At 69.1% G+C, this 113445-nt stretch carries 106 protein-coding genes and 3 tRNA genes (1 of these 109 only partly in view); 73 read left to right on the forward strand and 36 right to left on the reverse strand.

Translation table 11 applies throughout. The features are described 5' to 3' along the window. Positions 1 to 31 precede the first annotated feature (31 nt). The gene (locus ACYVGQ_RS12170; protein ID WP_460784908.1) at positions 32 to 1003 is read right to left on the reverse strand and encodes a cation diffusion facilitator family transporter; all 972 of its coding nucleotides are present in this window, start codon (positions 1001 to 1003) and stop codon (positions 32 to 34) included. Positions 1004 to 1074: 71 nt separating this feature from the next. Here ACYVGQ_RS12170 and proC point away from each other — a divergent pair, with 71 nt between their 5' ends. Further along, complete coding sequence (gene proC, locus ACYVGQ_RS12175; RefSeq protein ID WP_460784909.1) at positions 1075 to 1914, forward strand: pyrroline-5-carboxylate reductase; 840 nt, start codon at positions 1075 to 1077, stop codon at positions 1912 to 1914. 89 nt (positions 1915 to 2003) lie between these two features. Here proC and ACYVGQ_RS12180 read toward each other — a convergent pair whose 3' ends face one another. Next, entirely contained in the window at positions 2004 to 2675 is a 672-nt protein-coding gene (locus ACYVGQ_RS12180; RefSeq protein WP_460784910.1) for a potassium channel family protein, read from the reverse strand. After that, on the reverse strand, positions 2668 to 4098 hold the full coding sequence (locus tag ACYVGQ_RS12185; RefSeq protein WP_460784911.1) for a TrkH family potassium uptake protein: 1431 nt from the start codon (positions 4096 to 4098) through the stop codon (positions 2668 to 2670). Before ACYVGQ_RS12185 ends, ACYVGQ_RS12180 begins: the two co-directional genes overlap by 8 nt. Positions 4099 to 4193: 95 nt before the next feature. Here ACYVGQ_RS12185 and ACYVGQ_RS12190 point away from each other — a divergent pair, with 95 nt between their 5' ends. Continuing rightward, the gene (locus ACYVGQ_RS12190; RefSeq protein ID WP_460784912.1) at positions 4194 to 4604 is read left to right on the forward strand and encodes an ArsR/SmtB family transcription factor; all 411 of its coding nucleotides are present in this window, start codon (positions 4194 to 4196) and stop codon (positions 4602 to 4604) included. Between the two features lie 229 nt (positions 4605 to 4833). Beyond that, on the forward strand, positions 4834 to 6135 hold the full coding sequence (locus ACYVGQ_RS12195) for an NtaA/DmoA family FMN-dependent monooxygenase (protein ID WP_460784913.1): 1302 nt from the start codon (positions 4834 to 4836) through the stop codon (positions 6133 to 6135). Positions 6136 to 6199: 64 nt separating this feature from the next. Here ACYVGQ_RS12195 and ACYVGQ_RS12200 read toward each other — a convergent pair whose 3' ends face one another. Both ACYVGQ_RS12200 and ACYVGQ_RS12205 read right to left on the reverse strand, forming a co-directional pair. Further along, a complete protein-coding gene (locus tag ACYVGQ_RS12200) occupies positions 6200 to 7009 on the reverse strand; it encodes an ABC transporter permease (protein ID WP_460784914.1) in 810 nt (269 codons plus the stop codon). After that, positions 7006 to 7902: an ABC transporter ATP-binding protein gene (locus tag ACYVGQ_RS12205; protein WP_460784915.1), complete on the reverse strand. Its 897-nt coding sequence runs from the start codon at positions 7900 to 7902 to the stop codon at positions 7006 to 7008. Before ACYVGQ_RS12205 ends, ACYVGQ_RS12200 begins: the two co-directional genes overlap by 4 nt. 101 nt (positions 7903 to 8003) lie before the next feature. On the opposite strand from ACYVGQ_RS12205, the gene ACYVGQ_RS12210 reads away from it, so the two are divergent. From ACYVGQ_RS12210 to ACYVGQ_RS12250, 9 genes are all read left to right on the forward strand, one after another. Beyond that, a complete protein-coding gene (locus tag ACYVGQ_RS12210; protein ID WP_460784916.1) occupies positions 8004 to 8924 on the forward strand; it encodes a TetR/AcrR family transcriptional regulator in 921 nt (306 codons plus the stop codon). Between the two features lie 98 nt (positions 8925 to 9022). Continuing rightward, entirely contained in the window at positions 9023 to 9214 is a 192-nt protein-coding gene (locus ACYVGQ_RS12215; protein WP_309104883.1) for a helix-turn-helix domain-containing protein, read from the forward strand. A 126-nt stretch (positions 9215 to 9340) separates the two neighbouring features. Then, entirely contained in the window at positions 9341 to 9439 is a 99-nt protein-coding gene (locus ACYVGQ_RS12220; protein WP_003792170.1) for a 30S ribosomal protein bS22, read from the forward strand. An 84-nt stretch (positions 9440 to 9523) separates the two neighbouring features. Then, on the forward strand, positions 9524 to 9826 hold the full coding sequence (locus tag ACYVGQ_RS12225) for a rhodanese-like domain-containing protein (protein ID WP_460784917.1): 303 nt from the start codon (positions 9524 to 9526) through the stop codon (positions 9824 to 9826). Then, positions 9823 to 10080, forward strand: a complete 258-nt coding sequence (locus ACYVGQ_RS12230) for a glutaredoxin family protein (protein WP_460784918.1) — start codon at positions 9823 to 9825, stop codon at positions 10078 to 10080. Before ACYVGQ_RS12225 ends, ACYVGQ_RS12230 begins: the two co-directional genes overlap by 4 nt. Continuing rightward, a complete protein-coding gene (locus ACYVGQ_RS12235) occupies positions 10077 to 10379 on the forward strand; it encodes a Dabb family protein (RefSeq protein WP_460784919.1) in 303 nt (100 codons plus the stop codon). The genes ACYVGQ_RS12230 and ACYVGQ_RS12235 overlap by 4 nt, the downstream gene beginning before the upstream one ends. A 134-nt stretch (positions 10380 to 10513) precedes the next feature. Next, complete coding sequence (locus ACYVGQ_RS12240; protein WP_460784920.1) at positions 10514 to 11323, forward strand: basic amino acid ABC transporter substrate-binding protein; 810 nt, start codon at positions 10514 to 10516, stop codon at positions 11321 to 11323. Positions 11324 to 11354: 31 nt separating this feature from the next. Beyond that, positions 11355 to 12152, forward strand: coding sequence for an amino acid ABC transporter permease (locus tag ACYVGQ_RS12245; protein WP_460784921.1), 798 nt, complete (start codon positions 11355 to 11357; stop codon positions 12150 to 12152). Then, positions 12149 to 12904, forward strand: a complete 756-nt coding sequence (locus tag ACYVGQ_RS12250) for an amino acid ABC transporter ATP-binding protein (RefSeq protein WP_460784922.1) — start codon at positions 12149 to 12151, stop codon at positions 12902 to 12904. Before ACYVGQ_RS12245 ends, ACYVGQ_RS12250 begins: the two co-directional genes overlap by 4 nt. Here ACYVGQ_RS12250 and ACYVGQ_RS12255 read toward each other — a convergent pair. The 7 genes from ACYVGQ_RS12255 to aspS form a co-directional block, all read right to left on the reverse strand. After that, complete coding sequence (locus ACYVGQ_RS12255; protein WP_460784923.1) at positions 12804 to 13175, reverse strand: STAS-like domain-containing protein; 372 nt, start codon at positions 13173 to 13175, stop codon at positions 12804 to 12806. The genes ACYVGQ_RS12250 and ACYVGQ_RS12255 overlap by 101 nt on opposite strands. 299 nt (positions 13176 to 13474) lie before the next feature. After that, the gene (locus ACYVGQ_RS12260; RefSeq protein ID WP_460784924.1) at positions 13475 to 13660 is read right to left on the reverse strand and encodes a YegP family protein; all 186 of its coding nucleotides are present in this window, start codon (positions 13658 to 13660) and stop codon (positions 13475 to 13477) included. Positions 13661 to 13748: 88 nt separating this feature from the next. Then, positions 13749 to 14840: an ABC transporter ATP-binding protein gene (locus ACYVGQ_RS12265; RefSeq protein WP_460784925.1), complete on the reverse strand. Its 1092-nt coding sequence runs from the start codon at positions 14838 to 14840 to the stop codon at positions 13749 to 13751. After that, complete coding sequence (locus ACYVGQ_RS12270) at positions 14837 to 15631, reverse strand: ABC transporter permease (protein WP_460784926.1); 795 nt, start codon at positions 15629 to 15631, stop codon at positions 14837 to 14839. Before ACYVGQ_RS12270 ends, ACYVGQ_RS12265 begins: the two co-directional genes overlap by 4 nt. Next, complete coding sequence (locus tag ACYVGQ_RS12275; protein ID WP_460784927.1) at positions 15628 to 16560, reverse strand: ABC transporter permease; 933 nt, start codon at positions 16558 to 16560, stop codon at positions 15628 to 15630. The genes ACYVGQ_RS12270 and ACYVGQ_RS12275 overlap by 4 nt, the downstream gene beginning before the upstream one ends. Further along, on the reverse strand, positions 16557 to 17690 hold the full coding sequence (locus ACYVGQ_RS12280; protein ID WP_460784928.1) for an ABC transporter substrate-binding protein: 1134 nt from the start codon (positions 17688 to 17690) through the stop codon (positions 16557 to 16559). Before ACYVGQ_RS12280 ends, ACYVGQ_RS12275 begins: the two co-directional genes overlap by 4 nt. Positions 17691 to 17877: 187 nt before the next feature. Beyond that, positions 17878 to 19659, reverse strand: a complete 1782-nt coding sequence (gene aspS / locus ACYVGQ_RS12285; protein WP_460784929.1) for an aspartate--tRNA ligase — start codon at positions 19657 to 19659, stop codon at positions 17878 to 17880. A 98-nt stretch (positions 19660 to 19757) separates the two neighbouring features. Between aspS and ACYVGQ_RS12290 the strand changes: the two genes are divergently transcribed. The 6 genes from ACYVGQ_RS12290 (at position 19758) to ccsB (ending at position 25098) form a co-directional block, all read left to right on the forward strand. Beyond that, positions 19758 to 20123, forward strand: coding sequence for a DUF5684 domain-containing protein (locus tag ACYVGQ_RS12290; protein WP_460784930.1), 366 nt, complete (start codon positions 19758 to 19760; stop codon positions 20121 to 20123). 3 nt (positions 20124 to 20126) lie between these two features. Continuing rightward, positions 20127 to 20762: a histidine phosphatase family protein gene (locus ACYVGQ_RS12295; protein WP_460784931.1), complete on the forward strand. Its 636-nt coding sequence runs from the start codon at positions 20127 to 20129 to the stop codon at positions 20760 to 20762. A gap of 253 nt (positions 20763 to 21015) precedes the next feature. Continuing rightward, on the forward strand, positions 21016 to 21666 hold the full coding sequence (locus tag ACYVGQ_RS12300) for a TlpA family protein disulfide reductase (RefSeq protein WP_460784932.1): 651 nt from the start codon (positions 21016 to 21018) through the stop codon (positions 21664 to 21666). Then, entirely contained in the window at positions 21663 to 22424 is a 762-nt protein-coding gene (locus ACYVGQ_RS12305) for a cytochrome c biogenesis CcdA family protein (RefSeq protein ID WP_460784933.1), read from the forward strand. The genes ACYVGQ_RS12300 and ACYVGQ_RS12305 overlap by 4 nt, the downstream gene beginning before the upstream one ends. Next, positions 22405 to 24108 (forward strand): cytochrome c biogenesis protein ResB, encoded by a 1704-nt coding sequence (gene resB / locus ACYVGQ_RS12310; RefSeq protein WP_460785454.1) that lies wholly within the window; start codon positions 22405 to 22407, stop codon positions 24106 to 24108. The genes ACYVGQ_RS12305 and resB overlap by 20 nt, the downstream gene beginning before the upstream one ends. Before the next feature lie 9 nt (positions 24109 to 24117). After that, positions 24118 to 25098, forward strand: a complete 981-nt coding sequence (gene ccsB, locus ACYVGQ_RS12315; RefSeq protein ID WP_460784934.1) for a c-type cytochrome biogenesis protein CcsB — start codon at positions 24118 to 24120, stop codon at positions 25096 to 25098. A gap of 389 nt (positions 25099 to 25487) precedes the next feature. Here ccsB and ACYVGQ_RS12320 read toward each other — a convergent pair whose 3' ends face one another. The 3 genes from ACYVGQ_RS12320 to ACYVGQ_RS12330 all read right to left on the reverse strand — a co-directional run bounded on the left by ACYVGQ_RS12320 (position 25488) and on the right by ACYVGQ_RS12330 (position 30983). Then, positions 25488 to 26075: a 2'-5' RNA ligase family protein gene (locus ACYVGQ_RS12320; protein WP_460784935.1), complete on the reverse strand. Its 588-nt coding sequence runs from the start codon at positions 26073 to 26075 to the stop codon at positions 25488 to 25490. Positions 26076 to 26244: 169 nt separating this feature from the next. Then, positions 26245 to 28203 (reverse strand): YhgE/Pip family protein, encoded by a 1959-nt coding sequence (locus ACYVGQ_RS12325; protein WP_460784936.1) that lies wholly within the window; start codon positions 28201 to 28203, stop codon positions 26245 to 26247. Further along, entirely contained in the window at positions 28200 to 30983 is a 2784-nt protein-coding gene (locus tag ACYVGQ_RS12330) for an MMPL family transporter (protein WP_460784937.1), read from the reverse strand. Before ACYVGQ_RS12330 ends, ACYVGQ_RS12325 begins: the two co-directional genes overlap by 4 nt. Before the next feature lie 125 nt (positions 30984 to 31108). On the opposite strand from ACYVGQ_RS12330, the gene ACYVGQ_RS12335 reads away from it, so the two are divergent. Further along, a complete protein-coding gene (locus ACYVGQ_RS12335; protein ID WP_460784938.1) occupies positions 31109 to 31741 on the forward strand; it encodes a TetR/AcrR family transcriptional regulator in 633 nt (210 codons plus the stop codon). Between the two features lie 30 nt (positions 31742 to 31771). Here ACYVGQ_RS12335 and ACYVGQ_RS12340 read toward each other — a convergent pair whose 3' ends face one another. Together ACYVGQ_RS12340 and ACYVGQ_RS12345 are read right to left on the reverse strand one after the other, a co-directional pair. Beyond that, positions 31772 to 32752 (reverse strand): o-succinylbenzoate synthase, encoded by a 981-nt coding sequence (locus ACYVGQ_RS12340; RefSeq protein ID WP_460784939.1) that lies wholly within the window; start codon positions 32750 to 32752, stop codon positions 31772 to 31774. 128 nt (positions 32753 to 32880) lie between these two features. Further along, on the reverse strand, positions 32881 to 33900 hold the full coding sequence (locus ACYVGQ_RS12345; RefSeq protein WP_460784940.1) for a GNAT family N-acetyltransferase: 1020 nt from the start codon (positions 33898 to 33900) through the stop codon (positions 32881 to 32883). A gap of 86 nt (positions 33901 to 33986) precedes the next feature. On the opposite strand from ACYVGQ_RS12345, the gene ACYVGQ_RS12350 reads away from it, so the two are divergent. The 10 genes from ACYVGQ_RS12350 to ACYVGQ_RS12395 all read left to right on the forward strand — a co-directional run bounded on the left by ACYVGQ_RS12350 (position 33987) and on the right by ACYVGQ_RS12395 (position 43606). Further along, positions 33987 to 34328: a PadR family transcriptional regulator gene (locus ACYVGQ_RS12350; RefSeq protein ID WP_460785455.1), complete on the forward strand. Its 342-nt coding sequence runs from the start codon at positions 33987 to 33989 to the stop codon at positions 34326 to 34328. Position 34329: 1 nt separating this feature from the next. Then, on the forward strand, positions 34330 to 35310 hold the full coding sequence (locus ACYVGQ_RS12355) for a permease prefix domain 1-containing protein (protein WP_460784941.1): 981 nt from the start codon (positions 34330 to 34332) through the stop codon (positions 35308 to 35310). Between the two features lie 35 nt (positions 35311 to 35345). Then, complete coding sequence (locus ACYVGQ_RS12360) at positions 35346 to 36254, forward strand: 1,4-dihydroxy-2-naphthoyl-CoA synthase (RefSeq protein WP_460784942.1); 909 nt, start codon at positions 35346 to 35348, stop codon at positions 36252 to 36254. Positions 36255 to 36327: 73 nt separating this feature from the next. Then, positions 36328 to 37518, forward strand: a complete 1191-nt coding sequence (locus ACYVGQ_RS12365; RefSeq protein WP_460784943.1) for an AMP-binding protein — start codon at positions 36328 to 36330, stop codon at positions 37516 to 37518. 217 nt (positions 37519 to 37735) lie between these two features. Next, on the forward strand, positions 37736 to 38527 hold the full coding sequence (locus tag ACYVGQ_RS12370; protein ID WP_460784944.1) for a class I SAM-dependent methyltransferase: 792 nt from the start codon (positions 37736 to 37738) through the stop codon (positions 38525 to 38527). A gap of 57 nt (positions 38528 to 38584) precedes the next feature. Beyond that, positions 38585 to 39817, forward strand: a complete 1233-nt coding sequence (locus ACYVGQ_RS12375; protein ID WP_460784945.1) for a sensor histidine kinase — start codon at positions 38585 to 38587, stop codon at positions 39815 to 39817. Continuing rightward, on the forward strand, positions 39814 to 40449 hold the full coding sequence (locus ACYVGQ_RS12380) for a response regulator (RefSeq protein WP_460784946.1): 636 nt from the start codon (positions 39814 to 39816) through the stop codon (positions 40447 to 40449). Before ACYVGQ_RS12375 ends, ACYVGQ_RS12380 begins: the two co-directional genes overlap by 4 nt. A gap of 157 nt (positions 40450 to 40606) precedes the next feature. Further along, the gene (locus ACYVGQ_RS12385) at positions 40607 to 41368 is read left to right on the forward strand and encodes an ABC transporter ATP-binding protein (protein WP_460784947.1); all 762 of its coding nucleotides are present in this window, start codon (positions 40607 to 40609) and stop codon (positions 41366 to 41368) included. Further along, complete coding sequence (locus ACYVGQ_RS12390; RefSeq protein WP_460784948.1) at positions 41365 to 42828, forward strand: ABC transporter permease; 1464 nt, start codon at positions 41365 to 41367, stop codon at positions 42826 to 42828. Before ACYVGQ_RS12385 ends, ACYVGQ_RS12390 begins: the two co-directional genes overlap by 4 nt. Positions 42829 to 42922: 94 nt before the next feature. Then, positions 42923 to 43606 carry a 2-phosphosulfolactate phosphatase gene (locus ACYVGQ_RS12395; protein ID WP_460784950.1) on the forward strand — a complete coding sequence of 228 codons (684 nt, stop codon included), beginning with the start codon at positions 42923 to 42925 and terminating at the stop codon, positions 43604 to 43606. Positions 43607 to 44388: 782 nt separating this feature from the next. Here the strand turns inward: ACYVGQ_RS12395 and ACYVGQ_RS12400 are convergent. The 3 genes from ACYVGQ_RS12400 to ACYVGQ_RS12410 form a co-directional block, all read right to left on the reverse strand. After that, entirely contained in the window at positions 44389 to 44877 is a 489-nt protein-coding gene (locus tag ACYVGQ_RS12400; protein ID WP_460784951.1) for a SprT-like domain-containing protein, read from the reverse strand. Positions 44878 to 44923: 46 nt separating this feature from the next. Beyond that, positions 44924 to 45451: a hypothetical protein gene (locus ACYVGQ_RS12405; RefSeq protein WP_460784952.1), complete on the reverse strand. Its 528-nt coding sequence runs from the start codon at positions 45449 to 45451 to the stop codon at positions 44924 to 44926. A gap of 137 nt (positions 45452 to 45588) precedes the next feature. Further along, complete coding sequence (locus ACYVGQ_RS12410) at positions 45589 to 46455, reverse strand: spermidine synthase (protein ID WP_460784953.1); 867 nt, start codon at positions 46453 to 46455, stop codon at positions 45589 to 45591. A 138-nt stretch (positions 46456 to 46593) separates the two neighbouring features. Between ACYVGQ_RS12410 and ACYVGQ_RS12415 the strand changes: the two genes are divergently transcribed. From ACYVGQ_RS12415 to ACYVGQ_RS12430, 4 genes are read left to right on the forward strand one after another with little or no spacing between them, the layout of a single operon-like run. After that, positions 46594 to 47877: a sugar ABC transporter substrate-binding protein gene (locus ACYVGQ_RS12415; RefSeq protein WP_460784954.1), complete on the forward strand. Its 1284-nt coding sequence runs from the start codon at positions 46594 to 46596 to the stop codon at positions 47875 to 47877. A gap of 24 nt (positions 47878 to 47901) precedes the next feature. Beyond that, a complete protein-coding gene (locus ACYVGQ_RS12420) occupies positions 47902 to 48882 on the forward strand; it encodes a carbohydrate ABC transporter permease (protein WP_460784955.1) in 981 nt (326 codons plus the stop codon). Next, positions 48879 to 49712 (forward strand): carbohydrate ABC transporter permease, encoded by an 834-nt coding sequence (locus tag ACYVGQ_RS12425; protein WP_460784956.1) that lies wholly within the window; start codon positions 48879 to 48881, stop codon positions 49710 to 49712. The genes ACYVGQ_RS12420 and ACYVGQ_RS12425 overlap by 4 nt, the downstream gene beginning before the upstream one ends. After that, the gene (locus ACYVGQ_RS12430) at positions 49709 to 51238 is read left to right on the forward strand and encodes a glycoside hydrolase family 3 protein (RefSeq protein ID WP_460784957.1); all 1530 of its coding nucleotides are present in this window, start codon (positions 49709 to 49711) and stop codon (positions 51236 to 51238) included. The genes ACYVGQ_RS12425 and ACYVGQ_RS12430 overlap by 4 nt, the downstream gene beginning before the upstream one ends. A gap of 276 nt (positions 51239 to 51514) precedes the next feature. On the opposite strand, the gene ACYVGQ_RS12435 is transcribed toward ACYVGQ_RS12430, so the two are convergent. After that, positions 51515 to 52402: a TIGR01777 family oxidoreductase gene (locus ACYVGQ_RS12435; RefSeq protein WP_460784958.1), complete on the reverse strand. Its 888-nt coding sequence runs from the start codon at positions 52400 to 52402 to the stop codon at positions 51515 to 51517. 51 nt (positions 52403 to 52453) lie between these two features. Between ACYVGQ_RS12435 and ACYVGQ_RS12440 the strand changes: the two genes are divergently transcribed. The 3 genes from ACYVGQ_RS12440 to rpoC all read left to right on the forward strand — a co-directional run bounded on the left by ACYVGQ_RS12440 (position 52454) and on the right by rpoC (position 61142). Continuing rightward, entirely contained in the window at positions 52454 to 53482 is a 1029-nt protein-coding gene (locus ACYVGQ_RS12440) for a peptidase C39 family protein (protein WP_460784959.1), read from the forward strand. A 205-nt stretch (positions 53483 to 53687) separates the two neighbouring features. Beyond that, a complete protein-coding gene (gene rpoB, locus ACYVGQ_RS12445) occupies positions 53688 to 57185 on the forward strand; it encodes a DNA-directed RNA polymerase subunit beta (protein ID WP_460784960.1) in 3498 nt (1165 codons plus the stop codon). 81 nt (positions 57186 to 57266) lie between these two features. After that, positions 57267 to 61142: a DNA-directed RNA polymerase subunit beta' gene (rpoC, locus tag ACYVGQ_RS12450; RefSeq protein WP_460784961.1), complete on the forward strand. Its 3876-nt coding sequence runs from the start codon at positions 57267 to 57269 to the stop codon at positions 61140 to 61142. A 314-nt stretch (positions 61143 to 61456) separates the two neighbouring features. On the opposite strand, the gene ACYVGQ_RS12455 is transcribed toward rpoC, so the two are convergent. Further along, complete coding sequence (locus ACYVGQ_RS12455) at positions 61457 to 62041, reverse strand: hypothetical protein (protein WP_460784962.1); 585 nt, start codon at positions 62039 to 62041, stop codon at positions 61457 to 61459. 52 nt (positions 62042 to 62093) lie between these two features. After that, positions 62094 to 63092, reverse strand: coding sequence for a LacI family DNA-binding transcriptional regulator (locus ACYVGQ_RS12460; protein WP_460784963.1), 999 nt, complete (start codon positions 63090 to 63092; stop codon positions 62094 to 62096). 155 nt (positions 63093 to 63247) lie between these two features. Here ACYVGQ_RS12460 and ACYVGQ_RS12465 point away from each other — a divergent pair, with 155 nt between their 5' ends. The 13 genes from ACYVGQ_RS12465 (at position 63248) to ACYVGQ_RS12525 (ending at position 73590) form a co-directional block, all read left to right on the forward strand. Continuing rightward, the gene (locus ACYVGQ_RS12465) at positions 63248 to 64528 is read left to right on the forward strand and encodes an ABC transporter substrate-binding protein (protein WP_460784964.1); all 1281 of its coding nucleotides are present in this window, start codon (positions 63248 to 63250) and stop codon (positions 64526 to 64528) included. A 58-nt stretch (positions 64529 to 64586) separates the two neighbouring features. After that, positions 64587 to 65492, forward strand: coding sequence for a carbohydrate ABC transporter permease (locus tag ACYVGQ_RS12470; RefSeq protein ID WP_460784965.1), 906 nt, complete (start codon positions 64587 to 64589; stop codon positions 65490 to 65492). After that, a complete protein-coding gene (locus ACYVGQ_RS12475; protein ID WP_460784966.1) occupies positions 65489 to 66382 on the forward strand; it encodes a carbohydrate ABC transporter permease in 894 nt (297 codons plus the stop codon). Before ACYVGQ_RS12470 ends, ACYVGQ_RS12475 begins: the two co-directional genes overlap by 4 nt. A 29-nt stretch (positions 66383 to 66411) precedes the next feature. Next, positions 66412 to 67509 carry a glycoside hydrolase family 172 protein gene (locus tag ACYVGQ_RS12480; RefSeq protein ID WP_460784967.1) on the forward strand — a complete coding sequence of 366 codons (1098 nt, stop codon included), beginning with the start codon at positions 66412 to 66414 and terminating at the stop codon, positions 67507 to 67509. Positions 67510 to 67544: 35 nt separating this feature from the next. Continuing rightward, on the forward strand, positions 67545 to 68468 hold the full coding sequence (locus tag ACYVGQ_RS12485; RefSeq protein WP_460784968.1) for a carbohydrate kinase family protein: 924 nt from the start codon (positions 67545 to 67547) through the stop codon (positions 68466 to 68468). Between the two features lie 86 nt (positions 68469 to 68554). Continuing rightward, a tRNA-Tyr gene (locus ACYVGQ_RS12490) sits at positions 68555 to 68636 on the forward strand. Between the two features lie 65 nt (positions 68637 to 68701). After that, a complete protein-coding gene (locus tag ACYVGQ_RS12495) occupies positions 68702 to 69193 on the forward strand; it encodes an FBP domain-containing protein (RefSeq protein WP_460784969.1) in 492 nt (163 codons plus the stop codon). A 48-nt stretch (positions 69194 to 69241) separates the two neighbouring features. Next, the gene (locus tag ACYVGQ_RS12500; protein WP_460784970.1) at positions 69242 to 70039 is read left to right on the forward strand and encodes an enoyl-CoA hydratase/isomerase family protein; all 798 of its coding nucleotides are present in this window, start codon (positions 69242 to 69244) and stop codon (positions 70037 to 70039) included. Between the two features lie 81 nt (positions 70040 to 70120). Then, complete coding sequence (locus ACYVGQ_RS12505) at positions 70121 to 71125, forward strand: hypothetical protein (protein ID WP_460784971.1); 1005 nt, start codon at positions 70121 to 70123, stop codon at positions 71123 to 71125. Next, a complete protein-coding gene (locus ACYVGQ_RS12510; protein WP_460784972.1) occupies positions 71125 to 71928 on the forward strand; it encodes an inositol monophosphatase family protein in 804 nt (267 codons plus the stop codon). Before ACYVGQ_RS12505 ends, ACYVGQ_RS12510 begins: the two co-directional genes overlap by 1 nt. A gap of 145 nt (positions 71929 to 72073) precedes the next feature. After that, positions 72074 to 73360: a M23 family metallopeptidase gene (locus ACYVGQ_RS12515; protein ID WP_460784973.1), complete on the forward strand. Its 1287-nt coding sequence runs from the start codon at positions 72074 to 72076 to the stop codon at positions 73358 to 73360. 51 nt (positions 73361 to 73411) lie between these two features. Next, positions 73412 to 73483, forward strand: a tRNA-Thr gene (locus tag ACYVGQ_RS12520). 33 nt (positions 73484 to 73516) lie between these two features. Beyond that, positions 73517 to 73590, forward strand: a tRNA-Met gene (locus tag ACYVGQ_RS12525). Between the two features lie 208 nt (positions 73591 to 73798). Here ACYVGQ_RS12525 and ACYVGQ_RS12530 read toward each other — a convergent pair. Beyond that, the gene (locus tag ACYVGQ_RS12530; protein WP_460784974.1) at positions 73799 to 74335 is read right to left on the reverse strand and encodes a hypothetical protein; all 537 of its coding nucleotides are present in this window, start codon (positions 74333 to 74335) and stop codon (positions 73799 to 73801) included. A gap of 236 nt (positions 74336 to 74571) precedes the next feature. Here ACYVGQ_RS12530 and ACYVGQ_RS12535 point away from each other — a divergent pair, with 236 nt between their 5' ends. Beyond that, positions 74572 to 76092, forward strand: a complete 1521-nt coding sequence (locus tag ACYVGQ_RS12535) for an OmpA family protein (protein ID WP_460784975.1) — start codon at positions 74572 to 74574, stop codon at positions 76090 to 76092. Positions 76093 to 76148: 56 nt separating this feature from the next. On the opposite strand, the gene ACYVGQ_RS12540 is transcribed toward ACYVGQ_RS12535, so the two are convergent. Beyond that, positions 76149 to 76469, reverse strand: coding sequence for a hypothetical protein (locus ACYVGQ_RS12540; RefSeq protein WP_460784976.1), 321 nt, complete (start codon positions 76467 to 76469; stop codon positions 76149 to 76151). A 302-nt stretch (positions 76470 to 76771) separates the two neighbouring features. On the opposite strand from ACYVGQ_RS12540, the gene ACYVGQ_RS12545 reads away from it, so the two are divergent. After that, entirely contained in the window at positions 76772 to 77323 is a 552-nt protein-coding gene (locus ACYVGQ_RS12545) for an NADPH-dependent FMN reductase (RefSeq protein ID WP_460784977.1), read from the forward strand. 23 nt (positions 77324 to 77346) lie between these two features. Then, on the forward strand, positions 77347 to 77880 hold the full coding sequence (locus ACYVGQ_RS12550; RefSeq protein WP_460784978.1) for a flavin reductase family protein: 534 nt from the start codon (positions 77347 to 77349) through the stop codon (positions 77878 to 77880). 28 nt (positions 77881 to 77908) lie between these two features. Here the strand turns inward: ACYVGQ_RS12550 and ACYVGQ_RS12555 are convergent, their stop codons facing one another. Genes ACYVGQ_RS12555 through ACYVGQ_RS12570 form a run of 4 tightly spaced genes read right to left on the reverse strand, consistent with a single transcriptional unit; the run spans position 77909 to position 81847 of the window. After that, complete coding sequence (locus ACYVGQ_RS12555) at positions 77909 to 78469, reverse strand: UbiX family flavin prenyltransferase (RefSeq protein ID WP_460784979.1); 561 nt, start codon at positions 78467 to 78469, stop codon at positions 77909 to 77911. Beyond that, positions 78466 to 79716, reverse strand: coding sequence for a M20 family metallo-hydrolase (locus ACYVGQ_RS12560; protein ID WP_460784980.1), 1251 nt, complete (start codon positions 79714 to 79716; stop codon positions 78466 to 78468). Before ACYVGQ_RS12560 ends, ACYVGQ_RS12555 begins: the two co-directional genes overlap by 4 nt. Beyond that, positions 79716 to 80489 (reverse strand): IclR family transcriptional regulator, encoded by a 774-nt coding sequence (locus tag ACYVGQ_RS12565; RefSeq protein ID WP_460784981.1) that lies wholly within the window; start codon positions 80487 to 80489, stop codon positions 79716 to 79718. The genes ACYVGQ_RS12560 and ACYVGQ_RS12565 overlap by 1 nt, the downstream gene beginning before the upstream one ends. Continuing rightward, positions 80486 to 81847: a UbiD family decarboxylase domain-containing protein gene (locus tag ACYVGQ_RS12570; RefSeq protein ID WP_460784982.1), complete on the reverse strand. Its 1362-nt coding sequence runs from the start codon at positions 81845 to 81847 to the stop codon at positions 80486 to 80488. Before ACYVGQ_RS12570 ends, ACYVGQ_RS12565 begins: the two co-directional genes overlap by 4 nt. Before the next feature lie 386 nt (positions 81848 to 82233). Here ACYVGQ_RS12570 and ACYVGQ_RS12575 point away from each other — a divergent pair, with 386 nt between their 5' ends. From ACYVGQ_RS12575 to ACYVGQ_RS12590, 4 genes are all read left to right on the forward strand, one after another. Beyond that, positions 82234 to 83541: an NtaA/DmoA family FMN-dependent monooxygenase gene (locus tag ACYVGQ_RS12575; RefSeq protein ID WP_460784983.1), complete on the forward strand. Its 1308-nt coding sequence runs from the start codon at positions 82234 to 82236 to the stop codon at positions 83539 to 83541. A 151-nt stretch (positions 83542 to 83692) separates the two neighbouring features. Next, a complete protein-coding gene (locus ACYVGQ_RS12580; protein ID WP_460784984.1) occupies positions 83693 to 85501 on the forward strand; it encodes an ABC transporter permease in 1809 nt (602 codons plus the stop codon). A gap of 28 nt (positions 85502 to 85529) precedes the next feature. Then, positions 85530 to 86624: an ABC transporter ATP-binding protein gene (locus ACYVGQ_RS12585; protein WP_460784985.1), complete on the forward strand. Its 1095-nt coding sequence runs from the start codon at positions 85530 to 85532 to the stop codon at positions 86622 to 86624. A gap of 224 nt (positions 86625 to 86848) precedes the next feature. Next, a complete protein-coding gene (locus ACYVGQ_RS12590) occupies positions 86849 to 87862 on the forward strand; it encodes an ABC transporter substrate-binding protein (RefSeq protein ID WP_460784986.1) in 1014 nt (337 codons plus the stop codon). A gap of 64 nt (positions 87863 to 87926) precedes the next feature. Here ACYVGQ_RS12590 and ACYVGQ_RS12595 read toward each other — a convergent pair whose 3' ends face one another. Further along, complete coding sequence (locus tag ACYVGQ_RS12595) at positions 87927 to 88325, reverse strand: rhodanese-like domain-containing protein (protein ID WP_460784987.1); 399 nt, start codon at positions 88323 to 88325, stop codon at positions 87927 to 87929. Positions 88326 to 88356: 31 nt separating this feature from the next. Then, positions 88357 to 89703, reverse strand: a complete 1347-nt coding sequence (locus ACYVGQ_RS12600) for an MFS transporter (protein WP_460784988.1) — start codon at positions 89701 to 89703, stop codon at positions 88357 to 88359. Positions 89704 to 89981: 278 nt separating this feature from the next. Between ACYVGQ_RS12600 and ACYVGQ_RS12605 the strand changes: the two genes are divergently transcribed. The 6 genes from ACYVGQ_RS12605 to ACYVGQ_RS12630 are packed head-to-tail and all read left to right on the forward strand — an operon-like array spanning position 89982 to position 98143. Further along, a complete protein-coding gene (locus ACYVGQ_RS12605) occupies positions 89982 to 91412 on the forward strand; it encodes a dihydroorotase (protein WP_460784989.1) in 1431 nt (476 codons plus the stop codon). A gap of 23 nt (positions 91413 to 91435) precedes the next feature. Continuing rightward, the gene (locus tag ACYVGQ_RS12610) at positions 91436 to 93043 is read left to right on the forward strand and encodes an aromatic amino acid ammonia-lyase (RefSeq protein ID WP_460784990.1); all 1608 of its coding nucleotides are present in this window, start codon (positions 91436 to 91438) and stop codon (positions 93041 to 93043) included. Then, positions 93015 to 94607, forward strand: a complete 1593-nt coding sequence (locus ACYVGQ_RS12615; RefSeq protein WP_460784991.1) for an ABC transporter substrate-binding protein — start codon at positions 93015 to 93017, stop codon at positions 94605 to 94607. Before ACYVGQ_RS12610 ends, ACYVGQ_RS12615 begins: the two co-directional genes overlap by 29 nt. A 1-nt stretch (position 94608) precedes the next feature. Then, the gene (locus tag ACYVGQ_RS12620; protein ID WP_460784992.1) at positions 94609 to 95574 is read left to right on the forward strand and encodes an ABC transporter permease; all 966 of its coding nucleotides are present in this window, start codon (positions 94609 to 94611) and stop codon (positions 95572 to 95574) included. A 2-nt stretch (positions 95575 to 95576) separates the two neighbouring features. Then, positions 95577 to 96458 carry an ABC transporter permease gene (locus ACYVGQ_RS12625; RefSeq protein ID WP_460784993.1) on the forward strand — a complete coding sequence of 294 codons (882 nt, stop codon included), beginning with the start codon at positions 95577 to 95579 and terminating at the stop codon, positions 96456 to 96458. Next, entirely contained in the window at positions 96455 to 98143 is a 1689-nt protein-coding gene (locus tag ACYVGQ_RS12630) for a dipeptide ABC transporter ATP-binding protein (protein ID WP_460784994.1), read from the forward strand. The genes ACYVGQ_RS12625 and ACYVGQ_RS12630 overlap by 4 nt, the downstream gene beginning before the upstream one ends. A gap of 120 nt (positions 98144 to 98263) precedes the next feature. Here the strand turns inward: ACYVGQ_RS12630 and ACYVGQ_RS12635 are convergent, their stop codons facing one another. After that, a complete protein-coding gene (locus ACYVGQ_RS12635; RefSeq protein WP_460784995.1) occupies positions 98264 to 99118 on the reverse strand; it encodes an SDR family oxidoreductase in 855 nt (284 codons plus the stop codon). Positions 99119 to 99212: 94 nt separating this feature from the next. On the opposite strand from ACYVGQ_RS12635, the gene ACYVGQ_RS12640 reads away from it, so the two are divergent. After that, positions 99213 to 99581 (forward strand): winged helix-turn-helix transcriptional regulator, encoded by a 369-nt coding sequence (locus tag ACYVGQ_RS12640; RefSeq protein ID WP_460784996.1) that lies wholly within the window; start codon positions 99213 to 99215, stop codon positions 99579 to 99581. 40 nt (positions 99582 to 99621) lie between these two features. Continuing rightward, positions 99622 to 101160: an APC family permease gene (locus tag ACYVGQ_RS12645; protein WP_460784997.1), complete on the forward strand. Its 1539-nt coding sequence runs from the start codon at positions 99622 to 99624 to the stop codon at positions 101158 to 101160. Positions 101161 to 101168: 8 nt separating this feature from the next. Here ACYVGQ_RS12645 and ACYVGQ_RS12650 read toward each other — a convergent pair whose 3' ends face one another. Beyond that, positions 101169 to 102482: a M20/M25/M40 family metallo-hydrolase gene (locus ACYVGQ_RS12650; RefSeq protein ID WP_460784998.1), complete on the reverse strand. Its 1314-nt coding sequence runs from the start codon at positions 102480 to 102482 to the stop codon at positions 101169 to 101171. A gap of 100 nt (positions 102483 to 102582) precedes the next feature. Between ACYVGQ_RS12650 and ACYVGQ_RS12655 the strand changes: the two genes are divergently transcribed. From ACYVGQ_RS12655 to ACYVGQ_RS12680, 6 genes are all read left to right on the forward strand, one after another. Next, on the forward strand, positions 102583 to 103494 hold the full coding sequence (locus ACYVGQ_RS12655) for a MetQ/NlpA family ABC transporter substrate-binding protein (protein WP_460784999.1): 912 nt from the start codon (positions 102583 to 102585) through the stop codon (positions 103492 to 103494). 50 nt (positions 103495 to 103544) lie between these two features. Then, entirely contained in the window at positions 103545 to 104594 is a 1050-nt protein-coding gene (locus ACYVGQ_RS12660; RefSeq protein ID WP_460785000.1) for a methionine ABC transporter ATP-binding protein, read from the forward strand. A 74-nt stretch (positions 104595 to 104668) separates the two neighbouring features. Continuing rightward, positions 104669 to 105268: a methionine ABC transporter permease gene (locus ACYVGQ_RS12665; RefSeq protein WP_460785456.1), complete on the forward strand. Its 600-nt coding sequence runs from the start codon at positions 104669 to 104671 to the stop codon at positions 105266 to 105268. Positions 105269 to 105356: 88 nt separating this feature from the next. After that, positions 105357 to 106199, forward strand: coding sequence for a tRNA pseudouridine(38-40) synthase TruA (gene truA, locus ACYVGQ_RS12670; RefSeq protein ID WP_460785001.1), 843 nt, complete (start codon positions 105357 to 105359; stop codon positions 106197 to 106199). A gap of 375 nt (positions 106200 to 106574) precedes the next feature. After that, positions 106575 to 107471 carry a hypothetical protein gene (locus ACYVGQ_RS12675; RefSeq protein WP_460785002.1) on the forward strand — a complete coding sequence of 299 codons (897 nt, stop codon included), beginning with the start codon at positions 106575 to 106577 and terminating at the stop codon, positions 107469 to 107471. 63 nt (positions 107472 to 107534) lie between these two features. After that, positions 107535 to 108215, forward strand: a complete 681-nt coding sequence (locus tag ACYVGQ_RS12680) for an endonuclease/exonuclease/phosphatase family protein (RefSeq protein ID WP_460785003.1) — start codon at positions 107535 to 107537, stop codon at positions 108213 to 108215. 261 nt (positions 108216 to 108476) lie between these two features. Here ACYVGQ_RS12680 and ACYVGQ_RS12685 read toward each other — a convergent pair whose 3' ends face one another. After that, positions 108477 to 109067 (reverse strand): hypothetical protein, encoded by a 591-nt coding sequence (locus ACYVGQ_RS12685; RefSeq protein ID WP_460785004.1) that lies wholly within the window; start codon positions 109065 to 109067, stop codon positions 108477 to 108479. Positions 109068 to 109919: 852 nt separating this feature from the next. Here ACYVGQ_RS12685 and rplM point away from each other — a divergent pair. Genes rplM through glmM form a run of 3 tightly spaced genes read left to right on the forward strand, consistent with a single transcriptional unit; the run spans position 109920 to position 112249 of the window. Further along, a complete protein-coding gene (rplM, locus tag ACYVGQ_RS12690) occupies positions 109920 to 110366 on the forward strand; it encodes a 50S ribosomal protein L13 (RefSeq protein ID WP_460785005.1) in 447 nt (148 codons plus the stop codon). Between the two features lie 26 nt (positions 110367 to 110392). Next, positions 110393 to 110875 carry a 30S ribosomal protein S9 gene (rpsI, locus tag ACYVGQ_RS12695; protein ID WP_460785006.1) on the forward strand — a complete coding sequence of 161 codons (483 nt, stop codon included), beginning with the start codon at positions 110393 to 110395 and terminating at the stop codon, positions 110873 to 110875. A gap of 15 nt (positions 110876 to 110890) precedes the next feature. Continuing rightward, positions 110891 to 112249 (forward strand): phosphoglucosamine mutase, encoded by a 1359-nt coding sequence (glmM, locus tag ACYVGQ_RS12700; RefSeq protein ID WP_460785007.1) that lies wholly within the window; start codon positions 110891 to 110893, stop codon positions 112247 to 112249. Positions 112250 to 112520: 271 nt separating this feature from the next. Here the strand turns inward: glmM and ACYVGQ_RS12705 are convergent, their stop codons facing one another. Further along, positions 112521 to 113096 carry a hypothetical protein gene (locus ACYVGQ_RS12705; RefSeq protein ID WP_460785008.1) on the reverse strand — a complete coding sequence of 192 codons (576 nt, stop codon included), beginning with the start codon at positions 113094 to 113096 and terminating at the stop codon, positions 112521 to 112523. Positions 113097 to 113196: 100 nt separating this feature from the next. Beyond that, a protein-coding gene (locus tag ACYVGQ_RS12710; protein WP_460785009.1) for a DUF4012 domain-containing protein crosses the window boundary here: on the reverse strand, positions 113197 to 113445 show its end. 1524 nt of this gene lie beyond the right edge of the window; only the last 249 of its 1773 coding nucleotides appear in the window; the start codon falls outside the window, past its right edge — the gene reads right to left on this strand; its stop codon occupies positions 113197 to 113199.

Below are 113445 nucleotides of genomic sequence, written 5' to 3' on the forward strand. Positions count from 1 at the left end.
ACGCGTCCCGTGCGATCCGCCCGAGAGGGTCTCAGTCGGCGGACTTCAGCACGAAGACGTCGGTGGAGGGCTCGGGGTCGATGGCCGGCCGGTAGATGTCGGGCTCGATGTAGATGGCCCGCGCCACGGGCACGGCATCCCGGATGCGCTTCTCGATGTCGTTGATGTCATCGGCGGCTTCGCGGACGGTCTTGTCCGAGGCGAGCGCCACCTTCGCCGCGACCAGCAGCTCGTCAGGACCGAGATAGAGGGTCTTGAGGTGGATGAGCTTCTCCACCTCGTCGCCGGCGCCGATCGCATCGACGATCCGGTCGAGGTCGGCGGGATTCGCCCCCTCGCCGACGAGCAGGCTCTTGGTCTCGATCCCGAGCGTGATCGCGATGATCACCAGCAGGGCGCCGATCATCAGCGTCCCCAGCGCGTCGAACAGCGGATTCCCGGTGACCACGGTGAGCCCGACGCCGAGCAGGGCGAAGAGCAGACCCGTCAGCGCTCCGACGTCCTCGAGGAGGACGATGGGCAGCTCAGGCGCCTTGGCGCGGCGGATGAAGGAGATCCAGGACTGCCCCCTCTCCCGCACGTGGTTGCTCTCGCGCACCGCGGTGCGCAGCGAGAACGACTCCAGGCCGATCGCGATGAGCAGCACGACGATCGGCAGCCACCACCAGGTCTCGCTGATCTCATGCGGATGCGTGAGCTTCTCGATGCCCTCGTAGATCGCGAAGACGCCGCCGACCGAGAACAGGATGATCGACACGACGAAGGCGTACACGTAGCGCTCCCGGCCGTAGCCGAAGGGGTGCGCGCGGTCCGCGGTCCGCCGGGCCCTGCGGCCGCCGAGCATGAGCAGCAGCTGATTGCCGGAATCGGCGACCGAATGGATCGCCTCGGCGAGCATGGATGCCGAACCCGAGAGCGCCCAGGCGATGAACTTCGCGATCGCGATGCCCATGTTCGCGAGGAACGCTGCGAGGATGGCTCTTCCGCCGCCGGATGCACTCATGGGCCGAGTCTAGTTCCGGGCCCTGTGGATGTGCAGGAGCCTGGGCCGACCTCCCCGAATAGGATGGCGGCATGGCAGATGCGCTCCCCTCCCTCGCTTTCCTCGGTGCAGGATCGATGGGAGGCGCGATCCTCCAGGGCGTGGTCGCCTCCGGGACGCCGGTGGATGGCGGCATCGTCGCGACGAACCGCACGGCCGAGAAGGCCGCCGCCCTCGCCGGGCTCGCCGGCGTCACGGCCATCTCGCTGGCGGAGCGGCCGGCAGGCAACACGGATGCCGCGGCATCCGCCCGCATCCTGCTCGTCGGCGTGAAGCCGGCCATGGTGCCCGACCTCCTCGGGGAGATCGCACCGGTCCTGCGGCCGGACGCGATCGTCGTCAGCCTCGCGGCCGGCGTCACCCTCGCGACGTTCTCCGAGATCCTCGGCGACGGGGCGAGCGTCATCCGCTCGATGCCGAACACGCCCGCCACGGTCGGCAAGGCCGTCACGGGTCTCGCCGCGGGAGCGGCGGCATCCGCCGAGGACGTCGCCGTCGTCCGGCGCCTGTTCGAGCTCGTCGGCTCCGTCGTCGAGGTGCCGGAGGATCGGATCGACGCGCTCTCCACCATCTCGGGCTCCGGTCCCGCGTACGTGTTCCTGCTCATCGAGGAGCTCACCAAGGCGGCGGTCGGCAAGGGGTTCGCCGAGGCGGACGCGCGGCTGATGGCCGAGCAGACCTTCATCGGCGCGACGGCGCTGCTGGACGCGTCAGGCGAGGATCCCGCCGAGCTGCGTCGCCGTGTCACGAGTCCCAAGGGAACGACCGAACGCGCGATCGCCGTGCTCCAGGATGCGCGCCTCGACCTCGTGTTCGCCGAGGCGACGGATGCCGCCCTGGTCAGGGCCAGGGAGCTCGCCGCCGGAGCCTGACTCCGGCATCCGGATCAGGAGGACTCCTGCGAGAGGCTCCCGATCCGGTGGCATGTTCGTGATTCGGGCGCGACAGGGAAGCGGGCTCCTCAGCGGTCCAGACCCGCGAAGCGCTCGATGTCGCCGTTGGTGCCCGAGACGATGATGAGGTCGTGGTTGGTGACCACGGTGTCCGCCTCCGCGTAGCGGAACGGCTTGCCCGGGCTCTTCACGCCGACGACCGTCACGTTGTACTTGGTCCGCACGCCGGACTGGTTCAGGCCGACGCCGCGGATGAACTTCGGCGGGTACATCTTCGCGAGCACGAAGTCGTCGTCGAAGCGGATGAAGTCCAGCATCCGGCCGCTGACGAGGTGCGCGACGCGCTCGCCGGCCTCGCGCTCGGGGTAGATGACGTGGTTCGCGCCGACGCGGGCGAGGATCTTGCCGTGCGACTGCGAGACCGCCTTCGCCCAGATCTGCGGGACCTTCAGATCCACGAGGTTGGCGGTGATGAGCACGGACGCCTCGATCGAGGAGCCGACGGCGACGACGGCGACCTGGAAGTCCTCGGCGCCGATCTGCTTGAGCGCGTCGATGTTGCGCGCATCGGCCTGGACGGTGTGTGTGACCCGGTCGGACCACTTCTGCACGAGCTCGAGATTGTCGTCGATCGCGAGGACTTCTCGATCGAGCCGATCCAGCTCTCCGGCGCACGCGGCGCCGAAGCGACCGAGTCCGATCACGAGCACGGGGGCGTCGCCCCGGAGGACTTCAACCAACGATCGGCCTTTCCACGGGCAGTGAGTAGTACTGCGTTCGCGATGTCGCGGCGACCGCCGCGGCGAGAGTCACTGTACCAACGCGCCCCATGAAGATGGTGACGGCCATGACGTAGGAGCCGGCATCCGGCAGCTCGGCGGTGAGGCCGGAGGAGAGCCCGACCGTCGCGAAGGCGGAGATCACGTCGAAGAGCACGTGGCTGATGTCGGCCTTGGTGATCTGGGCGATGATGATGGTCGACAGTGCGACGATGGTCGCGCCCCATGCCACGACGGAGAGGGCGACGCGCTGGACATCGCTCGGGATGCGGCGGCCGAAGGCCTCGACCGACTGCCGGCCCTTCGCCTCGGACCACACGGCGATCGCGAGCACGGCCAGGGTGGTCACCTTGATGCCGCCCGCGGTCGACGCCGAGCCGCCGCCGACGAACATGAGCATGCTCGCGGCGAGCAGGGAGGAGCCGTTGAGGTCGGCCATGTCGATGACGTTGAAGCCGCCGGAGCGCGTCATCGCAGAGAGGAAGAGCGACTGGAAGGTCGTGTCCCAGGCGTCCATCGATCCGAAGGTCTTCGGGTTGTCGTACTCCAGGATGACGAAGACGACCGCGCCCACGAAGAACAGCAGCACGGTCGTGACCAGCGTGAGCTTGGTGTGCAGCGACCACTTCTTCACGTGCCACACGTGCTTGGCGAGCGTGTAGATCACCGGGAAGCCGATGCTGCCGAGGAAGACGCCGACCATGAGCAGCGAGAGCACCAGGTAGTCGTCGGCGAACACCGCCACGCCGCCGTCGTTGGGGGCGAAACCGGTGTTGGTGAAGGCCATCGCGGAGAAGTACGGGGCCTCCCACAGGGCGGCGAACGGGTCCACCCCCGCCATCACGAGCGCGGGGTACAGGAGCACGGCGATCGCCGCCTCGATGATGAGGGCCGAGACGGCGACGGTGGTGAGGAGCTGCCCGACCTCGCCCAGTCGCACGGTCTGCGACTCGTTGACCACGCCGCCGTGCGCGCGCAGCGGGTTCGTGTCGCCGGCGGCGAGGAGCTTGGCGCGCAGACCGAGGCGCTTGGAGATGAGCATGCCCATCAGCGACGCGAGGGTCAGCACGCCGAGCGCGCCGATGTTCACGCCGAGGAAGATGAGGACGTGCCCGAACGGCGACCAGTGGTTGGCCATGTCGACCGTGGCGAGGCCGGTGACGCAGATCGTGGAGACCGCGGTGAAGAGGGCATCGGCGAGCGGGGTGATCTCTCCGGAAGCCGAGGAGATCGGCAGGGAGAGCAGCGCCGTGAACACGAGGACCAGCGAGGCGAAGACGACGATCGCGAAGCGGGAGGGCGAAGAGGTGATCAGATGCCTGCCGGACTGGTACGCCCCGCGCAGGCGACCGCGCGGATTCGACGCCGACACGATGCCCGACATCGCCACCCCTCCAGATCCCGGCTCCGACGTCGACGCACCTGCATCGACGAGCCTTCGTCATGGTACTCCGCGCGCGGGGCGACTACCCTGAACTCATGACCGACATCTTCGACGTGATCGCAGACGGCACGAGGCGCGACATCCTCCAGCTCCTGCTGCGACGGGCCGGCGACGGGGATGCCGGCACGAGCGTCACCCAGATCGTCAGCGAGCTGGGGATCAGCCAGCCGACGGTGTCCAAGCACCTCAAGGTGCTGCGCGAGGCCGACCTCGTGACGGTCCGCGAAGACGGCCAGCGCCGGTTCTACAGCCTCGCGGTCGAGCCGCTCGAGGTCGTGGACGACTGGCTGGTGCCGTTCCTCGTCGACGCGTTCGGGGATGAGGCGCCCGACGTCGACCTCGTCGCGCTCCCGGACGGCGCCGCACATGCGGCGGAGGCCGTCGGACGTGCTGCGGCCTCGGCGAAGCACGTCGTCGCGACGGCGCTGAAGAGGCTCGGAGCCTGACGCCTCCGGTCGGACCCTGCGGAGCAGGGGCGCCCGAGCGGTGCCTGCTCGTCTGTTCGCCCGTCGCCGCGTCTGCGGTGCCGTCCGGCGGCGTGCCGTCACGGGGTGGACGCGGAGCGTAACCGGAGAACATCTCCTGCAACAGTGTCCCGCGGCGACGCGACGCGGCTCATCATCGAGAGCAGCCCGCTCGCCTTCCGAGCGCGCTCTACGCTCCAGGAGAGAACCCATGCCTCGTCAGATCCGCCTCAATCTCAATCTCCAGACCGCGGGGCGGCACGATGCGGCCTGGAAGACCCTCGAGGACACCGATCGTCTCGTCACGGATGTCGACTACTACGTGAACGCGGCGAGGATCGCGGAGGCCGGCAGGCTCGACGGCATCTTCCTCGCCGACTCGCTCGGCTCACTCGGGGAGAACTCGACGCGCAGGCCGTGGCGGGGGCTCGATCCCACCGTGCTGCAGACCGCGATCGCACGGGACACGGAGCGCATCGGGCTCATCTCGACCGTGCCGGCGCTGTACGGGCACCCGTTCCTCGTCGCCCGCGCGATCTCGAGCCTCGACCACGCGAGCAAGGGGCGCGCGGCCTGGAATGTGATCACGAGCCAGAACGAGCCGACTCTCGATGCGCTCGGGGTGACGGGACAGCTCGACCCCGAGACCCGCTATCGCAAGGCGGAGGAGTTCGTCGAGATCGTGACCGGACTGTGGGACTCGCTCCCGCATGACGCGATCGTGAACGACAGGGAGCGCGACCTGTACATCGACGAGACGAAGACCCGGCCGATCGCGTTCCGGGGCGAGCACTTCTCCTCGACCGGCGTGCTGCCGCTGCCCGGTGCGTACCGGGGGCAGCGTCCCGTGCTCTTCCAGGCCGGCGCCTCCGAGCACAGTCATCGTTTCGGCGCGAAGTGGGCGGACGCCCTGTTCACCGGTCAGCGCACCAAGGAGCCCGCGCAGCGCTTCAGCGGTGCGGTGAGATCGCTGGCCTCCTCGTACGGGCGCGACCCCGAGAAGCTCGTCGTCCTGCCGGGACTCTGGGTGATCGTCGGCGCCTCCGAGTCCGAGGCGCGCCAGCGCAAGGAGGCGCTCGATGCCCTTCTGGACATCGAGTATCTGCTGAGCGAGCTCGCCGAGCGCATCGACGTGCCCGAATCCGCTCTGGTCCTCGACGCCCCCCTGCCGTACGAGCGTCTGGCCGAGGGGACGACGACGACCGTGGTGCGGCGGCACCGCGAGCAGATCGTCGCGGAGGCGAAGGACAAGGACCTGACTGTTCGTCAGGTGCTGTTCAACAACCTCAGCGGCGGGCACCGGGTGCTCATCGGCACGCCGGAGCGGATCGCCGACGACATCGTCGATTGGGTGGACGACGGCGCCTCCGACGGATTCAACATCAACGTCGACACGCTGCCGGATGGACTGCAGCGCTTCATCGAGGGTCCCGTCGCGGAGCTGCAGCGACGCGGGAGGTTCCGCACCGAGTACGAGTTCTCGACCTTCCGCCAGAATCTCGGCGTCGCCTAGGGATGGGATGCCGCGGGCCGGGCGGGCGGCTCCGCGGCATCCCGGTCTCCGCGGCATCCCGGACTCAGCGCCGCCCCGACTTCCGCGGGAACAGCCAGGCGCCCCAGGCGACGGCGATCGCGAGGATCGCCAGGCACCATCCCACGGCCCACCAGGGTTCCGCCTGCAGCGGCGTCCCCATCAGGAGTCCGCGGATCGTCTCGACGATGGGCGTGATCGGCTGGTGCTGGGCGATCGGCTGCAGCCATGCCGGCATGCTCGCCACCGGGACGAAGGCGCTCGACAGGTACGGCAGGAACAGCAGGACGAACCCGTAGCCGTTCGCGCCCTCGGGGGAGCCGGCCGCCAGGCCGATCGCCGCGAACAGGTACGTGATCGCCAGGATGTAGAGCGCGATGAGTCCTCCCATCGCGACCCATTCGCCGACGCCGGCGGTCGGACGGAAGCCGACCAGCACGCCGACGCCGATGACGATTCCCGTCGCGACGAGATTGCGCAGCAGGCTCGCGACGACGTGTCCGGTGAGGACGGCGCCGGCGCGCAGGGGCATGGTGCGGAACCGGTCGATGATGCCGGTGCGCATGTCGTTCGCGACGTACACCGCGGTCGAGGCGGCGCCGAAGCCCGCACAGGTGAGGATGATGCCGGGGACGACGTAGTCGACGTACGCTCCGGAGGGATCGATCGCGCCTCCGAACACCCAGGTGAACATGAGCATGAGCATGACGGGCAGCAGGATCGCCATGAGGAGGGATTCGCCGTCGCGCAGCGAATGGCGCAGGCTCCGTCCGACGAAGACGGCCTCGGCGGACGCGCCGCGGAGCCGGGGACGCAGCGCCGGCGCGTCGAAGGAGGGGGAGAGCGCGGTGGTCATGCGAGTTCCTTCTGTCGTGGCGTCTCGGCGCCGTCGGACGAGGTGAGGGTGAGGAAGACGTCGTCGAGGGAGGGGCGCCGCAGCGAGACCTCGCCCTCTGTGCCCTGCGCGTCGAGCAGGTCGAGCGCGCGTCGGAGATCGGCGACGGTTCCGTCCGTCGGGATGCGGTGACGCAGCTCCCCGTTGGCGTCATGCACTTCGACGGTGTCGCCGCCGATGCGGCTCTTCAGCTCCGCCGCGGTCCCGATCGCGGCGATGCGGCCGTCGTGCAGCACGGCGATGCGATCGGCGAGCTGGTCGGCCTCCTCGAGGTACTGCGTGGTCAGGAAGACGGTCGTGCCGGCATCCGCCAGCGACCGGATGATGTCCCAGAGCTCGCGCCGGCTCCGGGTGTCCAGCCCCGTCGTCGGCTCGTCGAGGAAGAGGACCTCCGGAGTGATCACGAAGCTCAGAGCGAGATCGAGCCGACGCCGCATGCCCCCGGAGTACGTCCGGACCAGTCGTGATGCGGCATCCGCCAGGCCGAAGCGCGTGATGAGCTCGGCGGCGCGTCTTCTGGCCGCAGTGCGTCCGAGGCCGGAGAGGCGGGCGAACATCACCACGTTCTCGGTGCCGGAGAGCGCGTCGTCGACGGCTGCGGACTGTCCCGTGAGGCTGATCCGCTGCCGCACGGCGACCGCGTCGTCGCGCACATCGATGCCGCCGATGGAGATCTCGCCGGCGTCGGCGCGCACGAGGGCGGTGAGGATGCTGATCGTCGTCGTCTTGCCGGCCCCGTTCGGCCCGAGCAGGGCGAACACCTCGCCGCGTTCGACGGTCAGATCGATGTCCTCGATGACGGTGCGGGCGCCGAATCCCTTGCGGAGCCCGCGTATCTCGATGGCCTTCGTCATGGCCTCTCCTTTCTGCGTACAGAATAAACTGTGTATATGAAACGCAACTGTGTATGACCATAACACACTGTTTAGTCAATATACAGAAGTAGGATGGCGGGATGACCGAGATGGAACCGCCGGAGCTGCCCAGGGGCATCGCGCTCGCCTGGGGCGTGGCCGCCAACCCGCAGCGCGGGCCCAAGCGGGAGATGAGCGTCGAGAAGATCGTCGACGCCGCCGTCGAGCTTGCGGATGCCGAGGGGATCGGCGCCGTGTCGATGGCCGCCGTCGCGGCGAGGCTCGGCTTCACGCCGATGTCGCTGTATCGCTATGTCACGGCGAAGGACGACCTCCTGCTGCTCATGCAGGAGCAGGCGACCGGGCTGCCGCCCGAGGAGCATCGCGAGCAGGAGGGATGGCGCGCCAGGCTGCGCGCGCTCTTCGAGGCGCAGGTGCTCATCTATCTTCGGCATCCGTGGATCCTGTCCCTGCCGATCACCGGTTCTCCCATCACCCCGAACAGCTCGGCGTGGATCGAGGCGGGACTGGAGAGCCTCGACGGCACGCCGCTCACGCAGGCCGAGCGTCTCGCGGTCGCGCTCGCCGTCACCGGGAACGCGCGGTGGTACGGCATCGTGCTCGCCGGATACGCCGAGCAGTCCCGCAGCACGGGGCTCTCCGCCGAAGAGGTCTCGGAGAGGGAGGCGGCGCTGTTCGATCGTGTGATCGGCGCTGCGGAGTTCCCGTTCCTCCGCTCCGCGATCGACGCCGGCGTCTTCACGGCCGAGGACGACCCGTTCCGATTCGCCATGGAGCGCGTGCTCGACGGCGTCGAGGCGTACATCGCCGGGCTCGCGAGGGGTGAGGAGCATGCGGAGATCCTGGAATGGATCGCGATCGATCCCGCGGAGCTCGCCGGAGACAAGAAGTACCGAGAGGCGCAGAAGGCCGTCCGCGAGGCGGAGAAGGCGCTGCGCGCAGCGCGCAAGGCGGAGCGCCAGGTGCTTCGCGACGCCCGGGAACGACTGTCACGGGGATAGCGGAATCACAGGCGTCTCAGAGACAACATCCTTCACGCGGGTTTACATGCGTGACATCTTCCCCCTAGAGTATGCTTCAGCAGAAAGGGGTACAGGGGATGCCCGAAGTTCCAGACGTCCGGTTCCTGACGGTCGCAGAGGTCGCCGAGATCATGCGCGTGTCCAAGATGACCGTCTACCGGCTCGTGCACGCAGGGGAGCTGCCCGCCATCCGGTTCGGGCGCAGCTATCGCGTGCCCGAGTCCGCGGTCGCCGACGCCCTGCAGCGCCCCATCGCCGACGTCGGCTGACGAGGTCGATCCTCGCGATCGGAGCACGCCTCGCGGTTTGCTAGACTGATCCGAGGCATTTTTCCATGCTCGTACCCGGGTGTCCGGCTCCGTCCGACGCCCAGCCCCTGACTTAGTGAGGTTTCCGTGGGTTCTGTCATCAAGAAGCGCCGCAAGCGCATGGCGAAGAAGAAGCACCGCAAGCTGCTTCGCAAGACTCGCCACCAGCGCCGCAACAAGAAGTAAGCGGCAGCACACCGAGCGCCCCCGACGAGCTCTTCGAGCGGTCGAATGGGGGCGCTTCGTGTCTCACGAACACGAAGGGGAATCATGAAGTCGATCACCATCGAAGAACTCGCCGCGCGTTCGGCGACGCCGCTCATCGACGTCCGAGAGCGCGATGAGTTCGCCCGCGGGCACGTCCCGGGCGCGGTGAACGTCCCGATGTCGGAGATCGGAGAGCGGCTCGAGGAGCTTCCCGGGGAGGCCTTCGACGTCATCTGCCAGGCGGGCGGTCGATCGGCACGCGTCGTCGAGGCGCTCGAGGCGCGCGGCTACGACGCCACGAACGTCGAGGGCGGCACGGGCGAGTGGATCGCGCAGGGCCGCGAGGTCGAGGTCCCCTCGGAGTGACCACCCTCACGATCGTCGGGAAGCCCGACTGCCATCTGTGCGACGTCGCCCACGAGGTCGTCGATGCCGTCATCGCCGATCTTCCGGACGAGACCGCGGACCGGATCGAGATCGTCGAGGCGTCCATCCAGGACGACCCCGCGCTCTACGAGCTGTGGTGGGAGAAGATCCCCGTCCTGCTGATCGACGGCGAGCTGCATGCGCACTGGCGGGTCTCGCCCGACCGGCTGCGGGAGAGACTGGAGAGAGCATGACGCTGCGACACGTGGTCACCTGGAAGCTCGCGAGCGAGGATGCCGCAGAGCGCGCCGAGCAGGCGGCGGAGGTCGCCCGCCGGCTCAACGCTCTGGAGGGCGTCATCCCCGGCCTGCTCGCGATCTCCGCCGGGGCGAACGACCTCTATGCGGATGTGAACTGGGACGTGACGCTCGTCGCCGACTTCGCGGACGCCGCCGCCCTCGAGGCCTATCAGGTGCACCCGGCGCACGTCGAGGCGGCCGGGTACATCAAATCCGTGGTCGCGGGCCGCGTCGCGGTCGACTTCGAGGTCTGAGACTCGGTATCAGACAGGTCGAAACCCAACCGTAACGTTGGCGGCATCGTGAAGCCGTGTCGTCGGCGGCCCGACGTGTTTAGATGAATTCCTACCCGTCAGCGGGCCATGAGCCCTCGACATCTGGAGCGGTCATGTCTCGTCGTCCTCTCATCCTCGGTCTCGCCGTCGCGGCGACGGCCGCCCTCGCCCTCGCCGGCTGCGCCGGAGGCACCGACCCGGACTCCGAGCCCTCGTCCGGCGCCGACTACGGCCTCGTCGAGAACGGCGTGCTGACCGTCTGCTCCGACATCCCCTATGCGCCCTTCGAGTTCGAGGGCGGCGACAACGGCACGGGCTACACCGGTTTCGACATCGACCTGCTGAACGCCATCGCCGAGAAGCTCGACCTCACCCTCTCCGTGCAGGACGTCGGCTTCGACGCACTGCAGTCGGGCACGACGCTGGCCAACGGCACGTGCGACATCGGCGCCTCCGCGATGACCATCACCGAGGAGCGCAAGGCGAACATCGACTTCTCCGATCCGTACTACGACTCCCTCCAGTCGCTGCTCGTCCGCTCCGACTCGGGCATCTCCTCGATCGACGACCTCGACGGCAAGCTCGTCGGCGTGCAGCAGGGGACGACCGGCGAGGCCTACGCCAACGAGAACGCGGCGGGCGCGCAGATCCTGCAGTTCCCCTCTGACGGCGAGCTGTGGCCGGCGATCCAGGCCGGCACGATCGACGCGATCCTCCAGGACCAGCCGGTGAACCTCGAGCACGAGAAGGCCGACGACGCCTATGCGATCGTCGAGACCTACGACACGGAGGAGTCCTACGGCTTCGCCTTCGCGAAGGGCGAGAAGACCGAGCTCCTGGATGCTGTGAACACAGCACTGCAGGAGCTGCGCGACGGCGGCGAGTACCAGACCATCTACGACGAGTACTTCACGGCGAACTGATCCGCGAAGAGACGGTCGAGAGGGCCCCACGATGGCGTTGAGGCGCACGCAGAAGCAGAAGCTGTACCGCTACGCGGTGTACGCGGTGCTGCTCGCCCTCGCGATATGGGCGGTCGCGTCAGCGGACTGGGCGCGGTTGGGTCCGCTGTTCCTCAACCCGGGCGTGGCCCTGGAGATGCTCCCCGGCATCATCACGACGGGACTCGTGAACACCCTGTGGTTCACGGCCGTCGCATTCCTCGGCGGCCTGCTCCTCGGGATCGTGCTGGCCCTGATGAAGATGTCCGTGATCGGGCCGTTCCGCTGGATCGCGACGGTGTGGATCGAGCTGTTCCGCGGGCTGCCGGCGCTGCTCACGATCTTCGCCATCGCGAACATCCTGCCGATCGCCCTCGGCGTTCGCAATCAGGAGCTCGGCGGCCCTGTCGTGCTCGGTCTCATCGGCCTGATCCTGGTCGCCTCCGCCTATATGGCCGAGACGATCCGCGCCGGCCTTCAGGCCGTCCCCAAGGGGCAGACCGAGGCCTCCAGATCGCTGGGCATGTCTCCGATGAAGACCACCTTCTGGATCGTCATCCCGCAGGGCTTCCGCATCATCATCCCGCCGCTGACGAACGAGTTCGTGCTGCTGCTGAAGGACACCTCGCTGCTGTTCGTCGCCGGCTCCTTCATCTGGTCGAAGGAGCTGACGATGTTCGCGCGCGATGCGACGTCGCAGAACGCGAACGGGACGCCGCTGATCATGGCCGCTCTGCTGTACCTGGTCGTGACGATCCCCCTCACACGTCTGTCCGCGTGGCTCGAGCGACGATTGGCGAACCAGCGATGAGCACCGATCTGATCGACATCCACGCCCCGGCCATCGAGGTCAGGGGTCTTGTCAAGACCTACGGCGAGAACGAGGTGCTCAAGGGCATCGATCTCACGGTCACCCCTGGCGACGTGGTGTGCGTGATCGGGCCGTCCGGCTCGGGCAAGTCGACGCTGCTGCGCTCGGTGAACCTGCTGGAGGAGCCGACCGGCGGGACGATCCTCATCGAGGGGATCGACATCACCGACCCCGACGTCGACATCGACCGGGTGCGCACCCGGATCGGCATGGTGTTCCAGAGCTTCAACCTGTTCCCGCACCTCAGCGTGCTGGGCAACCTGACGCTCGCGCAGCGCAGGGTGCTGAAGCGGTCGAAGGCGGATGCCGAGACGATCGCGCGCGAGATGCTCGGCCGCGTCGGACTCGCCGAGAAGGTCGACGCCTATCCAGGCCATCTCTCCGGAGGGCAGCAGCAGCGCGTCGCGATCGCGCGGGCGCTGTGCATGAACCCGGACATGATGCTCTTCGACGAGCCGACCTCGGCCCTCGATCCCGAGCTCGTCGGCGAGGTGCTGCAGGTGATGCGCACTCTCGCGGACGAGGGGATGACGATGCTCGTCGTCACGCACGAGATGGGGTTCGCCCGCGAGGTCGGGTCGCGCCTGATCTTCATGGACGGCGGGCACATCCTCGAGCAGGGGGATCCGCGCGAGGTTCTCGCGCGTCCGCAGCATCCGCGCACGCAGGACTTCCTGTCCCGCGTGCTCTGACCTCGTCAGCGCCGCTGCGCGCGTCGAACCATGAAGGCGACCGCCTCGTTCCTGTGATCGGATGCACTCGTATGCCGGGGTGCTGAGCGGGCCAGACGCGCAGGACCTCGTCCACGAAGCCCTGCCCGACGTCGTCGACCCCCGCGAAGTCGATGTCGATGTCGTCGAACCCGGTCATATCGGCCATCACCCTTCGCCCCTCGGAGCGCGACGCGAAGGAGAGCCCTGTTCCGGACAGCTTGACGGTGGGCCGGCTGCGCGAGAACCGCATGTCGTCGTCGGTGAACTCCTCGGAGACGGATCGCAGCGTGCGCGCGGGGGCGGGGCGGAACGAGGTCGCCCTCCACGACGGCGCCGGTGCGCACCGGCGAGACTCCCAGCGCCGAGTCGTGCCGCTCGTTGTCGACCGTCGGACGAAGGCCTCTGTCAGGGAGAATCGTCCCCGTGGGGAGGTTCGTCGAACGGAAGAACCTGCCGCGCCTCCGGGCTTCTGCGCGGGAGGGCACCCGCGCGAGCCCGGAGGCGCGGCTGAGACCGGACGGGATGACCCGCAGCGGTCGGAACGAGAGGTCAGCCCTCGACTTCGACGACCTCGGCGTCAGCGGCGTTGCGACGGATCGAGTCGATGCCGTTCAGGGCGCCGGCCTTGGAGGAGTATCCCTCGCTCGCGAGCGCGATGATCTCGCCGTTGCCGGCCTTCAGACGGAACCGGTATTCGCCGGACTTGTCGGTGTACAGCTCGAACTTGCCTGCCATGAGGCGTCCTTTCTCGGGTTGCGCGAGGGATGAGAAGACGCCCCTCGCTGACACGTTATCGCCGTGCTCCGCCTGGAGGGAAGAGCGCTCAGGCCTTTGTCCGCACGGCCACCGGCACGCTCTCGATCGCGAGGTGCACGCGGTCTCCGTAAGCGGGGTGGAAACGGGCGTCGTGCTGGATGCGCACCACGTCCCCGGCATCCGTCTTCACCAGCGTGCGGCGGATGCTGCCCAGGAACGTGCTCTCCTCCACGGTGCCCGCGACGGCGGCATCCGCCTCGGAGGCGAACCGCAGGTTCTCCGGGCGCAGGTGCACCTCGACCTCCCCGGCGGCGGGGGTGTTGGTCGGCAGCGGCACGCCCCAGACCGTGACCGTGTCGCCGCTCGCGACGCCCGTCACGATGCTCGACAGGCCGACGAAGGCGGCCACGTGCGCGGTGGCGGGGCGCAGGTACAGCTCCTCGGGGGTGTCGATCTGGTCGATGCGCCCCGCGTTCATCACCGCGATCCGGTCGGAGACCGCGAGAGCCTCCTCCTGATCGTGCGTGACGAACACGGTGGTGATGCCCAGCCGCAGCTGGATGCGGCGGATCTCGTCGCGCAGCTGCACGCGGACCTTCGCATCCAGGGCGGAGAGGGGCTCGTCGAGCAGCAGCACGCGGGGCTCGGTGACAAGGGCGCGCGCGAGGGCCACGCGCTGCTGCTGGCCCCCGGAGAGCTGGTGGGGATAGCGGTCGGCGAAGCCGTCGAGGCCGACGAGCGCGAGAGCGTCCTTGGCGCGCTTCGCCGCCTCGGCCTTGCCGGCGCCGCGGCGGCGAAGGCCGAACGCGGTGTTCTCCGCGATCCGCAGGTGGGGGAACAGCGAGTACGACTGGAAGACCATGCCGATGTCGCGCTTGTTGGTCGGAACCCGGGAGACGTCCTGGCCGCCGAGGAGCACGGTGCCCCCGTCGGCGTTCTCCAGGCCGGCGAGCACCCGCAGCGCCGTCGTCTTGCCGCATCCGGACGGCCCGAGCAGCGAGATGAACTCGCCGGGAGCGATGTCGAGGTCGACGCCGTGCAGGACGCGGTTCGTGCCGTAGTCCTTCACGATGCCCTGGAACTGGACGCGGGTGCCCTCGCCGGCCCCGGCGAGGAGGACGTTGTCCGCGGTGGCGGGGAGCGCTTGATGCAGGGTCATGAGCGGGCCTTTCCGGTGCCGCGGGCGACGCGGCCGATGATGAGCAGCAGCAGGAAGCAGAACAGCAGGGCGAGCAGGGTGAAGATCGCGGGCAGGTATCCGTCCTGCTTCTGCACGACGACCATGGCGGTCTGGAACACCTGGCGGTTCAGCAGCGAGGCGATCGTGAACTCGCCGAGCACGACGGCGACCGAGATGAGGGAGGCGGCGAGAAGCCCCTGGCGCAGGTTCGGCGCCAGCACCTTCAGCACGACCGTCGTCCAGTTCGCCCCGAGCGAGCGGGCGGCCTCGGCGAGCGTCCGCATGTCGACGGCGTCGATGGACGCCTGGATCGACCGGTAGGCGAACGGCAGGACCGTGATGCCGTAGGCGAAGGCGAGCGTCCAGGCTCCGGTGCCGAGCGAGCGCCCGATCTGGAGGTAGATCGGGGCGAGGCCGACGACGAGCACGATCGCTGGAATGGAGATCGGCAGCAGCACGGCGAACTCGAACACCGGCCGGAGCTTGGCGAAGCGCAGGTTCACCAGGATCATCGTGGGCGCGAGCAGGAGGAGCACGATCGCCACCGTGATGACCGCGAGGATGAGCGAGTTCCCCAGTCCCGTCCAGATCGGCTTGAGGGTGGCGGCCATCGCCGGGTCGGCGAGGCTCGCCCAGCGGGCGAGGGAGAAGGATCCGTCCTGCATCCTGACCGTGTACAGGAACGTGGCGAGCAGCGGCAGCGCGAAGAAGGCGCCGACGAGGATGCCGATGATCCACCGCGTCGCGCGGGAGGGGGCGAGCGGGTTCATGCCTGCCACCTCGCCGCCCTGCGCTGGATGAGCGAGTACACGGCCATGACGACTCCGACGACGATGATCATGCCCAGCGCGAGGGCGCCCGCGAGGTTCTCGCGCCCGAGCACGGTCTCGCTGGTGAGAGCGGCGCGGATCTGCAGCGGCACGATCTGCGACCCCTGACTGGCGAGGGCGGCCGCGGTGGCGTAGGAGGAGAACGCGTTCGCGAACAGCAGCAGGAGGCTGGCGAGGAACGACGGCGCGAGCACCGGGATGCCGATGCGCAGCCAGAAGCTCGCGCGGGTGCCGCCGAGGGTGAGGTTCGCCTCCGACCACTGCGGCTTGAGGGCGGCCAGCGCGGGCATGAAGGTGATCACCATGAGCGGGATCTGGAAGTAGATGTAGGGCAGGATGAGCCCTGGCAGCTCGTAGAGCCACGTGCCGTTCGCGTAGATGTCGATGCCGAACGCATCTTGGAGGAACACCTTCAGAACGCCCTGGATGCCGATCGTGGCGATGAACACGAACGCGAGCATGACGCCGCCGAACTGCGCGAGCACGCCGGCGGCGGCATCCACCGTCTGACGCACCGCTCCCTCGGGATTCATGCCGAGCAGGGCGTAGCAGACCAGGGCGCCGGCGACGGCGCCGACGACCGCGGTGAGCAGCGAGACCCCGGCCGAGTTGGCGAAGGTGTTGAGGATGACGGGATCGCCGAGCGCGGCCACGTTCGTCCAGGTGAAGGCGCCGTTCTCGGTGAAGAAGCCCGAGCCGATGGACAGGACGGTCGGCACGGCGAGGAACAGCAGCACATAGGCGGAGAAGGGGACGAGTCCGAGCCACGCCCAGGAGGGCGCGGACCGCCGGGCCCGCGCGTGCGGCGCAGACCCGGCGGAGGGGGCGGACGCCACGGCATCCGCCCCCGGTGCGGTGAGGACGGTCACTGGACCGCCGCTGCCCACTTCTCGCCGAGCAGGGCGCCCGCGTCCGTCGACTGCTCCTCGGTCGGCACGACGGTGTCGGCCGGCGCTTCGGGGAGCGCGGCGGCGAGGTCGGCGTCGATCGTGCCGGCCTCGGTCATGGCCTCCATGCGCGCCGGTCGTGCGCCGCCCTTCAGCCACAGGTTCTGCACCTCGTCGCTGTAGAGGAACTCCTGCCACAGGCGCGCGGCGGCCGGGTGCGGGGCGTCGACGTTGATGGCCTGGTTGTAATAGGCGGCGTAGCCGGTGCCGTCGAGGACGACGACCTTCCAGTCCTCGTTGTCCGCCACGTGCGTGGCGTTCAGGTAGTCCCAGTCGAAGACGACCGGGGTCTCGCCGCTCGCGATCGTCGCCGTGGTGACGTCGACCTTGAGGAGGTTCCCGGCCTGCTGCAGCTCGCTGAAGAAGTCGATGCCGGGCTGGAAGTCGTCGAGCGTCCCGCCGGACTGGACCGTGGCGAGACCCACGGCGGCGAAGGCGGCGCCCGCCTGGGTCGGGTCCCCGTTGATCGCGACGGCGCCCTTGTAGTCCGCACCGAGCAGGTCGTCCAGCTCCGCGGGCGCGGGGTGCTTCGCGGAGTCGTAGCCGATCGACATGTACCCGCCGTAGTCCCCGACGAACAGGCCGGTGGGCTCCTTCAGCGCGTCGGGGATGTCGTCCCAGGTCTGGACCTGGTACGGCGCGAACTGGTCCGTGCTCTGGAGGGCGACGGCGAGGCCGATATCGAACACGTCCGGGGCGGTGTCCAGGCCGGCGTTGGTCTCCGCGGCCGTGATCTCCTCGGCGCTCGAGACGTCGGGGGAGGCCTCGTTGATCGTGATCTCCGGGTACCGCTCGGCGAAGAGATCGAGGATCTCGCCGTAGTTCGCCCAGTCCCTGGGGAGGGCGATGACGTTCAGCTGGCCCTCGGCGACCGCCGCCGCCTCGAGGTCCTCGAGAGTGCCGAAGTCCTCGAGCGAGGTCGCCGTCGCGGCATCCGAGTCGCCGGCGCCGGCAGCGTCGTCGCCCGCGGCGCACGAGGTGAGGGAGAGCGCCGCGATGCCGGCGAGAGCGATGCCGGCGACGAGACGCGCACGACGGGGGAAGGTTGCCATGGAGGTTCCTCTCGATGTCCGGCGCTGTGGTGCCGGGGTCGGGTTGCGAGAGGAACCTATTCCCGTCCGGTGAAGTCCAGGAGGGGCGGAGGTGAACAGCAGGTATCCGGGGAATGGCCCGCCGGCCGGAACGCAGAGAACCCCGCCCGGATCTCGCGATTCGGACGGGGTTCGGGCTGCGGGGGCTTCAGGCCTCGGCGTCCTCCGCGACGAAGTCCACGCCGGCCTCGGCGCGCTGGGCGGCCGTGATGGGAGCGGGAGCGGAGGTCAGCGGGTCGAAGCCGTTGCCCGTCTTCGGGAACGCGATGACCTCGCGGATCGAGTCGGTCTTGGTGAGGTGCTGGAGCACGCGGTCCATGCCGAGCGCGATCCCGCCGTGCGGCGGGGCGCCGAACTTGAAGGCGTCCAGCAGGAACCCGAACTGCTCCTGCGCCACCTCCTCCGAGAGGCCCATGACCTCGAAGACGCGCTTCTGGACGTCCTCGCGGTGGATGCGGATCGAGCCGCCGCCGAGCTCGGTGCCGTTGCACACGATGTCGTAGGCGTAGGCGAGCGCCGAGGCGGGGTCGGTGTCGAAGGTGTCCTCGAACTCGGGCTTCGGCCCGGTGAAGGCGTGGTGCACGGCCGTCCACGCGCCCGCGCCGACGGCGACGTCGCCGGACGCCACGGCATCCGCCGCCGGCTCGAACATCGGGGCGTCGACGACCCAGGTGAAGGCGAAGACATCGGGGTCGAGGAGGCCGAGGCGACGACCGATCTCCACGCGCGCGGCGCCGAGCAGGGCCCGGCTGTCCTTGGCGGAACCCGCGGCGAAGAACGCGCAGTCGCCGGCCTGGGCGCCCACGAGCTGCATGAGGCCCGCCTGCTCGGACTCGGACAGGTTCTTGGCCACAGGGCCGCCGAGCGTGCCGTCCTCGTTGAAGAGGACGTAGGCGAGGCCGCGGGCGCCGCGCTGCTTGGCCCACTCCTGCCAGGCGTCCAGCACCTTGCGGGGCTGCGATGCGCCTCCCGGCATGAGGACCGCGCCGACGTACTCCGACTGGAACACCCGGAACGGGGTCTCGGCGAAGTAGTCCGTCGCCTCGACGAGCTCGAGGCCGAAGCGCAGGTCGGGCTTGTCCGAGCCGTACTTCGCCATCGCGTCGGCGTAGGTGATGCGGGGAATCGGCGTCTGCACGTCGACGTCGATCGTCTTCCACATCGCCGTGACGACATCCTCCATCATCTCGATGACGTCCTCCTGATCCACGAAGCTCATCTCGATGTCGAGCTGGGTGAACTCCGGCTGGCGGTCGGCGCGGAAGTCCTCGTCGCGGTAGCAGCGGGCGATCTGGAAGTACTTCTCCACGCCGCCCACCATGAGCAGCTGCTTGAACAGCTGCGGCGACTGCGGCAGGGCGTACCAGCTGCCGGGATGCAGGCGGGCGGGCACGACGAAGTCGCGGGCGCCCTCCGGCGTGGAGCGGGTGAGCGTCGGGGTCTCGACCTCCACGAACTCGCGCTCGTACAGGACGTCGCGCACGGCCTTGTACACCTGCGAGCGCAGCCGGAGCGCCGATGCCGAGGAGGGGCGGCGCAGGTCGAGGTAGCGATGCCTGAAGCGCACGTCCTCGCCGATCGGGTCGGCGCCCTCCAAGCCCGTCGAGACGGGGAACGGCAGGGGGGCGGACTCGTTGAGCACCTCGACGTCGTGCGCGATGACCTCGATCTCGCCGGTGGGCAGGTTCGGGTTCTCGTTGCCTGCCGGGCGCGCCGAGACGGCGCCGGTGACCTTGAGCACGAACTCGCTGCGCAGCGGGCGGGCGACCTCCTCGTCGCGGATGACGACCTGGGCGATGCCCGAGGCATCCCGCAGATCGATGAACGCGACGCCTCCGTGATCACGACGACGATCGACCCAGCCCGTGAGGGTGACGGTCTGACCGATGTCCTCGGCTCGCAGGGAGCCGGTCGTGTGAGTGCGAAGCACGGAAGATTCCTCCAGTTCGGAAAAGGGAACCCAGCCATTCTACGGGGGCGCGCCGTGCGGTCCTCCCCGGTCCTCGCACGCTCGATAGACTCCCGCCCATGGACTCCAACCTGATCACGGAGCAGCTGTTCTCGACGAGCTCGGCGCTGCTCGGCATCGTCTTCTATCTCGTCTACGCGGTGACGATGTGGAAGGTGTTCGCCAAGGCCGGATACCCCGGCATCCTCGCCCTCATCCCCATCGTGAACTGGATCTTCCTCGTCAAGATCGCCGGCATGTCCGGCTGGTTGGCGCTGCTGTACCTCATCCCGATCGTCGGATGGGTCTTCGGCATCGTCGTCGCCGTCAAGGAGGGGGAGAACTTCGGCAAGGGGGCGGGATTCTCCTTCTTCCTGCTGTGGCTGTTCCCCTTCATCGGGCACCTCATCATCGGCTTCGGCTCGGCGCAGTACCGGCGGGTCTGACGCGTGGCCGATCGTCGCCTGCACCTGGTCCGTCACGGCGAGGTCCACAATCCGCAGCACGTCCTCTACGGCCGCCTGCCGAACTACCGCCTGAGCGAGGCGGGCCGCGCGATGACGCGCGCCGCCGCCGAGTACGTCGCGGGACTGGAGCGGCCGGTCTCGGAGCTGCGCTGCTCTCCTCTGCAGCGCACGCAGGAGTCCGCAGAGCCGTTCGCCGAGCTCTTCGATCTTCCCGCTGTGCTCGAGGAGCGGATCATCGAGCCGGCGAACGTGTTCGAGGGCACGCGGATGCGGCGCGCGCTGATGAATCCGATGAACTGGCGGCACCTGAGGCGTCCGTCCGTCCCCAGCTGGGGGGAGCCGTACGTCTCGATCGCGGCGCGGATGCAGGACGCGATGGACGACGCCTGGCACTCGGCGCCGGTCTCCGACGGCGAGGGCGACATCGTGTTCGTCTCCCACCAGGCGCCGATCTGGATCACCCATCTCGCCGTCGCCGGCCTTCCGCTCCGCCACGACCCCCGCACCCGCCGCTGCGCGCTCTCCAGCGTGACGAGCTTCGAGCGGGTGGGGGATGTCTGGCGCGAGGTCGACTACGCGGAGCCGGCCGCGTCCGGGGTCGATCTCGGCGCCGTCTGAATCGGCCGCGCCGTCGCCCGGGCGAGTCTCGTCTGGCCGCGTCGTGCGCGAGAGGTGCCTCCTGCGGCCGCATCGCGTCGATGGAGGTGGCGCGTGTGGTCGCGTCGGCCACGCGGAAGCGGCCATACGAGACACCCGAGCCGGTGAACACGTGACCACGGCGGGCACCGGGTGCTGAGGCGGGCGACGGATCCGCTCGGATGCTGGCAGAACCATCAGAGACCCCATAGAATCCGCCCCGTAAGCTGGTGACGTGCCCCATGTCCCGCTCGCCCCGATCCGCGGCGGCCGTCTCCTCCGCACCGGCCGATCCCGTCGTGCGGCCGCGGCAGCGCTCGCCGCGCTGGCCGTCCTGGTCCTCACCGCCTGCTCTCCGGACCCCGTCTCCGAGTCGTACCTGAACGGCGAGGACAAGGGGTACATCGGAGCCGACGGCTTCACCGTCGTGGAGGTCGCGCCGGCCGACCGCGGTGATCCCGTGGTCTACGGGGGAGTCACCGAGGACGGCGAGCGGTTCGAGAGCGACGACATCACCGGGGACGTCGCGGTGATCAACTTCTGGTACGCGGGCTGCGCCCCGTGCCGTGTCGAGGCGCCGGAGCTGGAGTCCGTCTGGCAGGAGTTCCAGGATCAGGGGGTCTCCTTCGTCGGCGTCAACACCTACGACGAGGCGGACACCGCCAAGGCCTTCGCCGAGACCTACGGCGTCACCTATCCGAGCCTCATGGACGTCGCCACCGGAGAGGCCAAGCTCGCCTTCGCCGAGGCGACGCCGATCCGGGCGACGCCGACCACGCTCGTGCTGGACAAGCAGGGCCGGGTCGCCGCGCGCATCATCGGCCAGCTGGAGAGCGCGTCGATCCTCTCCACGCTCGTGAAGGACGCGCTCGCGGAGAGCGCGTGAACGCCCAGGAGATCATCGGCGCCGGCAGCCTCTGGCTCGCCGTCCCCGTCGCGCTGCTCGCCGGCCTGGTGTCCTTCCTCTCGCCCTGCGTCCTCCCGCTCGTCCCCGGCTACCTCGGATTCCTGGGCGCGGCGGTCTCGCCGCGGGGCACGGCTCCGGATCGGATCGCGGCGGCAGCCGGACGCGGGCGCCTCGTCCTCGGCGTGATGCTGTTCATCCTGGGGTTCACCGTCGTGTTCGTCGTCTTCACGGTCCTCGGCGGCGCGGCCGGCGTCTTCCTGCTGCGCTGGGGCGACCTGATCTCCCGCATCCTCGGCGTCGTCATCATCCTGATGGGGCTCGTGTTCCTCGGGCTCTTCGGCTTCGCGCAGCGCGAGCTGCGCTTCCACGTCGACGCGAAGGCCGGCGTCATCGGCGCGCCGCTGCTGGGCATCGCGCTCGGGATCGGCTGGGCTCCGTGTCTCGGCCCGACCCTGACCGCGATCACCGCTCTCGCCGTGAACGTCGGCGATCCGGTCCGCGCCGGACTCCTCGGGGTGGCGTACTCCCTCGGACTCGGCATCCCCTTCCTGCTCGCGGCCCTCGGCTTCGGCTGGGCGTCCAGGGCGATCGGGTTTCTCCGCCGCCACATCCGCATCGTGAACATCATCGGCGGCAGCCTGCTCGTGCTCCTCGGCATCCTCATGGCGACCGGGGTGTGGACCGTCATCATGTCCCGGCTACAGGCGGTGATGGGCGCTGTCCAACTCCCGCTCTGATCCGAGGAAGAAGGAAGCCGTGAGCTCCGCAGATCCGCTGCGCCCGTCGGACCACATCGACGGCGACGCCGAGGGCGTCAACCAGCCCAGGCTCGGCGTCGTCGGCTGGCTGCGCTGGGGCTGGCGTCAGCTGACCTCCATGCGCACCGCGCTCGTGCTGCTGCTCTTCCTCGCGGTCGCCGCGATCCCCGGCTCGGTCTTCCCGCAGCGGATGGCGGACCCCAACGGCGTCACGCAGTGGGAGCAGAACAACCCCGACCTGTTCCCGGTCCTCGATTCGCTGAGCCTGTTCGACGTGTACCTGTCGCCGTGGTTCTCGGCGATCTATCTGCTGCTGTTCACCTCGCTCGTCGGCTGTGTCATCCCGCGTATCAGACATCACGCGAAAGCGCTGCGCACCCGGCCGCCACGGACGCCGGCGCGCCTGCAGCGCCTCGCCGATCACGTCGAGGTCGAGCGGGAGGCCGAGGACGTCGTCGCCGAGGCCGCGAGGGCGGCAGACGTCGCGCAGAAGCAGCTGAAGGCGCTCGAATATCGCGTGGAGCGCTACGACCAGCGCGGGGTGCTCTCGGTCTCCGCGGAGCGCGGCTACTGGCGCGAGACCGGCAACCTCCTGTTCCATCTGGCTCTGGTCGGCGTCCTGATCACGGTCGGCGTCGGCGGCGGGTTCGCGTACACGGGGCAGAAGGTCGTCGTCGAGGGGGAGACCTTCGTCAACTCCCTCGTCGACTACAACTCGATGAATCGCGGCCGCTTCGTCGGCGATGACGCCCTGGCGCCGTACGCCATGACGCTGGACTCCTTCGACGTGACCTATCAGGAGTACGGCTCGGTCGCCTCCGGCCAGGCCGGCGACTTCTCCGCGAACGTCTCGGTGCGCGACAGCGACGGCTCGACCTGGGACGGCGCCGTGCGCGTCAACGAACCGCTGAGCGTCTCCGGCGACGGCGTCTTCCTGCTCGGCAACGGCTATGCGCCGACGATCACCGTCCGCAACGCCGAGGGCACGGTCGTGTTCCGCGACTCGGTCGAGTTCCTGCCGCAGGACAACAACATGACCTCGCTGGGCGTCGTCAAGGTGACGGACGGGATGCCGGAGCAGCTCGGCATGCTCGGCTTCTTCTATCCCACCGCCGTGAAGCTGGACAACGGGGCGCTGGCCTCCGCGTATGGAGATCTCGTTCTGCCCGTGCTGACGCTGCGCGTCTATGAGGGCGATCTCGGCATCGACGCCGGCACGCCGCGCTCCGTCTACGTGCTGGACACCACCGACCTCACGGAGATCGCAGGCCCGGACTCCGATGCCGATTCGCTCCAGATGATGCCCGGCGAGACCGTCGACCTGCCGAACGGGCTGGGCACCGTGACCTTCGAGGACGAGTCCCCGGAGGGGACGGAGGAGGGCGACTTCAGCCAGTCCGTCAAGCGGTTCGCCTCGCTCCAGATCCATCACGACGAATCGGCGGTGTGGGTGCTGGTGTTCGCGCTGCTGGCTCTCGCGGGGCTGGGGCTCGCCCTCTTCGTCCCGCGTCGGCGCATGTGGGTCAAGGCGACGGCGAAGGACGGCTCCCTGCACCTCGAGTACGCGGGTCTCGCCCGTGGCGAGGATCCGACGCTCGCCGCGGCCGTCGCCGATCTCGCCGAGGGGCACACCCGCCTCCTCGACGCATCCCCCCGAAAGTAGACTGGAACCATGGACGCGCTCAACGACTACTCGGTGCTGTTCCTCTGGACCGCGATCGCCATCTACGCGGCCGCGTTCATCGCCTACGCGTTCGACCTCGCGCAGCGCTCCGAGGCGACCGCGGATGCCCGTCTCGAGCGTGAGCTCGTCGTCGCCGGCGGCTCGTCCGCTCCGCGGTCCGCGGCGTCGGGCGCGGACGCCCCTGCTTCGGAAGCGCCGAAGAAGAAGCTCGTGATGGCGCGCATCGGCACCTCGCTGACCGTGCTCGCCTTCCTGCTCCACGTGGCGGCCGTCGTGCTGCGCGGCATCGCCGCCGAGCGCGTGCCGTGGGCGAACCTCTACGAGTTCGCGATGACGGGCACGGCGCTCATCGTCCTGGTGTTCCTCGCGGTGCTGTCCCGTATCGACCTGCGCTTCCTCGGGACCTTCATCATCGGTCTCGTCGTCGTGCTCCTCGGCCTGGCGTCGACGAGCTTCTACGTCGAGGTCACGCCGCTGATGGATCCGTTGAAGAGCGTGTGGCTCGTGATCCACGTCTTCGTCGCGTCGCTCGCCACGGCGTTCCTCGCACTGGCCTGCGCCCTGTCCGTGCTGCAGCTCCTGCAGGCGCGGCGGGAGCGGAAGATCCTGGAGGAGGCGGAGAAGGCCGGCCCGAGGTTCCTCGGCGCGCTCCCGACAGCCGAGCGACTGGAGGGGCTCGCGTACCGCTTCGCGATCGTCGGGTTCATCTTCTGGACCTTCACCCTCATCGCGGGGGCCATCTGGGCGCAGTCCGCCTGGAGCCGGTACTGGGGCTTCGACGTCAAGGAGACCTGGACCTTCATCATCTGGGTGCTCTACGCCGGGTACATCCACGCTCGCGCGACGCGCGGCTGGCGCGGCAACCCCTCGGCGTGGCTGTCGATCGTCGGCTTCGCGGCCGTGATCTTCAACTTCACGATCGTGAACGTCTTCTTCAAGGGCCTGCACGCTTACTCCGGCCTGAGCTGAGCCGTCTTTCGCCGAGCGGGTGCGCGGGCGGATGGCGTTTCCTCGTCCGTTGAGTGAGCCCGCACCCCGTCGGCTTCCCCTCATCCGCCGAGTGGGGTTTCGCGGGATCCCCGTTCGTCGGTCGAGGTTTCGCGGGGTCGGCTTTTTCTCCTCGCTCGTCGGTCAAGTCCCTGCGGGGCGGCTTCCTTCCTCCTCCGTTCGTCGGTCGAGGTTTCGCGGGGTCGGCTTTCCCTCTCGCCCGTCGGTCGAGTCCCTGCGGGGCGGCTTCCTTCCTCCTCCGTTCGTCGAGCGAGCCCGGCCGGAGGCCGCGCGAGTCGAAACGGATCTCGATCGTGCTGCATTCGACTGGCCCGTTGCCGGGCGGAGAGGAGCGGCGGGGCGTCCGGTCCTCAGCCGAGCGGGATGCTCTCCGCGTGCTCGGCGCCGTCGGAGTACCAGACGAGCTCGGCCTCGGCGATCGTCTCGCCGGGACGGTCGGGCAGCGGACGGCACGACGCCTGCTCGAGACGCGACCAGGACGCAGCATCCAGCTGCCTGCCGTAGACCGCGGACAGGTGGAAGGTCCAATCCTCGAGCGGGCGTTCGTCGAGGCGGCGGAAGCCGGTCGGCTCCAGCGCGCGGGTGAGGCTCGCGTACGCCGCGGTGAGGGAGGCCGTGCGCGCCAGCCGCACGATGACGATCTGCCAGGGGGAGGGGAAGGCATCCACGGCCTCCGCGACGACGTCGATCGGATGCTGCGCGGCCGCCCACGTCCGGATCAGCGCCGCGAGCTCCTCGCGGCGCTCCGGCTCGAAGAAGCCGCGCAGGGTGATGTGCTCGGTGTGCGGCCAGGTGAGAGGTCCCTCCGCGACGGCGATCGCGGCATCCTGCACGGTGCGGAACGCCTCGGCGACCGCGCCAGCCGGCCGGAGGACGAGATACTGCTGGCCCTCGAGGGAGGCCAGCTGCTCGGGAGTGTTCATGATCGGCCGACGCATGCAGCGAGCTTAGTCTCCTCACCGACCGGGTCGCCCCGCCCTCGTCCGCAGCCGCGCGGGTCTCGGCCCGGTGCAGCGGGCTCAGTTTCGTACCTCCGCGGGCGCGGGGAGGTACGAAACTGAGCTGCCACGCGCTCGGGGGTAAGAAGCTGACGCGGCGAGGGCGGTGTCAGGTCGCCAGGACCGCCTTGACGGAGGTCGTGCGCCGCAGCGCGACGGCCAGGGTCGTCGCCACGAGCGAGAGGAAGCCCCAGACGACCAGCCCGGCGATCGCTCCGCCGCTGCCGGCGATGAGGCCGGTGAAGGCCGGGGCGGTCGGGAGGGCGGCCCCGATCGAGGCCAGCCAGGCCGGTACGGTCGAGATGAGTCCCGTCGCGACGGCGACGACGCCGACGAGCGCGCTGATCCAGCGTCCGATGCCGCCGAAGACGGCCACGAGCGCCTGGTTCACCGCCGCGAAGGCCACGCCGGCGAGGACGGCCGTACCCGCGAACGTCCACCAGGTGGCCGCGTCGTAGCTCGCCACGATCTGGACGATCAGGGCGACGAGCACGCCCTGTCCTGCGCCGAGGAGCGCTCCGGGGGCGAATGAGCGCAGCGTCAGCGCGAACGAGGGACGCCTCGAGGTGAGCGTCCTCTCGGTGTGCGCGCGCATCACCAGATAGGAGGCCAGGCCGCCGAACCACAGCACCACGGCGGCGAGCAGGGGGATCGCCGTCGGGCCGAAGACGGTCGAGGTCGCGGTGCCGGAGGAGACCGGGTCGGCGATCACCGAGGCCAGCGAGGACGACTCCTGCTCGTCGAACGCCGGGAGCGAGGTCGCCGCGGTCTGCAGGCCGTCCGCCAGTTCATCCGTTCCGTCGGCGAGCTGATCGAGGCCGTCGACCAGGTCCGTCGCGCCGGTGGCGAGCTCGCCGGCGCCGGTGCTCAGCCGGCCGGCGCCGTCGGAGAGGTCACGGGCGCCGTCGGCCGACCGGGTCGTTCCGTCGGCGAGCTGGGTGAGGGCGTTCGCCAGCGTCGTCGCGCCGGTTCCCGCGGTGCGCATCTGGGTGGCGAGGGTCTTCGAGGCCTCAGCGTCGAACGCCCCCAGGCCCATCGAGGTGATGGCGGCGTTCTGTGCGACGTCACCGGCCGGCTTCAGCAGCGCCGTCGCGTCGTCCGCAGCGGCCTGAAGCGCAGTGCAAAGGTCCGGGGTCTGGGTGCTGTCGCAGTCCGCGAGGATGCCGTTGAGGTCCGTCGACAGCGCGGCGGCTTTCGCAGCGACATCCGCGGAGCCGTTCATCGACTTCTCGGCCGCGCCCGCGATCTCGTCCGGCACGAGCCCGGTCTTCTCCAGCGCCGCCGCACCATCCGTCAGCCCGCTGCCCAGCTTGCTCGCACCGGCTGCGGCCGACTCGGTCCCGTCCGCGATGGTGTCGAGGCCCGACGCCAGCTGCGATGCCCCGCCGCGCAGCTGGGCTGCGCCGTCGGCGAGCTGCGTCGCTCCGTCCGGGATCGCCGCCGCTCCGGTCGCGGCGTCCGACGCTCCGGCGGCGAGCTCCACCGCGCCGTCCGCCGCGTCGCCGATCTGCTCCCCGATGGTCGTGAAGCCGACGAGGATGTTCTCCGTCGTCGCCTCGCTGAGCATCGTGCCCATCGTCGATGCCGCCGTCGACGCGATCTGCGACGTGATGAGGTCGTCGGCGACGAGGCCGTCGTCCGGCGTCGTGACGCTGATCGTGGCCTGCTCCGCCTCGCCTCCGCCGTCGGAGATCGCCTGGCCCGCCGAGGTCGCTGCGGCGGAGAAGTTCTCCGGGATCGTGATGACGGCCTGGTACGTGCCGTCGGCGAGCCCTGATGCGGCGTCCTCCTCGTTCGAGATCACCCAGGTGAGGTTCGAGTCCAGGTCGTCCGATCCTTCGACCAGCCCCGAGGTGAGCTCGCGCCCGAGCGGGGTGTACTGCCCGTCGATCGTGACGGGATCGTCGAGGTTGACCACTGCGGCGGTCATGGTGTCGAGCCGCTCGGTGGGGTTCTGGAGGGCTGCGACGAGGATGCCGCCGATGACGGCCGGCAGCAGCAGCACCCCGATGAGGGTCAGCCAGGTGACGGGCCGGCGGGAGCGGGCGCGTTCGATCGAGAGGGTCATGCGGTCACCTCGGAGGTCTCGGGGTCGCGCGGTTCGCGCGAGACGGATGAGGGGCGGGCGATGTCGATGGCGTCCGCCGAGCGGATCCCGGCGTCGGCGAGGATTCCGAATGCCGTGCTCGGGTCGGATGCAGTCGCGAAGACGGCGAGGGCACGGCGTGCGCCGGCATCCCTGAGCATCGCGGTCGCCTGGTCTCGCCGGGCGCCGACGAGCCGGTCGATGCCGTCGACGACGACCAGCGCGGACGAACCGCGCAGCGCCTCGCGCAGGTCGGCCAGGGAGGCGTCCGCCTCGTCGATCGGGACGAACCCGACATGACCGCGCACCCAGGCGGCGCGTCCGGGGAGCAGATGCCCCGCCACGCGCAGCCGGCCGGCCGCCGGGGCGAGCCGCCCGGCGATCGCGAGCGACAGAGCGCGCCGGACGCGAGGCGATCCGCCGGTGGCGACGAGCGCCGTGCCGGGGGAGACGCGGAAGGCCAGCGGGGCGGACGGAGGGGCGTCCGTGCTGAGGACGAGATCCTCCGCGGCTACCACCGAACCGTCTCCCGGCCAGTCGGCGAGATGTCGCTCGCGTTCCACGGCCTCTCCCTCGACGTCGACGCTCGGGAGGATCCTCTCGAGCCAGGAGGGCAGCTGCCATGCACGTTCGCCGAGGATCGCCATGAGAGCGGGGATGAGCGTCATGCGCACGAGGAAGGCGTCGATCGCGATGCCCGCGGCGAGCCCGAGCGCGATCGGCTTCAGCGAGGAGTCGCCCTCCGGAACGAAGGCGACGAACACCGCGAACATGATGAGCCCTGCCGCGGTGACGACCTTCGCCGAGCCCGTGAAGCCGCTGCGGATGGCGCGTTGCGCGGCCGCGCGGCGCACCGCGCGGTCGCTGCTCCGGGAACCCGGATCGTGGACGTAGTCCTCGCGCATCCGCGACACGAGGAACACCTGGTAGTCCATGGCGAGGCCGAACAGCACGCCCATCAGGATGATCGGCATGAAGCTGATGATCGGCCCGACCTTGGCCACGTGCAGCAGGTCGGCGAACCAGCCCCACTCGAAGACGGCGCCGACCACGCCGAATCCGGCGATGATCGAGAGGAGGTATCCGAGGGCGGCCGTGACCGGCACCCAGATCGAGCGGAAGACGATCGTCAGGAGGATCAGGGAGAGCCCGATCACGAAGACGCCGAACGGCAGCAGGGCGTTCCCGAGCTGGTCGGAGATGTCGATGCCGACCGCTGTGAAGCCGGTGACCTGCAGATCGATGCCGAACTCGTCGAGCCACTCGTCGTGGTGCGAGCGCAGCTCGCGGACCAGGTCGGCGGTCGCGGGATCGTCCGGCGCCGTGTCGGGGATCACCTGGACGATGCCGGTGTCGATCGTCTCGTTGGGCGTCGCGAGGGCGACCTCCTTGACGCCGTCGACCTCCTCGACGGCGTCCCCGAGGTCCTCCATGAGCGTCAGCGGGTCGTCAGAGGTCACGATGGTGCCCGTGAGGATGAGCGGGCCGTTGAACCCGGCGCCGAACTCCTCGGCCACCAGGTCGTAGCTCTGGCGCGCCTCGTTCTCCTTCGGCAGCACGCCGGCGTTCGGCAGGGCGAGGTTCAGGCTCAGGACGGGGATCGCCACGACGCCGAGGCCGATCACGACGGCGAGCGAGACGAGGACCGGATGCTTCGTGACCCCGCCGACCCAGCGTGCGCTGAAGCCGAGGCGGGGCGCGGCCGCCCTGCCCTTGCGGGGCCTCGGCTCCTTGCGCCGCCAGCCGATCACGCGCCCCTTTATGAATCCGAGGAACGCGGGCGTGAGCGTGACGGCGATGGCCACGGCCACGGCGACCGCGACGGCCGCGGCGATGCCCATGGTCGTGAGGAACGGGATGCCGGCGAAGCCGAGGCCGATCAGGGCGATGAGCACCGTGATCCCGGCGAACACGACGGCCGAGCCCGCGGTGCCGACGGCGCGGGCTGTGGACTCCTCCGGATCGACGCCGTCCCGCACCTGGTCCTGATGCCTGGCCACGATGAAGAGCGCGTAGTCGATGCCGACCGCCAGTCCGAGCATCAGCGCCAGCAGCGGGGTCGTGGACGAGACCGTCGCGAAGGCGGTCGCGGCGAAGATGCCGGCGATCGAGATGCCCACGCCGAGCATGGCGGTGGCGAGGGGGAGCCCCGCCACCGCGAAGGAGCGGAAGGTGACGATCAGGACCACGAGCGCGATGAGCAGGCCGACCGCCTCCGTGAGCGTCACGCCGGGGATGGAGGTCGCGAACAGGTCGCCGCCGAGCGCGGTCTGCGCGCCGTCGGGAAGCTGCCCCGACAGATCGTCGACGACAGCGGAGAGCTCGTCCTTGGTCTCTGCGGAGACATCGGTGGACTGGCCGTCGAACTGCAGCTGCACGATGGCGGCGGTCTCGTCCTGGTTGATCATGCCCGTGACCGACTCGTCGTAGGGAGAGGTCACCGCGAGGACGCCGTCGAGGTCCTCGAGCTCGTCCACGGCGTCCTCGAGGTCCGCGCGATACTCGTCATCGGTGACGCGGTCGCCGTCGTCCGCCACCACGATGAACCGGGCGTTCGTGCCGCTCACCTGCGGGAAGGAGCGGGAGAGCTGCTCGAGTCCCGCCTGCGACTCGGTGCCGGGGATCGAGAAGGTGTTGTCCGTGCCCTGGCCGAGGACGAGCGCGCCGCCGCCGGCGACGCCGAGGACGATCAGCCAGGAGACCAGCACCCGCCAGGGGTGGCGGAAGGACCAGCGTCCGAGCGAGGAGAGGAGAGTGGACACGCAGGCCTCCGGCGGGGTGTTTGATTTCGATACATACGTGTATTCGATACAACTGTGTATCCTACGGTGAGTCGACTGCACGATTCTGTGCGCGAGGTGTGAAAGTCTGGGGGGAGGAGGTATCGATGACGATTCCGGTGACGAGACGCCGAGAGAACACGCGGGCGCGACTGCTCGATGCCGCGGCGCAGGTGTTCGCCGAGGTGGGGCTGGAAGGTGCGAGCGTCGAGGCGATCTGCGAACGTGCGGGTTTCACCCGCGGCGCCTTCTATTCGAACTTCGAGTCCAAGGACCAGCTGTTCCTCTCGCTCGCCTCCTCCGTGGCGGAGCAGCGGCTGTCGTCCGTGCGGGCGCGCATCGACGAGTTCGTGGCCTCCGGAGTGCTCAAGGGCGCGGCCGACCCCATCGAGCTCGTGCAGAAGATCATGGACTCCGGCCTCGACGACCGTCTCGGCGTGCTGATGATGAGCGAGATCCGCATCCGCGCCCTGCGCGACCATGACTTCGGCGACGCCTATCTCGCCCAGGACCGCGACATGATGGCGAGCATCGAGGGCATCATCCAGGGCATCGTGGACTCCGGGCTGTTCGGGCTGCGCGTCGACGTGCCGACGGCCGCCCGGATGCTCATGGTGCAGTGGGAGGGATGCATGGGTCGTGCGGCGATCGCGGGTCTCGACGGCGACGACCTGCATCGCACCGGATCCGAGGCGCTCGGCCAGCTCGTCGAGCTGATCATCGCCCCCGCCGAGGACTGAGTCCGCCCGGCGGTGCGCGCCGTCGGGCGCTCAGGCGGATGCCGTCAGCAGCGCATGGCACCGGGAGAGGCGGTCGAGCCACCAGCGCCTTCGCTCGGCCGACGCCTCCCGTGCGGCCAGCCGCGCCGGATCCGGCGTCACCCTGCCGACGGGGATCTTTCCGTCCTGCACGGCGAGGTCGGCGATGTCCTCGACGAAGAGCGCGCCGGTGCCCAGGCCGCAGTCGTACTCCAGCTCGGGCAGAGATGCGGCGAGGGCAGCCCCCTGGCTGAGGCCGACGGCGGTGTCGAGCGCGCTGGAGACCACGGCGGGCAGCCCCGCCTCGGCGACGATGTCGAGGGCGCGGCGGATGCCGCCCAGCGGCTGCGCCTTGATGACGACGAGGTCGGCGGCGCCCGCCCTCGCGACGGCGATCGGGTCCGCCGCCTTCCGGACGCTCTCGTCGGCGGCGATCGGGATGCCCATGTAGGCGATGCGTCGGCGCAGCTCGGCCAGCTCGTCGATGCTCGCGCAGGGCTGCTCGGCATACTCGAGGTCGTATTCGGCGAGGGCGTGCACGGCGTGCTCCGCCTCGTCCACGTTCCACGCCCCGTTCGCGTCGATGCGGATGCGGCCCTCCGCGCCTAGGGCCTCGCGCACGGCGCGGACGCGTGCGATGTCGTCGGTGAGCGGCTGACCGGGGTCCGCGACCTTCACCTTGGCCGTGCGGCATCCGGGGAAGCGCGCGAGGATCGCGGCGACCCGATCCGCCGGGACGGCCGGAACCGTGGCGTTGACGCCGATCGAGGTGCGAAGCGGCGCGGGCTGTGCGTTCCAGCCGAAGTCGAGCGCGGCGGACAGCCACGCGGACGCCTCGGCATCCCCGTACTCCACGAAGGGGGAGAACTCGGCCCAGCCCTCGGCGCCTTCGAGCAGGAGCGCCTCGCGGACGTCGACGCCGCGGAACCGTGTCGTCATGGGCAGCGCGACCACCCTGGCCGTGGCGAGCAGGTCGGGAAGCTCCGGGATCATGACACCCATTGTTCCCCTCCCCGTCGCGTTCGCGAGGGGAAACGCAGAGGGATCGTTCTCCGCGCGGCGTGTCGGCGTGCGACGTGCCGCTCGGGGCGCAGATCGTCCTGGTTTCCCGTCAGCGGGATTCAGCCGAGGCGCTTCTGCAGCTCGCCCATCCGCTCCGACGGCGTGAAGCCGAGGCGTGTGTTGATGGCCAGCATGCGCTCGTTGACCCCGGCGTTGTAGGTGTAGACGCGGCCGACCTCGGTCCTGGACTGCTGCAGCAGCCGCAGATTGGCGATCTTGACCGCCATGCCGAGCCCGTGTCCGCGATGCGCGCCGTGGACGAGCGTCCCCCACTGGTAGGCGTTGCCGTCGTCGCCGGACACGACCAGCTGGGTGTATGCGGCGGCTTCGCCGGAGGGGGTGAGCGCCATGGTGCCGAAGGACGTGCGGTTCTGCCGCACGAGCAGGGCCTCGTCCTCGCGGATGCGCGTCACGGATGCCGTCGTCGCCTCCATCTCCAGATCCCCGGTCGGCGCCTCGGTGTCGATCGCCGCCTCCAGCTCCGCCCATCCCTCGAGGAGGTCCTCCGGAACCGGCCCTGCCCAGGACCGCAGCGCGTACCCGGCCGCCCGTGCGGACGCTCCCGCGGCGAGCTCTGCGAGCAGGGCATCGGCGACGGGGAGATCGAGCCGGGACTGCACGTCGCCGAGCGCGAGCGCGTAGCCGTGCCGGCGTGCGAACTCTCGTCCTGGAACTCCTGCGCCGTCCTCGCCCGCGGCATAGGGCCAGGAGGCCTGGGCGGTCAGGATGCGGCGATCGGCCCAGCGCGCCTCCGCCTCGAGCGCGGCGAGCGCCTCGGCGCCGATTCCCCGGCGACGCAGATGCGGGACGACGTGGACGCCGACGCTCGCGGCGCGGAGGTTGTCGCGGAGCGGCAGCGCCAGGCGGCCGGCACCGACGACCGTGCCGTCCTGGAGGGCGAGATATGCGCGGCGCTCGACGGTCTCCGTGCGCTGCTGGAGCTCGAGGCGGGACTCGCCGAGCGTCCACACCGGCGTGCGCTCGCCCCGATCCGCACGCTCGGCCTCGGCGTAGATCTCCCACCAGGTCGTGACGTCCTCGTCGTCGAAGGGATCGATCCGGTGCAGCACGAGGGACATGACGACGACGCTACCGGATGGGATGGATGCGTCGCACAGGCATGTCTCATTGACAATAGTGTGTGATGCACAGTAATGTGCTCGACATGGACGAGAGCCTCGACACCCACCTGCAGGAGCTGCGGCGCGGCACCGTCGTTCTGGCCTGCCTGCAGCTGCTGCGCACGGTCGGATACGGCTACGGGCTGCTCGAGCAGCTCGAGGCGCACGGCTTCTCCACCGACGCCAACACCCTGTATCCGCTGCTGCGAAGACTGGAGAAGCAGGGCTATCTCACCAGCGAGTGGAACACCGACGATGCCAGACCCCGCAAGTTCTACCGCACCTCGGCGGACGGCATCCGCCTCGCCGACACCCTGACCGGGGAGTGGCGCGCGCTCACCGGCGCGATCGCCTCGCTGACCGATGACCTCGAACAGGAGCAGTGACATGTCGACCACGCTGACCGAGCGGTACATCGCCGCCACCGTGAAGGGCCTGCGACCCGCCGCCCAGGAGGACGTGCGCATCGAGCTGGAGGCGTCGATCGCCGATGCCGTGGAGGACCGCGTCGAGCGGGGCGAGGATCGCGACGCGGCGGAGCGCGCCGTGCTCACCGAGCTGGGCGATCCAGGCATCCTGGCCGCCGGCTACGCCGACCGGCCGCTGCACCTGATCGGGCCCCGGTACTACCTGACCTGGGCGCGGCTGCTGAGGCTGCTGCTCTGGATCGTGCCGGTGAGCGTCGCCGGCGCCGTCGCGCTGGGCCTCACGATCTCGAACGCGCCGGCAGGGGAGATCATCGGCCAGACGGTCGTGGTGGTGATGAGCGTCATCGTGCACCTCTGCTTCTGGGTGACGCTCGTCTTCTTCGTGCTGGAGCGCACCGGTGCCGACGCCGGGGCCGTCTGGAACGTCGACATGCTCCCCGAGCCGGCTCAGCAGGGCGCGGGCCGCGCCGACCTGGTCGCGACGGTCGTGTTCCTGCTCATCGCCGCCGGCGCCGTGCTGTGGGATCGCTTCCGGGGGTTCTTCCCGGCGGGCGCCGAGCCGATCCCCGTTCTCAGTCCAGGGCTGTGGCCGTGGGGGATCGCGGGGCTGTTCGCGCTCATGGGAGCGGAGGGCGCGCTCGCGTTCTTCGTCTACGGGAGGGGCCGCTGGACGCATCCGCTCGCCGCGGTCAACACCGTGCTCGCCGTGGTGTTCGCCGCGCTCGCGGTCACGCTGCTCGCGACGGGACAGCTCGTGAACCCCGAGTTCCTCTCCTTCGTGGCGGACGCCGGGGGCGAGGGATTCGCCGCCGGGGACGCGGAGGCGGCAGGGCAGGGCGGGATCCTCCGCATCCTCGCGGTCATCGTCGGCGCCGGCATCGTCGGCTTCGGCGCGTGGGACGCGGTGGACGGCTGGCGCAAGGCACGGCGGGCGAGGTGATCGTCCGACCGACGGCGCGGGAATAGGCTGGAGCCATGGTCTCCGAGCTCTTCGACCCCGCGGAATGGGTGCTCGCGCCCGGCGCGGAGGCGTACACCGACATCACCGCCCACGTCTCCGTGGACGGCGGGGTCGCCCGCATCGCCTTCGACCGCCCCGAGGTGCGCAACGCCTTCCGCCCGCACACGGTCGACGAGCTCTACCGGGCGCTGGACGTCGCCCGTCAGGACGCCAGGATCGGCGCCGTCCTGCTCACCGGCAACGGCCCGAGCCCGAAGGACGGCGGCTGGGCGTTCTGCTCCGGCGGCGACCAGCGCATCCGCGGGCGCGACGGCTACAAGTACTCGGATGCCGAGACGGCCGTCGTCGCAGGGCACGGCGCCGCAGCGGTCGGACGCCTGCACATCCTCGAGGTCCAGCGGCTGATCCGCTTCATGCCGAAGGTCGTCATCGCCGTGGTCCCCGGCTGGGCCGCCGGCGGCGGTCACTCCCTGCACGTGGTGTGCGACCTCACGATCGCGAGTGCGGAGCACGGGCGGTTCAAGCAGACGGATGCCGATGTCGGATCCTTCGACGCGGGCTACGGCTCGGCGTACATGGCTCGTCAGACCGGCCAGAAGCTCGCCCGAGAGGTGTTCTTCCTCGCCGAGGAGTACTCCGCGCAGCGCGCCTACGAGATGGGGGCGGTCAACCGCGTCGTCCCGCATGCGGAGCTCGAGCGCGAAGCGCTGAAGATGGCCCGCACGGTGCTGACCAAGTCGCCGACCGCGATCCGGATGCTGAAGTTCGCCTTCAACGCCGTGGACGACGGACTCGTCGGGCAGCAGGTCTTCGCCGGCGAGGCCACCCGCCTCGCCTACGGCACCGACGAGGCGGTGGAAGGACGCGACTCCTTCCTCGAGAAGCGCGACCCCGACTGGTCGGCCTTCCCCTGGCACTACTGACGTCGGCGATGCGGAGCGGCGAAGTGATGCGGGTGGTGGCGCGTATCGCGTACCGGAAGACGCGGGCGACGCGATGACCACCCTGCTGCCTCTCCCGGGTGACGATCCCCGCCGGGTGCAGGAGCTGCTGCGCGGGGCGCTGGACGGCGGGCCGGCGCTCGGCCTCGGCGCTCTGCCGTCCGATCCGGCGGAGCAGGTGCCGGACGGCACCGCCGCGGTGATCACGACGTCCGGCTCGACGGGCATCCCCAAGCGCGTCGTGCTCACGGGCGAGGCGCTGCGGGCGGCCGCTGCGGCGACGGCCGCGCGCATCGGCGCGGGGCGCTGGCTGCTGGCGCTGCCCGCCGGATACGTCGCCGGGCTCCAGGTGCTCGTGCGCTCGCAGCTCGCCGGCACCGCGCCGATGCTCCTGGAAGGCCGCTTCTCGCCCCGCGGGTTCGCCGAGGCGACGCTGTCGATGCTGCGCCCGTCGCGCTCGGAGAGCCCCGGCGGCTCCGGCGCCGCCCTGTCCCGGAGCATCCCGGAGCTGTACACCTCCCTCGTTCCCGCCCAGCTCGCGACGCTGATCGAAGCAGCCGGCGACACGGTCGTCCTCAGCGCGGTGCGGGCGTATCGGGCGATCCTCGTCGGCGGGCAGGCGCTCCCAGAGGCGCTGCGCGAGCGCGCCGCCGAACTCGGCATCCGGATCGTCCGCACCTACGGATCGAGCGAGACGAGCGGCGGATGCGTCTACGACGGCATCCCCCTCGACACCGTCCAGGTCCGCAGCGTGGCGGGCGAGCTGCGCATCGCCGGCCCGACTCTCTCCGAGGGCTATCTCGGAGACGAGACGCTGACCGACCGCGCCTTCACCAGGGACGAGCACGGCATCCGCTGGTATCGCACAGGGGATCTGGGACTCGTCGAGGACGGCGTCGTGCGCGTGCACGGCCGCGCCGACAACGTGATCGTGTCGGGTGGGATCAACGTCTCTCTCGACCGGGTGGAGCGGATCGTGCGCAGCATCCCCGGTCTCGCCGGCGCCGTCGTCGTGGGAGTCGACGACGAGCGGTGGGGTGAGGCGTCCGTCGTCGTCGCGGCGCGCGGCGATGCGCTGCGACGCAGCGAGTCGGAGCAGCTCGCGCATGCCAGGGAGGCGGTCGCGGACGCGCTCGGCAAGCACGCCAGGCCCGCGCGGCTCGTCCTCGTCGACGAGCTCGCGATGCTGCCCTCGGGCAAGCCCGACCGTGCGTCCATCCGCCGGCTGGTCGCCGGGCTGCGGTGACGGGCGTTGTCCCCGTCCGCCGGCGACTGGCGGATCCGGCGACTGGCGGATCCGGCGGCGATCGGCGGATCCAGGGACGATCGGCGGACGCGGCGTCCTGAAACGTCCGTGAATCGTCATCGCATCCGTGAGATGTCCACCGCATGCCGGCACGGCATCCGTGAGTCCGCCGTCGCCCGGCCTCGTCGACCCGCCGGAGATCCACGAGAATGGTGCGATGGCGACCTACACCCACGGGCATCACGAATCGGTCCTGCGCTCGCACAGCAACCGCACGATCGCGAACTCGGCAGAGTATCTGCGGCCGCACCTGGACTGCGCGGCGTCGCTCCTGGACGTCGGCGCAGGTCCGGGCACGATCACGGCGGAGTTCGCCGCGCACGTCGCGCGCGTCACCGCCACCGAGATCGGAGCGGCGGAACTGGCGCTCTCGCGCAGGACGGCTCAGGAGCGCGGCCTCACGAACGTCTCGTTCTCCGTCGAGGACGTGCACGCGCTGAGCTTCGCCGACGACTCCTTCGATGTCGTCCACGCGCATCAGGTCCTGCAGCACGTCGCCGACCCCGTCCAGGCGCTGCGCGAGATGCGAAGGGTGACCAGGCCCGGCGGCGTGGTGGCCGCACGCGACGCGGACTACGCGGGCTTCATCTGGTTCCCGCTGCTCGGCGAGCTCGACGAATGGCTGCGTCTGTACCGCGATGCCGCACGCGCGAACGGCGGCGAGCCGGATGCGGGCAGGCGACTGCTGTCCTGGGCGAAGAGCGCCGGGTTCCAGGAGGTCACGGCGACGGCGTCGACCTGGTGCTACTCGACCCCTGAAGAGCGCGCATGGTGGGGCGGGATGTGGGCCGACCGCATCCTGGAATCGGCGCTCGCACGGCAGCTCACGGACTCCGGCATGGCGACGCGCGCGGATCTCGAGCGCATCAGCGCGGCCTGGCTGCGGTGGGCCGATGCCGAGGACGGCTGGTTCCTGGTGCCGCACGGCGAGATCATCGCGCGCGCCTGAGCCTGGATACATCTCTCGGCGGATGAACCGCGGCATCCGTTCGCGTACCGTGAAATCGTGATCCGTCCGCTGTCCCGCCTCTCGCTCGTCCTCGACATCGCCGGCGCCGCGGTGCTGTTCGTCGTGCTGACGCCGATGTCGCTGGTGTTCTACGCGCAGGGCGGCCTGACCTACACCGGCATCTCGGAGGCGGCCGGCATCGCGGCGACCGTGATCGCCGCGGCGCTGCAGTGCGCAGCCGTGGGGATCGGACGCCTCGCGCCCGGCATCGCCCTCGCCGTCGCCTGGGTCGGGGCGGTGGCACAGATGGCGGCCGGCGTCTCGCCGCTGCCGTTCAACGTCGCGATCCTCATGGTCCTCTACGCCACGGCGGCGTGGGGGACGCAGCGAGCGATGTGGGCGGGACTCATCTCCGCTGGAGCGGGCGCCGTCATCGCCGGCGTCTACATCACGGCGCTCAACGGCAGCCTCCTCGGCAGCCTCGACGTCACGCTCAACGTCGCGATCCTGCTGATCACCGTGTCCGTGCTCGCGCTCGGCTTCGCGTGGGTGGCCGGCTTCGGCTGGCGGATGGTCCTCAGAGCCCGCAGCATCCGCGAGGCGCAGAGACGTGCGGAGATCGCGACGGCGGAGGAGCAGGAGCGTGTGCGGATCGCACGCGACATGCACGACGTCGTCGCCCACTCGCTGGCCGTCGTGATCGCCCAGGCGGACGGCGCGCGATACGCGGCGGCCGCGGACCCTGACGCCGCCTCCGAGGCGCTGACGACGATCGCGCAGACGGCGCGCGGGGCGCTGAGCGACGTGCGGATGCTTCTGACGCAGCTCAGGCATCGCCAGGGCGACGGTCCGCAGCCGACGCTCGCCGACCTGGAGTCGCTCTTCGCCCAGGTGCGCCAGGCGGGCATCGAGCCCAGCATCACGATCGATCCGATGCCGCCGGGGGAGCCGCCCGCCGCGATCCAGCTCGCCGTCTACCGCATCCTGCAGGAGGCGCTCACGAACGCCATCCGGCACGGAGAGGGGCAGGAGGTCGACGTCCGGCTCGCCTGGCATCCGGACGGCGTCGAGATCGTGGTGGGCAACGTCGTCGAAGATGCCGTCCGCCTTGCCGGGACGGGCGGCGGGCATGGCATCATCGGCATGCGCGAGCGGGCTCAGCTGGTCGGCGGGGTGCTGCGCGCGGAGCGCGAGGGCAGGATGTTCCTCGTCAGGGCGCGGCTGCCGATCTCCCCGGCGGATCCGCGTCAGAATCAGGACCAGGACGCCGCAGCAGGGGGTGCCGAATGATCCGCGTCGTGCTCGTCGACGACCAGGCGCTGTTCCGCGCCGGCATCCGCATGGTCGTGGACTCGCAGTCGGACCTCGAGGTCGTCGGCGAGGCGGGGGACGGTCAGGAGGCCCTCGCGGTGATCGCGCGGACGCGTCCGGATGTGGTCCTCATGGACATCCGGATGCCGGTGATGGACGGTCTCACCGCGACGGGGCGCCTGCTCGAGCAGTCCGATCCGCCGAAGGTGGTCATGCTCACGACCTTCGACCTGGACGAGGCCGCCGCTCGCGCGATCCGGCAGGGGGCGAGCGGATTCCTCCTGAAGGATGCCGATCCCGAGTTCCTGCTCGCCGCGATCCGCACCGTGCAGTCCGGGTCGAGCGTGATCGCCGCGTCCGCCACGCGCGACCTGTTCGCGCACTTCGCGGAGGCGCCGCGGCCGGTGCCTGCGCAGTACGCGGATCTCACCGAGCGCGAGCGGGAGATCTTCGCGCTCGCCGCCCGGGGGCTCTCCAACGCCGAGATCGCCGGGCGGGAGTTCCTCAGCGAGGCGACGGTGAAGACGCACATCAGCCGGATCCTGACGAAGCTCGCGCTCCGCGATCGCGTGCAGCTCGTGGTCTTCGCCTTCGAGCACGGCCTCGCCTGACCGCCTCCCCTCGAATCAACAACACCACGCCGAGGCGCACGCGTATCGCTGTCCGCTCGGCGTGGTGTTGTTGATTCGAGGATCATCCTTGCGATGTACGGAGGATGAGACGGGCGGGCGATGACGGAGCGGGGGCGCCGTTCGTAGCGTGGAAGGCATGGAGATCACGACCACCGACCTCGGGCTCGCCGCCCGCGTGCAGCATCTGAAGAAGTCCTACGGGGCGGGCGAGGGCACCGTCCACGCACTCGACGGCGTCAGCGTCGGCATCCGCCGCGGCCAGTTCACCGCGATCATGGGTCCTTCGGGATCCGGCAAGTCGACGCTCATGCACATCATGGCCGGTCTCGACTCGCCCACCGAGGGCCGCGCATGGATCGGCGACACCGAGATCACCGGCCTCGGCGACCTCGACCTGACGATCCTGCGCCGCCGCAGGGTGGGCTTCATCTTCCAGGCGTTCAACCTCGTGCCCACGCTCGACGCCCTCGGCAACATCCTCCTGCCCTTCGAGCTCGACGGGCGCCGTCCGAGCGCGATCGAACGGGCGCGCATCGACGGGCTCATCGAGACGCTGGGACTCGGCTCCCGGCTCGGACATCGCCCGCATCAGCTCTCCGGCGGCCAGCAGCAGCGCGTGGCGATCGCCCGCGCGCTCGCCACCGCGCCCGATCTCGTCTTCGCCGACGAGCCGACCGGGAACCTCGACTCGGCCACCGGCCGCGAAGTGCTGCAGCTGCTGTCGGCCGCCAGCCGGGAGCACGGCCAGTCCATCGCGATGGTGACGCACGACGCGATCGCGGCGAGCCACGCCGATCGCGTGCTCTACCTCGGCGACGGCCGCATCGTCGCCGATCATCCGCGGCAGAGCGCCGAGCAGATCGCGGCGTACATGCTCGCCGCGGAGGTGCCGGCATGACCGTCGTCACGGCATCCCTCGTCCCCGACACCTCGCGGACCGGACCGCGTCTCGGATGGCTGCGCGACCGCGGCATGGGCGCGAGCATCCTCGTCGCGGCGCTCGCCTCGGCCTTCGGCGTCGTCCTCGTGGAGGCGACGGCCTACATCGGCGCGATGCTGACCTCTGACCCGTACATCGGCGACAGCGGCACGCTCGCGGTCGTCGTCGCGATCCTCTCCGTGCTGCTCATCGGCGTCGCGCTCTACGTCGCGGCGATCGTCACGGCGAACACCTTCTCGACGATCATCGCCGGCCGCACCCGGCGGATCGCGCTGATGCGGCTCATCGGCGGTACAGCGCGCTCGCAGCGCATCGAGGCTGCCAGGCAAGGACTCGTCGTGGGCGTCCTCGGCGCGATCGCCGGCGTCGTCGTCGGCATCGGGATCACGGCGGTCGGCATCGTCGTCGCCGACCGCCTGCTCGGTGCGATCGAGGAGTTCTCGCTCGTCCAGCCCGCCGTCCTCATCCCGGCGATCGGCGTCGCGCTGACCACCTGGGCCGCGGCGTGGGCGGGTTCGCGTCGCGTGCTCGCGGTCACGCCGCTGCAGGCGATCGGCGGCTCCGTCGAGCGCAGCCATGAGGACGCCGCTGGTCGTCCCGCACGTCATGTCGGAGCGTTGATCCTCGTGATCCTGGGGGTCGCGCTGCTGGTCTTCGGGATCCTGGCGGGGCTGGTCACGCCCCTCGGCGTCGTCATCGCGTTCTTCGGGGGACTGCTGTCCTTCACAGGGCTCTCGCTCGGAGCGGTGCTCGTGATGCCGCCGGTGCTGCGTCTGGTGGGGCGTCTGTTCGGACGCTCCGCGACAGCCAGGCTCGCGGCGGAGAACGCGCTGCGGTATCCGGAGCGGTCCAGCCGGATGGCGATCGGCGTCGTCATGGGCGTGACGCTCGTGACGATGTTCGCCGTCGCGCTGGAGTCGGTGAAGGCGCTGCTGGCCAAAGCCGCGGGCGGCGAGCTCGATCCGCAGTTCTCGGCGATCATGGACGGCTTCGCGGCCGTGATGATGGTCCTCGTCGGCATCTCCGCGGTGATCGCGGCGGTCGGGCTCGTGAACCTCCTCACGATCGGCGTCGTCCAGCGCCGCCGTGAGCTGGGCCTGCTGCGGGCGATCGGCCTGTCGAACAGGCAGGTCAGATCGATGATCCTCCTCGAGGCCGTGCACATCACCGTCACGGCGACGCTCACCGGTCTCGTCCTCGGGGTGCTGTACGGCTGGATCGCGGCGCAGTCGCTGCTGGGGTCGGTGCGGATGCCCCCGCTCTTCGAGGCGACGGCGGGGATCGTCGCCCCGGCGGTGCCGTGGGTCCCCGTCGCGGTGATCGTCGTCGCGACCGCGGTGCTGACACTCGTCGCGGCCGCGACGCCGACGCGCCTCGCGACCCGCGTCGCCCCGGTCGAGGCGCTGGCCGTCGACTGACGACAGCCCTTCTCGGGCGCTCATGGGCCGGCAGCCTCGTGAGCCCGTGGTCTCGTCGCGGTGGTGCTGCGCGACAGCGCCGTAGGGTGGAGGGATGCCGCATCCGTTCGACCAGTCCGCGTATCAGGTCCGTCTCGAATGGGGCGTCGAGGGTCTTCGAAGGCTCGCGTCGGCCGATGTGGTGGTCGTCGTGGATGTGCTGCGGTTCTCCTCGATCGTGACGGATGCCGTCGCCGCCGGCCGCACTGTCGAGCTCGACGATGCGACCGGCTGGTCGCTGAACGGCGCGACCGGCTGGTCTCTGAACGGCGCGGCCGTCGTCGCGGCGGCGCTCGGCGCGGAGACCGTGCTGGTCGGCGGCATCCGCAACGCCTCGGCCCTCGCGAGGGCGGTGCTCGAGATCCAGGACCGCCGGCGGCAGCGCACCTCGGTCGCGGTCATCGCGGCGGGGGAGCGGACCCCGGACGGCGGACTCCGCTTCGCCGTCGAGGATCATCTCGGAGCGGGCGCGATCATCGCCGCGCTCAGCGATCTCGGCATCGACCACACCTCGCCCGAGGCTGCGGCAGCGTGCGAATCGGCCAGGGGGCTTCGCCGCGCGCTGCGGCATCTGCTCACGGCATCCGGATCCGGCCGCGAACTGGCGGACGGCGTCGCCGCGACGGGGCGCATCGAGGCCTCCGGGCTGGTGCCGACGACGGTCGCGGATGCTGCGGAGCTCGATGCGACCGCCGTGGTGCCCGTCCTCCGCGACGGCGTCTTCGTCGCCTTCACCTGAGCCGGGTCGCGCTGCCGCCTTCCGTGTTGCGCTGCTGCCTTCTGCGTTGTGCTGCTTTTCTCCGCCCGTGCTGCGTGTTTCTCAGCAGCGCATGCATATAAGCGCCGCGCGACTCCGGAATGAGCAGCGTAAACGCGGGCAGGAGCAGGCAGGGTCAGGGAAGGGGGCGGGGCGGAAGAAGAAACAGGTGGGAGGCGGGAACAGGTGAGAGACTGGGAGGGGCTACGGGCATGGTGCAGCAGCGGAGCGGATGCTCCTACGGCGCCTTCGCCGCCTTCGCCTGAACTCCATATCCCCGCTGTTTCCTAGGCCGCGCTGCTGTTCCCTGGGCGCGCTGTTCCTGTGACGCGCTGTTGCTTCCTGGGGTCGCGCTGTTGCTTGCCTGGTCGCGCTGCTGTTCCTGTGACGCGCTGCTGCTTTTCCGGGTCGTGCTGCCGTCTTCTGTGTCGCGCTGCTTTTCCCCGCGTGCGCTGCGTGTTTCTCAGCAGCGCACGCGTGAAAGAGCAGCGTGGGTCTTGGATGAGCAGCGCAGGCCTGGGGATGAGCAGCGCAGGCCTGGGGATGAGCAGCGCAGGCCTGGGATGAGCAGCGTGGGTCTGGGATGGGCAGCGCAGGCCTGGGATGAGCAGCGTGGGTCTGGGATGGGCAGCGCAGGCCTGGGATGAGCAGCGCAGGTCTGGGATGAGCAGCGCGAGTGCGAGAGGGCAAACCACCGAGCAGCGCGAGCCTGGGAGGGCGGACCACTCGGCAGCGCGAGTATAGGCAAACCCGCCGGGCGCGCCTCAGCGCGGCGTCTGGGCGGCGAGTCGCGTCGCGGCGGTGATCTCGCGGCGCGTCCATTCGAACTCGAACCGCGGATCGAAGGTGCGGGAGCATTTCGCGCAGCTCGTCGCCCGTGAGGGACGACGATGCCGATACGTCACGTGCCCCGCGGGGCACCGGCCGACCCAGGGCGCGAGCTCGGTGGCCGTCTCGCCGTGGTGGGTCGTGCCGCCGACATAGCCGAGCTCGCGTGCGACACGCCTCCATGCCTGCCCGTGCGCGGCCTGATGGCCGGCCAGCGCATGCGCGACCTCGTGCAGCAGCACCTGATGGATCTCGTCATCCTCGAAACGGGCGGCGAGGTAGCGCGAGACGGTGATCCGCTTCGCGCGGTAGTCGCACTGCCCGGCACGCCGCTTCGCGCTGTCGAACCCGAACGACCACGTGTCGTCCAGATGCATTCGGATGAGCGCCTCGCCCCAGATGCGCACACGGTCCAACTCCGCCATGTCTCCAGGCTAGAACACCCCGGAGACATCCCGGCGCGGATGCGGCTCAGCTCGCGACGGGCTGCGCCACGCGACGGCGCTCGACCGCCTCGATCGCGAGCAGGACGGTCTCCAGGTCGGCATCCGCAGCACCCGCCTCGCGGCGCAGGAACAGGGACTGCTTGAAGCTCTCCTTGGCCTGTTCGAGGTCGCCGGCGTCGTAGGCGTTCTTGCCGCGATGCTGGTGGGCGAACGCCCCGATCGAACCCCAGCGCTGCCCCTCGGCCTCATCGGCGCAGGCGGCGAGCTCCTGATCGGCCGCGGCGTGTGCGCCTCGGAACTGCAGGATCGTGGCGTGCAGGACGCGAGCGCGGAGGACGTCCTTGCGGGTTCCGGCCATGCGCGCCTGCCGCACGGTCTCCTCCGAGAGGGCGAGCGCGTCGTCCAGGCGATCGAGCACCTTCAGCAGCCAGACCCGCTCGAGCATCGCGGGCAGGCTCCGCTGCCCCTCGATCTCCGTCAGGCGCTCGGCGCATTCTGCGAGATCGACCACTTCGCGAAGGGTCTCGGGGTCGTACCCCCGGATGAAACTCATGTGATCTCCCTTCCGCACACTGCCTTTCCAGTCTGCCTGCCGCGGGACGTGCTCTCCGGGCGGCACGCCCCGGACGCCGGGATCACTGGCCGAAGGTCGACCCCGCGGGCACGGAGGTCACCGGCGAGTGCAGCGTGTCAGCGGAGGAAGATCGAAGCGTCCGGTTTGGGCGAGGCGGTGGCGTCGGCATCCGTGACGATGCGCGCCCCCTGCGCGAAGGCGGCCACCTCCGCGCCCTGGGCGATCTTGGCCGGATGCGGGCCGGCGGCCAGCATCCGCGGGAGCCACTCGGTCGGCAGCGTCGAGGCGGACGCCGCGATGACGAGATTGCCGAACCTCCGTCCCTTGAGCACCTGGGTGTCGGCGAGGACGGCGACCTCCGGCAGGACGGCTCCGACGGTCGCGACCTGACGCCGGGCGAAGGCGAGTCCCGGTCCGTCGGCGACGTTGACCAGCAGTACGCCAGCGGGGGCGAGCAGAGCCGACAGCTCCCGGTAGAACTCGACGCTCGTCAGATGCGCGGGGGTCTGCGCCCCCGAGTAGACGTCGGAGACGACGAGGTCGCAGGCGCCGGAGAGAGGGTCGGGGAGCCGCCGGACTCCCTCCCTGGCGTCGCCGATCCGGATCCGGATGGACGCCGAGCGCGGCAGGGGCAGATGCTCCCGCACGAGCGCGGCCAGGGGCGCCTCGAGCTCGATCACCTGCTGGCGCGATCCCGGGCGGGTCGCCTCCACGTAGCGGGGGATGGTCAGGGCGCCGGCGCCGAGGTGCACGGCGGTGAGCGCCTGCCCCTGCTCGCGCAGCTGGTCGATCACCGCGCCCATCCGGACGACGTACTCGAAGTGCAAGTGCGTCGGGTCGTTCAGATCGACGTGCGACTGCGGTGTCCCGTCGACGATCAGTTCGAAGCCGCTGGTGAACTCGCTCGGCTCGATCGTCGCGACGCCGCCGTGATCGAGGCGCGCGCGGGGGTGCTCGACGTCGCGTCCCCGTGCTCTTCCCATGCCCCCAACCCTACGTGTTACGGGTGTGTGACGATCTCGGCGAGGATTTGCAGGTATTTTGTTAGTCGTGGATACTTTTTCCTGATCGGCCTGCAACCCCGTGCAGTCGAGGCAGTTTTCAACGAGGAGATGTACCCGATGAAGAAGCGTATTCTTCCGGTTGTGGCGCTCGGCGTCACGGCAATGCTGGGCCTGGCCGCGTGCTCCGGCGACGGCGGCGGCGGTGCGGACGGAGAGGGCCAGACCCTCAGCGTGTGGATCATGCAGGGGACCAACCCCGACTCCACCGCGTTCCTGGACGAGGTGGCCGACGCCTTCAAGGAGCAGACCGGCGCGACCGTCGAGTTCGAAGAGGTCCAGTGGGCCGACGCGCACGACCGCTTCGTGACCGCGATCGCCGGCGGCACCACTCCCGACATCGCCGAGACGGGCACCACCTGGACGGCCGAGTTCGCCGACGCGGGCGCGCTGCTCCCGATCGACGAGTACGTGGACGGCGAGGACGGTCTGCGCGACGACCTCGTCGACGGACTCGAGGTCGCAGGAACCTACGACGACGAGCTCTACGGCATGCCGTGGTACGCCGGCGTCCGTTCGATCATCTACCGCGCCGACGTCTTCGAGGAGCTCGGGCTCGAGGCGCCCAAGACCTGGGACGACATCATCGCCGCGGGCGAGGCCATCAAGGCCGCCCACCCCGACATGCTGCCCTTCCCCGTGCCCGGCGACGCCGAGTTCCAGGTGTACCCCTGGGTGTGGGGCGCCGGCGGCGAGGTCGCCACGCTCGACGGCGACACCTGGACCAGCGAGCTGGACAGCGCAGAGTCGCAGGCGGGCATCCAGTTCTACACGGATCTGGCCACGAAGCACGGCTTCTCGTCGGCCGGCGCGACCACGTGGAAGGAGACCGACCTCCGGGACGCCTTCACGCAGGGCAACGTCGCGATGATGCTCTCCGGCTCGTGGACGCCGAACTCGATCCTCGAGACCGCTCCCGACCTCGAGGGCAAGCTGGGCGCGGCGGTCATCCCCGGCCAGGACGGCGGCATCGCGCCGTCGGTGCTGGGCGGCTCGCACCTGTCGATCTTCAACACCACGAAGAGCGCGGACCTCGCCTGGGAGTTCGTCGAGCTCATGACCACCGGCGAGTTCGCCGAGAAGTGGGCCGATGAGACCGGCTACTTCCCCGGCGTCCAGTCGGCGATGGAAGAGGCGCTCGCCTCGACCGACCCGCTGGTCGCGCCGTTCGCCGAGCAGATGGTCGACGGCGGAGCATCCGTGCCGGTGACCCCGAACTTCGGCGCCGTCCAGGCGAAGAAGACGACCAACGCGATGATCCAGTCGATCCTCAGCGGGCAGAAGGACGTCGCGACCGCGACGAAGGATGCCGCGGCCGAGATGACCGAGCTGCTCAACCAGTAACGACCAGTGAGGCAGTAACCCTTCATGTCGATGGTGCAAGCACCAGTTCCGACCACCACGGAGGCGGGGCGCAACACCCCCGCCTCCGTGGCCGGAGGCCGCAGAGGCCGAACCCTGACCTGGGCCAGGAGCCGCCCATGGCTCCTGCTCGCCCCCGGGCTCATCATCCTCGCGGTGCTGATGCTCTGGCCGCTCGTCCAGGTGTTCATCTACTCGCTGCAGGACTACGGGCTGCGGCAGATCAACACCGGCGAGACGAATTTCATCGGGCTGGACAACTACGTCGAGGCGCTGACGAACTCCACCCTGTGGACCGTCGTCCTGCCCAACACCGTCGGCTTCGCCGCCGTCTCCGTCTTCGCGACGGTCGCCGTCGGCACCCTCGTCGCTCTGCTGCTGCAGCGCCTGGGCACCGTGTGGCGCACCATCGTCTCCAGCTGCATCATGGTCGCGTGGGCGATGCCCGCCGTGACCGGCACCTACGTCTGGACCTTCATCTTCGATGCCGACCGCGGCATCTTCAATACGGTCCTCAAGGACCTCGGACTCATCGACCAGTCCGTCAACTGGTTCACGAACCAGTGGTCGTTCTACGCGATCGTGCTCTTGAACGTCGTGCACCACGGCTTCCCGTTCGTGGCCATCACCGTGCTCGCCGGTCTCCTCGGCGTCTCGAAGGAGATGCTCGAGGCTGCGGCCCTGGACGGCGCGAACGCCTGGCGGCGGTTCTGGAGCATCGTCTTCCCGACTCTGCGGCCGGTCTTCTCGGTCGTCATCATCCTGTCCACGATCTGGGACTTCAAGGTCTTCGCCCAGGTGTATCTGATGCCGGGCGGATCCGGATCGAACCGATCCGTCCTCAATCTCGGCGTCTGGTCGTACGTGGAGTCCTTCGGACAGAACCGCTACGGCTTCGGCGCCGCGCTCGCCGTCCTCCTGACCCTCGTGCTGATCGGCATCACGATCGTGTACATCCGCTCGCTCATGAAGGAGGACGAACTGTGAACCCCCGTCCCTCCGCCCTCTCGCGCCTGGGCATCGGGATCGGCGTCGCCGCCGTCCTGGTCTTCACGCTCTTCCCGGTGTACTGGATGATCTCCAGCGCCTTCGACAAGAAGGCGTCCAGCGGCGGCCAGTCACTGCTGCCCCAGGAGTTCACCTGGGACAACTTCGCCTTCGTCCTCACCGAGGGCGGCTTCGGCACCTACCTGCGCAACTCCGCGATCGTCGCGCTCGTGACGGTGCTCGTCAGCGCCCTCGTGTGCCTGCTCGCCGCGGTCGCCGTCGCGCGATTCCGCTTCCGGTTCCGCACCACGATCCTCATGCTCATCCTCGTCGTGCAGATGGTGCCGCTCGAGGCGCTCGTGATCCCGCTGTTCCTCCAGGTGAAGAGCCTCGGGCTGCTCAACAGCATCCTCGGCCTCATGGTCGTGTACGTCGCGCTGTCCCTTGCGTTCGGGATCTGGATGCTGCGCGGATTCGTCGCCGCGGTGCCCGTGGAGCTCGAGGAGGCCGCCTACATCGACGGCGCGAGCTGGTGGCGGATGTTCCGCTCCGTGCTCCTCCCGCTGGTCATGCCCGGCCTCGTCGCGACGAGCATCTTCAGCTTCATCACCGCGTGGAACGAGTTCATCTTCGCCATGACGATGCTGGGCGGGGCGAGCGATCAGTACACCGTCGCGATCGGTCTGAAGTCGTTCTTCGGACTGCACTCCAACGACTGGGGCAGCATCATGGCGGCCTCCACGATCATCACGATCCCGGTCATGATCTTCTTCGTGGTCGTGCAGCGCAGGCTCTCGGCCGGCCTCGTCTCGGGGGCGGTGAAGGGATGAGCGACGAGCTGATCCGGCTCGCGAACGGCGTGCTCTGGCCCGGGTTCCTCGGAACCGAGGCGCCGGAGTGGCTGCTCGCCGAGCTGCGCGAAGGCCTCGCCGGCGTCGTGTACTTCGCCCAGAACGTGTCGGATCGCCTGCCGGAGCTGAGCGCCGAGCTGCGCGCGGCCAACCCGGACGTCCTGATCGGAGTCGACGAGGAGGGCGGCAGCGTCACGCGCCTCGAGGCGGCCGCCGGATCGACGCTGCCCGGGGCATGGCAGCTGGGCGTCGTCGACGATACGGCGGCGAGCCGTGCCACGGGAGGCGAGCTCGCACGTCGCGCCCGCGCGGCGGGGATCAACGTCGTGCTGGGCCCTGTCGCGGACGTCAACACCGATCCGCGCAACCCCGTCATCGGGGTCCGCTCGTTCGGGGCGGATGCCGCGCTCGTGTCGCGGCACGTCGCCGCCGTGGTCGAGGGCCTACAGGGCGGCGGCGTGGCGGCGTGCGTGAAGCACTTCCCCGGCCACGGCGACACCCACGTGGACTCCCACCACGCACTGCCGGTGATCGAGGTCGATCCCGAGGAGATCGCCTCGGTCCATCTGGAGCCGTTCAGGGCGGCGATCGCCGCCGGCGTGGATGCCGTGATGACGGCGCACATCGTCGTCCCCGCCTGGGGCGAGGCGCCGGCCACGCTGAACCCGCGCGTGCTCGGGATGCTCCGCGAGCTCGGCTTCGGCGGAGTCGTCATCACCGACGCGCTCGACATGGCCGCCGTGCGCGAAAGCGTGGGGATCGGCGGGGGAGCGGTGCTGGCTCTCGCCGCCGGGGCGGACCTGCTGTGCATCGGGAACCCGACCAATCCGGGGGCGGCCGCGCACCCGGATCAGGACGAGCGCGACTTCCTCGCCGCCCGGGACGCGATCGTCGCCGCGCTGCGCGACGGCACGCTGTCCCGCGATCGCGTCGCCGAGGCGGGCGAGCGGGTGCGCACGCTGGCCGGGAAGCTCGCGGCCGCGGAGCCTCAGGTGGATGCCGGCGAGGAGGTGCGGTCGATCGTGCGCCGCGCGATCCGTGCCGTCGGCGCGGTGGATGCCCCGGCATCCGCGCTGGCCGTCGTCGATGCGCGACGACGTTCGACGCTCGCCGTCGACAGCGCCGCCGACTACGTGGCGGCAGGACTCGCGAGCGATGACTTCCGGGTGCGGCTCGACCTGGCCGCGGCGTCTCCGGATGCCGTCGCCGCCGCCCTGGACGCGGCCCGCGCCGCGGGTGGACGCCTCGCGCTGCTCGTGGATCGTCCGGAGACCGAGCAGGCCCAGCGCGATCTCGTCGATCGCGTCGCGGCGAGCGATCCCGGCGCGGTCCTCGTGAACGTCGGTCTTCCGGCGGGCGGCCGGCTGCCCCTGCCGCTGCTCGAGGTCGGCGCCGCGAGCCGGATCTCCGCCGAGGTCGCCCGCGAGGTCCTTCTCGAGCGCTGGGGGAGGTCCACTCCCTCTGCCTCGTTCGTCGAGCGGGTGCCCTTCGCCGCCGTTCGTTGAGCGAGCGGAGCGGGTCGAAACGGGGTTTGTGCTGGGGGCGTTTCGACTCGGTCGGCTGTGCCGTCCTCGCTCAACGTGCGGGCAGGGGGTCGCTGCGCGGGTCTTTTCTTCTCGTTCGTCGAGCGAGCGGAGCGAGTCGAAACGGGGTTTGTGCTGGGGGCGTTTCGACTCGATCGGCTGCGCCGTCCTCGCTCAACGTGCGGGTGGGAAGGCTTCGGCTGCGCCGTCCTCGCTCGGCGAGCGGGCACGGAAACCGCCCGCGCCGGCCGTCCGCGCTCAGGCGGTCAGGGCGGCGGCGACGGCATCCTCGACCGTCGGCGTCCGCCACGCGAAGCCGTCCGCCCGCAGGCGGGCGGGTTCGACGCGCTGGTCCGCGAGCAGCAGCTCGTCCGCAGCTCGTCCCATCGCGGCGCGCAGCGCGAACGCGGGGAGCCGGAACAGGTGCGGTCGGTGCACGGCGCGTGCCAGCGCTGTCGTGACATCCTTCGAGATCGCGGTCGCAGGGCCCGTGAGGTTCACCGGACCGGATAGCCGCGACGCGGTCGCGAGGTGCAGGATCGCCCGTGCCTCATCCTCCAGCGAGATCCACGGCCAGTGCTGCCGCCCGTTCCCCACGGTCGCCCCCAGCCCGAGCCGGGCGGTCAGCAGCAGCGGCTTCAGCGCGCCGGATCCCGCGAGCACGAGACCCGTCCGCGCGTGCACGATGCGCGTGCTGCCCGCCGCGGCCGCGGTGGAGGCCTCCCATGCGGCGACCACGTCGGAGAGATATCCGCTGCCGCGGGGCGCGCTCTCGCTCAACGTCTCGCCCTGGCGGTCCCCGTAGATCCCGACGGCCGACGCCGACACCCAGACCGACGGCGGCGTCCGGCTCGCCGCGATCGCCCGCGCGATGGTCGTGGTCGCCGTCACGCGGCTGCGGAGGATCTCCTCTCGGTAGCCGCGGGTCCAGGGCAGACGGGACAGGCTGGCGCCGGAGAGGCTGATGACGGCATCCGCCTCATCGACCGCGCGCTGCGGAATCTCGCCGTCCGCGGGATCCCACCTCGCCTCGTGATCCCGAGAGGGTGCGCGTCGCACCAGCGCGCGGACCTCATGATCCCCGGCGGCATGACGGGCGACCTCCGAGCCGATCAGGCCGCTCGCGCCGGCCAGCAGGATCCTCATGTCCGGCACCCTACCCGCCGTTCCCTGTGCGCGTCGCCCTAGTCTGGAGGGATGCCGCGCACCCTCGTCCTGCCGTACGTCGCCGCCACGATCCCGGAGCGCGCGTTCGGGCTCTTCGCGGACGAGACGATCCAGCGGTGGGCCTCGGCGGAGCGGTCCGCGCGGAGCCCGGAGATCGTCGCGGTCGTCGACGGCGACGAGTGGCTCTGCGCCGCCCTCGTCTCCGCCCGCACCGGTTCGGCCTACCTGAAGATCGTCGACGCGGCCGGCGACAGGGCCCTCCTGATCGTCGCTCTCATCGAGCTGGCCGGCTCCCGCGGACTCGTGCAGGTGAAATGGGAGGGCTGGACGGTCGATGCCGTGGATGCCGCCGCACTCGGCTTCGCTGCGCTGCGTCCACCGCTGGAGAGCGCGATCGGTACGGACGAGCCTGAGAGCGGATACGTCCGCTGGCTCGTCGACGCAGAGGTCGCGGAGCCGCCGTACTACCGGCAGACCGAGAGCTTCACCTGCGGCGCCGTGGTCTCCCTCATGGCGCGGACCAGGACGGGCGAGGAGACCTTCGACCGTGCCGCGGAACTCGCGTTCTGGCGCACGGCGAACAACTTCCCCGCCTGCGAGCCGGTGGGTCTCGGCGTCGCCGTGCGGCGCAGGTGGCCGGCCGCCCGCGTCCGCATCTCCCTCGACGCCGCGCGTCCGGTGATGGTCGGGCATCTCCCCGAGGCCGAACAGGAGTGGCGTGCGGTGCTGCAGCGCTCCTCCCGCGCGGATGCCGTCGCCCTCGGCCTCCCGATCGAGGAGCGCCGTATGCCGATCTCGGAGATCCGGGAGGCGATCGCCGAGGGGGAGCAGGTGCTGCTCGCGCTGTCGCTGGAGAGGATGCAGGGCTTCGCCGTGCCGCACTGGGTGCTCTGCCATGCCGGTGTGCCAGGAGCGATCCTCGTAGAGGACCCCTGGGCCTCCGCCGCCACGGGCGACACCTGGGTCGATGCGCACCTGCTTCCGATCGCCGACGCGTCGCTCGACGACATGGCGGCGCTGGAGGAGGACGGGTACCGGGGCGTCGTCCGCATCGGCTGAGCGATCGAGGGGCTTTTACCGCAGCATCCGGGATTGGTCAAGGATCCGACTGGACATGTCGCGAAATCGGACGTATAGTAAATAGTTGCGCTCGCTTCTCCGTGCCCTCATATGGTGGTCGGCATCTCGTTGAGCATTCGGGCGCGCACTCCACCTGACGACAAAGGAATCGAGAAGCCCCGCGGGGCTCACGGAGGTTATTCCCTTGGCTGCTGCTCGCAACGCATCCACATCCACCACCACCAAGAACGGACGCGGAGCATCCCGCCTCTCGTTCGCCAAGATCTCCGACACGCTGACGGTCCCCGACCTGCTCGCGCTGCAGACCGAGTCCTTCGACTGGCTCGTCGGCAACGAGGCCTGGAAGGCCCGCGTCGCCGAGGCCCGCGAGGCCGGCCGCAAGGACGTCAACGAGGTCTCAGGGCTCGAGGAGATCTTCGAGGAGATCTCTCCGATCGAAGACCTCAGCGAGACCATGCAGCTGAGCTTCACGAACCCGTACCTGGAGCCGGAGAAGTACTCGATCGACGAGTGCAAGGAGCGCGGCAAGACCTACGCCGCCCCGCTGTACGTCGAGGCCGAGTTCATGAACCACCAGACCGGTGAGATCAAGACCCAGACGGTCTTCATGGGCGACTTCCCGCTCCAGACCGACAAGGGCACGTTCATCATCAACGGCACCGAGCGCGTCGTCGTGTCGCAGCTGGTCCGCTCGCCCGGCGTCTACTTCGACAAGACGCCCGACAAGACCAGCGACAAAGACATCGTCTCCGCCCGCGTCATCCCCAGCCGCGGTGCATGGCTCGAGTTCGAGATCGACAAGCGCGACCAGGTCGGCGTGCGCATCGACCGCAAGCGCAAGCAGTCCGTCACCGTGTTCCTGAAGGCCCTCGGCCTCTCCAGCGAGGACATCCTCGCCGAGTTCGCCGGCTTCGGCTCCATCGAGGAGACCCTGGCGAAGGACACCATCCTCACCAAGGAAGACGCGCTGCGCGACATCTACCGCAAGCTCCGTCCCGGCGAGCAGGTCGCCGCCGAGGCCGCCCGCGCGCTGCTGGACAACTTCTACTTCAACCCGAAGCGCTACGACCTGGCGAAGGTGGGTCGCTACAAGATCAACCAGAAGCTCGGCCTCGACGCCTCGCTGTCCGACTCGGTCCTGACCGTCGACGACATCGTCGCCACGATCAAGTACCTCGTGCGCGTGCACCGCGGCGACGAGACGTTCGAGGGCATCCGCGGAGGGAAGAAGGCGGAGATCCGCCTCTCCGTCGACGACATCGACAACTTCGGCAACCGCCGCATCCGCGCCGTCGGCGAGCTCATCCAGAACCAGGTCCGCACCGGTCTGTCCCGTATGGAGCGCGTCGTCCGCGAGCGCATGACCACGCAGGACATCGAGGCCATCACGCCGCAGACCCTGATCAACGTGCGTCCCGTCGTCGCCGCGATCAAGGAGTTCTTCGGGACCTCGCAGCTGTCGCAGTTCATGGATCAGAACAACCCGCTCGCGGGGCTCACCCACAAGCGCCGCCTGTCGGCGCTCGGCCCCGGCGGCCTCTCGCGCGACCGCGCCGGCGTCGAGGTCCGCGACGTGCACCCCTCGCACTACGGCCGCATGTGCCCGATCGAGACGCCTGAAGGTCCGAACATCGGCCTGATCGGCTCGCTCGCGACCTTCGCGCGCATCAACTCCTTCGGCTTCATCGAGACCCCGTACCGCAAGGTCGTCGACGGTCGCGTCACCGAGGAGATCGTGTACCTCACGGCGTCCGAGGAGGCCGACCACGTCGTCGCCCAGGCGAACGCCGTCCTGAAGAAGGACGGCCACTTCGCGGACGACCGCGTGCTCGCCCGTCGTGGCCGTGACGGCGAGGTGGACATGTTCCACCCCGAGGAGATCGGCTTCATGGACGTCTCGCCGCGCCAGATGGTGTCGGTCGCGACCTCGCTCGTGCCGTTCCTCGAGCACGACGACGCGCAGCGCGCGCTCATGGGCGCCAACATGCAGCGTCAGGCCGTGCCGCTGCTGCGCAGCGACTCCCCGCTGGTCGGAACCGGTATGGAGGGCTTCGCGGCCATCGACGCCGGCGACGTCATCACCGCCGAGAAGGCCGGTGTCGTCAGCGAGGTCTCGGCCGACCGCGTCGTCGTCATGCTCGACGAGGGCGGGACGCAGGAGTACTACCTCCGCAAGTTCGACCGCTCCAACCAGGGCACGTCGTACAACCAGAAGGTCGTCGTCTCGGCTGGCGAGCGCGTCGAGAAGGGCGAGGTCATCGCCGACGGACCCGCCACGGAGAACGGCGAGCTCGCCCTCGGCAAGAACCTCCTCGTCGCCTTCATGACGTGGGAGGGCTACAACTTCGAGGACGCGATCATCCTCAGCCAGGACCTGGTGAAGGACGACACCCTCTCCTCGATCCACATCGAGGAGTACGAGGTCGACGCCCGCGACACGAAGCTCGGCAAGGAGGAGATCACCCGTGACCTCCCCAACGTCAGCCCCGAGCTGCTGAAGGACCTCGACGAGCGCGGCATCATCCGCATCGGCGCCGAGGTCCGTCCCGGTGACATCCTCGTCGGCAAGGTCACGCCCAAGGGCGAGACCGAGCTGAGTGCGGAGGAGCGCCTGCTCCGCGCGATCTTCAACGAGAAGAGCCGCGAGGTCCGCGACACCTCTCTGAAGGTGCCGCACGGCGAGCAGGGCACGATCATCGCCGTCAAGGAGTTCAATGCCGAGGACGGCGACGACGAGCTCGGCTCCGGCGTGAACCGCCGCGTCGTGGTCTACATCGCCCAGAAGCGCAAGATCACCGAGGGCGACAAGCTCGCCGGCCGCCACGGCAACAAGGGCGTCATCGCGAAGATCCTCCCGATCGAGGACATGCCGTTCCTCGCGGACGGCACCCCGGTCGACATCGTCCTGAACCCGCTCGGCATCCCCGGCCGGATGAACTTCGGTCAGGTCCTCGAGACCCACCTCGGGTGGATCGCCAAGCAGGGCTGGAAGGTCGAGGGCAACCCGGAGTGGGCGGTCAAGCTCCCGAAGGACGCCTTCGAGGCCGCCCCGGGCACGAAGGTCGCGACCCCGGTGTTCGACGGTGCGAGCGAGGAGGAGATCTCCGGTCTCCTCGACTCGACGACGCCGACGCGCGACGGCGTGCGGCTGATCGACTCCTCCGGCAAGACGCAGCTGTTCGACGGGCGCTCCGGCGAGCCGTTCCCCGCGCCGATCTCGGTGGGCTACATGTACATCCTGAAGCTCCACCACCTCGTGGACGACAAGATCCACGCGCGTTCGACCGGTCCGTACTCGATGATCACCCAGCAGCCGCTCGGTGGCAAGGCGCAGTTCGGCGGTCAGCGCTTCGGCGAGATGGAGGTGTGGGCCCTCGAGGCCTACGGCGCCGCCTACGCGCTGCAGGAGCTCCTCACGATCAAGTCCGACGACATCCTCGGCCGCGTCAAGGTGTACGAGGCCATCGTCAAGGGCGAGAACATCCAGGAGCCCGGCATCCCGGAGTCGTTCAAGGTGCTCATGAAGGAGATGCAGTCGCTCTGCCTGAACGTCGAGGTCCTCTCGGCCGACGGCACCGCGGTCAACCTCCGGGACACCGACGACGAGGCCTTCCGCGCAGCTGAGGAGCTGGGGATCAACATCTCCAGCCGCTTCGAGTCCGCTTCGATCGACGAGATCTGATCTCGGCGAGATTTCGACAGTTCGGCTCCGCCGACCTGCTCAATCACCGGATTTATTGAGAATTTCGACACAGGAGAACTAGTGCTCGACGCAACAACCTTCGATGAGCTTCGCATCGGCCTCGCCACCGCAGACGACATCCGCGGATGGTCGTACGGTGAGGTCAAGAAGCCCGAGACCATCAACTACCGCACGCTCAAGCCTGAGAAGGACGGCCTCTTCGGCGAGCAGATCTTCGGCCCCAGTCGCGACTGGGAGTGCGCCTGCGGCAAGTACAAGCGTGTCCGCTTCAAGGGCATCGTCTGCGAGCGCTGCGGCGTGGAGGTCACCAAGAGCTCCGTCCGTCGCGAGCGCATGGGCCACATCGAGCTCGCCGCTCCCGTGACCCACATCTGGTACTTCAAGGGCGTTCCCTCGCGCCTCGGGTACCTGCTGGACATGGCGCCGAAGGACCTCGAGAAGGTCATCTACTTCGCCGCCTACATGGTGATCTCGGTCGACGAGGATGCTCGTCACCGCGACCTCGCCACGCAGGAGAACAACATCCGCCTCGAGCTGAAGACGCTCGCGGACCGTCGTGACTCGAAGATCGCCGCGCGCCTCGCCAAGCTGGAGGAGGAGCTCGCCGCTCTCGAGGCCGAGGGCGCCAAGGCCGACGCCAAGAAGAAGGTCAAGGACGCCGCCGAGAAGGAGATGGCTCAGCTCCGCAAGGGCACCGACGAGCAGATCGCCAAGCTCGAGCGGGTGTGGGAGGACTTCCGCACGCTCGAGGTCGGCGCGCTCCGCCCGGAGGACGACGTCTTCCACGAGCTGCAGGACCGGTTCGGCCAGTACTTCGAGGCCTACATGGGCGCGGAGTCGATCCAGCGCCGCCTAGCCGAGTTCGACCTGGCCGCCGAGGCGGAGAACCTGCACCTGCAGATCGCCGAGGGCAAGGGCCAGCGCAAGATCCGTGCGATCAAGCGCCTGAAGGTCGTCAACTCGTTCCTCGAGACCGGCATGAGCCCGGCCGCGATGGTCCTGGACGTCGTCCCGGTCATCCCGCCGGAGCTGCGTCCGATGGTCCAGCTGGACGGTGGCCGCTTCGCGACCAGCGACCTGAACGACCTCTACCGTCGCGTGATCAACCGCAACAACCGTCTTCGTCGCCTGATCGATCTCGGCGCCCCCGAGATCATCGTCAACAACGAGAAGCGGATGCTGCAGGAGGCCGTCGACGCGCTGTTCGACAACGGCCGCCGCGGTCGCCCCGTCACCGGCACCGGCAACCGCGCCCTGAAGTCCCTGAGCGACATGCTCAAGGGAAAGCAGGGTCGTTTCCGCCAGAACCTGCTCGGCAAGCGCGTCGACTACTCGGGCCGTTCGGTCATCGTCGTCGGCCCGCAGCTGAACCTGCACCAGTGCGGCCTCCCCAAGCAGATGGCTCTGGAGCTGTTCAAGCCGTTCGTGATCAAGCGCCTGATCGACCTCGGTCACTCGCAGAACATCAAGGCAGCCAAGCGCGCCGTCGAGCGCACCCGTCCCGAGGTCTGGGACGTGCTCGAGGAGATCATCCGCGAGCGTCCGGTGCTGCTGAACCGTGCACCCACCCTGCACCGCCTGGGCATCCAGGCCTTCGAGCCGCAGCTCGTCGAGGGCAAGGCCATCCAGCTCCACCCGCTCGTCTGCGCCGCCTTCAACGCGGACTTCGACGGCGACCAGATGGCCGTCCACCTGCCGCTGTCGGTCGAGGCCCAGGCCGAGGCCCGCGTGCTGATGCTCGCCTCGAACAACATCCTGAAGCCGTCCGACGGACGCCCGGTGACCCTGCCCTCGCAGGACATGATCATCGGCCTGCACCACCTGACCACGGTCAAGCAGGGCGCAGCCGGTGAGGGGCGTGCGTTCGGCTCCGTCGCCGAGGCCCTGCTCGCCAAGGACGAGGGCACCCTCGACCTGCAGGCGAAGGTCCGCATCCGCATCCCGGGTCTGACCTTCCTCGAGGGCGAGGCCCCGGAGGGCTACGAGCGTCACGGACTCGTGGACGCCTCGCTCGGTCAGGCGATCTTCAACGACGCGCTGCCGAAGGGCTACCCCTTCGTCCGCGAGCAGGCCGACAAGGGCAAGCTGTCGCAGATCGTCAACAAGCTGGCCGAGGAGTACCCCAAGGTCGAGACGGCCGCCACGCTGGACCGCATCAAGAACGCCGGCTTCTACTGGGCGACCCGTTCGGGCGTGACCGTCGCGCTGAGCGACATCCTCACGCCGCCGAACAAGAAGGAGATCGTCGCGGGCTACGAGAAGCAGGCCGCGAAGGTCCAGGCGCAGTTCGAGAAGGGCCTCACGACCGACGCCGAGCGTCGTCAGGAGCTCATCAAGATCTGGACCGAGGCGACCGACGAGGTCCAGGCCGCGATGCGCGCCAACTTCCCGGAGGACAACACCATCAACCGCATGGTGTCGTCCGGCGCTCGTGGCAACTGGCTGCAGATCCGCAACATCGCGGGTATGCGAGGCCTGGTGAACAACCCCAAGGGTGAGATCATCCCGCGTCCGATCATCTCCTCGTACCGCGAGGGACTGTCGGTGGCGGAGTACTTCATCGCCACGCACGGAACCCGCAAGGGGCTCGCCGACACCGCTCTGCGCACCGCCGACTCGGGTTACCTGACCCGTCGTCTGGTGGATGTCTCGCAGGACGTCATCATCCGCGAGGAGGACTGCGGCACGTCGAAGGGCCTGGAGCTGCCGATCGCCGCTCCGAACGCCGCCGGCGAGCTGGTCCGCGACGCGAACGTCGAGAACTCGGTGTTCGCCCGCACGCTGGCCTCCGACGTGGTGGACAGCAAGGGCGAGGTCGTCGCGACCGCCGGTGAGGACGTCGGCGACGTGCTCATCGACAAGCTGGTCGCGCTGGGCGTCGAGACCATCAAGGTCCGTTCGGTCCTGACCTGCGACTCCGCCGTCGGCGTGTGCGCGCAGTGCTACGGCCGTTCGCTGGCCACCGGCAAGACGGTGGACATCGGCGAGGCCGTCGGCATCATCGCCGCCCAGTCGATCGGTGAGCCCGGCACCCAGCTGACGATGCGCACCTTCCACACCGGCGGTTCGGCATCGGCGGATGACATCACCCAGGGTCTGCCTCGCGTCCAGGAGCTGTTCGAGGCGCGCACCCCCAAGGGCGCATCCCCGATCGCCGAGGCCGACGGCCGCATCACGATCGACGAGACCGACAAGTCCAAGAAGGTCATCCTCACGCCGGACAACGGCGACGAGGCTGTGGTGTACCCGGTCCTGAAGCGTGCGACCCTCCTCGTCGAGGACGGCCAGCACGTCACGGTCGGTCAGCCGCTGCAGGTCGGAACGCTCGACCCCAAGGAGGTCATGCGCGTGCAGGGCGCCCGTGAGGTGCAGAAGTACCTCGTCGGCGGCGTGCAGGGCGTGTACCGCTCGCAGGGTGTGCCGATCCACGACAAGCACATCGAGGTCATCGTGCGCCAGATGCTGCGGAAGGTCACCGTGGTCGACCACGGCGACACGACGCTGCTCCCCGGTGAGATGGTGGACCTCAAGCGCTACCAGCAGATCAACCGTGAGGCCGTCGGCGAGGGCAAGCGTCCCGCATCCGGCCGTCCGGAGCTGATGGGCATCACCAAGGCGTCGCTCGCCACGGAGTCCTGGCTGTCGGCCGCGTCCTTCCAGGAGACGACCCGCGTTCTCACGCAGGCCGCCATGGAGGGCAAGCGCGACCCGCTGGTCGGCCTCAAGGAGAACGTCATCATCGGTAAGCTCATCCCGGCCGGAACCGGTCTGTCGAAGTACCGCAACATCACGGTCGAGGCGACCGAGGAGGCCAAGAGCGAGCGCTACCCGAACCGGATCTTCGCATCCGACGGGGCGTACGCGGACGGTGACTTCGGCTACGTCGACTTCGACGCGTTCTCGACGGACGACATCACGCCCGGCACTTATAACTGATCGAGGCGAGAGGTGAGCGAGCTTGCTCGCTCACCCGAGCCGACTGAGGTTGTCGAGCGACGACGTCGCGAACACAGCTGATCGAGGCGAGAGCCGGCGAGCTTGCTCGTCCGCTCTCGGTGAAGGCCCCGGTTCTCCTCGCGGAGAGCCGGGGCCTTCACCGTATCCGCCCCCGCTCTTCTCTGGGAGGTGTCTTGCGTGGTCGTCTCCTCGCCGGGAGGTGCCTCGTATGGTCGTCTCCTCGCCCGGGAGGCGACCATACGAGGCACCTGCGTGCGGGTGAGCGACCGCGGGCAGGGCATCCGCGACGAGTCTCAGCCGAGAAGACTCGCCACGATCGAGGCCGTGTACCCCGACGGTGCGAGGTTCGAGTACCGGGTGTCGATGAGGATGCCGTCGCGCCAGTAGAGCGTGCGGCCGTCCGTGACAGGGTACTGCTCGTTCTGCCAGGTCTTCTCGCAGCGCGTCCCGGCATCCGGGGTGTAGCAGGTGAAGCCCTCGTCGGCGGCCAGGGCGTTGAGCATGTCCAGTGCCGGTCCGCGGCGCATCGCCGAGATCGTCGTGGTCAGACCGGTGGTGTCCGCGGCGGGGTCGCCCCAGATGCAGAGGAGCGAGCCGTCGTCCTGGACGCCGGAGGGACCGAAGGCCGCGTCGTTGAGGGGAACGTCGGCGAGCTGGTCGAGCACGTCCTCCGACAGGATGGCGCGGCAGTCGGTCGGGAGGACCACTGCCTCCGCCGTGGAGTCCGGGGTCGGGGATGCGTCCGGATCGACGGCCGGAACTTCGGATGCCGGGGCGGAGGGGGAGGAGCCGGCGCCGGGTTCCTCCGTGACGCCGCATCCGGCCAGGCCGACGGCGAGCAGGAGCACCGCGGCGGTCGAGACGATGCGTGTCCTCATGCGCACACGGTACCGCTTGCGCGCTGCAGGGTCGCGAATCGCCGCGCGGCGATCAACCGCGGATCTCTCCCGATCCGCGCGCGATGAGCCGTGTCGGAACGCGGATCTCATCGCGCCGCGTCGCTGCACCGCCCAGCTGCTCGAGGAGCTTCTCGGCGGTGCGGCGCCCCACCTCCACAGGGTCCTGGGCGATCACGCTGATCCCTGGTTCGACCAGATCGGCGAGCTCGACGTCGTCGAAGCCGACCAGCGCGCGCGAGTGCTGGGCGCCGGTGAGATGCAGCCCTCGTGCGACCCCGATCGTCGTCGCATCGCGTCCCGTGACGAACGCGGTCGGCGGGTCGGCGAGGTCGAGGAGGGCGCGGGTCGTCCGCACGGCATCCTCCGCGGTCTCGACATCGCAGCGGATGATCCGCTCGTCGGCCGCGATGCCGCACTGCTCCAGCCCCTCCCGGAAGCCCGAGTGCCTGTCCTGCATCGTCAGCGACCGCACATCGGTGACGTAGGCGATCCTGCGGTGTCCATGGCCGGCGAGATGAGTGACGGCGTCGCGTGTTCCCGTGCGCCCGTCCGAGAGGACGTATGGGGCGTCCAGCTCTGCGGCGGGACGGTCCACGATCACGAGCGGCACGCCCTGATGGCGGACCTCGTCGAGGATCGGATGCTCGCCGGGCGGCGGCGCGACGACGAGACCGTCCACCTCGCGCGAGCGGAAGGCGGAGATCGCCGCGGACATCCGCTCGACGTCCTCCTCCGTGCTGGCCGCCAGCACGAAGGATCCGCGTTCGAGCGCGGCGTCCTCGATCTCGCGCTGCAGCTGGGCCTGATAGCCGTTGGCGACGTTCTCCAGGACGAGGCCGATGGTCCAGGTGGGCCTGCCTCGGCCGCGCAGGGCGGCTGCCGCATGATTGCGCGTGTAGCCCAGCTCGTCGACGGCGCGCAGCACGCGCTCACGAGCAGCGGGCTTGACGTTGCCGGTGCCGTTGACGACGCGCGACGCCGTCATCGGGCTCACGCCGGCGAGGCGCGCGACGTCGTTGATGGTCGCCATCGGCCCTCCCTTCATGGTTTAACGTTACCAAACGGAGATTGTGATCCTGGCGAAATTCGTGCAATGATGTGAGTCAAGCCAAAAGGTAGCGTTACCAAAATGGCTCGCGCATCTCGCGGAGATGCGCTCTCCGCATATAGGACAAAGGACTCGCGATGAAGCGCAACCACGTCAGGGGCATTGCTGCGATGGCCGCAGTGGGGATCACGGCGACGGCTCTGGTCGGCTGTTCCCCGGCCGAGGACGACACCTTCACCATCCTCCAGTACGAGACGACCACCACCGCGCAGTACAAGGGCTGGCAGAAGGCCCTGGAGATCTTCCAGGAGGAGCATCCCGAGGTGAAGGTCGAGTTCGCCACGACGAGCTTCGACTCCATCCGCTCCAACGCGAAGATCCTGCTCACCGGCGACGACGTGCCCGACGTGCTCCTCGTGAACACGGGCAACGCGGATGCCGGCCAGCTCGCCGCGCAGGGGCTGCTGGACCCGCTCACCGACGTCGTCGAGGAGAACGGCTGGGACGACGCGGTCACCGGATCGGTCGCAGCCCTGGCGCTCTACGACGAGAACGGGCACGCCGGAGCCGGGGACTGGTACGGCGTGCCGAACACGGCGTCGTACTTCGGCCTCTACTACAACGCCGACATGCTCACCGAGCAGGGCTTCGACGGCCCGCCGGAGACCCTCGCGGAACTCGAGGAGATCTTCCAGTCCTTCGTCGACTCCGGGGTGACGCCGGTCTCCAGCAACGCCGGCGAGCACGCCGTGCTCCAGACCTGGTGGCAGCTGATCTCGAGCTTCGCCGACCGTCAGGAGATCGACGACTTCATCCTCCTGCAGGGGGAACCGGACGTGCAGGCAGGCGCGTTCCGCGAGGGAACCGAGAAGCTGCAGGAGTGGCTCGACGACGGATACCTCGGCAGCCAGCTCGCGGGCATCAAGGCCGATGAGATGGAGCGGGCCTTCCTCGCCGGGGAGTTCCCCTTCATGGCCAACGGCACCTGGTCGTTCAGCCGCATGAAGGACGAGGCGCCGTTCGACTGGGGGCTCATGACCTTCCCGGAGGCTCAGCTCAACGCGGGGGCATCCGGTCATCTCTGGGCCGTGCCGGCGAACTCGCGGCAGAAGGAGCTCGCGTACGACTGGATCGCCACGACGCTGTCGCCGGAGGTCCAGAACGAGATCGCGGCGCAGGGCGGCATCCCCGTCGCCGGTGACACCGAGAGCATCGAGGATCCGCAGATCAAGTCGATGAACGAGCAGTTCGACGCCATCAAGGCGGCCGATGCGCTGTCGTACTACCCGGACTATCCGGTGGCGGGCCTCCTGGACTACCAGATGAGCGGCCTGCAGGGACTCACGAACGGATCGACGACGGTCGACGACTTCCTGACGGGTCTGCAGGACTTCTACGACGCGGGCAAGGACTCCTGATCGGAAGCGGTGCGGGGGCGGACTTCGCCGCTCCCGCACCGCAACGGAGAGCACACTCATGACAGACAGAACGACGACGAGACGCCCGGTCGGCTACTGGGTCTATCTCCTCCCGATGCTGATCGGCTTCGGCCTGATCGTGTTCATCCCCTTCGGGGTGAACGTCTACTACAGCTTCTTCGACTGGAAGGGCGGAGCCGCCCCGCTGTCCTGGACCGGCTTCGACAACTACCTGGAGCTGTTCTCCGATCAGCTCTACTGGTCTTCCTTCCTGAACACCGCGTACCTCATCGGGGCGATCGCGATCGTGCCGACGATCATCGGCCTGATCCTCGCCGCGGTGCTGTTCGACTACATCGGACGACAGTTCGGCGGACGAGCCGCCTCCTTCCTCCGAGCGAGCTACTATCTCCCGCAGATCCTCCCGATCGCCGTGGCGGGCGTGCTGTGGAGCTGGATCCTGGAGACCAGGGCCGGAGCGCTGAACTCGATCCTCGCCGCCCTCGGGGTGACGTCGTTGCCGGACTGGCTCGGAGACCCGGACATCGCGCTGCGCGCCGTCATGCTGATGCTGATCTGGCTGCAGATCGGCTATCCGGTGGTGATCTTCATGTCGGCGCTGCAGCGCGTCGACCCCGAGCTCTATGAGGCCGCGCAGCTGGACGGCGCCGGGTGGTGGCGCCGGTTCTCCGCGATCACGGTGCCGCACATCAGGGCGGACCTCTTCGTCGTCGTGCTCACGGCGACGATCGGCGCGATGAAGCTCTTCGCACCGATCCTGATCCTGACCAAGGGGGGACCGGAGATGTCCACCTATGTGCCGTCCTACTTCTCGTACCGGTACTTCTTCGAGCTGTCCCAGGTGGGATACGGCGCGGCCTCGGCCACCGTGCTCGCCGTGATCACAGGGATCGTCGCCGCCGGACTCATCTGGTGGCAGGCGAGATCGGTGGAGGAACGATGACCGCTGTCCAGGAAACCGCGGCGAGGACGAACGCCGCTCCGCGCCGGAAGACCCCCGCCCGCAGGCAGCGGCCGCGCGTCCAGCGCTGGGTCGTGCTCGCCGCGACGATCGTCGTCGCGATCGGGATGCTGCTGCCGTTCTACCTTCTCATCGTGAACTCCTTCAAGACGGGCGGGGACTACTCCACCAACGGACCACTCGCGCTTCCCGCCGAATGGTCGTTCTCCGCGTTCGAGCGCTACCTGACCACGGTCGACTTCCCTCGGCTGCTCACCAACTCGATCGTCATCTCGGGCGTCGTCGCCGTCCTCGGCGTCGTGCTCTCGCTCTTGGCCGCCTACGCGATCGGCATCGGGCGGATCAAGGGGCGCACGGGCGTCGTCTTCCTCTTCCTGCTCGCGACGATCCTGCCGCAGGAGGCGCTCATCTACCCCCTGTTCACGGGGATGCAGAGGATCGGGCTGCAGAACTCGATCTGGTCGGTGATCATCATCTTCACGGTGCTCCAGGCGGCGTTCGGGATCTACGTGATGAGCTCGGTGATGGGGACGTTCCCGCCGGAGCTGATCGAGGCCGCGCGGATGGACGGAGCGAACCGCTGGGTCATCCTCACGAGGATCGTGGCCCCGGTGATGCGGCCGACCATGTCCGTGCTGCTGGTGTTCTTCTTCGTCTGGACGTGGAACGAGTTCTTCATCCCCATGATCATGCTCATCTCTCCCAGCGCCCAGACGCTGCCCATCGCGCTGGCGGCGCTGAAGGGGCAGAACACCCTGGACGTCACTCAGCTCGCGGCGGCCTCGCTGCTCTCGCTGCTGCCCACGCTCATCTTCTTCTTCATCTTCCAGCGCACGCTGACCCGCGGTGTCACCGCCGGGTCGGTCAAGTGAGCTGACCGACCCGTCATCGAGGAGACACCATGCCATCCGCGCTGCCCGAATTCGCAACCCTGAACGACACCCGGTCCCGCTCCATCTCGGCGGAGAACCCCGATGGCGCGGTCGGCGCCGGCGGGCGGGAGGCCTCCCGCCTCGGCCCTGGTCGCAAGGGGCGTCCCTGCATCACCCTGCCCGCGGGGGAGACCGCCACGATCGCCCGGATCGAGGGGCCGGGCGTGATCCGCCACCTGTGGTTCACCCTGCCCCGCAAGACCGCGGCTGGTCCCTACGTCCTGCGTGATCTCGTGCTGCGGATCACCTGGGACGACGCGGCGAAGCCGGCGATCGAGGTGCCTTTCGGGGACTTCTTCTGCAGCGGTTCGGCGAACGCCCCCGAGGTGTACTCCGCGGCCGTCGTCGTCGCGCCGAACGGCGGGTTCAACTTCTATCTGCCGATGCCCTTCCGCCGGTCGGCGACGATCGAGCTCGTCAACCAGCACGAGGGGCCGATCGACGGCCTCTTCTACACGGTGGACTACACCGTCGGGGACGTCATCGACGAGGCGGCCGGATATCTGCACGCCCAGTGGCGGCGATCGGACCGCTCGGCGCCGCTCGGAACCGACCACACCATCCTCGACGGGGTCAGCGGCCGCGGCGCCTATGTCGGCACCTATATCGGACTCACCGCACTCGAGCGCTTCTGGTGGGGCGAGGGGGAGCTGAAGTTCTTCCTCGACGGCGATGACGAGCTGCCCACCATCTGCGGCACCGGACTGGAGGACTACGTCGGGGGAGCGTGGGCCTTCCAGGATCACCTGGGAGCCGTGCCCGCACCTGCGCCGCGGACCTACTCCTCGGCCTATCTCGGCTATCACCAGTACGTCACGGAGGACGACACGGCCTTCTCGCCCTACGCCACGGGCATGCCGCCGTTCCACGGGATGTACCGCTGGCACCTGCCGGACCCGATCCGCTTCGGCGAGGATCTGCGGGTCACTCTGCAGCAGATCGGAGACCGCGGCGGGCGGCTGTTCGAGCGGGCCGACGACATCGCCACGACGGCGTTCTACTATCTGGACGCGCCGGACGGGAACGCGCCGGCCTTGCCGCCGGCTGCCGCACGCGAGCCCCGATGACGGTGCCGGCCTCATCCGGGCGGTAGGTTCGAAGCGTGACTGCTGAGACAGACCAGAGCATCGTCGTCATCGGAGACGCGCTGATCGACGAGATCCGGGACGACGCGGGCGTCCGCGAGCTCGTCGGAGGCGCCGCGCTGAACGTGGCGGTGGGGCTCCGCCGCCTCGGTGTGCCCACCTCGCTCATCGCGATGGTGGGCGACGACGAGGCGGGTGACCACATCCGCGAGTATCTGTCCGACCACGGCGTCGAGCTCATCGCCACCGAGGCGCCGAACGGCTCCTCGCGTGCGGTCGTCACGCGCACGGATGCCGGTGAGCCGACGTACGTCTTCAACAGGGCGGCGCAGCAGCGCAGCATCCGCTACTCCGAGAGGGCCCGTGCCGTCATCTCGGAGGCGGCGCTCGTCGTGGTCAGCTGCTTCCCCTTCGACGTGCCTGCGGAGGTCGAGGCGCTCGCGGAGGCCGTCCGAGGCCGTCGCGTCGCGATCGATCCGAACCCCAGGACCGGGATGCTCAGCGACCGCGCCGAGTTCGTGCGCGGCTTCGAGGCGCTGGCGGGGTCGACCGAGCTCGTCAAGGTCGGCGCCGACGACGCCGCGCTGCTCTACGACGGCGATCTCGACGCGCTGACCGCACGTCTGCGCGCGCTCGGGGCGTCGGCCGTCGTGGCCACCGCGGGGGCGGAGGGCGCGGCCGTGACCACGGACGTCGGCACCGTGCGCGCGCCGATCACGGCGCTGCCACAGCCGATCGTCGACACGGTGGGGGCGGGGGATGCGACGCTCGCCGCGGTGGCGGCGGGGCTCCTCGAAGGAGCTCCGAGCGGGCCGGAGTCCTGGCAGGAGCTGCTGGACCGGGCGATGGCGGTGGCCGCTGCGACGTGCCGTGCGGAGGGGGGACTGCTGCGCACGCCGGAGTCCCTGGAGCCCGGCGACGGTGCGGGCCTCAGCACCTGAGGCGCCGATTTCCTCCGCCTGTCCCTCGTGGGTATGATGGTCTTTCGTGCCCCCGGTTGGCTGTTCAAGTTGGACGGGTGCGCATTGGCGAGTTACCCAAGCGGCCAAAGGGATCTGACTGTAAATCAGACTGCTCTGCATTCGGGGGTTCGAATCCCTCACTCGCCACTCAAGAAAACCCCTGCTAGCAGGGGTTTTTCCATGCATCCCCGAGGAGTTCATAGACTGGGAGGATGCGAGCGCTCACCGAAGCCGACGTCCGTGCGTCGTTCGTCAACGCGGATGCGGACGAACTGCGCGTGATGGCGATGCCGCACGACTTCATGCTGACGGACTGGGACTACCTCGACTTCTTCGCCTGGAGAGACCCCGGCGTCGGACGCCGGGGATACGTGCTGATCCAGCACGAGGACGACATCGTCGGCGTCGTGCTGCGCGCCTCCGAGCCCGGACGAGGCCGCTCGGGCATGTGCAACATCTGCCACACCATGCAGCCGGGAAACCAGGTCGTGCTGTACTCGGCGCGGCGCGCGGGGGAGGCGGGCGAACGCGGCGACAGCGTCGGGACCTACATCTGTGCCGATCTCTCCTGCCATGAGAACGTGCGCCTCGCGCATCCGCTCGCGCCGAACGAGATCCGCGCCGCAGGACAGGTCGACTTCCGTCTCGACGGCACGCGCCGCCGCATGGAGGGGTTCATCGGCCGTGTCTGGGAGCGCGTCTGATCGCGGTTACGCTGTACGGACCGAACGCCGCGCATCGAAGGAGACGCCATGAGCGAGACCATTGTGCTGTCCGTGTCCGAGGGGCTCGCCCGCCTCACGCTGAACCGGCCGGCGAGACTGAACGCCTTCAACGCGGAGCTCGCCCACGCCTGGCGGGATGCGACGGGCGAGGCCACGAGTCGCGCTGACGTCCGCGCCATCCTCATCGACGCCGCGGGCCCGTCGTTCTGCGCGGGCGGCGATGTCCTCGACATGGCCGCCACGATGGGATCCGGAGCGGAGATCACCGCTCTCGCGGAGGTTATCAATGCCGGCATCCGCTCGCTCGTGGAATCCGCGGTGCCCGTCGTCGCGGCGGCGCACGGGACGACGGCGGGCGGCGGACTCGGCATCCTGCTCAGCAGCGACTACGCCGTCGTCGGCTCCTCGTCGAAGCTCGGCAGCCTCTACGCGAACATCGGCCTGACCCCGGATCTGTCCGTCTCCGCCCAGCTCGCCAAGGCGGTGGGCGAGCGCAGAGCGCTGCAGCTCGTCCTCCAGGACCGGATGCTCTCCGCCGGCGAGGCACGGGACTGGGGTCTCGTCGCGGAGATCGTGGAGGGCGCTGACGCTGCGGACGAGGCGGATCGCGTCCGCGCGCGCGGCGAGGAGACCGCGCGGTTCTGGCTCGCCGGAGCCGCAGGAGCGTACGGACAGGCGAAGCGGCTCGTCCGGTCCCGGCCGTCGCGATCCTTCACCGAGCAGCTCGCCGAGGAGGCCCGTACCATCGGCGCCTCCTTCGACACCCCCGACGCGCAGGCCCGCGTCGCCGGGTTCGCCGCCGCATCGGCGAAGCGCGGAGCCTGAGCGCCTCGCCCCGCATGATCTCCCCGTGATCGACCCCTCGCGTGGCAGGATGAGAGCATCGCTGACGACGAGAGGATCGCCATGTCGCAACCGGAAGGTGTCACCGCTGCGAAGCCGAATGCTTCACTCCTGATCAGGGGGGCGATCTGGATCGCGATCGGAGCGCTCATCGCCGCGGCCCTGGTCTGCGTCGTCTGGGTGCTCATCGGCGATCAGGACGGGTTGATCGCCCGTGCCTTCCTCACCGTGCTCCTGCTGGCCGGCTTCGCGGGCATCGCCCTGCTCGAGGCGGGTCTCGCGCCGAACCGACCGGACTGGCTGGCGCTGGCGAGCATGATCACGTGGATCGTCGCTCTGCTGGTCGGTGCGGTGAAGATCTGGCTCCCGGAGGACTCCGCGTACTTCGGCAGCGGCGCCGAGCGCTTCTTCCAGCTCCTGCTCGTCGTCGGCATCCTCCAGCTGACCCTGCTGCATGTGCGCCTCTTCCTGCCCGCGGCCGAGCGGTACGTCACCGTCTTCACGAGGGTGATCTTCTATCTCACCCTGGTGTTCCTCATCGCCCTGGCAGGCATGCTGATCTTCTTCCTCACCGTGCCCCACACCTTCGACTACCCCGATCTGTACTGGCGGATCGTCGTGGCGCTCGCGATCCTCGCCGCGGTCGGCACGACCCTGATCCCGCTGCTGAACGCGCTGTTCGCACCCAAGAAGCAGGCGCCGGCGGCTGCCGCGGTGCAGCAGTGGCCCACGTATGCGGACGGAGCGACGCCGCTGCCGGCCCTTCCGGACGGCACGCCGGACTGGAACGCCTATTACACCGGGTACCCCAGCGCGGTCGCGCCGGTCGCCTATCAGGCGGCTCCGGGCTATGCCGTGGCGGCGCCGGTCCCCGCCGCTCTTCCCGTGGCCGCTCCCGCCGAACCGGTCTGGCCGGCGCAGGCTCCGCCCGCGGCCGATGTCCCCCCGGTGCCCCCGGCGCCGGATGCGGAGGTCCCGCCGGCGCCCCCGGTGCCGTCGATCCCGGCCCCGTCCGTCGCGACGATCCCGCCGGCGCCTCCCGTGCCGCCGGTGGCTCCGCAGCAGTGATGGGAGGTCTCGACGAGGCGCCGCGCCTTCGGGAGCTCGCCATCGACATCGCGCGCGAGGCCGGCGATCTCGCCAGGGTGCGCCGTGCCGCGGGCGTCGCGCTCGCCGCGACGAAGTCGACCATCGCCGACATCGTCACCGAGGCCGACCGAGAGGTCGAAGACCTCATCAAGGCGCGGCTGCGGGCAGAGAGACCGGGCGACGGCTTCCTCGGTGAGGAGTCCGGCGCGGATGAGAGCACCACCGGCGTGACCTGGGTGGTCGACCCGATCGACGGCACCGTCAACTACGCGTACGGCATCCCCTCGTACAGCGTGAGCATCGCGGCGGTGAGCGGAGGGACCGATCCGGAGTCCTGGCAGGACATCGCCGGTGCGGTCTACGGCCCGGCGCTCGGAGAGCTGTTCTCCGCCGCGGTGGGCGAGGGTGCATGGCTCGACGGCGTCCGCCTGTCGGTGACGCGGGAGATCCCCGCGGGCGCTCTGCTCGCGACGGGCTTCGGATACGATCCCTCGACGCACGACGGCGACCTCGCGACGGTGCGGAGGGTCATGCCGATGGCCAGGGATCTCCGCCGCATCGGATCGGCCGCGCTGGATCTGTCGTATGTGGCGGCCGGACGTCTGGACGGCTTCTTCGAACGCGGCCTGAACGCGTGGGATTTCGCCGCAGGCGCCATCCTGGTCCGCGAAGCAGGCGGAGAGGTGAGCCGATTCGATCTCGGAGCGCGTCGGCCGATGCTCGTCGCCGGCGGCCCTGTCGTGCACGCGCGATTGAGCGAACTCGCGGATCCTCGGGAATGACGTCCCGTTCATGGCATTCCCAGGACGGACGGGGTAGGGTTTATCCGATCGTTACCTTCGTCACCCCGAATGGCGAAGTCGCTGAGCGCCCCCGAGCTTGACCGAGAGACACGTTTTGCCCTTTGACACCCCTGAGGCTGAGCCTGTGCCGACGCGCCGCTCCAGCCGTGCCCGGCTCGCGGGTTCCGCGACCCCGGCCGCGGTGTCGGACGTCTCCGCGCAGGACACGCAGATCAGTGCGACCGTCCCCCTGTCCCGGCGTTCGGCTCGTGCCGACGCCTTGCGCGGCGCGGAGGCGAAGCGCGATGTGGACCTGTCCCCGGTGACCGCCGCGAGCGCTCGCCGAGCGGCTGCCGGCGACCTCCCTGCCATACCGGTGCCGCAGGAGACGGTCGAGCAGATCTTCGCGGAGTCCGTCGTCGTGGTCTCTGCCGACCCGATCGCGGTTCCGGACGCCGAGACGTCCTCGTCGCAGGACGAGGACGTCGTCGAGGAGGACGCCGTCGCTCCTGCGGATCCCTCCGTCGCCGAAGATCCGTTCCTGGTGGCCGCTGCCGCCTTCCATGCGCAGGGGGGAGCGTCGGCGGCATCCGTCGCTGAAGAGCCTGCACGACCGGAGCCCGTGGACGACGCGCCCGCTCCTGTGCATGTCGCCCCCCGTCGTCCACGCGCTCTGCGCAAGGTCGTCGCGGCCGGAGCATCCGTCGGTGTGATGGGCCTCGCCTGCCTGCTCGCGGTCTCGATGACCCTGCCCGCGGAGGCCGTCGCCGCCGCGCAGGGCGGTCAGAGCCTCGCAGCGGCGTCGCTGGTCACGTCCGGGAGCGCGCTCGCTGGAGGCGAGGAGTTCTCCGAGGACGAGATCCAGGCGTTCGTCGCCTCCTCGGACGTCGCGAACGACACGCTCGAGCGCACCGAGGAGTACTCCACGGTCTCGCTCGTCGACCTCGCAGCCGAGCAGGGCATCCGCTACTCCGACTCCCTGTACGTCAACGACCCGAACGCCGCGATCCAGTGGCCGTTCGTCGTCGGGGTCGGCATGAGCTCGGGCTACGGCGAGCGCTGGGGCCGGCTGCACGCCGGCATCGACCTCGTGCCGGGCGAGGGCGCGCCGATCCAGGCGATCGCGGCGGGAACCGTCCGCACCGCGACGGAGTCCGGCGGCGCATACGGCGTGACGGTCTACATCGACCACATCATCGACGGCGAGCTCGTCACGAGCCACTACGCGCACATGCAGTACGGGTCCCTTCGGGTCAAAGCCGGGGACACGGTCGAGGTCGGCGACATCATCGGCCTCGTCGGCAACACGGGTCGTTCCTACGGCGCCCATCTGCACTTCGAGATCATCATCAACGGGTCGACGACAGACCCGCTTCCGTGGATGCGCGCGCATGCCGGGCGCTACGACGGGGTGACTCCTCCGGTTTCGTGACCGGGGTGTGAGGATGGTATTGTTTTCTGGTTGCCTTCACGAGGGTGACACGCCCCGATAGCTCAGTGGCAGAGCACTTCCATGGTAAGGAAGGGGTCGTCAGTTCAATCCTGACTCGGGGCTCGCAGCATTCGCTCCGCGCGGTGGATGCCTTGCGGCAGGGTAGCTCAGTTGGTGAGAGCGCACGACTCATAATCGTGAGGTCGCGGGTTCAAGCCCCGCTCCTGCTACAGATCAGGGCCCCCGGATTTCCGGGGGTTTTGTCGTTCTGTGAGAGCCGCTTGATCGGCGATGACGCGCGTTGTGCCGGCTGCGACGTCGACAACAGCCGCGCTGGTCGGTCACGGGCTCGTCGAGGTACACTTGAAGCACGGCGGGCAGTAGCCCTCGGAGCCTGGCAGTCTTCCGGACGGTATGACGAGCCAGGCTCACGTGTTTCTACAGCCGGGTGACCTGGGATCCGACGATCGCTTCGACGCGACTGACCCAGTTGCCGCCGTTCGAGTAGCACCAGGCGACGGCATCACTCACCCAGAGCAGCGGATGCTCATGTGGCGCGACATGCCGATACTGCATCTCCGAAGACCCAGCGCGGCGGATCGTGTCCGCGATCAGTCGGCGGTCGGCGCGCTCGACGGACTCGTCTCGTTCGATGATCAGCTGCGCCACACCAGCGCGGGCGGCCTCCTCCGTGAGCGCACCGAGGGAAAGCGGCCGCGCTTCCTTGTCTGACCGCTGCTTGACGACCCATACAGACACCCGTACCTCAAGAGCACACATGCGCGAGAGGATCTGGCGGCGTCGACTGTCGCTCTCGCTCTTGAAGTGGATGCGTCGCTGACCTGGCTTGAGGAGATCGCGCAGCGCTCGTTCGGATGCCTGAACGTCGCCGATTGCGGTGGCAGTCGCAACGACGTAGTAACCGCGGGCCTTCGACTCGTCGACGTAGACGCGGTCGTTCCGGCGGAAGGTCACAGGTCGACCGTAGACCTCTGGTCAGACGTAGGACGCACCGCGGAGTCACCCGGCTCCGCTCCGCTGGGGCGTTCGTCTGAGCTCCGGCCTGACGACGTGTCGGTCCCCCGCACAGCGCGTGCACCAGAGACCGTCCTATGAAGGCGTTGTATCCTCGGCTCGCTTCCGCGCTGCCGTGCTCACGTTCCGTACGATGGTCGAGGCCGGAGACCAATACGCGGACGGGGCGGGACGAGATGAATCATGGACACGGGCGGGTCGGCGCGGCAGCAGGAGCGGCGCTCGCGCTCTCGCTGCTGTTGACCGGATGCACGGACGGTGGCCAGACCGGTCCCGGGACGGACGGGCCCACACCCTCTGCGGATCCGGCGGAATCCGTCGAGGGATCCGTCGTGACCGTGGAGGGGCTCTTCGACGGCGTCGCGATCGAGATCGGCGTCGAGCCGGTCGAGGTCGACGGCGACAGGGCGCTCTTGCGCGTCTCCTACCGCACGACCGAGGATGAGCAGCTCCCGACCCTCGCGATGATCCTGAACGGCTCGGCGTCCACAGGAGGCGCGCAGGGGCTGCGTCTGTTCGACGGTGATGCGCGCGTCGTCTTCCCCGTCCTGGTCGATGAGACCGGGAAGCCCCTCGCCACGGGCCTGGCGGAGCTGCGGGACGTGACGACCGAGGCGGAGACGCTGTCCGTCCACGCCGCACCCTCCGGGGACACGGTGGACGTGCTGATCCCGACGTTCGGATGGGTTCACGACGTCCCCGTGCGCGAGGCGGGCGATTCGTTCGACGCCGATGTCGAGGGTCTGGGCGGTACGCCGGAAGCGGCATCCGCGATACCGCTGCGCGTGTACGCCGAGGCGTACGAGACGGATACGTCGGTGACCTCGGAGGGGGAGACGGTCACGGTGACGCTGGCCTCCGACGTCCTGTTCGCCACGGGGGAGTACGCGCTCACCAGCAAGGCGACCGCGGCCGTGGACGCTGCGGCTGCGGAGATCACCGCGGCGGCCGACTCCGGAGAGGTGCAGGTCGTTGGGCACACCGACGACGTCGACACCGCGGCATCGAATCAGCGTCTTTCCGAGCGGCGAGCGGATTCGGTCGCGTCACGATTGGCGCAGGCGCTGGGCGGCGACTTCACCGTCGTGCCTTCGGGCAAGGGCGAGACGGAGCCGGTCGCCGAGGGCACCTCGGACGAGGTCCGCGCGGCGAACCGTCGTGTGGAGATCATCTTCGACGGCGTGCAGCAGCTCGCCCCGACCGAGACGGAGGTCACGATTCCCGAGGCGACAGACCCGGTCGTCACCGGATCAGGCGAGGAAGCCACGTTCTCGGTGGGTGGCGGCGAGTACAGTCTGGCCGTCCGGTCCGTCGAGCGCACCGGCCAGTCGCTCGTCGGGACCTTCGAGCTCGGGCTCGTCTCCGGCTCCGGCGGCATCACCGAGGCGATGGGCGTGCCCGATGTGCCGGCGGTGTCGAAGCGCGGGTTCCTTCCGGCAGCCGCGTACGGCGGCACGCTCGGAATCTCACTGCTGACCGCGGACGCCCGGGTGTTCCCGTACGACTACGAGGTCTCCGGGAGCGGCGACCGGATGGTGCGTCGGACGCTCGGCGACGAGAAGATCAACGACGGGCTCAGCGCTCCGGGACAGAGGATCCTCGTCACCGTGGTGTGGCCCGACACGGGCGAGGACACGGTGACGATAGAAGTCCCCGGGCGTGCGCGCTTCGCCGAGGTCGGCGTCACGAACGACTAGGAACGAGGCGTCAGCGCACGCCCATCGTCCGGGGAAGGCTGGGCGTGGGCTGTCGTCTACGCGCGTTCGTCGGTCGCGTTCAGCCAGGATCCCCGTTTCGGACGGTTCTGCCAGGCGGCGATCGCCTCGGGCGTGAGGTCGTCACGATCCCAGAGGTATCCGGACACGTTGCCGATCGGCAGGGGGAGGACGCCTCCGGTCTGCGGCGCCTCGTCGGCGAGATGGCGGCGGAGGGTCTGGCGGAGCGACGCCGGCGCGACGCCGAGCAGCTCGGCGACCTCGTCGATCGTCGCGTAGCGTGCGGTGAACCGCTCGTCGTCTGTCGCGCTGCGCAGCGCTCGCGGGCGCCCGGGGGCGTCTTCGTCCTTGGATGCCATGAACGGCACTGTACCAAGCGGGCCGGAGCGGTGTCGGTTCTCATCCCGAGAGAACGTCGCTTCTCATTCCGAGAGAACATTGTGACCACCAGGAAACATCCCCGCGCCTGCGCTTTACCCCGCATTCGTCGTGCGTGAGACTGGTGGGGCAACGTAAGCCGTTGCGGGCCCACCGGGCCACAAGATCTCGGTGGAGTGCGAGTGATGTCAGCATTCTCTCGTCTCGGCTCACGGTCGTGCGCGTCGGTGGGCGGGGGCGATGCTGCATCCTCGTTTCCTGTCAATCGGTACTGGAATGAGAAATGATGTCTTTGCGCGTCACGATCGTCGTCGGAAACCCGAAGCCCAAGTCCCGCACCTTGAAGGTGGCCGAGACACTGGTCGAGCAGCTGCTCGAATCAGGGTCCTACGATCTCGAGGTGATCGACCTCGCCGAGCACACGGCCAGGATCTTCGCCTGGCCTTCGGAGGAGATGGCGGCATTGAACGCGCGGGTCGCCGAGAGTGACCTCGCCGTGTTCGCCTCGCCCACCTACAAGGCCACCTACACCGGCCTGCTGAAAGCCTTCCTCGACCGGTATCCGGCGAACGGCCTCAGCGGTGTGACGGCGATCCCGGTGCTTACGGGCGCCGATCAGACCCACTCGATGGGCCCGACGGTGAACCTGGCACCGCTTCTGGTGGAGCTCGGGGCTGTGGTGCCCGGTCGAGGGCTCTACTTCGTCGCGGGTCAGATGGACCAGGTGGAGGACATCGTCGCCGTCGCGGCGGCGGAGTACGCGGCGAACCTCTCGAGGCTCGCCGCGCTCGCTTCACGCACGCGCAACGCCTCTCTTCCGGCACCGGCTGTCTGACCGCATAAGGAGCTGGATAACACATGACCATCGCACCCCCCAGTGCGGCCCTGGAGGCCGCCATCGATCCTCGGGCCTTTCGCGACACCTTGGGCCACTACGCCTCAGGCATCACCATCATCGGCGGGATGGAGGGCGCCGATCCGGTCGGGTTCACCTGCCAGTCGTTCTACTCTGTCTCGACCGAACCACCTCTGGTGTCGTTCAGCGTGATGACCACTTCCACCACCTATCCGCGTATCCGGGAGGCCGGCCGCTTCTCGGTGAACGTGCTCGCGCACGACCAGCACGCCGTGTCCAACCAGTTCGCGCGCAAGGGCACCGACAAGTGGGCTGGCATCGACTGGACGCCCACCGCCGGTGGCAATCCGGTGATCGTCGGCACATTGATGTGGCTGGACTGCGACATCTGGGCCGAGTACGAGGCCGGTGACCACTACATCGTGATCGGCCGGGTGAAGGAGATGAGCCCGGCGGAGTGGCACGGGCACGAGCCGTTGCTCTACTTCAAGGGGCGGTACCGTCACCTCAGCGGACTCGACGGCGTGGAGGGCTGACCCGCGCGGCCTCGCGGGCGATCGGCGCTCACTCGCCCCAGCGGGTGGCGATGTCGGCGTCGATGCCCACGAGGTCGAGCGTGCGCTGCACGGTGTGGTCGATCATCTCGGCCAGCGACGCCGGCCGGCTGTAGAACGCGGGCACCGGCGGCATGATCACCACCCCGGCTTCCGTGGCCTCAGCCATCAGCCGGATATGGCCGCGGTGCAGCGGCGTCTCCCGCAGCATGGCCACCACGGGTCGGCGCTCCTTCAGCGCCACGTCCGCCGCTCGCACCATCAGCGTCTCGTCATAGCTGTTCGCGATGCCGGAGAGGGTCTTGATGCTGCACGGCGCGATGACGACGCCGTCCACCCGGAACGATCCGCTCGCGATGGCCGCGGTCATGTCGGCATTGTCGTACGTGACGTCTGCCAGGGCGAGCACCTCCTTGGTGGTGCGGTCCGTCTCCTGGTGGATGGTGGCACGGCCCGCGCGGCTGATCACGAGGTGCGTCTCGGCGAGCTGCTTCTCACGCAGAACCTCGAGCATCCGGATGCCGTAGATCGCACCAGAGGCTCCGGAGATGCCGATGACCAGCCGTGTCATGTGCGATCCATCGCCACGAGCGTGGCAGCCAGAGCGTGGGCGCCCCGTGCGATGTCATCGAGGTCGGTCCACTCCTCGGGGCAGTGGCTGCGACCGTCGCGCGAGGGCACGAAGATCATGCCGGTGGGGGCGACGGATGCGATGTGCGCGGCGTCGTGCCCCGCACCGCTGGGGAGAGCGCGCCAGGAGTAGCCGAGGGTGCTGCCGGCGTTCGCGATGGTGTCCTGAACGGCGGCGGCGGTCGGCACCGGATCCTGGTCGTTCAGCCACTGCAGGTCGACCGCGATGCCGCGACGCTCCGCCACGGCGACGAACTGCTCCATGATGTTCCTGCGCGCCGTGCCGAGCCAGTCGCCCGAGGGGCTGCGCAGTTCGGTCCAGAGGCGGGCGAGCGACGGCACCACGTTGAGAGCGCCCGGCTCGACGTGGATGGCGCCGACGGTGGCCACGGAGTTCTCGCCGGAGCAGCCGATCTGCTCCACCGCGAGCACGGCCTCGGCGGCGGCCACGAGGGCGTCCTTCCGGTCGGCCATCGCAGCGGTGCCGGCGTGGTCGGCACGGCCGAGGAAGGTGGCGAGCACCCGTTCGATGCCCGCGATCGCGGTCACCACCCCGAGCTGGGCGCCGGTGCGCTCGAGCACAGGCCCCTGCTCGATGTGCAGCTCGACGAATCCGGCCAGGCGGACCGCACTGCGTGATGCGGCGAGCATCGCGTCGGGGGACAGCCCGTCCTTCTCGAGCGCCCGCCCGAGAGTCACGCCGTCGTCCCGCGCGCTGTCGAAGAAGGCGGGCGTGATGAGGCCGGTGAGCGACCGGCTGCCGACGCAGCTCACGCCGTAGTCGTTGGGCTCTTCGCCGAGGAAGTCCACCACGACGAGATCGTGCTGCAATCGGGTTCCCGTCTCCTGCAGACGCCGCGCCGCCTCGATGGCGCCGACGACGCCGACGATGCCGTCGAATCGGCCCCCGCTGGCCACCGTATCGGTGTGCGAGCCGGTGCCCAGCGCGCCGCCGGACGGCGCACCGGTTCCCGGGAGCACGCCGATCGTGTTTCCGGCGGCATCCGTGTGGACCTCCAGCCCCGCGTCGCGCATCTCGCGGGCGACCCAGGACCGCGAATCCCAGTACGGTTCGCTCAGCACCCGGCGCGTCCAGCCGTCATGATCGCTCTCGGTGAAGGCGGACAGGCTGTCGATGGCGACGCGCAGCCGCTCGGGTTCGGGGTGCAGTCGGTCGAGATCGGTCATCAGCTCGCTTCTTCCCGGTTCAGGTGATTTTCGATTGCCGTGGCCGCAGGCAGCGGCTCCGACAGGATGTCGGTGAGTTTCTTTCCCGCCGCACGCACGTGCGACACGATCTCCCGCAAGCGGCGCTCGGACATCCGGGAGCTCGGGCCGATGGCGCTGATGCATGCGGCGATGTCGCCGTCCCAGAACACCGGCACGCCCACGCCGATGGCGCCGGAGTCAAGTTCGGAGACGGTGATCGCGAGGCCTTTCTCGCGCACGTCGGCGAGGTTCTGGGCGGCCGCCTCCGGGTCCTCGCCTTCATCCCAGCCGACCCGGGCTTCCAGGTAGCGGTGGATGAAGCGCTGATCCATGTAGGCCAGCAGAGGCTTGGCTGACGCCCCTTTGTGCAGAGACAGGGAGACTCCGCGGCGGAAGGAGAAGCGCACCGCCCGCCGCGGCTCGGCGAGCTCTATGCAGGTGGCGCTCCAGCCGTCGCGCACGGTGAGGATGACGGTCTCGTCGGTCTGCGCGACCAGCTCGAAGATCACCGGGCTCGCGATGGCCGCGAGGCAGCGGTGCAGCGCCTGAGGCTTGAGCATCCGCAATGTCTTGAGACCGAGATCGAAGTGCCCCTCGTAATCGGCGATGTAGCCTTTGCCGCGCAGAGTGGTGACATAGCGATAGGTGGTGCTGAGCGGCAGCTCGGCGGCGCGCGCGATAGCTTCAGCCGTGGTCGGCCCTGCGGCGGCGATGTAGGAGAGGATGTCGAGCCCGCGATCCAGACTGGTCATACGATCACCCGATCCCCGACGCGCTGCGCGAGCCGCTGCCGCACGCGTTCCATCGCTTCGGCAGGAGGCGCGGCGATCGTGAAGCCTTCCCGCCGATCGGACTCCACGGCGAGCGCGTCGAACCCGATCTTCGTGACCGTTCCGCCCTGCTCGAGCGGCTCGGATCGATCGGTGCGCACGTCTTCGGCCAGTACCAGATCCCGTTCGAGCCGGCATCGGGTGATCCGCGCCCATTCGACCTGTACCGGATCCCACACGTCGATGTCGGCGTCCACCACCGTCACCTGCTTCAGCATGCTGAGCGAGCCCCAGCAGGCGAACATGGCCTGCTTGGCGTGACCTGGACGTGGCGAGTGCAGCTGCACCACAGCCGAGAGGCGCCCCGCCCCCGACTCGACGACGGCGACCTCGCCTACCGAGGGGATGGAGCGTTCCACGGCTGCGCGCAGGCCGGCGGCTATCGGGATCGCACCGAGCAGGATGTGCTCGCGGTGCCAGCCGGGCAGCACGGTCTGCAGGATCGGGTCGGGCCGTCCGGTGATCCGGTGCACCTCCGCTGTCGCCGCGGGACCGTAGGCCTCGTACATGCCGTGGTACTCGGAGACGAGACCCTCCTCAACGGTGCGCCGCACGTCGAGGGTAGCCTCGATCACGAGCTCCGCCTCTGCCGGAACGAGCAGATCGTTGGCTGTGCGCACCACCGTGAGCGGCTGTCCGAGCAGTCGTCCGACATGCCAGAGCTCGTCGTCACCGAGCTCCAGGTAGAGGCAGGCCGCGAGCTGCACCGCAGGGTGGGCGCCGATCGCGATCGCGATCTCGAGTCGCCCGTCCGGCGAGCGCTCGGCCATCTTGTTGAGATGATGATTCGGCGCGATGCCGACCAGCGCGTGATTGCCGCCGAGCGGTCGCACGCGGGCGAAGGAGGCGTTTCCCTCGCCGGTCGACGGATCGCGCGCGATGATGACGCCGGCCGTGATGTACGGCCCGTTCTCGAGCTCGAAGAAGGTCGGTATCGGCAGCTCGTCGAGTTCGAGATCGTAGACGGTCGAGATGCTCGGCCCGGTGACCGCCTCGATCGGAGGGCGGCGATCAGCGATCGCCGCCCTGACGGTGCTCTGGATATCGGCGGTCGCGCATCCGATGGCCTGAGCGATGCGGTCGCGGGTCGCGAGCACATTGCCGGCAGCTCGGAAGCCGCTGCCCAGCAGACGATCGAAGATGATCGCCGGTCCCGGGTCGAGAGCGGCGAGGTAGGCGGCGAGTTCGTGGCGCACGTCGACGGGCTCGTCGATCCGCAGCGTCTCGCCGGGGGCGAGGGACGTGAGGAAGGTGCGAAGGGAAGGCTCTGGAGACGGCACGGCTGGCTCCTGTTCCGGGGGGCGAAGTTGTGGTTGTCAGTTCTAGCACCGATTCTCTGGCGCTGAGAGGCGATGCAGCCGTCGACGGCCTTCCAGAGCCCTTTCAGTGTCCTGGCACGCCCTCATCGAGCCCTGGAAACACAGGGATGTGAGAGCGGGAGCCGCATGATTCCGGGCTTCGGCGGCAGCCTTTCCCGCGCATTGGGAACGACGTTACGGATGTGAAAAAGTCTCGTGACGCGACCGTATCCGCCCGTGCTGCCGGTGCTCTAATGAGTCACCGCAGCACATGCATCCGCTGCTCCCCGCAACCGGGCATCGGCGTCCTGCCGCTACCCGTTCTCAGGGGCCGGGATCATCACCACACTCGAAGGGTCGAATTCAGCATGAGTCAGTTTCATCTCGGATGGTTCAACGGGGCCGGCTTCAGCCTCAATGGCTGGGGAGCGCCCGGGTACGGAACGGGCTATGAGCCGTGGCAGCCCGACATGTTCCAGGACGGCATCCGCATCCTGGAGCGCGGCGGCTTCGACTTCATGATCCTCGAGGACTCCTCGATGGTGCCGGAGACCTTCGGCGGATCACCGGAGTTCTATCTCAACCGCGGCATCATGGCGCCGAAGCTCGACCCGGTGCCGCTCGTGCCCTACCTCGCCATGGCCACCAAGAACATCGGCATCGTGCCGACGCTCACCACCGGGTTCTACCACCCGTGGCTCCTGGCCCGGCTGATGACCACCCTCGACCACCTCACCAAGGGGCGCATCGGCTGGAACATCGTGACGGCCACCACCCAGTTGGCCTGGTCGAACTACGGCCTCACCCAGCCGGAGCACGACGAACGCTACAACCTCGCAGACGAGTTCGTGGATGTCACCAAGAAGCTCTGGGAATCGTTCCCCGCCAGCGCTGAGGTCCTCGACCCCGACACGGGGATCGCCTACACGGCGAAGGACGTGAAGCCCATCGACTTCGAGGGCAAGTACTTCTCCTCGCGCGGCCCGCTGAACGCTCCGCCCGGACCGCAGGGTCAGCCGGTGCTCTTCCAGGCGGGTGGATCGCCGGCCGGCAGGCGCTTCGCGGCCAAGAACGCCGAGGTGATCATCGCCAGCTGCACCTCGGTGGAGGATATGAAGGCCTACTACACCGATGTCAAGAGCTACGCCGAGCAGATCGGTCGTGATCCGAGCACGGTCAAGGTGATGTTCACCACCGGCGTGGTGCTGGGCGACACGGATGCCGAGGCCGAGAGCCACGCGGAACTGCGGCGTGAGCGCAACCGCACGAACTACACGATGCAGATGGCAGGGATCTCGAACATCACGGGCATCGACTTCTCGAAGCTCGACCTCGACGCCCCGATGCCGGAGCTGCAGACCAACGGATCGCAGAGCTCGCTGAAGGAGTTCCTCAGCACGGCGGCGCCCGGAGCATCCCTGCGCGAAGTGCTGGAGTCGAAGTCGAACGTCGGCATCATGGGCTACCCGTTCATCGGCACAGCAGACTCGGTGGCCGGCCAGATGCAGGAGGTCATGGAGGAGGTGGGCGGCGATGGGTTCCTCTTCGGAGCCAGCATCTCACCGGAGTACATGACGAGCGTCGTCGACCGCGTCGTGCCGGCCCTCCGCAAGCGCGGGCTGGTGCGCACGGGCTACGACCACGCCACCTTCCGCGACAACGTGATGGAGTTCTGAGCTCCGTTTCCCACCGCACGGGAATCACGTAAAACCCAGAAGAACAAGGGTCGCCGTGGCCGGTCGCACCGGCCGGTCACGGGTAGATTCTCCACACGCTCTGGCTTCACCCGCACCCGATCGCTCCTCCACTCTCGCAAGGAAACTGGTCATGACGAGCAGTATTGAAGCTGTACGCTCCCGCAGCACCATCCCGCATCGCCTCGGACGCGCTCTTCCCTGGGCGCTGCTCACGATCGTGATCCTCTGCGCCTTCGTGATTCCGTTCGTGGTGCTCGTCGTCACTGCCTTCCGTACCGACATCCCCGGTCTGCCGGGGGAGTGGACGATCGACGGCTTCGTCGAGGCGTTCACGAACGCCGACCTGCTCAAACCCCTCGCCGACTCGCTGGTGTTCGCGATCTCCTGCGCGATGATCGCCACCGCGATGGCGCTGGGCTTCGTCTTCGTCTCCACTCGCACCACCGTGAGGCTGCGCAGCTGGATCACGCCGATGATGGTGATCATCCTCGCCACACCGGTGCTGTTCTTCGCTCTCAGCTGGGGGATGCTCGGCGCCGACAAGGTGGGCCTGATCAACAAGGTCTACGGACTGATCACCGGCGGCGGCGACTCCTTCTTCACCATCAACTCCTGGTTCGGCCTGGTGTTCGTGATGAGCATCAAGCTCAGCTCGTTCTGCTACTTCCTGCTGCTCGGGCCTTCGCTGAAGATGAACCGTTCGCTCGAGGAGGCGGCGCAGGTCGCCGGATCGGGCCGGGCGGGCATCTTCTTCCGCGTGTACATCCCGCTGCTCAGCCCGGCGATCTTCGGCTCGCTGCTCATCGGCTTCATCGGCAGCCTCCAGGCCTTCGACGTGCCGCAGATCATCGGCACCCAGGCCGGTATCCGAGTCTTCTCCACCGAGATCTACCGGTACATCACCCTCTTCCCCGCCAACTACGCGGCGGCCGCCAGCCTCGCGCTCGGCCTCGTGGCCCTGCTCGCGCTGCTGGTCTGGGCGCAGATGGCACTGCTGAAGGGCCGGGACTACACGACGGTCGGCGGCAAGAGCACCCACAGCGCGCGCTGGGAGTTCCCGAAGAGCGGCTGGCTGATGACGACCGCGGTCCTGGTCTTCGGCGTGCTGGCGTTCCTCCTGCCCACCCTGCAACTCGTGCTGAGCTCCTTCAACACCGTCTTCGGCCGCTACGACACCTTCTCCCTGCGCAACTACGAGACCATCTTCAAGAACCCGACCGCGCTCGAGGCAGTCGGAAACACTGTGCAGTTCATGGTGATCGGCGGCTTCGTCACCGTGCTGCTCGGCTCCATCCTCACCTATGCGCTGCGTGCCAGGCCGAGCAGATGGAAGCGTGCGCTCGAGGTTCCCACCTGGATCCCCTGGGCCACGCCCGGCCTCGTCGGCGCGTTGGCCATCCTCGGCACCATCCTCGCCGTGCCTTTCCTGCACGGCATATACGGCACCCCGACCGCGATGTTCATCGCCCTCATCATCGCGACCCTCCCTGTGGCCATGCGCTTCACCGAGAACGCCATCCTGCAGATCGACAACCAGCTCGTCGACGCCGCTCGCATCAGCGGCGCATCGGTTTCCCGCAGCTTCGCCACCGTGGTGGTGCCGCTCATCGCACCCAGCTTCGTCTCGGGCTGGTTCGTGGCTGGCCTGGCCATCGCGGGGAACCTCGAGATCCCGCTTCTCCTGGGTTCCACGAAGGTCACCACCATCGCGGGACTCGCGTACAAGTTCTACGTCGACAGCGCCAGCCCGCGGGCGGCCGCGGTCTTCTGCCTGCTGCTCCTCACCGTGCTGGCTCTGTTCCTGGTGATGACCCTGCTGCGTCTCCTGGCCGGCCGTGTCGCCGGCTGGAACCGCGCGCGCAACTCGGCCCCGGCGCTCGCCGTGCCGGCGCCGAGGCAGCCCAGCCACGCCCCGGTCCCCGAGACCGTCGCGCTCTAGCCCCTCGCCCCGCCAGAAAGGACCCCCGATGTCCAGCATCACCCTGAAGAACGTGTCGAAGAGCTACGGCGCCGCGACGGTGATCGATGACCTCAGCCTCGACATCGTCGAAGGCGAGTTCCTCACCCTCCTCGGCCCGAGCGGCTGCGGCAAGACCACCACGCTGCGTTCGATCGCAGGGCTCGAGCATCCGGACACCGGCCAGATCAGCATCGGCGACACCATGGTGACCTGCATGACGACCGGCAAGATCGTCGCACCCAACAAGCGCAGGCTCGGCATGGTGTTCCAGAGCTACGCGATCTGGCCGCACCTCACGGTGTTCGAGAACGTGGCCTACCCGCTGCGCAGGCAGCGGATGTCGGGAGCCGACATCCGCACGGCCGTCATGGCGACGCTGGCCACCGTGGGCCTCGACCATGCAGCCGATCGTTCGGCCACCCAGCTCTCGGGCGGCCAGCAGCAGCGCGTCGCTCTGGCACGTGCCATCGTGTCGAACCCCGAGGTGCTGCTCTTCGACGAGCCGCTCTCGAACCTCGACGCCCAGCTCAGGATCACGATGCGCGACGAGATCCAGAAGGTGACCAGCCGCAGCAACGCGACCTCGATCTACGTCACCCACGACCAGTCCGAGGCGTTCTCGCTCTCCGATCGCGTGGCGATCATGCTCGGCGGCAAGATCGTGCAGCTCGACGTCCCCGAAGTCGTGATGAACCGGCCGGCCAGCGTCGACATCGCTCGCTTCCTCGGGGTGGAGAACATCCTCGCTGCCAACGTCGTCTCGACGGCATCGGACTCGGCGGTGCTCGAGGTCCACGACCTCGGCGCACGGATCACGGTGGGGCGCTCGGCCGCCGATGGTCTGCACGCGGGCGATGCCGTACGGGTCGCGTTCCGCTCCGGGGCCGTGTCCTTGGTGGAGACCGACCATCGCGACCCCGCCGTGCTCGACGGCGAGGTGGTGCAGACCACCTTCCTCGGCGAGGGCGCACAGTACCGCATCGCATCGGGCAAGGGGCATCTCCTCGCGCGCAGCCATTCCTCGGTCGCGCCGATCCTGCCTGCGGCGACCCCGGTGAGCTTCCGCATCGCGCCCGAACGGGTCACGGTCTTCCCCGCCTGAGTCGATCCGCTCCCCGCCCCACCGGGTCCCCAGAACTCCGGATGCCCGCATCCGGCCGCCTCGTTCCGCCCCACCTCCCTTCACTGCACCAGAAAACACCCGGAAAAGGAGCTTCAACCGTGCGAACCACACGATATCTCGGGCTGTCCGCCATCGCGGCGACCGCCATCCTCCTCGCCTCGTGCGCCTCCGCCTCACCCGCGGACGAGCACGAGGATATGGACATGAGCACCGATGACGCCAGCGTCGAGACGCTCGGCGGCGCGGAGAACGCCGCCTACCTCGACGACCTCTACCAGCAGGCGGTCGACGCGGGCCAGACCACGATCACGGTCTACGGCATCACCGCCACCAGCTCGGCCTCGCTCTACGAGGCCTTCCAGGAGCGGTATCCGGAGATGTTCGTCGACCACGTCACCATCTTCGGCACCGAGCTCCAGCAGCGCATCGCCAGCGAGCAGGCGACGGGCCAGTACCTCGCCGACAACATCAGCGTCAGCGGCGCGGATGCGGTCTACCTCGCCGAGCAGGACTTCGTGGCCGAGCAGGAGCCGCCGCTCGCGGCCGACCTGCCGGAGGAGTACAAGCCCGCGGGCGACACGCTCTTCGGCGGCAACACCTACGTCTACACGATGGCGTACAACACCGACGAGGTCGAGGCGGATGACGCGCCGAAGACGTTCGATGACCTTCTCGACCCGAAGTGGGCGGGGAAGATCGGATTCCCGGACCCCTCGGCCGGAGTCACCTCCTTCCTGACCTCGGCCATCGAGGCCGGCGTCATCGACGAGAGCTGGGTGACCGAGTTCTTCGCCGAGGCGGAACCGGTGATCTTCCCTTCGGAGCGCGACGTCTTCACGGCCGTCTCGACGGGGCAGATCGAGCTCGGAATCGGGAACTACATTCGCGGGCAGGCCTTCCTCGAGACCGACAGCCTGCCGGTGGGCTTCGTGGCGGACTTCCAGGACGGCGTCGGTGACGGGGTGTTCTACCGTGGCACCGTCAAGAACGCGCCGAACGCCCTGGCGTCGGATCTGCTGACGGCCTGGTGGCTCACCCCCGAGGCTCAGGAGCTCATCGCGGCCCAGGGGCAGCCAGGGCTGATGCCCGATGCCCCTGCTGTGCCGGGTCAACCGCCCCTGTCCGAGATGAAGGTGAACCCGGGTCCCACCTTCGACGAGTACGCCGACTACACCAAGAAGTACATCGACCTGTTCTCCGGGGTCGTGAACGACTAAGACCTCACCAGAGAAGAAACCCCCGGCCGCTTCGGCCGGGGGTTTCTTCTCTGGTGAGGAGGTTTCACACCGCGCAGGCTGGACCGTCGACGGGTACCGCTCCGCCGGACGCCTCCTGCCAGGCGGCGAAGCCGCCGTCGACGTGCGTGACATCCGTGTAGCCCAGCTCGATCAGCTGCGCCGCCACAGGACCGGAGCCGCGCACCGACCCGCACACGACGATGATGGACGTGTCGACGGATGAGACGAGTCCGGAGCGCACGGCGGCGGCGGGGGAGAACTCCTCCTCGACTGTGGTGCGGTCGACCGGCACGGCCCCGGGCAGCTCGCCGTCCCGCATCCGCCCCTCCTCGCCTCGTACGTCGATGACGAGGACGTCCCCGCTCCTGGCTCGTTCGATCGCCTCCTCGGCAGTCAGCAGCGGTGCCAGCGCCGCGGCGTCTTCCATCGTCAATTCAGCCATTTCGGGCCTCCGATCGTTGTAGTGGTGAACATCACGCGCCGACGACTTGGCGCGCCTTCCAGACGGTGCGTGGAAGTGTGAGGGCCGAGCCGATGACGGCGGCGGCGATGCCGATCACCCCGAACGACAGGCCCGTGAAGCCGACGGTCACATAGACGGGGCCCGAGAGGAAGGCGGCGAGGGCCGCGACGCCGTTCATCAGGGTGTCCACCACTCCCTGGGTGGGCACCCTGATCTCCGACGGCACACTGCCGCTCACCATGATCGACCCGGGCACGGTGCCGCACGACCAGCCGAGACCGAGCAGGAACAGGGTGATCATCATGTTCTGGGAATGCTCGCCGATGATCAGTGCCGCGACAGCGCTGCCGACGAAGACGAGCTGACCGGCCACGATCACCCGAGTCGGGCCGAACCGGTCCGTGGCGATCCCCACCAGCGGGGCGAAGGCGAACATCCCGAGCACGTGCACGCTGATGGTGATGCCGATGAAGGAGATCTCCGCGCCGTTGTGCTGCATGTGGACGGGTGTCATGGTCATGAGCGCCACCATCGAGACGTGCGAGAACACCACGGCGGCGAGGGCGAAGCGCGCGGTCGGGATGCTCCACACGGTGCGCAGCACATCGCTGAAGGAGCGCTTCACCGCAGGCATGCGCGCCTCTGGCGCGAGCTGCGCCGCATGATGGGCCTGGGCGGACAGCAGCGGATCCGGGCGCAGGAAGACATAGAGGATGAGCGCACCGATCGCCAGGAGCACAGCCGCGATCACGAATGCCCCCGCCAGCGGCGGGAGGCCGATCGCGTCGGCGAGCCATTCGCCGGGGAGGCCGAGGTTCGGCCCGAGCACCGAGCCGAACATTCCCGCCCACACCACGAAGGAGAGCGTGCGCGCCCTTCGGGCGGGCAGAGCGAGGTCGGTGGAGGCGAATCGAGTCTGCAGGCCGGCCGCGGTGCCGGCGCCGAACAGCAGCATTCCTGCCATGACCAGGGCGGCGCTCGAGAGCACGGCGGCGAAGATGAGCGATACCGCTCCGATCGCACCGAGCCCCCAGCCGGCGGCGAGGGAGACGCGACGGCCGCGGCGGGCGGCGAGATAGGCCAGCGGAATGCCGAGCAGCGCTGCACCGAGGGTGAGGGCCGTGCGGGCGATGCCGGCGAGCGACTCGTCGGCGATCACCGATTCCGTCAGCAGCACGCCCACGGATGCGCTCGCGCCCATGCCGAAGGAGCCGAACACCTGCGCCGTGATCAGCAGGCGCACGCTGCGCTTCTGCTGGGCGAGGATCACTGCATCCTGCTGCCAGGGCAGGGGGGCGATGGGGGCGTCGGAATCGACGTCGCGGCCTGCGCCCTCGGTTGCCGGATCGGAGATCATGTTTCTCACTTTCGTGCGCAGGCGAACAGGGCTTTTCCATGCAATCACCGAGCCTCGTACGCGGGATCCTCGGGGACGCAGGCGTTTCGAGCCGTTAACACGGCTATCACTGCACGAGAAGGCGCAGGCGCTCATTCCCGAAGACAGAGAACACTGTGAAACCTGTGTTTCCGTTGCCCGCTGACGTTGGCCGGCGGCCCGGGCCTCGCATTGAATGAGGGCACCAACTCGACCGGCTGCCCTGGCCGGCCATGATCCTCGAACCTCCTGGAGCATCCATGACCCTCGATTCAGAACTCACCTCCGCTCGGGACCTGGCCGCTCAGTCCGCAGACCCGGGTACCGGTGACGAGAGACTCGAGCTCGGGAGGATCGACACCGCGGTGCGCGGCCTGGTGCAACGGCCCGATCGTCAGTGGGCGCTGGCGGACGTCCTCATCCGCGACGGCATCGTCGCAGGCGTGACCGAGCCGGGTACGGTGCCGGCGTCACGCCTGATCGATGCGGGGACCGCGTACCTTCTGCCGGGGATGGTCGACGCCCATGTGCACAGTCTCAGCCACGACGGTGAAGGGATCGCGGCCGCGACCCGTGCGGCCGCCGCCGGGGGAGTGACCACGATCATCGAGATGCCCTATGACGCCACCGGTCCCATCTCGAACATCGACCGCTTCGCCCGCAAGTCCGATCTCGCCGCCGGGCAGGCTCATATCGACGTCGCGCTGCTGGGCACCGCGCTCCCGAATGGCGGATGGCGTGAGATCGACGCGCTGGTCGACGCGGGTGCGGCCGGGTTCAAGGTGTCGATCTTCCACACCGACGACACCCGGTTCCCCCGCATCCCTGACGGGGAGCTGCTGGACGTGTTCACCGCCGTCGCCGCGACCGGGTCAACGGTCTGCGTGCATGCGGAGAACAACGAGATCATCAAACATCTCATCGAGCGCTACCGGCCCGAGGGCGCGGACCCGCTCGCGCACCTGCGCAGCCGACCCGAGGTCGCGGAGACACTGGGCGTGCTCACTGTGCTCGAGATCGCGCGAGCGGCCGGCGCCCGCGTGCACATGTGTCACACCAGCCTCCCGCGCTCGGTGGACCTGGTCAACGCCTGGGCCGCGGACGGCGCCGACGTGACCATGGAGACCTGCCCGCACTACCTGCTGCTCGATGAGGACGACATGCGCTCCCAGGGCACACGACTGAAGATCAACCCCCCGCTCCGCACCGCCGCCGCGCGCGAAGGACTCTGGGCTCGGCTCGAGCGCGGCGAGATCGACGTGATCAGCTCCGACCATGCGCCGTGGCCGACGCACTTCAAGAACCACCCCAACGTGTTCGACAACCACTCGGGAGCCCCCGGGGTGCAGACCATCTATCCCCTCGTGCTCGCCGAGGCGTTCCGCCGCTCGCCCGCCACGTTCGACGCAGCCGTGCGCGCGATGACCATCAACCCGGCCCGACGCTACGGGCTCGCCGGCGCGAAGGGATCGATCGCACCCGGGTTCGACGCCGACATCGTGGCCTTCGACCCGCAGCGCGAATGGGTGGTCGACGTCGCCGACATGCGGTCGAACGCCGGGTGGACCCCCTACGACGGCTTTGTGGTCCCGGGCCGCATCGACCTCACCCTCTCTCGCGGCAGGGTCGTCTACGACGGCGAGCTGCGCTCCGCCGAGGGCGACGGCCGGGTCCTCTCCACCGTCCGATGACTGCCGACAACGAAGGAATCACTGTGAGCCCCACCGTCTCCCTCTCCTGCCGCGTTCCCCTACGGCTGGACGCCCTGCAGGCCATCGCGCTCGAAGGCGTGCAGGTCTCCCTCTCCGATGACGCGCGCGAGCGCATAGCGCTGGGTCGCGCCGTGCTCACGGACGCGCTCGAGAACGGAACGCGCGTCTACGGACTCAACACCGGACTGGGGCACTCGCGTGATGTGGACATCCCGATAGGAGTACTGGACCAGTACCAGGTCGACATCGTGACGAGCCACGCTTTCGGCATCGGTCCGTCACTGCCTCCGGCGGAAGTCCGCGCCCTGATGGCCGCCCGTCTGTCCGGCGCAGTGCGAGGGTACAGCGGGCTGAGCGTCGACGTCGCCGAGTCGTACGCCGGGATGCTCAACGCCGGAGTCATCCCGAACGTGCCTCGCCACAGCACTGTCGGCGCCTCCGATCTCGGCTCGCTCGCCGCCATCGCCGCCACCATGATCGGCCACGGCACCGCTTTCCTGAACGACGAGAAGGTTCCTTCGGCGGAGGCGCTCCGCCGGGCCGGCCTCGAGCCCGTGATGCTCGGGCTCAAGGAGGGGCTCGCCGCCGTCTCGGAGAACTCCTACTCGATCGGCGTCGGTACCCTCGCCCTCGGCGAGATCGCCCGCGTACTGCGCCTCGCGGACGTCGCCGCCGCGCTGACGATGGAAGCGATGGGATCGAACCTCAGCCCGTTCGATCCCGAAGTCGCTGTAGCCCGCCCCTTCAGCGGCCAGTCTGCGGTGGCGGCGAACGTCCTCATGCTGCTCGAGGGCAGCTACCTCACGGACCCGGACTCCGCCGTCTCCCTCCAGGACCCGCTGTCGATCCGGACGACCGCCCAGGTGCACGGAGCCGCCCGCGCGACGTTCGCGTGGCTCGCCGAAGCCGTGGAGACAGAGCTCAACGCCAGCGACGACAATCCCATGACGAGCCCCGACACCGGGCGCGCCCTGTCGACCGGCAACTTCCACCCGATGGAAATCGCTATCGGATTCGAGGCGATCAAGGTCGCTTTGGCTCATCTCGCGCTGACCTGCGAGCGCCGGATCGGGATCGTCGGCTCGGGGCTGTGGTCTTCGCGCCGTTCGGATGATCCTGCCTCGCTGCCGGAGACCGCCATCCTCACCCCGGGGCTGGGCGGCTACGCCTACGCGGCCCTCAGCGCGCGCATCAAGGCGCTCGCCGTCCCGGTCACGCTGAACGTGCCCGCGCTCGATCAGGGGCAGGAAGACCACGCCACCGGGGCACCGCTCGCCGTCGACACCGCGCGAGAGCTCACAACGAAGCTCGCCGACATGCTCGCCGGCGAGATCATCATGGCGTCGGCGCTTCTCTCTCGCCGCCGGAACACGGTTCTCGGAGCCGGCACCCGCCCCTACTTCGCCGCGGTGCTCGAGGCGGCGCAGGAGGGCGCTTCCGGTGAGCTCGGTGGTGAGCTCGTCGCGCGCGCGGCCCCGAGACTGCTCGCGATGACATCCCGGCGCATCGATCTCGAGATCCCCGACCTTGGCTCCACCGCACTGGCATATGTTCCCCGTTCCCCACGGAAGGCAGACACCGATGACCACCGACACGCCGTCTCCCGCTGAGATGAGAGCCCTCCCCGGCTCTCGACGACGTCGCCTCCTCGCCGCGATCGCGCTCCTTGCCGCAGCACCCGCGATCCTCGTCGCCTGTGCGGGCGGCACGGCAGAGCCGGGCGCGAGCGCCGCCGAGCCGAAGAGCGGCGGCGTCCTGAAGGTCGGCTCGCCGACGCCGAACGCCACGCCCGAGCCCGTGACCATGTACGACCCCGGCTCGATCAACGTCGTCCAGCAGGTGGCGGAGTACCTCATCTGGTCCGAGAACGACGGCAGTCTCACACCGATGCTCGCCGAGAGCTGGGAGGCCTCGGAGGACGCGGCGACGTGGACCGTCACGCTGCGCGATGACGTCTCGTTCAATGACGGCACCGCGCTCACCGCGGACGACGTCGTGGCGTCCATCGACCGTCTCATCGAACCCGACTCCGTCTCGGCCGCCGCGTCGTCCTTCGCCGGAATCCTGAGCGCGGGCCGCACCACGGCGACGGACGAGCACACCTTGAGCTTCGACCTCGAACGCTCCTTCGCCGACTTCCCCTATCTGCTCTCGTCAGCGAACTACAACACGCTCATCCTCCCCGCCGACTACGACGGCGATTTCATCGGCTCCCCGGTCGGCACGGGCCCGTTCACGCTCACGAGCTACGACGCCACCACGGGCGCAGTATTCGGGAAGAATCCCGACTACTGGGCGGCTGACGAGGTCCATCTCGACGGCGTCGAACTGTCGTTCTACACCGACTACACCGCCCTGTCGAGTGCGCTCCTGTCCCGCTCCATCGACGTCGCGGCGATCGTGACCTTTGCGGCCAACCAACCGCTCTATGACAACGAGCAGGTGGTGGTCGACGGAACGACCTCGGCGGGTGGTCAGTTCCTCGCCATGCGTACGGACACCGCGCCATGGGACGACGTGCGGATACGGCAGGCGCTCGCGCTCGCCATCGACCGCGGAGCGCTGCGGGAAGCCACCCAGGGCGGCCAGGGCACCCTCGCCAACGACCACATCTTCGCGGAGATATACGGCGCGGATGTCGAGGTGCCTCAACGTGAGCAGGACATCGACGAAGCACGGTCGCTGCTGGCCGAGGCCGGTCATCCGGACGGCCTCGCGGCCACGCTCTCGGCTCCGCAGTCGTCAGCCGCGAGCGCCCAGCTCATACAGCAGATGGCTGCAGAGGCCGGCTTCGACCTGGAACTCGACCTCCAGGACAACGCGAGCTACTACGACGCCCCCTGGCTCGAGGTGCCGCTCGGCCTCACCGGCTGGGCGTCCCGCCCGACTGCCTCGCAGTTCCTGTCGCTGGCGTTCACGTCCGATGCCATCTGGAACACGGCCCATTGGTCGAACCCGGAGTTCGACGAGCTGGTCGCCGAGTTCGAGGCCACCGTCGCCCCGGATGAGCGAGCCGAGCTGGCGCAGCGCATCGCGACGCTCATGCACGATGAGGTTCCGCAGATCATCGCGACCTGGCCGGAGGCCGCGATGGCGATGCTGCCCGATGTCCACGGCATCACCGCGAACGCGTCGTCGTACGCGCAGCTCTTCCGCGGCTGGCTGGATCGCTGACATGGGGGGTCGCCTTGTCGGACGGATGCTCCTCACCCGGGCAGTCTTCACGGTGCTGACGCTGCTCGCGGTGTCGGCGGGGATCTTCCTGCTCGCACAAGTGCTCCCCGGCGACATCGGACGCACCATGCTCGGACCGTACGCGACCCCGGAGCAGGTCGCCGTGCTGAACGAGGAGCTCGGCCTCAACCGTCCCATGGCCGTGCGCTATCTCGAGTGGGTCGGCGGCTTCGTCAGCGGCCAGTGGGGTGCATCCCCCGTGCTCGGGTCCGATATCGCCCCGGTGCTCGCCGCCGCGCTCGGACGCACCGTCATGCTCGCGATCGTCGCGTTCCTGATCGCGGCGCCGCTCTCCTACGCCGTCGGCAGCTATGCGGGCAGGCACCCGGGCAGTCGAGCAGATCGTGTGCTGAACCTCACGAGCGTGGGTGCGAGCGGCACGCCGGACATCGTGACCGGCGTGGTCCTCATCGCGGTCTTCGCGGTGGCGCTGCGCGCGTTTCCCGCCACCGCCCAGACCACGGATCCCAACCCGATCGTGCAGGTGTATCACCTGATCCTGCCGGGCATCGCGGTGGCTCCCACGATCGTCGGCTATCTCGCCCGGATCGTCAGGGCCAACACCCGGGAGGTCACCGAATCCGACTATGTGCGCACCGCCGTCCTGAAGGGCATCCCCCGCTCATGGGTGCGGCGCCGGCATATCGGGCGCAACGCGATCGTGCCCGGACTGGCCGTCTTCAGCGCCCAACTCGTCTATCTGCTCACCGGGCTCGTCGCAATCGAGAAGCTCTTCAACTATCCGGGACTCGGCTCCCTGCTGCTGAAGGCCACCCAGACGAACGACCTGGTGCTGCTGGCGACCGGCACGCTGCTGGCGGCGACACTGCTCATCGCGGTGAACCTCATCGCAGATGTAGCGATGGTTCTCCTCACCCCACGACTACGGACGGCGGCAAGCAGATGACTGTGACAACCCTGGTCGCCAAGACCTCCGACGAGCGTCCCGGTGCTCTCGTTCCGACGCGCGTGGTCGGCCTGCGAGGACTCGCGCCGGGCCTACGCACCCCATCCGGGATCATCGGCGTCTGCCTCATCTCGGTGTGGGTGCTCGTCGCCCTCACCTGGCCGCTCTGGACCCAGAGTCCCGTGGCGACCGACGCGCTCGCCACCCTGCGGCCGCCGAGCATCGAGCATCTGTTCGGCACGGACTCGCTCGGGCGAGACGTGTTCGCGCGGGTGATGGCCGGATCCTCCACGTCTCTCGTGGTCGGGCCGGCGGCGACGGCGATCGCAATGGCCGGCGGCATCCTCTTCGGCGGGATCGCGGGTTACCTCGGCGGCCTCGCCGACGAGGTGATCATGAGGATCGCGGATGTGCTCCTCGCCTTCCCGTCGCTCATCATCGCGATCATCCTGCTCGGGCTCCTCCAGTCGGATCTCGTGACGCTCGTCCTGCTCCTGGCCCTCTTCTTCATGCCTCTGGTCGCTCGCACCGTCCGCGGCGCCGTGCTCAGCGTGAAATCGCAGGAGTACGTGGAGGCGGCGCGGCTGCGGGGGGAGCGCGCGCCGTACATCCTCTTCGCGGAGATCCTGCCCAACATCTCGGGCGTGCTCGTCGTCGAAGCGACGGTACGGCTCTCGTCGGCGATCGTCACATCGGCATCGCTCTCCTTCATCGGCCTCGGAGTTCAGCCGCCGGCACCCGACTGGGGCCTCACGATCGCCACCGAGGCGCCCTATCTCACGATCGCCTGGTGGTCTGCGCTGTTCCCCTCTCTGGCGCTCGCCTCGCTCGTCGTGGGGGTCGCACTGCTTGCCGAAGGACTCCGCGAAGGGAGCGAGAGATGACCATGGAACTCACTGCGCCGCCGTCCGCGCAGGAGGCGCACCGTGATACGGCCACGCTCGAGATCCAGGAGCTGACGGTGTCGTACCGCCGTCACGGGCAACTCGTGCGCGTGCTCGACGACGTCTCGCTGCGCATACGCCCCGGCGAGGCCTACGGACTCGTGGGCGAGTCCGGCAGCGGGAAATCGACCCTCGCCTTCGGGACTGTACGGCATCTGGCCTCGAACGCCGTGGTGGAGAGCGGACGGATCCTGTTCCGTGGCGAGGACGTGCTCGGCATGCGTGACGGCGAGCTTCGCCGGATCCGCGGCGCGGAGATCGCCATGGTCTATCAGGATCCTTCTTCGTCCTTGAACCCCGCCATGCGCGTCGGTGAGCAGATCGCGGAAGTCTTCCGAGCGCACCGCGACTGCGATCGCCGCCAGGCGGCGGAACGTGCCAGGGAGGCGCTCGCACGCGTGGCCTTCCCCGATCCCGCCGCCATCGCCGATCGCTATCCCCACCAGCTCTCGGGCGGACAGCAGCAACGCGTGGTGATCGCGATGGCGCTGGCGGGCGAGCCCAGCCTGCTCGTGCTCGACGAGCCCACCACAGGACTCGACCTGAGCGTGCAGGCCGAGGTGCTCACGCTCGTGAGAGACCTGCATCGGAGAAACCGGATCGCGTTGCTCTTCATCAGCCATGATCTCGCCACCGTGCGCAAGCTCTGCGATCGTATCGGCGTCATGCGGCGGGGCCGTCTGCTCGAAGAGGGCGAGGCGGAGCAGGTGTTCACTGCGCCCGCGCATCCCTACACCAGGGGGCTCATCGACTGCCTGCCGCAGCCGGGCATGCATAAGAACGGAGTCCGTCTCCGCCCCATGGAGGACGGCGAGGATGCGCCCGTCGATCGCACCGCACCGCTGGTGACCAGCGAGGACCGAGGCTTCGACCGCAGCGGACCGCCTGTGATGGAGGTTCGCGATGTGAGCAAGGCGTTCGGTGCCGTCCGTGCAGTGGAGGGCGTCTCGCTCACGGTGCACCGCGGTGAGATCGTCGGAATCGTGGGCGAGTCCGGTAGCGGCAAGTCCACACTCGGCCGCATGATCGTCGGGCTCGAGTCGTCGGACTCGGGCGAGGTCCTCCTCGACGGGCGCCCGCTCGCAAAGGCCGTCGAGCGCCGTGCGCGCGCCGAGAAGCGCGCGGTGCAGATGGTCTTTCAACGTCCTGACACGACGCTGAACCCCAGACGCACGGCACGGAGCACGCTGGCACGTGCGATCACGAAGCTCGGCGGCGTAACCGGAGTGGCCGAGCTGGCCGCTCGCGTACGGCTGGGCGAGGCGCAGCTCTCCGCCGTGCCTCGACGGCTCTCGGGAGGCATGAAGCAGCGCGTCGCAATCGCGCGGGCGTTCGCCGGTGATCCTGACGTGGTCGTCTGCGACGAGCCGACCTCGGCGCTCGACCCGTCGATCCAGGCGTCGATCCTCAACGAGCTCGCCGACATCGCCGCGACGCGAGGTACGGCGTGCCTGTTCATCTCTCATGATCTCGACGCCGTGCGCTACTTGGCCGATCGTGTCGTGGTCCTCTACCACGGTCAGATCGTCGAGCAGGGGCCCGTCGAGGAGGTCTTGTCCGAGCCGCGGCATCCCTACACGCGTCGTCTCCTCGCAGCGTCGACTTCACGATTCTCCGCGGAGTGACAGCGACGCGTCCGCCTGCCGTGCGGGAGGCGCCTCATGCGGTCGTGTCCCCGCACGGGCGGCGACCGTGCGGGAAGCCCCCCGCGGGGACACGGCGTCGACCCGCGGGAGGCGCCGGACTCAGACGGCGGAGCGAAGCCCCTCGACGAGCGGGGTGGTCGGACGGCCGATGAGGCGGGCCAGGGCGCCGTCGACATCTGCAAGGGCGCCCGTGCGGATGCCGGCGTCCAGCGCCGTGACGAAGCCGATGGTCCCGGCGTCCAGCCCCGCTGCCCCGAGCGCCTTCGCATGCTCCTCGGGCGACAGCGGCGTGTAGGCCACAGGCCGGCCCGTGATCTCGGAGATCGCGCCGGCGAGCTCGTGGTAGTCCCAGGCGACATCGCCGCCCAGCTCGTACACGGCGCCGATGTGCCCGTCCTCGAGCAGCACGACGGCTGCGGCATCCGCGAAGTCCTTGCGGCTGGCGGAGGCGACGCGTCCCTCGCCGACGCTCGCGGCGAGAACGCCGGAGGCTCCGGCCGTGGCGACGTCGCCCGCGTAGTTCTCGGTGTACCAGTTGTTGCGCAGGATCACGGCGGGGATGCCGGACGCTGCGATGAGCTCCTCGGTGGCCTTGTGCTCCGGGGCGAGGACCAGATCGCTCGTGGTCGCCTTCGGCGCGCTCGTGTAGACGAGCCTCGAGACGCCGGCGGCCTGCGCGGCATCCACCACGGCCTTGTGCTGCGCGACGCGTCGTCCGACCTCCGAGCCGGAGATGAGGAGCACGTCGTCGACGCCTTCGAGAGCAGCGGCGACCGTCGACGGATCGTCGTAGTCCAGCGCGGCGACGCGCACACCGCGTGCCGCGAGGTCCGCGGCCTTGGCCGTGTCGCGCGCGCCGGCGACGATCGAGCCGGGCTCCGCGCCGCGCTCCAGCAGGCTGTCGATGACGAGGCGGCCGAGCTGGCCGGTCGCTCCGGTGACGAGAATGGTCATGGGGTGTCCTTTCGTGGATGGCACTGGGCACAACCGTTCCCCTGCTTCGCTGCATTCCACCCTGCAGGTACCCACTTTGAAGTAAGGTACCCACGTGACAGTGAGTTTTGCGCAGATAAAGGCCTCCACGCCGAACGTCTTCGAAGAGGGATGCAGCACGCGCGTGGTGCTCGACCACATCATGAGCAAGTGGGGAGTGCTCGTGCTCGCCGCGCTCTCCGATGGCACCCTGCGCTGGGGCGAGCTGCGTCGCGCGGTCGACGGGATCAGCGAGAAGATGCTCGCCTCGACGCTGCGCGCCCTCGCGGACGACGGCATCGTGCATCGCGAGTCGTTCCCCACGGTGCCGCCCCACGTGGAGTACAGCCTGACCCCGCTCGGCCGCGATCTGATGGACCGGATGCTGCCGCTGGTGGCCTGGGTCGCCGAGCACTCCGACGTCATGATCGGCCGCGGCGAATAGCCTCTTGACCGCGTGACCGGCGCGGCTCTATGTTCGCACCATGTCGACCACGCCGATCCACCTTCAACGCCCAGAGGGCAAAGGACTGGCGACCGGCACACTGGGGCTCTGGGGATCGACCGTCATCGGACTGGCCTCCACCGCACCGGTGTATTCGCTGGTCGCCTCGCTGGGCTGGGTGGTGATCGCCGTCGGCGCCCAGGCGCCGATCGCCTTCATCCTCGCCTTCATCCCGATGCTCCTGATCGCCTTCGCCTATCGCGAGCTGAACAACGCGGTCCCCGACTGCGGCACGACCTTCACCTGGGCGACCAAGGCGTTCGGGCCGTGGGTCGGCTGGATGGGCGGCTGGGGCGTCGCGGTGGCGGGGATGGTGGTGCTCGCCAACCTCGCGCAGATCGCCTCCGTGTACTTCTGGTCGCTGATCGGGCAGGACGTCGAGAACAACGACTGGCGGGTGATCCTGGTCGCGGTGCTCTTCATCGCCGCGATGACCTGGGTGAGCTGGCGCGGCGTCGAGATCGGCGAGCGAATCCAGAACATCCTGCTCGGCATCCAGTACCTCGCCCTCGCCATCTTCGTGATCGCCGCCTTCTGGCAGTTCGCCGCAGGCACGGCGCCGGGCGCGACCGACTTCTCCTGGCAGTGGCTCAACCCCTTCGCCTTCACGGACTGGTCCGGGTTCACCGAGGCGATCCTGCTCGCACTGTTCATCTACTGGGGCTGGGACACCTGCCTCGCCCTGAACGAGGAGACCAAGGATCCGAAGCGCATCCCCGGCCGCGCCGCGGTGCTCACCTGCGTGATCCTGCTCGTGACCTACGTCGCCGTCACGATCTCGGCGATGATGTACGCCGGTCTCGGAGAGAGCGGGACCGGCCTCGGCAACGAGGACCATGCGGACGACTTCTTCCTGGCGATCAAGGACGGGCTCCTCGGCCCCTTCGGCTGGTTCCTCGTCGTGGCGGTCATCATCTCCGCGATCTCCTCGACGCAGACCACGATCCTGCCGACCGCGCGCGGAACGCTCGCGATGGGCGTGTACCGGGCGCTGCCGGCGAAGTTCAAGGACGTGCACCCGCAGTACAAGACGCCCTCCTTCTCCACGATCGTGATGGGCGTGGTCGCCGTGGTCTACTACGTGGCGATGACGCTGATCAGCGACAACATCCTGCAGGACTCCATCCTGTCGCTCGGGCTCGCGATCGCGTTCTACTACGCCATCACCGGGTTCGCGTGCGTCTGGTTCTTCCGCCGCGACGTCACGCGTTCGGTTCGCGACTTCTTCTTCAAGGGCCTGTTCCCCCTGCTGGGCGGCGTGCTGCTCACCGCGGCGTTCGTGCAGTCCGCGATCGACATGTGGGACGTCGACTACGGCTACACCGTGATCTGGGGCATCGGCGGGACCTTCGTCGTCGGCATCGGATCGCTCGCCGTCGGCCTCGTGCTCATGTTCGTCTGGTACCTGTTCCCGCGGTCGAAGCGCTTCTTCGCCGGCGAGAGCCTCAACCGCGACACCGAGGTCATGGTCCCCGACGAGCCGGCCGACTTCATCCGTTCCATCGACGGCGGGATCTGAGGACCCCGTCAGGCGGTGCGCAGGATGCGCGCGGTGGTCCGCGCGCTGAAGCGCAGGCTCTCCACCGGCACGCATTCGTCGGCGGAGTGGAACTGTCCGTAGACGTCGAAGTCGTCCGGGACGCGGAGCGGGACGAAGCCGTAGCCGTGCACGCCCAGCCGCGCGAAGTGCTTGTTGTCGGTCGATGCGGGGAGGAGATAGGGGACGACGACCCCCTCCGGGTCCTCGGCGCGGACGGCGGCGGCGATGGCCTCGATGAAGGGGCCGTCGTTCGGCGCTGCGATCGGCGCCATGGATTCGCTCAGCGTCACCTCCACGCCGGAGCCGGCCAGGCGCCGCAGCTCGGCGAGCAGCTGCTCCTCGTCGTCCGGCAGAGCCCTGATGTCGACGATCGCCTCGGCGCTGCCGGGGATGATGTTGCTCTTGCCCCCGGCGCGCAGCACGGTGGGGGCGGCCGTGCTGCGAACGGCCGCCGCGGCCACCTTCCCGATGAAACCGAGCCCTTCCAGCCGCTCGTCCAGGTCGTCGTCCTCGAACGCCGTTCCCCTCGCCGCGGCGAACGCGGCCAGGAAGCGCTCCAGGGCGGGGGTGCGCACGACGGGGAAGCGGTGCTCCCCGATCCGCGCGACGGCTCCGGCGAGCCGGACGACCGCGTCGTCGGGCTGGGGCCGCGAGGCGTGCCCCGCGGCGCCGCGCGCGCGGAGCCGCACGCCGCCGACGCCCTTCTCCGCGGTGGCCAGCAGATACGCCCGTGACGACGCGTTCAGCGGGACGGAGAATCCGCCCACCTCGCTGAGGGCCTCGCTCGCGCCGCGGAACAGGTCGGGCCGGTTGTCGACCAGCCAGGAGGCGCCCCACGTCCCGCCCGCCTCCTCGTCGGCGACGAAGGCGAGGACGACGTCGCGTCGCGGGCGGACGCCCGTGCGGGCGAAATCCCGAGCGACGGCGAGGAGGACGCCGGCGAAGTCCTTCATGTCGACGGCACCGCGGCCGTAGAGCAGGCCGTCCTCGACCACGGCGCCGAAGGGCGGGTGCACCCAGTCGTCCGGGTCCACGGGCACGACGTCGAGATGCGCGTGCACGATCAGCGCCGGAGCATCCGGATCGGAGCCGGGGATGCGTGCGACGACGCTGCCGCGTCCTGGGGCGGGCTCGACGAGCTCCGTCGCGATGCCGACCTCCTCGAGCCGCTCCTGCACGAAGCGCGCCGCGCGCGTCTCACCGTCGCCGATGGTGGCCGGATCCCCGGTGTTCACGCTCTCGATCCTGATCAGGGCACGGACGAACTCGACGGCCTCGGACTCCAGGATGCTCGTGCTCACCTCACCACCGTAGGGGCAGCCGCGGCGTCTTCCGGCGGCGCGTTACGCGCGGTTACCTCTCGAATCGGTGCGCCGTCGTCCATCGTGTTTCACTCGGGTCGTGAACAACTCTCGTGTGAAGAACAAGCTCCTGTCCGTGGTCGGCGTGCTGGCCGCCGGTGCGATGACCCTGTCGATGGCGGCCTGCGCGGGAGGCGACGACGAGGCCGGTGCCGACGACAGCAAGGTCGTCCTCGTCGCGGACGACGGCACCGAGGCGCACTGGACCGTGCTCAAGGACAAGCTTGCGGAAGAGGGCATCGACCTCGAAGTGCAGACGCTGACCGACGGCGTCCAGCTCAACCAGGCCGTGCAGGACGGCGAGGCGGACATCAACCTCTTCCAGCACCTGATCTTCCTCGCCGACTTCAACGTCAACAGCGGCGGGACCCTCGTGCCGGTCGGCGCGACCGCGGTCTACCCGCTCGCGCTGTACTCCGAGGAGTACTCGGACGTCGCCGACATCCCCGAGGGGACGACCATCGCGATCCCGAACAACCCGACCAACCTCTCTCGCGCGCTCCTGAACCTGCAGAGCGCGGGCCTGCTCGAGCTCAAGGACGGCGGCAACGCCTACTCCTCCGAGGCGGACATCGTCTCCAGCAGCGTGGAGATCCTGCCCGTCGACTCGAACCAGACGGTCACCGCGCTGAAGGACGGCAGCGCGAAGGCCGCCGTCGTCAACAACACGCAGGCGCAGAAGGGCGGCCTCGGAGACGACCTGATCATCTTCAAGGAGGATCTCGACAACCCCGAGCTCGCGCCGTACATCAACGCCTTCGTCGTCAAGGACGAGAACAAGGACGACCCGCGCTGGCAGAAGATCGTCGACGCCTACCACACCACCGAGGTCGAGGCGGCCGTCACGGAGCTGAACCAGGGCAACCTGCAGTTCAAGGGGGAGTGGACCGCGCAGCAGCTGCAGGACGAGCTTGCTACGCTCGAGGACCAGCTGCGGGCCTCCCAGGGGTGATGCCGCACGACGGCGGCCTCTGCAGGCGCGGGAGAAGGAGCAACCATCCGATGAGCATCATCGCCTTCGATCACGTCTCCAAGGCGTTCCCCGGAACGCGCAGAGGCCCCGTCGTCGCCGCGCTCGATGACATCTCGCTCGAGGTGCAGCCCGGATCCATCGTCGGGATCATCGGCTACTCGGGTGCAGGCAAGTCGACGCTCGTCCGGCTCATCAACGGACTGGAGACGCCGTCCAGCGGGTCGGTGAACGTGCTCGGGGTGGACGTCGGCAAGGCGTCCGCGACGGAGCTGCGCGGACTCCGCGGGAGGATCGGCATGATCTTCCAGCAGTTCAACCTCTTCACCTCCCGTACGGTGCGCGGCAACGTCGCCTACCCGCTCAAGGTGGCCGGCTGGAAGAAGGCGGACATCCGGGCGAGGGTGGCGGAGCTCCTCGACTTCGTGGGCATCGGCGACAAGGCGGATCGCTATCCGCGGGCGCTGTCCGGCGGTCAGAAGCAGCGGGTCGGAATCGCCCGGGCGATCGCCGCGAATCCGGAGCTGCTGCTCGCCGACGAGGCGACGAGCGCGCTGGACCCGCAGACCACCGGCGAGGTCCTCGCGCTCCTGAAGGAGATCAACCAGCGCCTCGGCATCACGATCGTCGTGATCACGCATCAGATCTCCGTCGTGCACGAGCTCTGCGATCAGGTCGTCGTCATGGACGGCGGTCGCGTGGTCGACGCCGGCGACACCTATCGCGTGTTCGCGCACCCGCGCGCGGCGCTCACCGAGCGCTTCGTCGCCGCCGTCACGCAGGGGGTGCCGGCCGGCGACACCCTCACCGCGCTCGCCGCAGGCGGAGGGACGCTCGTGAGCGTGGATGTGAACGAGTTCACCAGCGAGGACATCGACGAGGTGTTCGAGCGCCACGGCGTGCGACGCACCGTCGTGTTCGGCGGCGTGACGGACATCCGAGGACGCCAGCTCGGGACGCTCACCTACCGGCTGCACGCGACGGACGCCGTGAGCGACGCCGTCGTCGCCGAGCTGGCGGGGCGCACGCGCGCCGAGGTTCTGCTGCCGACGGTCGAGAGCGGGACGGAGGCCGCCTCGTGAACGTGATCCACACCGCGACGGACTGGACGACGCTCACGCCCGTGCTCCTGCAGTCCATCCAGGAGACGATCTACATGGTCGTCGTCACGCTGCTCGTCGGCGGGGTCGCCGGGCTCCTGATCGGGGCCGTCCTGTATGCGACCCGGCCGGGGAACCTCTACGGGAACCGGGTCGTGTTCACGATCCTGAACGTGCTGATCAACGTGATCAGGCCGATCCCGTTCATCATCTTCCTCACCGCCGTGGGACCGGTGACCAAGATCGTCGCCGGCACGACGCTCGGCACAGAGGCCGCGATCGTCCCGATGACGATCATGGCGGCGGTGGTCATCGGCCGCGTGGTGGAGCAGAACCTCGTCGCGGTCGACCCGGGCGTCGTGGAGGCGGCCCTCGCCATCGGCGCCCGGCGCTTCGCGATCCTGTTCGGCCTCGTCATCCCCGAGGCCCTCGCGCCGCTCATCCTGGGCTACACGTTCATGTTCATCGCCGTGGTCGACATGTCCGCGATGGCCGGATACATCGGCGGCGGAGGGCTCGGCAACTTCGCGATCATCTACGGCTATCAGCAGTTCAACCAGGAGGCCACCTGGGTGACTGTGGCGATCATCATCGTCATCGTGCAGGTCGGCCAGATCTTCGGGAACTGGCTGGCGCAGCGGGTGCTGCGGCGCTGAGCCCGGTTCGAATCGCGCATATGGTCGCATCCGAGTGGAAGATGCGACCATATGCGCGATTCGAACCGGGCCCGCCTAGGCTTGCCTCGTGCGCATCCGTCTCGACATCGCCTACGACGGCACCCACTTCCGCGGGTGGGCCAAGCAGCCCGGCCTGCGCACGGTGCAGGGCACGCTCGAAGCGGCGCTCGCCAGGATCGTGGGGTCCGAGGCGCAGCTCGTCGTCGCAGGGCGGACGGATGCCGGCGTCCACGCGGCGGGTCAGGTGGCGCACGTCGATCTCGACGATGCGCAGTGGGCCCGCATCGAGGCACGGCACGGCCGGGCCGCGCATGATCCTGCCGGATCCATCGCCGGACGCATGCGCGGTGTGCTCGGCGCCTATCCGGACGTCACCGTGACGGCATCCTCGCCCGCGCCGGAAGGGTTCGACGCGCGATTCGCGGCGGTGTGGCGTCGCTATCGGTACCGGCTCGCCGACGAGCGGACCGGCTACGACCCGATGCGCAGGAACGACACGACCACCGTCCGCGGGGTCCTGGACGTCGGGGCGATGGATGCCGCGGCGCGGACGCTGATCGGGCTTCACGACTTCGCGGCGTACTGCAAGGCGCGCGAGGAGGCGACGACCATCCGGACGCTGCTCGACTACCGCTGGAGCAGGGATGCCGAGGGCGTGCTGATCGCGGAGGTGAAGGCGGACGCCTTCTGCCACAGCATGGTCCGCGCGCTCGTCGGCGCCTGCGTCGCGGTGGGGGAGGGTCGGCTCGGGGTGGACGACCTCGTCATCCTCCGGGACGCGCTGGTGCGCACGAGTGAGTTCAAGGTGCTGGCAGCCCGCGGGCTGACGCTGACCGAGGTCGGCTATCCGGCCGATGGCCTGCTCGCCGCGCGGGCGGAGCAGACCAGGGCGCGACGCGACGCGGAGTGAGCGCTCGTCCTCCCGCCCGGCCGCAGCTCCCCAGATGCGACCGGGGCGGGAAGTGCACCGGGCCGCGTCCCCAGTCGCGGTCCGGATCGAGCGGTCCCGTGAGTCTCGGGGGGAGGCTTCGAGAGCTCCGGGGCCGTGCTGCGAATCTACGCGGTGGGCTTTCACAGTCCTGCGGAGACGTGTGACGGACCCTCCGGCCGGGTGGACGGCGCTCGCCTGAGCGGGTCAGCGACGGCTTCGGCGCCGCCGCTGACCCCTGCGCCGATCCCCCCGGATCGGCGCCTGCGACTCGAGAGCGGCCTGCGGGGAGGGAGCAGACCGGGAGTCGTATGCTGAACCTACGGCAGGGCTCTTCACAGGGGGACGGAGACTGTGATGGACGACACGGACGTCGCAGCGGAGGGATTCGCAGCGGAGTTCCGCGCCCAGGTGGCGGAGCGCGGCATGACGTTGAGCGCGCTGCAGCGCCGCCTCGCCGACGAGGGGAATCCCGTCTCCATGGCGACGCTCAGCTACTGGCGCTCCGGCGCGCATCAGCCGGAGGGCGCGCAGTCGCTCGCCGCCGTCGAGGCCATCGAGGACATGTTCGGGCTCGACCGCGGACATCTCGCCGACCGGATCCGCCCTGCGATGCGGGGAGGGCGGATGCCGGAGCCGAGGCCGGCATTCGCGACCGCGGACATCGAGGCGGAGATCCTGGAGACGGCCGCCGCGCTGGGGACCGTTCCGCAGGCGGCGCTTCGCGACCTCTCGGTCTCCATCGTCGCATCCATCGACCGGCACGGGGACCTCGACCGTCAGACGACTCGTGCGCTGCTGCAGGCGACGGAGGGCGTGCTCTCCGAGGTGCCGTTCTACGATCTCGCGATCCCCGGCTCGGATCAGACCAAGACCATCATCGAGACCGTCGGCGGCCGCGTCGACCGGAGCATGCGGCATCCGCGCGGCCGCATCGTATGCGACGTGCTCACTCTCGACGATCCCATCCCCGCGGGCTCGACGGGGCTGATCGAGTACACCGAGACGGTGCCCGCGGAGCATCCGGAGCGGCGCTCCGTCTGGCACGCGGTCGACCGTCCGAATCGGCAGATCATGATCTGGGTCCACTTCGCGGCGGGCGCGGAGCCGGACTGGTGCGAGGAGTACACCGAGGCGGGGGAGCAGGAGATCGTGCGGATGCTCCCGCCCGGCAGGCGGTCGGCGCACACGGCGCGCTTCGGCTTCGGACCCGGCGTGATCGGCATCCGCTGGGGTTACGACCGGGATGAGTGAGTTCGGGCGATGCGCGGCTCTTCGATACCTCTCGCCCAGGCGGACGGGCTAGCGTGAAAGACGATGAAGGTCATCTCCTACAACCTGCGCAAGCACCGCGCCGCCACTGAGCTGGAGGTGCTCGTCGACGAGCACGGCGCCGATGTGCTGTGCCTCCAGGAGTGCGACGTCGAGGCGCTTCCGGAACGCGTCGGCGATCTCGTGCTCGCTCAGGCGACCCAGGGCAACCGGCTGGGGCTGGCGGTGTACTACCGAGAGAACACCTTCCGGCTTCACTCGCTGCGCGCGATCGGGCTGAAGAAGTCGCTGCACGATCGCGTGCTCAAGCCCGCGCACGAACGGGTCCTCGGCGTTCGCCTGCACGACATCGACGATGCCCGCGACCTGATCATCGCCTCCTTCCACGCCGCGCCGCTGACCGCGCTCAACTCTCTGCGCCGGACGCAGATCCGCAGCGCCCTCACGGAACTGGAGAGCCTCGGTCCCGGCATCCCGGTCCTCATGGTGGGGGACTACAACTATCCGGTCTTCAAGGAGAACCTCGGGCAGACGGTCCGTGATCACGGCTACACGCTGACTCTGTCGGACGAGCGCACCTACACGCGCTACCGGGTGTTCAAGGGGCACTACGACTTCGCCACCTCCGAGGGATTCGAGATCGACAGCATCCGGACGCTGCCTCAGCGCGCGAGCGATCACCGGCCGATCCTCATCACCGCGCGGGTGACGGAGCCGGTGCGCTGAGGCCTGGTCGGGAGTGTCTCGTGTGGTCGGCTTCTGGCTGGTCGGCCGTGCGGAGGTGTCTCGTGTGGTCGGCTTCTGGCTGGTCGGCCGTGCGGAGGTGTCTCGTGTGGTCGCTTCATTGGTGGGGAAGCGGCAAGAGGGGATACCTCGTTGAGGTGAAGTGGCCATACGGGATACCTCAGTCGCGGGAGGCGGCTATGCCAGGCGCCCGGGACAAAGGGAGGGCACGGGATGCCGCCGGGTGAGGCGTCGACCGCGTGGTCAGGAACGCCAGCCCCGCGCGCGCAGAGCATCCGCCACGAGAGCGATGTCGTCGCGGGCGCGGCCTTGCACATTGGCGGACGTGAGCCGCACGACCTTCAGTCCGTTCGCCTCGTACGCGCGGTACTTGGCAATGTCGCGGTTCCACTGCGCGCGGGAGGTACGGTGGTGGTCTCCTTCGATCTCTGTCACGACACCGTATTCCCTGTTGACGAACTCCGAGATCCCGAGCAGACGCCCGTTCGCATCGCGAATCTCGACATCGAGCTCCGGCATCGGCAGCCCGGCATCCTGGAGGTTCAGCCGGTGTCTGGTCTCCAGCGGGGAGGAACTCCCGACGGCGATCCTCTCGACGGCGGACCGTAGAAGTCGCGTGCGCGGCGGCCGCGCCCCGGCGAAGGCCGCCGTTCTGAGATCGGCGATGGTCGTGAGCGCGCGCTCCGGATGCCTTCTGCCGAACTCGTCCCTCGGGACGTGCACCATCCAGTCGCCGAGGACGACGAGCGCGCGCTCGTCGAGATCTCGACACAGCATCGCCCAGGTCGACGCGGGGCTGGACAGGGGGAGTCCCTCGTACTCGATCGTGCTCACGAGAGTAGGCGCGATCTTCCGTCCGCTGACGCCTGCGCCGCGCGGGGCTCGTTTCGGGGCGATCGTGGACACCTCGAGTGGGCCCGGATGAGCGATCGGAGCTCCCAGGATCACGGCGGCGCTGCGCCCGCAGATGAAGCTGCCCTGCGGCCGGACTGTCGCATAGGCGCGAGCGTCCTCCAGCACCCGTCGCCGAAGGCGCCGAGTCTCGGGGTAGGGGCGGTGTCGGCAGCATCCTCCTTTTCGCGTGCTTTCCGCACGCTGGTCCGTCGCCGTGCACCTCGGAACGGCGCCTCGAGATCCTTCGCGCGGAGACGTCGACGGGTGGCTCCGGCGGATACAGCGTCGCCGGCGGCGAACTCATCCCCAAGATCTTCGGGGAGCCCGGCGGGCGTGATCGGCATACGGACAGCTTCGTATGCCGGAGAGGTAGGTGGATGGGGATATCCCGTCTCCTGTTGATGATTCAGCCAGCCCGTTTCCTGTGTAGGACGAGTCGCCTCGGAGGCTGTGCCGGAGGTAGGCGCCTCGTCTTGGCGCGTTGGCCTTCTTCAGGTGCCTCATGTGGCCGCGTGCCGGCCCCCGAGGCGGCGAGAAGAGACACCTCGCTCACGGGGTGGGTAGGCGAGGCGGCCACATGAGGCACCTCCTGAGGCAGGCGTGCACCAGAGGAGGCGGTTCGCGAAACGGGTTCGGATGCCGTAAGCTGTTCCTTTGGTGCCCTACTGCGGCATCGCGAACGTGAGCCCTCCACTGGCGTGTTCGATCTCCACCAGCTCTTCGAGCGGAGACGGAACCACCCCGGAGTGGGATTCACGAACCTCTCCGTTCGAACAAGAAAGCAGCACTATCGTGACGCGCACATACACTCCCAAGGCTGGCGAAGTCCAGCGCGACTGGGTCGTCATCGACGCCACCGACGTCGTTCTCGGCCGCCTCGCCTCGCACGCCGCAGCGCTCCTGCGCGGCAAGCACAAGCCGACCTTCGCCAACCACATCGACACCGGTGACTTCGTCATCATCGTGAACGCCGACAAGGTCGCGCTCACCGGTCAGAAGCTCCTGCAGAAGAAGGCCTACCGTCACTCCGGCTACCCCGGCGGGCTGAAGTCCGTCACCTATGCCGAGCTTCTCGAGAAGAACCCGGTCCGCGCCGTCGAGAAGGCGATCCGAGGGATGCTCCCGAAGAACAGCCTCGGACGGGCACAGCTGGGCAAGCTCAAGGTGTACACGGGCGCCGAGCACCCGCACGCCGCGCAGAAGCCCCAGACGTACACCCTCGACCAGGTCGCCCAGTAAGCGCCGCAACGAATAAGGACATACTCGTGGCTGACATCCAGGACACCACCGACCTTCAGAACTACTCGACGTCGACTCCGGAGACCGACGCGGTCGAGGCGGCGCCCCGCCCCGTGCTCAGCGTCCCCGGCGCCGCTGTCGGCCGTCGCAAGCAGGCCATCGCCCGCGTGCGCCTCGTCCCGGGCTCCGGGACGATCACGGTCAACGGCCGCACGATCGAGGACTACTTCCCGAACAAGCTGCACCAGCAGCTGATCAACGACCCGTTCACGGTGCTCAACCTCGCGGGCGCCTACGACGTGATCGCCCGCATCTCCGGCGGCGGCCCCTCGGGCCAGGCCGGTGCGCTCCGCCTCGGCATCGCCAGGGCGCTGAACGGCATCGACGTCGAGAACAACCGCCCGACCCTGAAGAAGGCCGGCTTCCTCTCCCGCGACGCCCGCGTCAAGGAGCGCAAGAAGGCTGGTCTCAAGAAGGCCCGCAAGGCGCCTCAGTACTCGAAGCGTTAAGCCGCACAGTCCTTCATGGCACTGTTCGGCACGGACGGCGTGCGAGGTCTTGCCAACGGCATCCTCACCGCCGACCTGGCGCTCTCCCTGGCCCAGGCGACTGCAGTCGTCCTGGGCCAGGGCCGTTCTGCGGAGGCGCGCAAGGCGCAGGGAAAGCGGCTCACCGCCGTCGTCGCCCGTGATCCTCGCGTCTCCGGGGAGTTTCTGGCCGCCGCCGTCGCGGCCGGTCTGGCCTCCTCCGGCGTCGACGTCCTCGACGCCGGAGTGATCCCGACTCCGGCGCTGGCGTTCCTCGTCGCCGATCATGACGCCGACTTCGGCGTGATGGTCTCCGCCTCGCACAACCCGGCTCCTGACAACGGGATCAAGATCTTCGCCCGCGGCGGAGTGAAGCTGCCGGACGTCGTCGAGGAGCGCATCGAGGCCGCGATGAACGGCGAGAAGCTGCTTCCGACCGGCGGTGACGTCGGACGCATCCGGCGCTTCTCCGACGCGGAGGACCGCTATGTCGTGCACCTCCTCGGCTCTCTTCCGCACCGCCTCGACGGCATCCACGTCGTGCTGGACTGCGCGCACGGCGCCGCGTCCGGCGTGTCTCCCGAGACGTTCCGGGATGCCGGGGCCGAGGTGACCGTGATCGGAGCGGATCCGGACGGCATCAACATCAACGACGGCGTCGGATCCACCCACCTCGGCCAGCTGTCCGAGGCTGTCATCCGGTTGGGCGCCGACGTCGGCATCGCGCACGACGGCGACGCCGATCGCTGCCTCGCCGTCGACGCCGACGGCAATGTCGTGGACGGCGACCAGATCATGGCGATCCTCGCCGTCTCCATGAAGGAGCGCGGCCGCCTCGCCGACGATACTCTCGTCGCGACCGTGATGAGCAATCTCGGACTGCATGTCGCCATGCGCGAGCACGGTATCACCGTGCGCCAGACGGCGGTCGGCGACCGCTACGTCCTCGAGGACATGAACGCCGGCGGCTTCACGCTGGGCGGTGAGCAGTCCGGTCACGTCATCATGAGCGAGTACGCGACGACCGGGGACGGCCTGCTGACGGGCCTGCACCTGGTGGCGGAGATGGCGCGCAAGGGCAGGACGCTCGCCGAGCTCGCGAGTGTCATGACCGTGTACCCGCAGGTGCTCGTCAACGTGCGCGGTGTCGACAAGGACAGCGTGGACGAGGACGAGGGCGTGCAGGATGCCGTCCGAGCGGTGGAGTCGGCACTGGGAGAGACCGGTCGCGTGCTGCTGCGCAAGTCGGGCACGGAGCCTCTCGTGCGCGTCATGGTCGAGGCTGCGGATGCCGAGAGCGCGAACGCGTACGCGGGGCGGCTTGCCGACATCGTACGGGAGCGGCTCTCGGTGTAGCCGCTCTGGGACCGGTCTGTCCCGTCGCAAGTCTCCGGAAGGCGGCCCCGTGTGGCCGCCCGGGGAGGTGGCTTGTGTGGCGGCGCCCGGGGAGGTGGCTCGTATGGTCGTGTAAACACCGGGGAGGCGGCAGGGCGGGGTACCTGGTTCGGCGGGGCCCGGGGTCGCGGAGCGGGGCGCCGGTGGTCGCGAGGCCGAGAGCGAGAACAGGCACGACAAATGAGAGGTGCCCCGACCGAGGACGGTCGGGGCACCTCTCATGAAAGCGGGTTCAGGCTGCGACGTCCTGCTTGCGGTTGCGACGGACAGCCGCGGCGACCGCGATGCCGCCGCCCACGAGGACGAGCGCGCCGCCGCCGATCCACAGCGCCAGGAGCGCCTCGCTGTCGGCGCCGGTCACGGCGAGACCGTCGTCTTCACCGCTGTCTCCGGGAGCTGCGGCCGACACAGAGACGGTGGCGGAGACGCCCACCGGGTTCGAAGCCGAGGTCGCGAGGATCGTGTAGGTGCCCGAGGCGTCAGCCGGCAGGGTGATCTGCACCGGGTCGAGGCCGCCTTCGGCGTTCGCCTCTGCGGTGCCGAGGTTGTTGGTCTCCACCGCGAACTTGATGAAGCCGAGCGAGGCGCCGCTGGCGTTCTCGCCGGTGAGCGAGATGGTCACCGTCTCGCCCGGCAGGAATGCCGATTCGGTGACGGCGAAAGTGAAGGAGCCGCCCGGGGCGACAGTGGAGTCGCTGACGATGCCGCTGACGGGCGGAGTGTAGGCGGATGCCGCGGCCGGGACCGTGAACATCGCCCCAGCGACGATCGCCGCAACGGCTGCCGCTTTGGTGAGTGTGTGCTTCATGAGTCCCCTCCGGACTGTTGAACGGACGGTTCCGGCAGGGTATGTGAGGAACCGGAGATATTCCGGCATGCCAGTTGCGTCCGAGTATGTTCCCTGTCGATTATTCAGGAGAACCACAGGAAGGTGCAAGCTGAGAATCGCTGGAGACGTTAATAGTCGGTGTCGTCCGTGTAACGATCCGCTCCGTCGAGGGAGTCCGGACTCTCAGATCGAGGCTCGCCTCCTCGCCGGGAGACAGCCGCGTGGTCCAGGTGAGCACCTGCCTGCCCGCGTCGGTTCCGCCGCCGAAGCCCGGAAAATCAGCGTTCTCAGAGGCCGACGTCGTCACGACGGCGGCGTCGGCGGGGAG

This window comes from Microbacterium tumbae, from assembly GCF_054780175.1.

Coding starts and splice junctions, on each gene's coding strand:
- ACYVGQ_RS12560 (WP_460784980.1), bottom strand. CDS start 79,716: ATGACCGATCTCGACCGACTGCACCCCGAACCCGAGCGGCTGCGCGTC.
- ACYVGQ_RS12415 (WP_460784954.1), top strand. CDS start 46,594: ATGAAGAAGCGTATTCTTCCGGTTGTGGCGCTCGGCGTCACGGCAATG.
- ACYVGQ_RS12290 (WP_460784930.1), top strand. CDS start 19,758: ATGGACTCCAACCTGATCACGGAGCAGCTGTTCTCGACGAGCTCGGCG.
- ACYVGQ_RS12665 (WP_460785456.1), top strand. CDS start 104,669: ATGGTCGTCGTCACGCTGCTCGTCGGCGGGGTCGCCGGGCTCCTGATC.
- ACYVGQ_RS12680 (WP_460785003.1), top strand. CDS start 107,535: ATGAAGGTCATCTCCTACAACCTGCGCAAGCACCGCGCCGCCACTGAG.
- ACYVGQ_RS12410 (WP_460784953.1), bottom strand. CDS start 46,455: ATGGGAAGAGCACGGGGACGCGACGTCGAGCACCCCCGCGCGCGCCTC.
- ACYVGQ_RS12635 (WP_460784995.1), bottom strand. CDS start 99,118: ATGACCATTCTCGTCACCGGAGCGACCGGCCAGCTCGGCCGCCTCGTC.
- ACYVGQ_RS12550 (WP_460784978.1), top strand. CDS start 77,347: ATGACCATCGCACCCCCCAGTGCGGCCCTGGAGGCCGCCATCGATCCT.
- ACYVGQ_RS12260 (WP_460784924.1), bottom strand. CDS start 13,660: ATGGCAGGCAAGTTCGAGCTGTACACCGACAAGTCCGGCGAATACCGG.
- ACYVGQ_RS12245 (WP_460784921.1), top strand. CDS start 11,355: ATGGCGTTGAGGCGCACGCAGAAGCAGAAGCTGTACCGCTACGCGGTG.
- ACYVGQ_RS12675 (WP_460785002.1), top strand. CDS start 106,575: ATGGACGACACGGACGTCGCAGCGGAGGGATTCGCAGCGGAGTTCCGC.
- ACYVGQ_RS12405 (WP_460784952.1), bottom strand. CDS start 45,451: ATGAGTTTCATCCGGGGGTACGACCCCGAGACCCTTCGCGAAGTGGTC.
- ACYVGQ_RS12565 (WP_460784981.1), bottom strand. CDS start 80,489: ATGACCAGTCTGGATCGCGGGCTCGACATCCTCTCCTACATCGCCGCC.
- ACYVGQ_RS12320 (WP_460784935.1), bottom strand. CDS start 26,075: ATGCGTCGGCCGATCATGAACACTCCCGAGCAGCTGGCCTCCCTCGAG.
- ACYVGQ_RS12605 (WP_460784989.1), top strand. CDS start 89,982: ATGACCCTCGATTCAGAACTCACCTCCGCTCGGGACCTGGCCGCTCAG.
- ACYVGQ_RS12480 (WP_460784967.1), top strand. CDS start 66,412: ATGCCATCCGCGCTGCCCGAATTCGCAACCCTGAACGACACCCGGTCC.
- ACYVGQ_RS12280 (WP_460784928.1), bottom strand. CDS start 17,690: ATGGCAACCTTCCCCCGTCGTGCGCGTCTCGTCGCCGGCATCGCTCTC.
- ACYVGQ_RS12500 (WP_460784970.1), top strand. CDS start 69,242: ATGAGCGAGACCATTGTGCTGTCCGTGTCCGAGGGGCTCGCCCGCCTC.
- ACYVGQ_RS12205 (WP_460784915.1), bottom strand. CDS start 7,902: ATGACGAAGGCCATCGAGATACGCGGGCTCCGCAAGGGATTCGGCGCC.
- ACYVGQ_RS12440 (WP_460784959.1), top strand. CDS start 52,454: ATGCCGCGCACCCTCGTCCTGCCGTACGTCGCCGCCACGATCCCGGAG.
- ACYVGQ_RS12225 (WP_460784917.1), top strand. CDS start 9,524: ATGAAGTCGATCACCATCGAAGAACTCGCCGCGCGTTCGGCGACGCCG.
- ACYVGQ_RS12645 (WP_460784997.1), top strand. CDS start 99,622: ATGTCGACCACGCCGATCCACCTTCAACGCCCAGAGGGCAAAGGACTG.
- ACYVGQ_RS12420 (WP_460784955.1), top strand. CDS start 47,902: ATGTCGATGGTGCAAGCACCAGTTCCGACCACCACGGAGGCGGGGCGC.
- ACYVGQ_RS12350 (WP_460785455.1), top strand. CDS start 33,987: ATGGACGAGAGCCTCGACACCCACCTGCAGGAGCTGCGGCGCGGCACC.
- ACYVGQ_RS12250 (WP_460784922.1), top strand. CDS start 12,149: ATGAGCACCGATCTGATCGACATCCACGCCCCGGCCATCGAGGTCAGG.
- ACYVGQ_RS12535 (WP_460784975.1), top strand. CDS start 74,572: ATGAATCATGGACACGGGCGGGTCGGCGCGGCAGCAGGAGCGGCGCTC.
- ACYVGQ_RS12600 (WP_460784988.1), bottom strand. CDS start 89,703: ATGATCTCCGATCCGGCAACCGAGGGCGCAGGCCGCGACGTCGATTCC.
- ACYVGQ_RS12545 (WP_460784977.1), top strand. CDS start 76,772: ATGATGTCTTTGCGCGTCACGATCGTCGTCGGAAACCCGAAGCCCAAG.
- ACYVGQ_RS12540 (WP_460784976.1), bottom strand. CDS start 76,469: ATGGCATCCAAGGACGAAGACGCCCCCGGGCGCCCGCGAGCGCTGCGC.
- ACYVGQ_RS12365 (WP_460784943.1), top strand. CDS start 36,328: ATGACCACCCTGCTGCCTCTCCCGGGTGACGATCCCCGCCGGGTGCAG.
- ACYVGQ_RS12555 (WP_460784979.1), bottom strand. CDS start 78,469: ATGACACGGCTGGTCATCGGCATCTCCGGAGCCTCTGGTGCGATCTAC.
- ACYVGQ_RS12345 (WP_460784940.1), bottom strand. CDS start 33,900: ATGTCCCTCGTGCTGCACCGGATCGATCCCTTCGACGACGAGGACGTC.
- ACYVGQ_RS12585 (WP_460784985.1), top strand. CDS start 85,530: ATGTCCAGCATCACCCTGAAGAACGTGTCGAAGAGCTACGGCGCCGCG.
- ACYVGQ_RS12470 (WP_460784965.1), top strand. CDS start 64,587: ATGACAGACAGAACGACGACGAGACGCCCGGTCGGCTACTGGGTCTAT.
- ACYVGQ_RS12590 (WP_460784986.1), top strand. CDS start 86,849: ATGAGCACCGATGACGCCAGCGTCGAGACGCTCGGCGGCGCGGAGAAC.
- ACYVGQ_RS12185 (WP_460784911.1), bottom strand. CDS start 4,098: ATGTCGGGCATCGTGTCGGCGTCGAATCCGCGCGGTCGCCTGCGCGGG.
- ACYVGQ_RS12265 (WP_460784925.1), bottom strand. CDS start 14,840: ATGACCCTGCATCAAGCGCTCCCCGCCACCGCGGACAACGTCCTCCTC.
- ACYVGQ_RS12580 (WP_460784984.1), top strand. CDS start 83,693: ATGACGAGCAGTATTGAAGCTGTACGCTCCCGCAGCACCATCCCGCAT.
- ACYVGQ_RS12235 (WP_460784919.1), top strand. CDS start 10,077: ATGACGCTGCGACACGTGGTCACCTGGAAGCTCGCGAGCGAGGATGCC.
- ACYVGQ_RS12575 (WP_460784983.1), top strand. CDS start 82,234: ATGAGTCAGTTTCATCTCGGATGGTTCAACGGGGCCGGCTTCAGCCTC.
- ACYVGQ_RS12355 (WP_460784941.1), top strand. CDS start 34,330: ATGTCGACCACGCTGACCGAGCGGTACATCGCCGCCACCGTGAAGGGC.
- ACYVGQ_RS12460 (WP_460784963.1), bottom strand. CDS start 63,092: ATGGCGACCATCAACGACGTCGCGCGCCTCGCCGGCGTGAGCCCGATG.
- ACYVGQ_RS12475 (WP_460784966.1), top strand. CDS start 65,489: ATGACCGCTGTCCAGGAAACCGCGGCGAGGACGAACGCCGCTCCGCGC.
- ACYVGQ_RS12195 (WP_460784913.1), top strand. CDS start 4,834: ATGCCTCGTCAGATCCGCCTCAATCTCAATCTCCAGACCGCGGGGCGG.
- ACYVGQ_RS12465 (WP_460784964.1), top strand. CDS start 63,248: ATGAAGCGCAACCACGTCAGGGGCATTGCTGCGATGGCCGCAGTGGGG.
- ACYVGQ_RS12495 (WP_460784969.1), top strand. CDS start 68,702: ATGCGAGCGCTCACCGAAGCCGACGTCCGTGCGTCGTTCGTCAACGCG.
- ACYVGQ_RS12380 (WP_460784946.1), top strand. CDS start 39,814: ATGATCCGCGTCGTGCTCGTCGACGACCAGGCGCTGTTCCGCGCCGGC.
- ccsB (WP_460784934.1), top strand. CDS start 24,118: ATGGACGCGCTCAACGACTACTCGGTGCTGTTCCTCTGGACCGCGATC.
- ACYVGQ_RS12370 (WP_460784944.1), top strand. CDS start 37,736: ATGGCGACCTACACCCACGGGCATCACGAATCGGTCCTGCGCTCGCAC.
- ACYVGQ_RS12360 (WP_460784942.1), top strand. CDS start 35,346: ATGGTCTCCGAGCTCTTCGACCCCGCGGAATGGGTGCTCGCGCCCGGC.
- ACYVGQ_RS12390 (WP_460784948.1), top strand. CDS start 41,365: ATGACCGTCGTCACGGCATCCCTCGTCCCCGACACCTCGCGGACCGGA.
- ACYVGQ_RS12615 (WP_460784991.1), top strand. CDS start 93,015: ATGACCACCGACACGCCGTCTCCCGCTGAGATGAGAGCCCTCCCCGGC.
- ACYVGQ_RS12240 (WP_460784920.1), top strand. CDS start 10,514: ATGTCTCGTCGTCCTCTCATCCTCGGTCTCGCCGTCGCGGCGACGGCC.
- ACYVGQ_RS12215 (WP_309104883.1), top strand. CDS start 9,023: ATGCCCGAAGTTCCAGACGTCCGGTTCCTGACGGTCGCAGAGGTCGCC.
- ACYVGQ_RS12435 (WP_460784958.1), bottom strand. CDS start 52,402: ATGAGGATCCTGCTGGCCGGCGCGAGCGGCCTGATCGGCTCGGAGGTC.
- ACYVGQ_RS12430 (WP_460784957.1), top strand. CDS start 49,709: ATGAGCGACGAGCTGATCCGGCTCGCGAACGGCGTGCTCTGGCCCGGG.
- ACYVGQ_RS12660 (WP_460785000.1), top strand. CDS start 103,545: ATGAGCATCATCGCCTTCGATCACGTCTCCAAGGCGTTCCCCGGAACG.
- glmM (WP_460785007.1), top strand. CDS start 110,891: ATGGCACTGTTCGGCACGGACGGCGTGCGAGGTCTTGCCAACGGCATC.
- ACYVGQ_RS12270 (WP_460784926.1), bottom strand. CDS start 15,631: ATGAACCCGCTCGCCCCCTCCCGCGCGACGCGGTGGATCATCGGCATC.
- ACYVGQ_RS12510 (WP_460784972.1), top strand. CDS start 71,125: ATGGGAGGTCTCGACGAGGCGCCGCGCCTTCGGGAGCTCGCCATCGAC.
- ACYVGQ_RS12190 (WP_460784912.1), top strand. CDS start 4,194: ATGACCGACATCTTCGACGTGATCGCAGACGGCACGAGGCGCGACATC.
- ACYVGQ_RS12340 (WP_460784939.1), bottom strand. CDS start 32,752: ATGATCCCGGAGCTTCCCGACCTGCTCGCCACGGCCAGGGTGGTCGCG.
- ACYVGQ_RS12595 (WP_460784987.1), bottom strand. CDS start 88,325: ATGGCTGAATTGACGATGGAAGACGCCGCGGCGCTGGCACCGCTGCTG.
- ACYVGQ_RS12395 (WP_460784950.1), top strand. CDS start 42,923: ATGCCGCATCCGTTCGACCAGTCCGCGTATCAGGTCCGTCTCGAATGG.
- ACYVGQ_RS12705 (WP_460785008.1), bottom strand. CDS start 113,096: ATGAAGCACACACTCACCAAAGCGGCAGCCGTTGCGGCGATCGTCGCT.
- ACYVGQ_RS12200 (WP_460784914.1), bottom strand. CDS start 7,009: ATGACCACCGCGCTCTCCCCCTCCTTCGACGCGCCGGCGCTGCGTCCC.
- proC (WP_460784909.1), top strand. CDS start 1,075: ATGGCAGATGCGCTCCCCTCCCTCGCTTTCCTCGGTGCAGGATCGATG.
- ACYVGQ_RS12620 (WP_460784992.1), top strand. CDS start 94,609: ATGGGGGGTCGCCTTGTCGGACGGATGCTCCTCACCCGGGCAGTCTTC.
- ACYVGQ_RS12170 (WP_460784908.1), bottom strand. CDS start 1,003: ATGAGTGCATCCGGCGGCGGAAGAGCCATCCTCGCAGCGTTCCTCGCG.
- ACYVGQ_RS12325 (WP_460784936.1), bottom strand. CDS start 28,203: ATGACCCTCTCGATCGAACGCGCCCGCTCCCGCCGGCCCGTCACCTGG.
- ACYVGQ_RS12505 (WP_460784971.1), top strand. CDS start 70,121: ATGTCGCAACCGGAAGGTGTCACCGCTGCGAAGCCGAATGCTTCACTC.
- ACYVGQ_RS12255 (WP_460784923.1), bottom strand. CDS start 13,175: ATGCGGTTCTCGCGCAGCCGGCCCACCGTCAAGCTGTCCGGAACAGGG.
- ACYVGQ_RS12385 (WP_460784947.1), top strand. CDS start 40,607: ATGGAGATCACGACCACCGACCTCGGGCTCGCCGCCCGCGTGCAGCAT.
- ACYVGQ_RS12335 (WP_460784938.1), top strand. CDS start 31,109: ATGACGATTCCGGTGACGAGACGCCGAGAGAACACGCGGGCGCGACTG.
- ACYVGQ_RS12455 (WP_460784962.1), bottom strand. CDS start 62,041: ATGAGGACACGCATCGTCTCGACCGCCGCGGTGCTCCTGCTCGCCGTC.
- ACYVGQ_RS12210 (WP_460784916.1), top strand. CDS start 8,004: ATGACCGAGATGGAACCGCCGGAGCTGCCCAGGGGCATCGCGCTCGCC.
- ACYVGQ_RS12630 (WP_460784994.1), top strand. CDS start 96,455: ATGACCATGGAACTCACTGCGCCGCCGTCCGCGCAGGAGGCGCACCGT.
- ACYVGQ_RS12400 (WP_460784951.1), bottom strand. CDS start 44,877: ATGGCGGAGTTGGACCGTGTGCGCATCTGGGGCGAGGCGCTCATCCGA.